Below are 87,953 nucleotides of genomic sequence, written 5' to 3'. Positions count from 1 at the left end.
GTCGCTTGATTCTCAAGCGACCTGCTGAGCTTCTTCGGCTCCGCCGAGGTTAAGTTGCCAGAACCGTCCCCTGTCACGTGTCCGCCGCGCTGGCGGAACCGTTCCACTCTGCCGCGCGCGCCGAAGTGGGACGTGTCAACGCCGTGACGGGCGCCCACGCATCGGTGAGGAACGATGCTCGAATTGGGTGAAGGTCACCTGAAGACGTCATGGGCCGTCGTTCAACGCGGTCGGGCGGCTGTCTCCGGCCCAGCCCTGTTGCTCACCCAGGCCACCAGACCTGACGGGCCCTGATCGGTCTGGTGCATGGGGACCCGTCACGATCCAGTCGGGTATGCCCTGCGCCTGAATGACGTCGCCCCGCATTACGGGGTCAGCAGGGACCGCGCGTCTTCCGCTGGCCCTGGACGCGCCAGGAGGTAACCCTGGAGGCTGTCGCAACCCAGCGTCCGGAGCAGCGCCTGCTGATCCGCAGTTTCCACGCCCTCGGCGACCACGCGCAGGTTCAGGCCCTGCGCGAGGTGCAGCATGACTTCCAGCAGCACGCGGTTCGCGGACTGCACGAACGACCGGTCAATCTTCAGCTCGTCAATGGGCAGACTGTGGAGGAGGCTGAGGCTGCTCTGCCCCGTTCCGAAATCATCCAGCGCCACCCGGACGCCAAGGCGCTTGAGGTGCGTCAGCTGCGCCGCCGCCGCCGGATCGCGCAGCACGGCGCTTTCCGTCAGTTCCAGGATCAGACACCCGGCCGGGAGGCCAGAGCGGTCCAGGGCCTCACGCACGGCGGCGCTGAAGCCCGGATGCTCGAATTGCACCGCGCTGACGTTCACGCTGATGGTCAGCCCCGGAGTGACGGCGTGCCACGCGGCGGCCTGCCGGCAGGCTTCCTGCAGCACCCACGCGCCGAGCGGCAGAATCAGCTGCGTTTCCTCAGCCAAGCCGATGAACTTACTCGGCAGAAGCACGCCCTGGGTGGCATGCTGCCAGCGGACCAGCGCCTCAAAACCCTGAAGCGCGCCGGTGGCGCCATCAAACTGGCCCTGGTAGTGCAGGGTGAACTGCTGGCCGTCCAGGGCCTGCCGGAGGTCGCGTTCCAGGTCCACGCGTTCAGCCGCGGCCTCACCCATGGCCGGGTGGTAGAGGCGCACGCCGTTCTTGCCGGCCTGCTTGGCGCGGTACATGGCGATGTCGGCGTGCCGCTGGAGGGTGGTGACGTCCTGCCCGTCGCGCGGGGCGACGGCGGCACCGATGGAGGCCGTCACGTGCAGGGTGTGGCCCTTGACCTGAACGGGCTGGACCAACTGGTTGAGAATTTTCTGGGCGACATGGTCGATGTCCTGATCGCTGCGCAGGTTCCGGAGGATCACCGTGAACTCGTCGCCGCCCATGCGCGCCACCAGATCACCGGCGCGGACCGACTGCGTCAGGCGCCGGGCGACAGCCTGGAGGAGTTCATCTCCGACGTCGTGGCCCAGCGTATCGTTGACTTCCTTGAAGCGGTCCAGGTCGAGAAACAGGATCCCGAACCTGGTGGACTCCTCCGCGTCCAGGGCCTGCGCCACCTCCGCCTGAAAGTGCGCCCGGTTGGCCAGTCCGGTCAGGGCGTCGTGTGTCGCGCGGTACTGCAGCGTGTCCTGAGCGGCCTGCAAGGCCACGTTGGCCTGCGTCAGCTCGTTGTTGCGGCGGCGCTCCACTTCTGCTTCACGGCGCAGAATTTCGAGTTGCATCTGCGCGCTCAGCACCTTCGCTTTCCGCTCGACCGTCTGCGCCTGCAGGGACCGGCTCAGTTCCTCGTGCGACTGGAGTGTCTCGTACGCCTGCTGCCACTCGCCCCGGTCGGCGTGCACGCGACTGAGGTGCAGCAGCGCCAGGCGTTCAGGCGTGCGGATCTCGTGCCGGCGGGCTTCTCCCAGCGCCAGTTGCAGCTGCTCGTACGCGGCGTCCAGCTGCCCCATCTGGGCCAGCGCCTGCCCGTAGAACATCCGGACGTTGGCGAGCTGCTCGTGATCGTTCACCTGCTCCGCGAGGGGCAACAGGGCCTTGGCCTGCCGCGCCGCTTCGGCCGTCTGACCGGTCGCAACCAGGCAGGGCACCATCCAGGCGCGCAGCACCACCTCATGCTGCCGGATGCCCAGCGCCTGCAACACTGGCAGGTGCTCCAGCGCCAGTGAGAGCGCCTCCTGCGGTTTGCCCACGTGGTAGTACGAGTACACCATGTTGATGGTGTTGGAGGACATGCTCGGAGAGTGACGCTCCTCACCCGAATGCGTCAGGCTCATGACCTGCTCGAAGATCTCCAGCGCAAGCTCGTAATCGCCCAGTTCCACGTGAATGAGGCCCACGTTGCTCAGCGTGCGGGCCCGGCCCGCATCATCCCCATTCGCCTGCGCGACGTCCAGGCTACGCTGGTACCAGTGGATACCGTCCGCGTAGCGGCCCAGCGCCACGGCGCAGATACCCATGTTGTTCGCCACCCGCGACTGAAGCGCACTGTCCTGCGCGAGGTCCGCCGCTTCCTGCGCCTCAGTCAGTACGGCCAGCGCCTGGTGGTACTGCGAGCGGAAATAGAACGTGGCGCCCAGCAGCGTCAGGGCGAGCGCCTGCGAGCGCACGTCACCCACGTGCAGGGCCAGAGCATGAGCTTCACGCAGAAGTGCCTCGGCCTGCACGGCGTCCGACACGACCATCGGATCAGCCACAGCCAGAAGCTCACGGAGCCGCGCGTCGGTCGGCTGAAGGTCAGAGGAAGCAGCAGCCGAGGTCACACACCTACAGTAGAGTTGCTCGTCTTACGGCCGTCTTTATGCCTTCAATCTCAATATGGGCTGAGCATGTCCAGGCGATTAAAGTGCGTCTGAAAACCGTCAGGGTGGATCTTTTGCCAGGCGACGCACCATCAGCCGAATCATGACTTCATAGACCAAGTTCTCGGCGGTTTCGATCAGCGCTTCGTAGTCCTTGGCCATCCGCCGCGACTTCCCCAACCAGGCGAAGGTTCGCTCCACCACCCAACGCCGCTTCAGCACCACAAACCCTTTTGGCACCTCCACGACGCGTGGAGGTGCGTCCTTTGGTGCCCAGGTCCCCTGCCACCCGGACCAAGGATGTTTGACGATCTCCATCGTCCAGCCCAGATGGGTCTTGATGTCGCTCGCCAGCTTACCGGTGTACCCCGCATCCGCCCACACGTGCTCCATGCGTGGGAACACATTGGGCAGGTCGCGCAGCAGGAGGACCGCACCGGTGCGGTCCTGGATATCGGCCTCATGGACTTTGATCGCCATGACGAGTCCCAGGGTGTCGACGAGGAGGTGACGCTTACGGCCACTGACTTTCTTTCCACCGTCGTAGCCGCGGGGTCCACCGGCTTCGGTCGTTTTCACCGATTGGCTGTCGATGATCGCGGCACTGGGGGTCGCTGCGCGACCCTCACGCTGGCGGACCAACTCCCGAAGGACCGTATGAAGTGCCTCCCAGACACCTCGCAGTCGCCATAGGCGGTGATAGTGATAGATCGTCTGCCAGGGGGGGAGGTCGTGTGGCATCGACCGCCAGGCAATCCCACCTCGCAGCACGTAGAAGATCCCGTCCAGGATCTCTCGCAGCGACCACTTCCGTGGACGACCAATGGGTGATGCTTGCGATAGAAGGGGAAAAAGTACGTTCCACTCGGCGTCGGTCAGATCGTTTGGATACGCAGCTCGGGTCATGGGTACCCCACCTCCGACCTCTACCGTGCGCGCACGACGCCTCTGGGGAAACCTGCGCCAGCACGTTTTTCAGACGCACTTTAAGTTGCCAGAACCTGCCCGTTCAGCTGATCGTGGACGGGCAGGTCCAGGGCGACGCGCTGATCGCCGAGGACGGCGCGGACCTGCTGATCCTCATCGGGGACCTCAAGCCGTTCGGCGCGCAGCCGCTGTGCCCGGACGGCGCGTGGCAACCCGTGCCGTACCCCGCCCGACTCGACCGGTCCACCCTGCAGGTGACCCTGACCCTGCCGACCCCACCGGTCCCGCCCCGCGCGGCCCGCGCCGCGCAGCCCACCGCCGGCGCCGTGCTGCGCGGCGACGTGCAGCTCGACAGCGATCAGGGCGCCGCGGCCCGCGCCCAGCTGAGCTGGCAGGTGAACCCCGCCGTTCAGCTGCAGGGCGAGGTGAGCGCCGGCAAGGTCACCAGCCTGAACCTGCGCGCCCAGTACGGGCAGGTTCAGCCCAGCGGCGCCCGCCTGAGTGCCAGCGTCGAGTACTGCAGCCTCAGCGCAGAGCCCTGGCAGGTGCGCCTGACCCGCACCGCGCCGCGCGCCCAGCCGGCCCCGCTGATCCTGAACGCCGAGCAGCCCGGCACGGTCGAGGTGCACCTCGGCCCGGCCCTGCTGTACAGCGGCCGCTACGCGGCCGGGCGGACCACGATCGACACCGCGTCCTGGCCGCCGGTCAGCGGCCGGGTGACCGTCACCATGCGGGAACGCACGGGCACCCGGACCCTGAGTCTCCCCGTCGACCTGCGCCGCACCCGCCCCGCCCCGCACGACGTTGACGCGGCGCTCACCGTGCAGTTCGGCGCGGACAGCTGGCAGGCCAGCGGCACCGTGACCGCCTCGCCGTCCCCGGGGATGACCGTCACGCTCAGCGGCGCGGTCGGTCGGGACCCCGGCGCCGCCGTCAGCGCCACCTGGCTCGCCGCGGACGGCAGCCAGTGGAGCGCGCAGGCCAGTCTCGATCCGCAGCAGGCGCAGTTCGCCCTGGCCCGGCAGGCGGACACCACCCTGAAGACCAGCGTGCAAGTCACCGGCGGACAGGTGCAGCGCGTGGCCGTGGGCGCCAGCGGCACGCTGAGCGGTCAGGTCACCGGTCAGCTGGACCTCGAGGTCGAGCGGGGGAAACCCGCCCTGCGCGGCAGCGTGCAGGTGCAGGACTGGCCGGCGCCCCAGACCGTCACCACCGCCAGCGTCGCCGTGCAGGAGGGCCGCGTGACGGCCGGCGTGCGGCTCGTCTGGACGCCCAGCCCGGACGTCCGCGTGACCGCGCAGAGCGGCGCCCCGCACCTGAGCGCCTCGGTGACCGGCCGGGCCGAGAACTGGACGGTGACCGCCACGGCCGCGACCGACCGGACCCCCCTGGAGGTGCGGGCGCGCGGACCGGCGGACGTCACGCTGCAGGTCGGCACCCGCACGCGCGTGGCCGTGAGCAGCGGCGTCACCCTGGACGGTCACCTCGTGCCCTCCGGCGGCCCGGCGGTCCTGATGGTCCACCTGGGCGTCCCGGACCTGCCCGTGACGCTGGGCGACCTGACCCTGCCGACCGGCGCGGACGGCCGCGTGGCCTTCAGTGTCGTTCCCGAGCAGGCGGTCACCCTGACCGTCAACCCGGACCACCTGCCGCTCGGGTGGACGGTCCGGCAGTCGCAATGGACCGTTCAGCTCGGCCCGGAGGACCTGCAGACCGCCGACCTGACCGCCGACCTGGGCCGTGAACCCCTGCGCCGCCTGCCTGTCCCACCTGGAACCGCCGTGCAGTGGCAGGGTCAGCCGCTGACCCTGATGGGCGACGGGTACGTTCTCGCGCCGGATGCCCGGGACGGCGACGTGCTGGACGCCACCGTGCCCGGCGGCCAGCAGCTCCGCTGCACCTGGAGCAGCCAGGAGGAGTTGACGTGCGCCCCCTGATCCTCGGCGCCCTGCGGCGCTCCACGCCGGCGGGGGTCACCGTCACGCCGGTCCTCTTCGGCCGTTCAGATGCAGCCGCGCCGAGCGCTCACAGCAGAATTCACAGCGGTTTTCAGGGGGACTTTCACGACCTCTGAATCGAGCAGAGCGAGCACCTGAGCATGGCAGGGGGGTGAGGTGGAGGCGAGGGGCGCACTGTTCGTCCTTCGATGAAACCGAACACCGCGGTCAGACCGCCACCGGACACCGACCGGTCACCGCCGTCCGGTGGGCTTCTCCGCTGCCGGGACGCCGCTCACCGGCTCACGCGCGCTCAGCTGCCCTCGTGCCGCCCTCCGCCGGGCGGGCCGCCCAGGGGCCGCATGCCGTTCTGCCGCCTGCGGATGACCTCGGCCAGTTCCTGCACGGCGGCGTTGGTTGTCTGCTGCCCCTGCACGACGCTGGCCAGGGCGGCAATGAGCGGGGTGATCGCGTCGCCCGGCGGGTCGGCGTCGGGCCGCTGGGCCGTGACAGCCGGGCGGTCACGTAGGGCGGCGATCAGCGGGGCCAGCAGGGGCTGAAGTTGCGCCGCCAGCGGCTCGGCGGGCACGGGGGAGGGTGCCGCCTGGAACGCAGGAGGTTGGACCAGACTCAGGCGGTCCAGGCCGCCCGCGATGTCGGCCAGCTGCGCGACCATCCGCGCGCCGGTGTCCCCGTCGGCGCCGCCCATGCGGCGTTCGCGGGCGTAATTCTCGCGGATCTGCGCCCAGCGCGCCGCCTGCTCGGGCGTCTGGGTGCCGCGCAGCTCGGCGAGTTTCAGGAGGTTCTCCTCCGCGCCGGTCGTGAGGAGCTGCGCCTCGCCGCGGTAGTGGTCGCCGATCACGCCGTCCAGTTCGGCGTCGTTCATGACGGGGCTGAGTTTCTCGGCGATCTTGTTCATGTTGCGGTAGCTGCCCTGGAGCTTGAAGGGCGGTTCGGTGCGGTCGCGGTCAGCCTGGGCGGCGCTGGCGATGTACGCGGCGTTCACGCGGGCCAGCGTGTCGCGGGCGCGCAGCAGCAGGCGCAGCGTGGCGAGGATCTCCGTGAGTTCCGCCTCGCTGTACGGGTGCGACAGTTCGCCGGGATCCTCGTGGCCCTGGGCGCGGGCGACGAGTTTCGGGACGTCGCTCAGGTCCCGCCCGGCCAGCGGCGCGAGCACGGCGCTACTCGTGAGGCTGTTCTCCACGTACGAGAGCAGGAAGGCGTCCTGCATGCCGCCGAGCGCGTCGCCGAGGTTGTACACGTCGGCGCGGTTGGCGAGCATGTCGGGAATGCGGAACACCTCGCCGGTCTCGGTGTAGGGGTTCCCGGCCATGACGACCGCGAAGCGCCGCCCGCGCAGGTCGTACGTGCGCGGCTCTCCGTTCCAGACGCCCTCGATGCGGCGGGTGCCGTCGGTCAGGGCGATGAACTTCTGCAGGAATTCCGGGTGGGTGTGCTGGATGTCGTCCACGTACAGCATGACGTTCCCGCCCATCTCCAGCGCGAGGTTGAGTTTCTCCAGTTCCTGGCGGCTGGCGGCGTCCGGGGCCTGCGCCGGGTCGAGCGAACGCACGGCGTGACCGAGGCTGGGGCCGTTGACGCGCACGAACACGAGGCCCAGGCGGTGCGCGACGTATTCCATCAGGGTGGTCTTGCCGTAGCCGGGCGGGGAGATCAGCAGCAGCAGGCCCATCAGATCGCTGCGTTTGCCGTCCCCGGCCGCGCCGATCTGCTTGGCGAGGTTGTCCCCGATCAGGGGAAGGTACACGTCGGTGATCAGGCGGTTGCGCACGAACGAGGTCAGCGGGCGCGGCTGGAATTCCGCGAGGCGCAGCCGGGCCCGTTCGCGGGTCAGCACCGCCTGCCGTTGCGCCTGGAAGGCCTGAAGGCCCGGCAGGAAGCTGCGGGCGTGCGTGGCAAGGCGGCCGAGCAGGTCGTCTGCGGCGAGGTGCAGCGTGCCGCCCTGGAGGCGCGGGTGGTCGCTCAGCAGCCCCGTGATGGTCGCGTCGAGCGTGACGGGGCGCGGCTGGGCGCGCAGGGCGTCCCCGTACAGGCGCAGCGCGACCGCCTCGGGCACGAAGCGCGCCAGGGCGCGGGTGTCGTCCCGTCCGGTCAGGGCGTCCAGCCACGCGTGTGTGAGGGTCCAGGCCTGGACCGGGTCGTCCCGCAGGGCGTCCAGGCTGACGCGCAGGGCGTCGGGCTGCCCGGCGGCGCGCAAGTGTCCGTCCAGCGCGGCGTTCAGGTCGGCGGCGGCCTGCGTGAACGGGAAGACGCCGCCCACGTCCGGGGCCGCCTCCGTCAGGAACGCGGCGGCCTCCGGGATCACGGCGTCGGGAATGGGCAGCGGCACGCGGGTCAGGAATTCACGCAGCGCGTCCTCCAGGGCCTTGCGGGCGTCCGCGAGGGCCGCGCCGCTGCCCAGCAGCGCCTGCACCGCCCGCGCGGAGGTCAGGCGCGCCGTCCAGGTCGCGTCGGCCTGCGCCCAGAATGCGGCGGCCAGCGCGCGCGCCTCCGGTGGGGCGACGAGCGGCCCCGCGGCGTCCAGCAGCGGCAGCAGCGCGTTCAGGATCAGCGCCGCGTCGTGGTCGTGCACGCCCCGCTGGAAGCCCTGGCGGTAGCGGGCGGCGGCGAACGTGGCGACCAGTCCGGCCCGCGCGTCCGGCGTCAAGCTACGCAGGGCGTCCAGGGTCAGGCCCTCCTGCCCTGCCCGCGCGGCGGCCAGGACCTCCCCGGCCAGGAATTCCGCGCGGGACAGGTCCGGCGATTCGCTCTCCAGCGTCACGTCCCAGTACGCGCGGCCCGAGTCGAGCGCCGGGTCGCGCAGCGGCTCCATGAACTGCGTGCCGGTCAGGTGCAGCGCCAGGTGCTCCCCGCGCGGCAGCAGCGTCAGGTCCAGCGTCTGGGTGTTCACGCTGAAGCGGTGGCGGCCCAGGCGGATCAGCGCGCCGCCGTCCCCTTCGAGGTCGGCGCGGTCACGCAGGGTCCGCAGCGCCTGATCGCGCGCGGCCTTCAGGCGGGCCTCGATGTCCCCGGCGCGGACGCTGTCGCCCAGCTCGGTCAGTTTCAGGGTCAGGTCGCGCAGTTTCAGCACGAGCGCGTCCCCAGCGAAGAAGCCGTTCAGGGCGTCCTGATCGGTCAGGCGCGCCGCGCGCGCCGGGAGGCCCGCCAGAATACGGTCGGCAGCGTCGGCGACGCCCTGCGCGCGGCGCTGCCGCTCGTCGAGCAGCGCCTGACGGCGGGACTCGAAGGCCTCCACGGTCTCCTCACGCCGGGCGAGGATGTCCGGCAGGAACGCCTCGTGCTCCCCGAACTGCCCTTCGAGTTCCTCCAGGGCCAGCAGCGCGCGGGACAGGCCCTCTTCGGCCTTCTCGGGCGTGTCGGCGGTGCCCAGCGCGCCGGTGACGGTCTGCGCGAGCAGCGCCAACTGCGCCGCGAAGCGCGCGGTGAGTTCCCCGCTTCCCAGGCTGCGGCGCTGCCCCTCGGCGCGGGCGCGCACGCCGTTCAGGCGGCCGTACAGCGCCGAGACCCCCTCGACGACCTGGGTGCGCTGCACCGGGTCCTCGGCGGGCAGCGAGCCCAGCATGTCCGACAGGACGTCCAGTTCGGTCGCCAGGGTGCCCAGCGCTTCCAGCGCCGCGGCGAGCTCGCGGGTGGTGCCCGCCGCCTCTACCTGCGCGTTCAGCGTGTCCAGCTGCGCGTGGAACGGGGCCAGCGCGGCCGGGTCGGCCAGGTAGCTGCCGGTCGCGCCGCCCACCCGCGCGTGCGCCGCCTGCACCTCCGCCAGCAGGGCGTCCACGGCCCCCACGTCGATGGAGCGGGTCTCGCGCACCGTCAGCAGGCGGGCGCGCAGCGCCGTCAGCTCGGCCAGGGCAGTCACGAACTCCGGCAGGCTGCGCCACCCCTCCGGGTCGAGGGTCGTCAGGCGGCGGCGGACCGCGCCCTGCACGTCCGCGAGGGTCTGCGCCGCCTGGACGCGCAGGGCCTGCACCTTCTCGAACTCGTCGAGCACCGCCTCGGCGGCGGCCGTGACGTCACGCAGCAGCGTGCGCGCGCCGCCCGTGTGCTCGTCGTCCAGCCAGTGGTGCGTGTCCGGCAGGCGGCGGGCCTGCTCAGCCAGCGCGGCGTACTGCGCGGCCGTGACTTCCGGCGTCTGCGCGGCTCTCGCCAGGGCGAGCAGGTTCGACACGCCCCGCACGAGTTCCGCGTTCCCCAGCCGGCCCAGGAACGACGTGCCGGGCGGGCGCTGCGCGGCGAACACGTCGCTCGTGAAGGGCGTCTGCCACACCTGCACCGCGTGGACCTGCGTGGGCTCGGCCTCCGCCTGGAACAGCACCATGCGCCCGTCGGGCAGCGCGGCGTCCCCGTGGGCGCTGATGGGCGTCTGCACCTCCCGGCGGATCAGGTTGTACACCAGCAGGGCGCTGCGGCCCGAGTCCTGATCGTAGAAGACGAACAGCACGTCCTCCCCGTTCGGGCTGCGCACGACCCGGTCCAGGGCCATGCCGGGCGTGAAGCCCTCGAACGCGCGGTGCTCACCGCCCGGCAGGTAATACCCGCCGGGGAAGACGATGCCGTGCTCCTCGGGCAGCTGCACGCAGCCGCGCGTGACCGCGTCCTCACGCTTGACCCGCCCGGTCAGCGTGTCGAAGATCAGGCCGCGCCACGTCTTCTCCCGGTACGGCAGCACGCGCAGCAGGATCAGGCGACCCACCCGCGCGAATTCGAACGTCGCGTCGTCCAGGCCCTGGGTGCGCTCCTCGACCGGCTCGCTGTAGATGCCTTCACCGGTCTCGGTGTTGTTCTCGACCTTCACGGTCAGCGTGCCGCCCGCCGTCTCCACGAACAGCGTGTCCAGGATGTTCAGGTGCGGGAACCGCCCACTGACCTCCTGATCGCGCCCCGCGCGGGTCCACTCGAAATCGAAGGGCGGCAGCGGACTGAGGTCCCGTTCGCCGCGCGCATCGAGGTACCGCGCGCCCTCCCCGGTCAGGTCCCAGCGGAACACCCGCCGGTCGGTCAGGCGCTCCCCGATCTGGAACGACGCCAGCAGCCGTCCCGCGCGGATCTCCAGTTGCAGCAGCCGCGCGTGCCGGTAGTACGCGTACAGTTCCTCGAAGTCCCGCACGAACGCCGGATCGGTCAGGAACGACCCCTCCAGCGCCGCAGGCTGCACGTCGAACGCGCCGCCCTCGTGCGTCAGGCGGTACAGCGCGAACACGTCCGCCAGTTCCGTGCGGGCCTTCAGGCCGTGCGTGACGTTGAAGCCGAACAGCATCACGTCCCCAACCTGCACCAGGTCCCGCCCGACACTGGCCTGCGCGGTGCGGATGTGCGCCCGGCCCAGCAGACTCAGGCGACTGTCGCCGTACTCCGCGACGCGCGCGGCATTCAGGCCCTCGGCAGCCGCGCGCACCTGGGCGCCCAGCGCGTCCAGGCGGCGGCGCAGCACCTCGAAGCTCCCGCCCGTCTCGGTTCCCGGTGCGCCCGCACCGGGCGTTGGTTCCTGCGTCATCCTCTCCCCCATTCACTCCGGCGCGCGCGCCACTCGGCCCACGCCCGGTCTCCCGTCGGCGTGAGCCTGCCACGGTCCTTTCCTGCGGTCACTCAGCGGGGAGGCAGGCACCTGACCTGCCCCCCGGCCCCCCACTCAGTTCGGGCGGTTCTCCCGCTGCACGTTCACGCCGAAGCGGCTCAGGACGCTCTGGAACAGCGGGCTCTTCTGCGTGAAGCCCTCCACGGCCTTGCCGAGACTCAGGGCCCTGGTGAGGGCCTCGAACATGCCGCCCTCGCCGCCCACGAGGTCGATCTTGGCGTTCTTCAGCGCGGCGGCGATGACCTCGGCGTTCTCGCGGCTGATCTCCTTCCCGGCCTCGATGGACGCCAGGGCCTGCTGGAGGCTGGTTTCGAGTGCCATGCGGTATTCCTCGTGGCTGCGGGCGTCGGCACTCATGCGGTCCATCGCGCCGAACTTGGCGGTCAGGCCCTCGGCCTCGGCGTTCATGCGGTCGCGGGTGGCGCTCGCCTCGGCGGTGCCGAGCGCCTGGGTGGCGCTGGCCTTCGCCTGACCGAGGCGGGTTTCGCCCTCGGCCTGCGCGCCCAGCCGCTCGGCGAGGACGCGGGCCTCGTTCTGCCCGAGTTTGAGGTTCGCGTCGGCTTTGACCTCGATCACGCGGGCTTCGGCCACGCCGGTCTTCTCCAGGGCGCTGGCGTTCGCTTCCTGCACCATGACCTGCGCGAGGCCCGGCGCGGCCTGCTCGACCCGGACGGCGTCGGCGAGGAGTTTCTTCGCCTCGGCCTGGCGGGACGCGGCGTCGAATTCGGCCTGCGCGATGGTGGTCAGCTCCGCGGCGCGGTGGCGGGCGGCGGTCTCGGCGGCCTCGGCGGCCTTGACCTCCTGCACCAGTTGTTCCTGCGCCTGCGCCTCGGCCTGCATGACGCGCACCTGCTTGGCGCGGTCGGCGGCGCTCACCTCGCGCACCTCGTTGATGCGCTCCTCCTCGACGGCGACCGTCTTGTCGATCGAGATGCGTTCGCGGGTGATGTTCGCGACGTCCATGACGCCCTGCTCGACGTTCTTGTCGCGTTCGATCTCCTGGAGTTTCACCTCGCGGTCGGTGGTGACGGCCTCCATCTTCGCGGCGCGGGCGACGCGCTCGGCCTCGATGGCGATGGCGCGTAGCCTCGCCTGCTCGGCGATCTCGACCTGCCGCTGGCGTTCCTGCTCGCGGATCTCGACCTGCTCGGTCGTCTGGATGCGGGCCTGTTCGGAGATGAGGCGCTGCTCCTCGCGCACGCGCTGCGTCTCGGCGTTCTCGCGGGCCTGGATGGTCTCGATCTCGCGTTTCTGCCGCGCCTCGGCCTCGGCCTGCTGGCGCTCGAGGGCCAGGGTGGCCTCGCGGGTCTCGACGTTCTTCTTCGTGACGGCGAGGTGCTCGTTCTGCGCGAGTTCGTTGGTGACGATGTTCTGCGCGGCGGTCAGCTGCGTGATCTTGCGGATGCCCTCGGCGTCCATGATGTTGTTCTGGTCGAGCATGCTCTTGGGCGTCTGTTCGAGGTAGTCGATCGCGACGTCTTCGAGGACGTAGCCGTTCAGGTCGCGGCCGATCACGGCGACGACCGCGTCGCGGAACTCTTCGCGCTTCTCGAACAGTTCGATGAAGTCGAACTTCTTCCCGACCGTTTTCAGCGCCTCGCTGAATTTCGCGTTGAACAGTTCATCCACGGCGTTCAGGTCGCTGGCGCGGTTCGCGCCGATGGATTTGGCGACCTTCAGGACGTCCTCGGTGGTCTCGTTCACGCGCAGGTAGTACGCGACGGTGATGTCCGCGCGGATGTTGTCCTTGCAGATCAGGCCTTCCTTGCCGCGGCGGTCGACCTGCAGGGTGATCAGGCTGATGCGCATGATCTCGGCCTTGTACAGCACGGGGATGACCAGCGCGCCGGTGAAGCGCACCTTGGGCCGCGCGGAGAGGTCGTTCACGATCAGCGCGGTGCCCTGCTCGACTTTCATGTAGAAGCCGCGGACGAGCGCCACGAGGATCATCAGGGCGACGAGCACGATCGCCAGGCCGATCAGGAAGGGCAGAATCACGGAAAGGTCAGGCATACGTCCTCCAGGCAGGAATGGGGGGAATCAGGGTCGGGGGTTGAGGGGTCAGGTGTCGGTCGGGTCCGCGCGGCGGACGGTGAAGATGTGGGTGGCCGGGTCGTGGTCCACGAGGAGCACGCGTTCGCCGCGCAGGAGGGTGTCGCCGTCGCTGCGGGCGTCGAGCATCAGGCCAGCGCCGCCGTCCTGGACACTCACGCGGCCCGTGGCGGAGAGCGTGCCGGACTCGACGACGGCCACGCGGCCCAGCAGCTGCGTGCGGGCCAGGGCGTCCTGCCCCTGCACGAACCGCCGCAGGGGACGGGCGACTGCCCGAGCGGCCAGCGCGCCGAGGGCCGCGGAGCCGAGCAGCAGAGCGGCCGAGACCACCCCGCGTCCTGCGGGGGCGACGAGCGGCAGGAGCAGCAGCTGGCCCAGGTAGCAGCTCAGCCAGCCAGTCAGAGTCAGGGTCAGCGCGACCGGCAGCAGCGGCACGCCGTTCAGCCCGACCCGCACCAGCAGGCTGTCGAGCAGCCCTTCACCTCCACCGGAGATGCCGTCGATGGCGCCGAGCAGGGCCAGCAGCGCCGCCGCCGCGATCACGGTCAGCAGGGCCGTCCAGGGCGCGGTCGGGAACGACAGCGCCACGTGCAGGAACTCGGTCACGCCGGGTGGCCAGGGGGAGCCATGCCGGGCACCCTAGCGCCCGGATGGACGGCGCGTTGCCACATCTGAGCGCCCGCACCGGGCGGGTCCGTGGCCAGAGAAGGCCAGAACTTCAGGAACCGCCAGCGTGGGATGCTCATGGTGCTCAGTACGTTCTCATCAGCGGGCGGGTTCCCGGGCTGGGGGCCAGGTCTCCTGCAGCCGACGACAACCGGAGAGAGTCGATGTGCTGGGACGCTCTGGACCGACCGCGTCCCAGCGCCGCTGTCGCCGGACGACAGGTGATTCATCTGGCCTTGATCCTCACGCGGCGGCGCCATCTCAGCCGCACCTTCAGTGAGAATCTGATAAACATCATGAAGTATGCCCAAGCGCCGCCACCTGCTCCGCTCCCTGCATAAACGTCCCAAGGAACTGACCATCCTGCCTCTCACGGTATTCAGCTCAGGGCTCCTGATTCACCTGCCACCCGCCCAGGCCGTGGCCGCCGGCCTCGGCACCGCTGGCGTGATCGCCGGCGGCATCGTGCTGCGCTCCTGGCGGCGCCAGAACCGCAGCCTCTGACCGCAGCCGCGGCGCCCCCGATCACACCCCGGGGCGCCGCCTTTCACCGCCCCTCGCCCCGGCTCAGCGATACCTCCAGACGGCCCCACGGCTCACCACTGCGGTACGGGAACGCTCGACTCACAGCGGTTCTCAGTTCCGTTGAAGGGACACGGACACGCCCCTGGGCTCCACTTCCAACCGCTGGTGGTGACGACTCCTCGCTCCGCTCGTTTCAGGTGTGCTGAGGCCCCCCCTCAACACACCTGAAGCCCGTTGTCAGAGGATATCGGAAGTGACCCTCAGGACCTCCGCAGTGTGATGTCAGACCAGCGGACCCCTACAGCAGGCCCTGGCGGAGGGCTTGGACGGCGGCCTGGGTGCGGTCGGCGGCGTGGAGTTTCACGAGAATTTCCTGCACGTGGAGTTTCACGGTGCTGACACTGATGCCTAAGTTCGCGGCGATGTCGCGGTTGCCCTGTCCGTCGGCGATGAGGCGCAGCACGTCGGTCTCGCGCGGGGTGAGGGGTGAGGTGGCGTGGGGCGTGCGGATGCTGCCCAGCACGTGGTGCGCGATCTGCGGGTCGAGGTACGCGCTGCCCGAGGCGGCGGCGCGGATGCCGAGCAGCAGCAGGTCCGGGTCGGCGCTCTTGAGGCAATAGGCGTGCGCGCCGGAGGCGAGGGCAGCCAGCACCTCGTCGCGCAGGTCGTGCGCGGTGAGCATCACCATGCGGACCTGCGGGTAGCGGCGGCCGATCTCGGCGGCGGTCTGGATGCCGTCCATGCCGGGCAGGCCGATGTCGAGCACGGCGACCTGTACGGGTTGCGCGCTGGCCTGGGTGCGGGCCAGGACATCCAGGGCTTCCTCGCCGCTGCGGGCCTCGGCGGTGACGCGCAGGTCGCTTTCCAGGTTGATGGCGGCGCGCAGGCCGTCGCGGGTGAAGGCGTGATCCTCGACGAGCAGGACGTGCGTGGTCATGTGGGCCTCGGGTGGGCAGGCGGTTGCTGGAACTGTGGGGTGACGGGCGCGTGGTCTGCCGTTTCTCCTCCCCCTTGAGGGGGGAAGCTGGGATGGGGTGACACGCTCATGCGTCCTCCAGGGGCAGGGTGAGGGTGAAGACGCTCTGGGCGCGGGCGGTGCGGGCGTACGTGACGGTCCCGCCGTGGCGTTCGGCGATGCGGCGGGTGAGGTACAGGCCCAGGCCGGTGCCGCCCCCCGCGCCGCCGGAGCGGAAGCGCTGGAAGAGGGTGGGGACGCGTGGGGCGCTGACGCCGGGGCCACTGTCAAGGACGCTGAGGATCGCCTCGTCGTCTGCCCGGGCCAGGGTGACGTGCACGGCGCTGCCGGGGGGGGCGTAGCGGACGGCGTTGTCGAGGAGGTTCTGCACGGCGCGGCGCAGGTCGTGTTTGCGGCCGCGGGTGCGGGCGCCGTCCAGGGTGGTCTCCAGGGTGACGCCGCGCGTGGCGGCGGCGGGGCGCAGCTGCTCTACGACGTTCAGGACGAGGTCGCGCAGGGGGACGCTCTGGAGTTCGTCGTCTTCCTGGCCGCTCTCGTACTTCGCGACGAGCAGCAGCTGGTCGGCGAGGGCCAGGAGGGTGGCGTTGGCGTCCAGGCCGTTGCGGAGCGTGGCGGCGTAGTCGTCCGGGAGGGGGCCGTACGCGCCTTTGAGGGCGGAGCGCATGTTCACGGCGTTCGCCATGAGGGGGGTGCGCAGGTCGTGACTGAAGGAGTAGATGAGGTCCTGGAGGAGTTCCCCGCGTTCCTGGAGCTGGGCCTGCCGGGCGTGCAGGTCGTCGAGCAGCGCGGTGCGGTCCAGCAGCGGCTGGAGGGTCTGCACGGCTTCCGAGAGCTGATCCGGGGGGGCAGCGGGGCGGGTGAGGAGGATCAGGAGTTCCGGATCGCTGGGGCGGGTGAGTCGGGCGACGTAGGTGTCGCCGCCACCGACCGCCCACACCTGGTCGGGTCTCCCCTGCCCTGGGTCGCGGGTGGCGGGCCGGGCCAGCAGGTCCAGGGGCAGGCGGCGGCCCAGGCTGCCCTCGCCGGCGCCGGTGTGCGCGTGGGGTTCGCGTAGGACGGCGCGGTCGACGCTGCCGATCTCGACGGTGGCCGCGCCGGTGAAGTCTTTCAGGGCGTGTGCGGCGCGGGTGACGAACTGCGCCTGCGTGAGGGGGCCGCTGACGGCCTCGATCAGGGTGCGCAGGGCGCGTTCGCGCTGGAGTCGGCGTTCTTCCTCGTGCAGGCGGGCGGCGCGGGTGGCGGCCTCGCGGGCGCGCAGGCTGAGGAAGCCGACCAGGATGGCGGCGAGGATGCTGACGGCGCGGTTGCCGAGGTCGGTGGGGGTCGCGCCGTCCCGCGCGGCGTTGACGGCACCCGCGAGGATGTTCCCGGCGATGGCGAGCGCGGTGAGGTTCAAAGTAGCGCGGCGGCTGGCGCCCAGCGCGGCCAGGGCCAGGGGCGCGCTGACCAGGGTGCCGATGACCAGGGACGCGGGCGTCAGGACGTCGGTCAGGGTGGTCGCGACGATCAGGGCGACGCTGGCGGCCAGCAGGCGGCGTTCGCTGCGTTCCGGGGTGGGGGTGGCGGAGGTGGGGGTCATGGGGCGTCTGGGGTTCAGGGTAGGGCGCGCCGGGTGGGGGCAGGGACTGGCCATCTGGCCAGGGGGGTGGGCCGGTCGGAGCATACCGCCCGGGTGGGGGGGCGGCGCAGGCTGGTCAGCATGGACGCACTGCTTCTCATTCTGGTGCTGGCGCTGGGCGCGTATCTGCTGTACGCCCTGGTGAAGGCGGAACGGTTCTGATGGATATCCTGCTGACGTACGGGCTGGCGCTGGCGCTGGCCCTTCCCCTGGGGCTGTTCATGGCCCGGTTGATGGAGGCCCCCGCGTCGCGGATGACGGCGGGTCTGCTGCGTGCGTGTGGTGTGGACGCCGCGCGCGGCATGTCGTGGCGCGCGTACGTGGGGGCGCTGCTGGGCACGAACGTGATCGTGGGCCTGGTGGCGCTGGCGACGTACCTGTTGCAGGGTGGCCTGCCGCTGAACCCGGACGGCATCGCGAACCTGCGCTGGGACACGGCGATTCACACGATGGCGTCGTTCATCACGAACACGAACCAGCAGCATTACAGCGGGCAGAGTGGCCTGTCGTACCTGTCGCAGATGCTGGGCATCACGGCGCTGCAGATCTTCACCCCGGCGGTGGGGTTCGCGGCGCTGTTCGCGGTGCTGCGCGGTCTGCGCGGGGACGCGCACCTGGGGAACTACTTCCTGGACGTGACGCGCGGCGCGGCGCTGCTCACGGTGTCTGCGGCAGTACTGGCGCTGCTGCTAACGTGGCAGGGCGTGCCGAGCACCTTCGCGGGGGCGCGTGCGGCGACGCTGGTGCAGCCTCAGACCGTGGAGGGGCAGGCGGTGACCACGCAGACGATCCCGGTGGGGCCGGTCGCGCCGATGGTGGCGATCAAGCAGCTGGGCACGAACGGCGGCGGCTGGTACGGGCCGAACTCGACGGTGCCGCTGGAGAACCCCACGCCGCTGTCGAACCTGCTGGAGACGGTCAGCATCATCCTGTTCCCGCTGGCGCTGGTCGTGGCGACCGGACGGTTCCTGCGCCGCCCGCGCTTCGGGCTGGTGCTGATGGGCGTCATGAGCGTGCTGTCCGCCGCCCTGACGCTGGGCGCGGTGCTGGCCGAGCGGATGCCGAACGCGGCCCTGGCGGGCCTGTCCGCGTTGGGTCCGAACATGGAAGGCAAGGAGGTCCGCCTGGGCGCGGACGCGACGGCGCTGTGGGCCGCGCTGACCACGCAGACGAGCAACGGCAGCGTGAACGGCATGCTGGATTCGTTCACGCCGCTGGGCGGGCTGGTGCCGCAGCTGGGCATGTTCCTGAACGACGTGTACGGCGGGATCGGCGTGGGGCTGATCAACATGCTGGTGTTCGTGATCCTGACGGTGTTCGTGGCTGGCCTGATGGTGGGCCGCACGCCGGAACTGTTCGGCCAGAAGATCGAGGCCCCCGAGATCAAGCTGGCGTCGCTGATCCTGCTGCTGCAGCCGCTGCTGGTGCTGGGCTTCACGGCGCTGGCCCTGGCGAACCCGGCGGTCACGGCGAACTCGAACCCCGGCTTCCACGGGCTGTCGCAGGTGCTGTACGAGTACAACTCGGCGTTCGCGAACAACGGCAGCGGCTTCGAGGGCCTGGGTGACAACACGCCCTGGTGGAACCTCAGCTGCGCGCTGGTGCTGCTGCTGGCCCGTTTCCTGCCGATCGTGGGGCCGCTGGCGATCGCGGGGCTGCTGGCCGCCAAGCGCGCCGCGCCGGAAGGCAGCGGGACGCTGCGGGTGGACACGCCGGTGTTCGCCGGGATGCTCCTGAGCGTGATGCTGCTGCTGCAACTCCTGAACTTCGCCCCGGCGCTGGTGCTGGGGCCGGTGGCAGAACAAATGACGCTGAATACCGTGAAGGACGTGACGAAATGACCGCTGTGCCGCAGAAAACCCCGAAGGGGGGCGTGTTCGCCCCGGCGTTGATGCGCGCCGCGCTGAGGGCCGCCTTCGTGAAACTCGATCCGCGCTTCATGGTGCGCAGCCCGGTGATGTTCGTGGTGCTGCTGGGCGGGGTGCTGACGCTGCTGCTGACCGTGCAGGCCGCCGCGAGCGGGCAGGCGTGGGGCTACCCGGCGGGCGTGACGGTCTTGCTGCTGTTCACGGTGGTGTTCGCGAACTTCGCCGAGGGGCTGGCCGAGGCGCGCGGGAAGGCGCAGGCCGCGACGCTCCGCTCGGCGCGCGAGGACACTCCGGCCCGCCGGGTGCTGGACGGCCGCGAGGAGGTCGTCCCGAGCACCCAGCTGCGGCGCGGGGACGTGATCGTGGTGCAGGCGGGCGAGATGATCCCCGGTGACGGCGAGGTCATCGAGGGGCTGGCGGCCGTGGACGAGAGTGCCATCACGGGTGAGAGCGCCCCGGTGATCCGCGAGGCGGGCACCGACCACAGCGGCGTGACGGGCGGGACGCGCGTGCTGTCCGACCGGATCGTGGTGCGGGTGACGTCGCAGCCCGGCGAGAGCTTCCTCGACCGCATGATCGCGCTCGTCGAGGGCGCCAGTCGCCAGAAGACCCCGAACGAACTGGCCCTGTCGATCCTGCTGGCGGCGCTGACGCTGGTGTTCCTGATCGTCGTGGCGACCCTGCTGCCCCTGTCGCGGTTTGCGGGGGCGACGGTGGACGTGGTGACGCTCGTGGCGCTCCTGGTGTGCCTGATTCCCACGACGATCGGCGGTCTGCTGCCCGCCATCGGCATCGCGGGGATGGACCGGGCCTTGCAGGCGAACGTGATCGCCAAGAGCGGCAAGGCGGTCGAGGTGGCCGGGGACGTGGACATCCTGCTGCTGGACAAGACCGGCACGATCACTGTCGGGGACCGTCAGGCGACGCGCTTCCTGCCGCTGCCCGGCGTGAGCGGCGAGGACCTGGCGGGTGCGGCGGCGCTGGCCTCGGCGGCGGACCCCACCCCGGAAGGCAAGAGCATCGTGACGCTGGCCCGCGCGCAGGGCGTGACGCCCACCACCCCGGCGGACGCGGAGTTCGTGGAATTCACCGCGCAGACCCGCATGAGCGGCGTGGACGCGGGCGGCGTGAGCATCCGCAAGGGCGCCGCCGACCGCATCACCCGCCTGGCCCGCGAGCGGGGCGGCAGCGTCCCCACCGAACTGTCCCCGCTGGTGGACGAGGTGGCCCGCGCGGGCGGCACGCCCCTCGTGGTGCTCCGGGACGAGCGGGTGCTGGGCGTGGTGGCCCTGTCGGACGTGGTGAAGCCCGGCATGCGGGAACGCTTCGAGCAGCTGCGCCGCATGGGCCTGCGCACCGTGATGATCACCGGGGACAACCCCCTGACCGCCGAGGCGATCGCCCGCGAGGCCGGGGTGGACGGCTTCCTGGCCGAGGCGACGCCCGAGGACAAGCTCGCCATGATCCGCGAGGAGCAGCGCGGCGGGAAGCTGGTCGCCATGATGGGCGACGGCACGAACGACGCCCCGGCCCTGGCGCAGGCGGACGTGGGCCTCGCCATGCAGAGCGGCACGCAGGCGGCCAAGGAAGCGGCGAACATGATCGACCTGGACTCCGACCCCACCAAGCTGATCGAGGTCGTCGAGATCGGCAAGGGCCTGCTGATGACGCGCGGCGCACTGACGACCTTCTCCATCGCGAACGACGTCGCCAAGTACTTCGCGATCCTCCCCGCGCTGTTCGCCACGCAGATTCCCGCGCTGGCCCCGCTGAACGTGATGGACCTGCGCAGCCCGCAGAGCGCGATCCTGTCCGCCGTGATCTTCAACGCGCTGGTCATCCCGGCGCTGATTCCGGTGGCGCTGCGCGGCGTGCGCTACTCGCCCGGCAGTGCGGACGCGCTGCTGGCCCGCAACCTGCTGATCTACGGGCTGGGCGGCGTGCTCGTGCCGTTCGTGGGCATCAAGCTCATCGACGTGCTCCTCGGACTGGTTGGCGCCTAACCACTTCCTTCTGGCGAGGTCCGGGGGACTGGCCCCCACCTCGCCCTCCCCAAGAGGTTTCATCATGACCCTGAACGACATGCCCTCCCCTGCCCTTCCTCCATCGGCCCTTTCTGAACCCGACTTTTCTGACGCGCCCCAGCCGGGGTGGAGTGCGTGGCTGCGCTTCTCGGCGCTGTGGCTGGTGCTGGGCGGCCTCGCGTACCCGGCGGTGACGACCGCGCTGGGCGGCGCGCTGTTTCCCGCGCAGGCGACCGGTTCCCTGATCCGCGAGGGGGGCCAGGTGGTCGGCTCGGCACTCATCGGGCAGCCCTTCACGGGGGACCGTTACTTCATCGGGCGGCCCAGCGCCGCCGGGAACGGCTACGACCCGGTGAACGCGTCGGGCAGCAACCTCGCCGTGAGCAACCCGGCGCTGCGGGAGCGCGTGCAGGCCCAGGCGCAGGCGATCGCGGCGCGGGAGAACATCCCCATCACGCAGATTCCGGTGGATCTGCTCACCGCGAGCGGCAGTGGCCTCGATCCGCACGTGTCCCCGGCGGGCGCGACGGTGCAGGTGGCGCGAGTGGCGCGCGCGCGCGGCCTGACGGACGCGCAGGTGCAGGCGCTGGTGCGGGACCACACCGAGCGGGGCGTGCTGGGCCTGGGGCAACCCGGCGTGAACGTGCTGGAACTGAACCTCGCCCTGGACCGGCTGGGACGGTGAGCCGTCACGCCGCCTGAACCCGAGCGGCTGGCGATGCCCGGCGCCGCCCGCCCCGTGCGGGGTCGGCACCGGGTGTTCGTGGGCATGGCGGCGGGGGTCGGGAAGACCACCCGCGCGCTGAACGAACTGCGCGACCGCCTGGAGCGCGGCGAGGACGCCCTGATCGGCGTGCTGGAAACGCACGGGCGGGCGTTCACGCAGGCGGCCGCCGATGGTCTGCCGGTCTTCCCGCGGCTGGAGGTGGTGCGGGGCGGCGTGACGCTGGGTGAACTGGACGTGGCGGGCCTGATCGCGCGCCGTCCGGACGTGGTGCTCGTGGATGAACTGGCGCACTCGAACGCGCCGGGCAGCGGGCGGGAGAAACGCTGGATGGACGTCGAGGCGCTGCTGGACGCGGGCGTGAACGTGCTGTCCACCGTGAACGTGCAGCACCTGGAGTCCCTGCACGACACGGTGGCGCGCCTGACCGGCGTGCGCGTCCGCGAGCGCATCCCGGACGCCGTGCTGGGCGGCGCGGACGAACTGGTGCTCGTGGACCTGACGCCCGCCGACCTGCGCGAGCGGGTGCGGTCCGGCGCGGTGTACGGCGCGGAGCGGGCCGAGCACGCCCTGTCGAACTTCTTCACGCTGCCGAACCTGACGGCGCTGCGGGAACTGGCGCTGCGGCAGGTGGCGCACGTCGTCGAGCAGGGCGCGTCCGGACTGTCGGCAGGCCTGGGCGTGCAGGAGCGCGTGGTGGTCGCCGTGGCCGCCGAGGAGTCCGGCGCACGCCTGATCCGCCGGGGGGGGCAGCTCGCGCAGCGCCTGCACGCCGACCTGCAGGTCGTGACCGTGCGCGCCGAGCGCATCAGTGCCGAGCGGGCGCGGCTGCTGGATACCTTCCGCGCGGTCACGGTCGCGCTGGGCGGGGAGTTCATCGTGCTCGACCCGGCGGGCGGCGTGGCGGCCACCCTCATCCGGCACGTGCAGGCCGCGCAGGCCACGCACGTCGTGCTGGGCGAGAGCAGCCGCTCCCGATGGGAGGAATTCCTGCGGGGGGACATCATCCGCTCGGTGCTGCGGCAGACGCGCAACGTGGACGTGTACGTCATCACCCGCGAGTAGACGGTGCCGCCGACGTCGCCTCCAGGATGTGGATACATCAGTATCCGGAGCGCACACGCCCGCCCGAAATCTCGGTCATGCGCCCGATGCGGGCCGACTTGTCCGCCCGTTTCCTGACAACGAACTGGCACATTCGGCAATCCACTTAGAACCAGCGGAACGTCACTGCTTTTTCGAGATGACCTCCTGCAACATCGCCTTCTCCAAGTTCAGATCCGCTACGCAGGATCCCTGTGTGCGTGTCTCCCGCTTCAGCTGACGGTGGCCCCGTAGCTCGGCGCCCTCCAGCTCGCCCAGGCAGAGAGGGGCGACTTGACAACACCTGTCTCCCGGCAGACTTCGCTGACTGAAGTGCCGATTTCGACCTACGGCTGGCCGAAGGCCATCTGCTGTTCGATGCGCCGTCAGATGGATATGGGCAACAGGATCCAAGTCAACGAACTGGTTCTCTTCGTATTGGGTGCGGCCTGGCGCCCACTGAGAACTACTGCTTGCCACTTCAACAAGCAAATAGCGTTCAAGGACAGGACCTGTCCTGAACCTGTACGCCCTCGGTGATCCGCAGCAGCCAGTTCTGCCAGGACCGTCCATCCAGACGTCAAGACTGCTCGGGACAGGACTTGTCCCACAGAGGCGCTTGTGGTGTTGTACAACTTTCATTCATACTCAGTGAGTGTCAGAAGTCGATGGGCGAATGAAGAGCGGCGCTCTGCGTTCCTCGCTCTATGACGCGCTCGACCGGGTTGAACGCGGTGAGCGCATTGTCATCGAACGCTATCAGCGGCCCGTGGCGGCCCTCGTGCCGATCGGCGACTACTGGTCCGACGTACACGGACGAGCTCAGCGCCCCAAGGAGAGAACCATGAAAACGCAACGGATCGTGTTCACCAATGTCAGCGGCGGTGAAGGGAAGACCACGCTCGCTCGGGAAATCGCCTTCATTCTGGCGGGGCGCGGCTACCGCGTGGCCCTGTTTGACGTCGACCCGCAGGCCAGTCTCACCAAAGGTCTGGGCCTGCATCCGGACGAGGACGCTCCCGCGGCGCGGCCTGAAGCGACGGTGGCGAGCGTCTTCCGTCACGACACCCCCGGGCCCCTGCCTGCACCCATTCCTGTGCGCGGCGTGGACGTCTGGCCCAGCAATGACACGCTGAGCGAGGCTGAGAGCACCCTCATGGCGGACTTCTCCCGCGTGGAGAACCTCAGACAGGCCATCGACACATATCTCGACGATCACCCCTACGATTTCGTGATTCTGGATGCCAAACCGCAGCGGACCAACTTTCTGGCAGCGACGATCGCGGCGGCCGACCATATCGTCGTGCCTGTCAGCGGGATGAAAGGACTCGAGAACCTGGACATGATCGCCAAGGTGATCCGTATGGTGCGTGGCGTGGCGCCCGACGTTGCCGTCCGCCTGATTGTTCCCAATCGCATGAAGGCCAATGTGAACCATCACAAAAACGTTCTGGCCTACCTTGAAACAGAACTTTCCGGCGTGGCGCCGATTGCTCCTCCCGTCCGGGATAGTGCGGCCCGGTTCGGGGACGCCACCGAGGCGCGTGAACCAGTCGTGCACCACGCGCCCAACAGCGACGTTGCCCGCGACCTGCAGCGCGTGACCGACACGCTCCTGTCTGTTCTTGGTGTGGAGAGCGGGGCGGTGGCGCAGTGACACAGACGAAAACGCGCGGCCTGAAGGGCGTCTCAGGGCTAGCAAGTGGCCTTGCCGCCCTGGCAGAGGTCACAGGGCAGGCCACCCACCGCCAGGTGGACATCGGCAAGATTCATGTCGATCCGCACTTCAATCCTCGCGGCCGGTACGACCCGGACGCCTTCAACGAGGATCGGCTGGCCGCACTGAGCAGCAGCGTCCGCGCCGAAGGACTGCTCTCGCCACTGTGGGTACGGATCCGGCCCGCCGGGGGGTACACGCTGATTGCCGGTGAGCGCCGCCTGCGGGCCGCGCTGCTCGTGGATCTCAGGCAGGTGCCCGTCCTGGTGTTTGAAGCGGACGACCGCCGCGCCGCGTACCTCGCCGTTCTCGAGAACGCCCAGCGTGAAGACCTGTCCATCGTCGACGAGACCTTCGCTGGTTTTGCCCTGCTCTGCGCCCACACAGGGCTGAGCGTGCCCGAAGTCATCAGCGTGCTCAATCAGGTCCGGAAGGGGGCCGACGACACCCTGGGGCTCGAGGCGTTTCTACGCGGCACGTACGGCACGGGCGTCAGTGTCTGGTCTCAACACCGCGCGCGCATACTGGACTTCACTCCTGAGGAACTGGCCGCCGTGCAGGAACGACAGATTGACGTCAGCGTCGCGTATGAACTCGTTCCCCTCAAGGGGCGCGTTGAGGAGCGCCGGCATCTGCTCCGCCAGGCGGCGGCGGACGGTCTGAACGCCACGCAGGTCCGCGCGCTTGTCCGGCCGCTGCTGAGTTCAGGTCGACGTGGCCTGAAAGCGGAGATCAGTGAGCTGCGGGGCGCCCTGCCTCGCCTCGCGCGTCTGAAAGGCGAGCCGGCGGACCGCGCACGCCGACTCATCCAGGAATTGCAGGCGCTGCTGGCCGAGTCCTGAGCTCACCCTGGTCTGCTCGGCGTCCACGGCTCACATCGTCACCCGAGGCGCGGACTGTGGAGGAGACGTGTCTGGATGCGGCCAGTTCATGTGCAGCGCAAAGGGGAAGGTGACTGGGACACACCTGAGTGATCGGACCAGAATCCCACAGGTGTGTCCCAGTCACGACTTGAGACTCTGCTTCCAACCGCTGTCTTCCTCAGGTGATCGCTCCGTTCGAGTCAGAAGGAGTGGGGAAGCCCTCACTCCCTCTGACTATGCTGTCACACCCTCAGGCAGGTACCCCGACACCATGTACGTTGGCAGATCAGCTGAGGGCGGGAGCCGCCCTTGGTAGACAGAAGATCGGTACGCCGGGGCGCTGGACGTCTCCAGAGAGTGGGAAGGGTCAGTGACGAGTCGGGTGATGTGGCCTGTGGCGCCCTGATGCCTCTCACACGGATCGTCGTGGTCCTGCTCGTCAGCAGCGTGTCCGGGCAGTGGATGACCGGTAGATAGGGTAGGACCGCCCGTGTCGAGGCCGGAAGACAGGGTGAGGGGGGGAGAGCAGAGGGGTTTTTCGATCTGCTGTTCTGAAGTTGACGTCTGCACCGCCGTTTCAGGCTGAAACTTTAGCGGGCAAGGGGATAGGAAGCTCCAGCCAAAGCGAATTCAAGGCCAGTGGTGACTTGTGTGGCCGATGCCGGACGGCCACCAGACCCGCGCGGCTCTCCTGTCCGGAGCAGGATCAGGTGAAGCGGTCCGTCAGACCGTCATGGGTGGAGAGCAGTGCCGCGGCGAGAGGTTGGAGCTGGATGAGCCTGTTTCAGGCCGCCGTGGATTCGGCCCACCTTCGTGACGGGTCAGGGAGGAGCGGCAGCCTGCGTCCACCATCCCTGGGACACACCTGTGGAGTTGTCTGAGACACACCCGTGGAAATCGTCAATTGTGCTGGGACACACCTGTGGAGTTGGGCCCTCGGCGCCTGGGACATACCTGTGGAGTTCGTCTGTCGTCCCACAGGTATGTCTCAATGGCATGCTGGGACACACCTGTGGGACGCTCTGGGACACACCTGTGGGATGTGTTGGACGGTGCGCGACATACTTGTGGAATTCGCCGCTCTTTCCTGGGACATACCTGTGTGATTCACTGAGACACACCTGTGGAATCAGGTCAAATTTCAGCGTGCTGGAGGTGCTTTCAGAACATCCCTTGGTGGTGTTTTTTCACCAATATCTTTTCAAAATATCTTTTCTCAAAAGAGTATGTTGAACAACAACAGGACCCTATGACCGAGAAACGGCGCAACAGCTTTGATGACCTGAACTGGGGACGGTTGAATCTGGTTTCGGCCCAGGACCAGATTGGCGACCTGAACAGCTGGAAGGTCACGTACCCGTATGGGGAGCGGATGGTCCGGGTGTCCTGCCGCGCACTCCCGGAGCTGGGGGTGCCCCATGGCATCGACAACGACGTCAGCAGCGCACTGATCGACTACTTCATGAGCCTGGGATTGCCGGATGACGGTGAAATGACGCTGTCCGTGGCGGAGTTGATGAAAATCGCTGGCTTTCACCGCACCGGTAAGTACCGGGACATGCTGCTGACCAGCCTGGATCGTCTGCACACCACGTCCTACGAGATTGCTGGTGGGTGGCGTGATCACCCCAACCGCCGCTGGACGACCGCGAAGTTTCACTTCATCGAACTGCTCGAGTACACGCACCAGGGTGAATCAGGCAAATTCGATGAGCGCAGCATGTTGCGGGTCCGGTTGGCCGAACCGCTTGTCGCCTCGTTGCGCAGTGGGTACACCAAGCCACTGAATATCGAATTCATGCAGTCGCTGTCCCGGCCGCGCACACGGATTATTTTCCGGTTGCTGGACGCGATGCGCTACAACCCGGAGGAACCGGATGAAATCGTCGATGAGTTCGATGTCGGCCTGATGGAATGGGCTGATCTGTGCAAGCTGCCGTCCGCCCGGCCGGACGCCATCAGGCGGGCATTGGAAGGCCCGCACGAGGAACTGATCCGCCGAGGGTACCTGCGCTCGGTGGACATCGAGGGGCGGGGCAGGGCGCAGCGGCTCCGCTTTCAGTTCGCTTCGGAGTTCACGCCGGTCAGCCCGGCACTGCTGAACAGGTTGCGGGGGCACGGCGTGACGGACGGCGTGTCCAGGCAACTAGCGCGGCAGTACACCAGTTCCGTGCTGCTGGCCCGGATCGATCAGTTTGAACGGCTGCTGCGCCGGGGTCACCTGACAGTCCGGAAGACCGCCGCGCACGCGCTGGTGCACCTGATCCGCCACCCGGATCAGTACCCTGAGCCGGCGTCACCCCCTGAGGTAACCCCTCCGGTCGTCCGGCCGCGCCTGATCGAACCGGAACCGGATCTGCCCTCATGGAGTGAGGAATTGGGGCGCCTGTCCCCTGAGGAAGCGGCGACGTTCACGGTCAAGCGGGTCACGTTGCTGTTCGCGCGGCGCTTCAGTGCCGCGGAACTGGATCAGTTGCGGCACGACGTGACTCAGGGGCGTCTCGACGCGGCGAACCTGTTGACCGAGGCGCATCACCGACTGGCGCGGATCGAGGCGCAGCAGTTCGTGGATGAGCTCAAGCAGTATCTCCAGCGGTCAGCGCTGGGTGAGGAAGGTGGCGGGCCGCCGACCCTCCTGCCCTGAGACACACCTGTGGCATTTCGAGTGGTGCCGGCCCCTGGCCCGGGCCGCCGGTGCCAGATGGTCAGTGGCTGAGCTGGGCCACGCTGGTCGCGATCAGGGCCTGAGCCAGGGGCCGGACGGCGTGGTCGGGGATACCCGCGACGTTGATCCGGCCCTCGTGGGTGCCGTAGATTCCGTGGTCCCGCTGCAGGCGCCTCATGTCTTCGGGGCGCAGGGGCAGCAGGGTGAACATGCCGCGGTGGTGCCGGATGGCCTGCAGCGCGGTGGGGGCGCCCAGGTTGCACAGCGTATCAGTCAGGACCTGGCGAACGTGCCCGATGCGGTCGCGCATGACGCGCAGGTCCTCGTGCCACTCGGCGGGGTCGTTCAGGAGGGCCGCGGCGACAGCGGCGCCGTGTTCCGGCGGCATCGAGTAGGTGCGGCGCGCGATACCTTCCAGCACGCTCAGCACGGCGGCCTTCTCGCTGGCGTCGGCGACCAGCACTGTGGCGGTACCGGTCCGTTCGCAGTACAGGCCCATGTTCTTGGAGCAGCTCGCGGCGATGAGCACGGTGGGGGCGTGGTCGACCATGAGGCGCAGGCCGCGGGCGTCCTCGTCGAGGCCCTGCCCGAGACCCTGGTAGGCCATGTCGATCAGTGGAATCAGGCCGCGCTCGGTGCAGAACGACGTCAGGGCGCGCCACCCGTCGGCACTGAGGTCGGTGCCGGTGGGGTTGTGGCAGCAGCCCTGCACGAGGACCACGTCGCCGGAGCGCGCGGCGCTCAGGGCCTGCAGGAGAGGCGTGACGGCGACGGACTGGCCGTCGGGCTGCCACGGGTACTCGGCGGTCATCAGGCCGGCGGCGCGCATCAGGGGGTGGTGGTTGGCGTAGCCGGGGTCGGAGATCCAGACGGTGGCGTCCGGGTGGGCGCTGGCGATCAGATCGGCCAGGGTGCGCAGCGCGCCGGTGCCGCCGACCGTCTGGACGGTGACGGCGCGGGGCAGGGCAGGGGAGAGGGCGCCGAGCAGCAGGCGGGTCATGCCGGCGTTGAAGTCGGCGTTGCCGCTCAGGGGGCGGTAGATCTTGGAGGGGGCGGTGGCGGCGCGCTGCTCCTCGGCGCGCTGCACGGATCTCAGAACGGGCGTCTGGCCGAGATGATCCCGGTAGATGCCGATCCCGAGGTTCAGCTTATCCGGCCTGGGATCGTCACGGAAGGCGTTTTGCAGGGCCCAGAGGGGGTCGAGGGGCAGGGGACGCAGGTCACTGAACATGGGGGGCCTCCTGGGGGGCGGGGGGACGGGTGGGCATGAGGTTGAACGCGAGGACGCCGGCCGTGATGATGGCGACGCCGATGGCGGAGGTGAGGGTAGGCTGCTCGCCGAGCAGCGGTAGGGCCAGCAGGGTGGCGAGGACGGGCGCGAGGGCACCGACGGTGGCGCAGCGCAGGGCCCCGAGGTGTTTCAGGGCGTAGGGGTAGGTCAGGGAGGCGACGACGCCCACCCCGAGCCCCTGCACGGCGATGAACGGCAGCAGGCTGGGCCCGGGCACCTGCGTGAGGTGGCTGGGCAGCGTGCCGCTGAGCAGCAGGGGCGCGAGGACGAGCAGCGAGGGGTACGTGACGAGCATGGCGGCAGCGAGGGGATCGAGCGCGGCGCGGCGCAGGCCGAGGGTGTACCCGCCCCACAGCAGGCTGGCGGCGAGCAGCAGCGCGGTGCCGGTGGCGGGGGAGATCCCGGTCGCCCCCAGGCCGAGCACGAGCAGCAGGATGCCCAGCAGGATCAGGCCCAGACCCGGCCACTGCGCGGCCCGCACCCGGTCACGGAACAGCAGGAACCCGAGCAGCACGACCGAGAGGGGCGTCGTTCCGGCCACCAGGGCACTGACGTGCGCGGCGGACGTGCTGGCGCCCCCGGCCGCGGCGATCAGGAAGAACGGCAGGCCCGCCCCGGCCATGATCATCAGCGCCGCATGCACTGGGACGCGCCGCAGCGCGGGCAGGCGTGAGGGCAGCAGGGGCAGCAGCAGCGCGGCCGGAATCAGGAAGCGGATCAGCGCCACGTCGCCCGGCGTCAGCGGCGAGTGGCCGATGGCGCGGATGGTCAGCGCGAACGCCGCCCAGATCAGCACCGTGACGGCCAGCGCCGCCCAGCCCAGGAGGGCGCCGGTCGGCCGGGTACGACTGGTTTCGCGCGGAAGCGTGGAACTGAGCTGACTCACGCGGTCATGTTCCGCCAGTAGGGCAGAGGTGCTGTCAGATGGTCAGAAGCTGCCAAACTCTGCCTCTGAAGCGAACTGAAGAGGCAGAATCTGCCACAATCGCTGCATGGATGACCGCGACCGGCGCATTCTCGCTGCCCTGCAGGCGAACGGGCGCATCAGCAATCAGGACCTTGCGGACCGGGTGCACCTCTCGCCGTCCCCGTGCCTGCGGCGCGTGCGGCAACTGGAGGACTCCGGGGTCATCCAGGGCTACACCGCGCTGGTGGATGAGGAAGCGTACGGCCTGACCGTCACCGCGTTCGTGCGCGTGCGGTTGCAACTGCACACGGCTGCCAGCATCCGCGCGTTCGAGGACGCCATCGCCCGCATGGACGCCGTGCTCGACTGCTACGTCATGACCGGGGAGGCCGACTACCTGCTGCGGGTGCTCGTGGCGGACCTGAAGGCGTACGAGGCGTTCGTGCGGCGCGAACTGCACGCCGTGCCCGGCATCGCCTCGATTGACACGAGTTTCGCGTACGGCCGCGTCAAACGCGCGACCGTGTACCCCGCCCTGCCCTGACGGTCGCCGCCGCGCCCGGCATCACTCACAGCAGAATTCAGAGGTATTGAAGGGTTTTCTGAATGTCTCTGAATCGAGCACCTGAGAAGGACAGCGGTTGGAGGTGGAGCCCTGGGGCGTGGTGTTGGCCCCTGGGTGGAACTGGACACCGCTGTCAGGGCGGCGCGGCAGGCGGGGCGTCCTCCACCCGGTAGACCACGCCGCTGCCCATGGCGATCAGCTGTTCACCGACCCGCACCTCCATGCGGTACGCGCCGGTCTTTCGGCCCAGATGCATCTCGCGGGCGTGCGCGGTCACGGTGTCGCCCAGCCGGGCCGCCCGCAGAAACTGCAGGTCGGCCTGCAGCCCCACCTGCCGGCCGCCGCCACTGTTCGACGCCAGGGCGAACGCCGCGTCCGCGAGACTGAACAGGAAGCCGCCGTGGGCCGTGCCGTGCAGGTTGATGTGCTGCGGCTGCACGGTGGCCGTGACGCTCGCCACGCCTTCGGCGGCACTCAGGATCTGGATGTCGAGCAACGTCATGAAGGGATCGGCAGTCGGCATGGCACTCCTGTGCAGCGGAACTCGAGAGGTGGCGGGCGCCGGAAGGTCACGCGCCGAGGTAACTGGCCGTGAGGCTCTCGTCGCGGGCGAGCGTGGCGGCCGGCCCGCTGAGCTTGACCTGCCCGGTTTCGAGCACGTACGCGTGGTCACTGATCGCCAGGCTCGCGCGGGCGTTCTGTTCCACCAGCAGGATGGTCACCCCGTCGGCCTTCAGGCCCTGCACGATCCGCAGGATGTCCCGCACGATCAGTGGCGCCAGGCCCAGACTGGGTTCATCCAGCAGCAGCAGGCGCGGCCGCGCCATCAGGGCCCGGCCGATCGCCAGCATCTGCTGCTCGCCGCCCGAGAGCGTCCCGGCCAGCTGCGTGCGGCGTTCCAGGAGCCGCGGGAAGCGCTCGTACACGGTGTCCAGGTCGGCCCGCCAGGCCTGCCGGCGGCGCAGGTAAGCGCCGAGTTGCAGGTTGTCCTGCACGGTCATGGACGCGAACAGGTCGCGGCGTTCCGGCACGAGGCTGATGCCCCGCGCGACCCGGCCCTCCAGCGGGACGCTGCGCAGCGATTCACCGCCGTACGTAATCTCGCCCTGGGCGGGCAGCACGCCCATGACCGAGTTCATCAGGGTGGTCTTGCCCGCCCCGTTGGCGCCGATCACGCTGACGATCTGCCCCTGCGGGACCTGCACGCTGACGCCCGTGAGCGCCTCGACCCGGCCGTAGCGGGTGTGCAGGTCCCGCACGTCCAGCAGCGCCTCTCCCGGCGCGCTCACGCGGCCCCCCCGTCCATGTCGACGCCCAGATACGCTTCCCGCACGGCCGGATGCGCGCGGATCTGGGCGGGCGACCCTTCGGCCAGCTTCTCGCCGTGATTCATGACCACCAGGCGGTCCACAAGATTCATGACCAGTTCCATGTCGTGCTCCACGATGAGAATCGTCACGCCCTCGTCCCGCAGGCGCTTGAGCAGCGCCACGAGTTCCTGTTTCTCCCCGAACCGCAGGCCCGCGGCCGGCTCATCCAGCAGCAGCAGGGTCGGGTCGGCCACGAGCGCCCGCGCGATTTCCAGCACGCGCTGCTGACCCAGGGCCAGGTTGCCGGCCAGCGTGAACGCCTGCGCGTCCAGCCCGACGCGGCGCAGCTGCCGCATCGCCTCGTGTTGCAGGGCCGCCTCCTCCGCCCGTTCCAGGTGCAACAGGCTGGCCAGCAGACCGGCGCGACCGCGGGCGTAGCCGCCCATCATGGTGTTGGCCAGCAGCGACAGGTCCGGCAGCAGGTGCACGTGCTGGAAGGTGCGCGCCACGCCCAGCCGGTGAATCTGACCGGGGCGCCAGCGGGTGACGTCCTGATCCCCGAACCGCACCTGACCCGACGTGGCCGGGTTGACACCGGTGATCAGGTTGAACATGGTGCTCTTCCCGGCGCCGTTCGGGCCGATCAGGCCCAGGATCTCGCCGGTGCGCAGCTCGAACGACACGTCCGACACGGCCCGCAACCCCCCGAACTGCTTCACGGCCCCGCTGACCTGCAGGAGCGGCTGGCCCGGCTGGGGCTTCGGGCGCGCCGTGAGCGGCCGCGTATCGGGGCGCAGGCGGGTGCCGGTCTGCGGCAGCGCGCGTTCCAGCAGTGGCCACAGGCCTTGGCGGGCGAACTGCAGCGTGAGGATGATCAGCACGCCGAACACGATCACCTCGAAGTTGCCCTGCGCGCCGATGACGACCGGCAGGACGTCCCGCAGCCACTCCCGCAGCGCGGTGATCAGTCCCGAACCCAGCAGCGCTCCCCACACGTGCCCCGGGCCGCCCACCACGCTCATGAACAGCGCCTCGATGCCGGCCTGCAGGCCGAACGGCGTGGGGTTCACGAACCGCTGGCTGTGGGCGTACAGCCAGCCGGCCAGGGACGCCATCAACGCCGACAGGACGAACACCTGCACCTTCAGCTGGAAGGGATTCACCCCGAACGCCTCGGCCACCACCGGTCCGCCGCGTAGCGCCCGCATGGCCCGCCCGGTGCGGGACGACAGCAGGAACTGCGCGCCGAGCGCCGTGAGGCCCAGGCTGATGAGCGCCAGGTACGCGAAGTGCCGCGGCGAGGTGAGGTTCAGCCCGAAGGCCTGCACCGGGGGAATGTCGGTCATGCCCGTGAATCCACCCAGCGCGGGCGTGTTGCCGAACACGTAGTACAGGCTGATGCCCCACGCGATGGTCGCCAGCGGCAGGTAATGCCCCTGCATCCGCAGCGTCACCGTGCCCAGGATCAGCGCGATGACCGCCGTGACCGCGAACCCGGCCAGCAGCGTCAGCCAGGGACTCCAGCCGGCCTGGGTGGTCAGGACGGCGCTGGTGTACGCACCGACCCCCATGAACGCCGCCTGCCCGAAACTGGTCAGGCCGAGAATGCCGGTCAGGAGCACCAGGCCCACCGCGACGACCGCGAAGATGATGATGTTCACCAGCAGCGTCACCTGGAATTCCGGCAGGATCACCGGCAGCAGCAGCGCGATCAGCACGGCCGCGCCGCTCAGGGCCGCGCGCAGCGGCGCGCCGGACGGGCGGCTCATTCCTCGTCCTCGGGGGTGTGGCGCGTGATCACCGACCGCCACAGCAGCACCGGCAGGATCAGGGTGAACACGATGACTTCCTTCCAGCCGGACAGGCTGAACGACGCGAAACTCTCGATCAATCCGACCAGCAGTGCCCCGGCGGCCGCCAGCGGGTAGCTCACCAGTCCGCCGATGATCGCCCCGACAAAGCCCTTGAGGCCAATCAGGAAGCCGCTGTCGTAGGTCATGGCCACGGACGGACCGATCAGCATGCCGCCCAGCGCGCCGATCAGGGCGGCCAGCGTGAACGTCAGCGTGCCCGCCGAGGACGGACTGATGCCCACCAGCCGGGCGCCCAGGCGGTTGACGGCCGTGGCGCGCAGCGCCTTGCCGGCCATGGTCCGCTCGAAGAAGAAGTACAGCGCCAGCATCAGCAGCGCCGAGACGAGGATCACCAGCAGGCTCTGCCAGCTGAGCGTGACCTGCCCGACCGTGACGTTGCCCGGCGCGAACGGCGGCGTGCGGGACCCTTCCGGACCGAAGAACACCAGCGCCAGGCCGGTCAGGGCCAGGTGCAGCGCCACCGACGCGATCAGCAGCACCAGCACCGTCGCGTTCTGCAGCGGCTGGTACACCGTGCGGTACAGCAGCGGCCCCAGGGGCGCCACGACCGCCAGGGTCAGCAGCACCTGCGTGATCAGCGGGGGCTTGAGCGGCACGATCCAGTGCGCCAGGCCCCACAGGGCGGCGGCCAGCGCGCCAGCCGCCAGCAGGGTCCGCGCCGCGCGGGCCCCCTGGCGCCGGCGCAGCTGCCCCGCCGCTTCCATGACCGCCGCGAGGGCCAGCAGGATCAGCAGCAGCGTCAGCGTGCCGGGCACCTTGCCCAGCTGGAACGAGGCCAGCGTGAGGGTGCCGAACACGACGAATTCACCCAGGGGAATGAAGATCACGCGGGTCACCGCGAACACCAGCACCAGCGCCAGGGACAGCAGGGCGTACACGGCCCCGTTGGTCAGGCCGTCGGCGGCCAGGATGGGAAAGATACTCGGGTCAAATATTTGCATGTCACACGGGCCTTTCGGCGGCGCGCAGGTGCCGCCGGTGAAACGACGAGCGGACGTGGACGGCGCCACCCGCCGGACCAGACGCGGTCAGCGGGTGGCGCCGCCACGGGTCAGCGGGTGGGCAGCAGTTTCCAGGTGCCGTCCACGACCTGCACCATCACGCGGCTGCGGGCGTCCAGGCCCAGGTGGTCGGTGGCGGACAGGTTGAAGATGCCGTGCGCGCCGATGACGTTACGCGTGCCTTCGAGCGCGTCACGCAGCGCCTCCCGGAACGCCGCGGTGCCGGGCTTGGCTTTTTTCAGGGCGGCCGGAATGGCCTTCTGCATCAGCAGGCCCGCGTCCCACATGTGCGCGCCGAAGGTGCTGACGCTGTCCTTGCCGTACTTCGCCTCGTACAGGTTCATGTAGGCCAGGCCGACCTTGCGGGTGGGGTTGGTGCTGGGCAGCTGATCGGCCACCAGGACCGGTCCGGCCGGCAGGATCGCGCCTTCCACGTCGCGTCCGCCGACGCGCAGGAAGTCGGCGTTCGCCACGCCGTGCGTCTGGTAGATCTTGCCCGCGTACCCGCGGTCCTTGAGGGCCTTCTGGGGCAGCACGGCCGGCACGCCGGACGCGCCGATCAGGATGGCGTCGGGGCGGGCGGCCGCGAGTTTCAGGACCTGTCCGGTGACGCTGGTGTCGCTGCGGCTGTAGCGTTCCTCGGCGATGATCTTCAGTCCGCGCGCGGCGGCGTTCTTCTTGAGTTCGTTCGCCCAGCCTTCCCCGTACGCGTCGTTGAAGCCGATGTAGCCGATCGTCTTGACCTTGTTCTGCACCATGTGCTGCACGATGGCGGCGGCCATCAGCGCGTCGGTCTGCGGGGTCTTGAACACCCAGCTGCGCTTGGCGTCCACGGGTTTGATGATCCCTTCACTGGCCGCGAGGCTGATCATGGGGACCTTCGCCTCGGCGACCACGTCGATCATGGCCAGCGAGGCGGGGGTGGTGGTCGTGCCGATGATCAGGTCCACCTTGTTGTCCTGGATGAGTTTGCGGGTGTTGGTGACCGCGGCGGTGGTGTCGGAGGCGTCGTCGAGGATCGTGTACACGATCTGCTGCCCGGCGATGGTCTGCGGCAGCAGCGCCACGGTGTTCTTCTCGGGAATACCGAGGCTGGCGGCGGGGCCGGTCGAGGAGACGATCACGCCCACCCGGACTTCGGCGGCAGCGAGGGACGACAGGGCCAGAATGCTCAGCAGCAGTGCCTTTTTCATGGTGAACCTCCACGGGTTCCTCACCGCAGCCAGGCGCGGTGACAGCTTGAACGGTTGATGCGCGAAGTATGGCACAGGCGGGCCAGCGGGCGTCCAGCCTGTGCCACACTCGCCCGCTGCGCCTCGCGGACGCGCGTTCACGCGCCACCACGTGAGCCGGCGGGCGACGCAGAGGGCACGCCTCCCCGTCGCCCGCCGGTCCGCGGCCCTGCCGGAACCTAGCCCAGCGCGCTGAGGCCCGTGAGGTGACGCCCGACGATCAGCGTGTGAATGTCGTGCGTGCCCTCGTAGGTGTCCACCGTTTCGAGGTTCAGCATGTGCCGGATGACGGGGTACTCGGTGGTGATGCCGTTGCCGCCGTGCAGTTCCCGGGCGAGGCGCGCGCCCTGCAGCGCCACGCGGACGTTGTTGCGCTTGGCGTAGCTGACCTGCGCGTAGTTCATGCGTCCGGCGTCCTTGAGCTGCCCGAGCCGCCAGGCGAGCAGCAGCCCGAGGCTGTGATCGGTGGCCATGCGCACCAGTTTGTCCTGCACCAGCTGCCGCGCCGCGATCGGCTGCCCGAACGTCACCCGGCTGCCCGTGTAGTCCAGCGTGGCGGTCAGGACCGCTTCGAGCGCGCCCATGGCGCCCCACGCGATGCCGAACCGGGCGGACGTCAGGCACGACAGGGGACTTTTCAGCCCGTGACTGCCCGGCAGGACGTGGTCGCGCGGGACGCGGCAGTCGTTCAGGACGATCTCGCCGGTGACGCTGGCCCGCAGGCTCTGCTTGCGGTGAATGGGCGGCGCGCTGAAGCCGGGCGTGTCGGTCGGCACGAGGTAACCCCGCACGACGTCTGCGTCGTCCTTGGCCCACACGACGGCCACGTCCGCCTCGGGGCTGTTGGTGATCCACATTTTCGAGCCGTTCAGCACGACGTGATCCCCGTCGGTCCGCGCGCGGGTGCGCATCGCGCCGGGGTCACTGCCGCCGTCCGGTTCGGTCAGGCCGAAGCAGCCGATCAGGGTGCCGCTGGCCAGGCCGGGCAGCCAGCGCTGCCGCTGCTCGTCACTGCCGAACGCGTGGATGGGGTGCATGACCAGACTGCCCTGCACGCTGGCGGCGCTGCGCAGGCCACTGTCCACCCGTTCGAGTTCGTACATCATCGCGCCGTAGGCGCTGTACGTGACGCCAGCCCCGCCGTACGCCTCGGGCGTGGTCGGCCCGAGCAGACCCATCTGCCCGAAGCGGCGCATCACGTCCCGGACCGGCAGCGCGCCGCTGTCCCACCAGTCGGCCACGTGGGGCAGCAGCTCCGCGTCGCAGAACGCCCGGACACTCTCGCGCACGAGGCGTTCATCGGGTGTCAGCAGGTCATGCACGGCGAAGTCGTCAAACATGGCTGTTGATACCACAGCGGACGGCAGCGTGCGCCGCGCGCTCAGGGACCGGCCGGTTCGCTCGCCGATTCGGCCACCGCCGCGCCCCGGTCGCGCGCGGCGTACATCGCGGCGTCCGCGCGGGCCAGCAGCTGCTCGGCGTTGTCCCCGGACCCCAGGCTGGACACCCCGATGTTCGCGCGCAGCGGCAGATCACCGATCCGCAGGGCGCCCAGCGCGCCGGTGATCCGCTGCGCGGCCTGCAGCGCCGCGTCGGGCGGCGTGCCGGACAGGATGGCCGCGAACTCGTCACCGCCCCAGCGGAACAGCAGGTCGGTGCCGGGCAGTTCGCGGCGCAGCAGCTCCGCCACCTGCCGCAGCGCCTCGTCCCCGGCCGCGTGCCCCAGCTCGTCGTTGATGCGTTTGAAGCCCCGCAGGTCCATCACCAGCAGCGACAGGGCCTCGCCGTCGCGGGTCAGTTGCGCGGCCGCCGCGAGGTGCTCGTTCAGCGCCCGGCGGTTGCCCAGTCCGGTGAGGTCGTCCGTCCGCGCCAGCCGGGTCATCAGGTCCCGCCGCCGCGCCTCGTGGATCAGCAGGGACGCCATGCTCCCGAATGCCTGGGCGATGCGGGTGGCGTCCCCGTCGAACGCCGCCGGGTCGTCGAACGCGTCGAGGTTGATCAGGGCGTACACGTCGTCCTCCACCAGCACCGGAACGGCCAGCCCGCTCTGCAGGTGCAGGACCTGTGGCAGCAGGTCCTGCACGCGCCGCCCGTCCATGCTGTACCCCCGCCCGTGCCGGTGCAGGCCGACCTGGTCCAGCACCCGCGGCGCGCCGCCTTGCCAGGCCGCCTCGCCCAGGCCGTACCAGACGTCCCGGGTCTCCTGCCACGCGAACGTGACGTCCTGCAGCGCCGCGAACGGGTAGCCGGCCACCGCCGCGAACCGGAACGAGTCCCCCTGACGGACCAGCAGGCTGCCGCCCTGCGCGCCTGGCACTAGGCGCACCGCAGCGTCCAGCAGCGGCGCGTACAGCGCCTCGGCCGCCACGCTGCCCAGCTGCCGTTGCAGGTGCAGCAGGGTCTCCAGGCGGTTTTCTGCCGCGACCCGTTCCAGCAGCAGGGCGAACTGCCGGGCGGCGGCGGCGGCCGTGCGGTGCTCCTCGGCCGTCCACGCCGGGACCGGCTGCACCTGCAGCGCCTGACGCGCGCGGTACCGCCCCGCCAGGGGCAGGATCAGCCCGTCGCCGGGCGACGCGAGCGGCTGCGGGACCAGGGTCACATGCTGCGCCCCGAGGTCGCGCAGCAGGTCCCGCACCCGGCCGAACGCCACCTGCGGATCGTCCTGACGGACCATCCAGTTGTTCAGCTCGGCCAAGTGACGCGCCAGCTCACGGCCGCGCAGCAGGCCGATCAGGGGCGTCAGGAGCAGCGCCAGGTCGTCCAGGGCCGCCGGGACAGCCGGGTCCGGTGACGGCAGGGCCAGGCGCGCGACCTCCTGCTCCCGCACCGTCACCGGCACGCCCGCCTGACCCGGGGGGGTCAGGGCGCCGCCCAGCGCCGCCAGCCGCTCGGCAACGTCGGCCAGTAGACCGGCGACCTGATCGTGTTGCAGGGCGCCGTGCGCCACCTGCCGCGTCAGCTGCCGCAGGGCGTCCAGGTCACCGCTGGTGGGAGGAGACGACGGGGCCACTCCGTCAGCTTACGGCGCGGGCGGCGCGGCGGCCCTCACGCTGGGTTCATCGCCGGGGCCGGCGACCCGGAGGGTCTCCCCCCACGGCTCTGAACCGAGGGCACCCGAAGAGCTGCGCGGCAGAGCGAGCACCTGAGCAGGACAGCGGTGGGCCGTGAAGCCCTGAGGCGCAGTGTCGGGCCCGGGGTCGACCTGAACACAGCGCTCACAGCGCTTTCCAATTCCATTGAAGGGCCAGCACCACGCCCTTCAATTCCACTTCCAACCGCTGGTGGTGTCAGGTGCTCGCTCCGCTCGTTCACTACTCCTGAATGCTGCTGTCAGTCCTGCGGGCTGCCGTCCACGAACGCCACCACCCGCGCCCATCCGGCGCTGGCGCCCTCGACCTTCACGGGAAACGCCATGACGGTGAAGCCCGTGGCTGGCAGGGCCTCGAGGTTGCAGAGCTTCTCGATCTGCAGGTACGGCCGTTCCAGGCCGTAGAAGTGCGCTTCCCAGAACTCCGCGCGTCCCGCAGCGGCGTCCTGAATCAGCGGGCCGAACGGCCGGTCGATGCCCCACGCGTCGATGCCGATCAGGCGCACGCCGCGGTCCACCAGCCACGCCAGGCCGTCCCGGGTGTACCCGGCGTGCCGCTGCTCGTACCCGGCCTCGTGGTAGTGGGCGCTCGCCCCGGTGAGGGTCAGGACCACGTCGCCCTCGGCCAGGACATGTCCGGCGGCGTCCAGCGCGGCCTGCACGTCCGCTGCCGTGATGCCCGCGCCGGCTGGTCGGTGCCGCAGGTCGAGGCGCACGCCGCGGCCCCAGCACCACTCGAGCGGCACCTGATCGATCGTCAGGGGGGCGCTGCCGTCGGCCATGCGCGGCCCGTAATGGTACGGGGCGTCCACGTGGGTGCCGCTGTGCGTGCTCAGCGTGACGTTCTCGACGCTCCAGACGTGGCCGCGCGCCAGCACGCGGTCCATCACCGGGCCGGGCAGCCCCAGCAGCGCGCGGGCCTGCTCGGCGGCCTGCGCGTGATCCACGTACGTGATGCGGTGCGGGTTGGGTTCGAAGTCGCTCGTGGCGTTGCTCAGCGGCGCGGACAGGTCGATCAGGCGGGCGCGGGGTGAGGGCAGCATGCCTGCACTGTACCGGTCGGCTGGCGCCCGCACGGCAGGATTTAGAGGTCTGGACGGTCTCCCTGGATCCCTCTGCGCCGAGCGGAGCGAGGACCGGACAGCGGTTTCCAGTTCCGTTGAAGGGCCAAGGGCACGCCCTCCAATTCCACTTCCAACCGCTGATGTTGACGGCTTCTCGCTCTGCTTCGCAGCCTTGCGAGTCCGCTCGTTTCAGGTGTGGTGAGGGGTTCCCAGCACACCTGGAAACGCTGTGAGCAGGGCAGAGGTTGACCGTGGAGCCCCGGTGCACAGGGTGGACCTGGCCGCCGTGGTCAGCGGCGTACGCGCAGGGGTGCGGCGCCCCACAGCGCGAGGCGCAGTTCCTCGCGGGCGGCGTGCAGCGCGGCGTCCAGGTCCGGGCCGCGCCGCGCCACGCCCCGCAGCCAGACTGCCCCGCCCGCCGAGACGCCCGAGGCGAGCCGGCCGGGCACGCCCGGCAGTGAGGCCGGCGGGGCGCCCCCGACGAACACGCCCGACGCCTGGTAGTCGTGCCCGCCCCACACGCCGGGCGCACCGGCGTCCAGGCCCGGGATGAGGCGCTGCCGGTCGAGGTACACCCGGCGGCCCGCGACCCGCACCTGCACGCGGCTCTCGACCGAGTGAAAGGCCAGCCGCTCGCCGGTCTGCACGCGTCCCGACGCGAGCGTCTCCGTCAGCCCGAACTGCGCGCCGTCCTCGAGGTCCGCCGTCAGGGTCTGCGCGAAGGCGCTGCCAGCGAACGGAATCGTGCGCTCCGGGTGGAATTCCAGCCGCGCGCCGGTGGCCACGGTGAAGTGCACGTCCTGCGTGGCGGGGCGCCGGTCCGGTGACGGCTGCACGCGCGTGGCGGACTGCGTGAGGATCAGCACCCGCGCGTCCGCGTCGACCGTGACGCGGATTTCCGCGTGGTCGCCGCCCAGCACGCCACCGGTGGGATTCACGATGAAGACCATCAGCGTGCCGCACGGCAGGGGAAACGGGCGGATCACCATCAGCGGGGCCTTCTGCGTGTCGCGCAGCAGGGCGGTGCGCCCGGCCCGCACCCCGAAGTGCAGGTGCAGGACGCCGGTGCGCGTGCGGGTCAGGAGGCTCAGGGGTTCTCCGGCAGGCCGGTGCGGGGTGGGGGCACGTCGCGGAACAGCAGGTCGTGCTCGATCCAGGCGATCACGTCGCTCAGGCCCTGCCCGGTCCGGAGGTTGGTGAACACGAAGGGACGCACCTGACCCGCCACGGTCCGTCCGGCGCGGGCGTCGGCGTCCATGACGCGCAGGTCGGCGCCCACCATCGGCGCGAGGTCGGTCTTGTTGATCACCAGCAGGTCGCTGGCCCGCACGCCCGGCCCGCCCTTGCGCGGGACCTTCTCGCCGCCGGACACGTCCAGCACGAACATCCACGCGTCCACCAGCTCCGGGGAGAACGAGGACGCCAGATTATCCCCGCCAGACTCGATGAACAGCAGGTCCAGGCCGGGGTAGGCCGCGCTGAGGGCCTCGGCGGCCTCCTGGTTGAGGGAGGTGTCCTCGCGGATCGCGGTGTGGGGGCAGCCGCCGGTCTGCACGCCCCGGATGCGGTCGGCCGGCAGGGCCGCCGCGGCGGTCAGGATGCGCTGATCCTCGAAGGTGTAGATGTCGTTGGTGATGACGGCCAGGTCGTAGCGGTCTCTCAGGGCGCGGCACAGCGCTTCGAGCAGCGCGGTCTTGCCACTGCCGACCGGGCCGCCCACGCCGATGCGCAGGGGAGAGGGGGTCGGGGGATGCGTCATGGGATCTCCTGTGAGCGGCGGGTCGGGGGCGCGGCTACGTCTGGAACAGCCGCGCGTCCAGGGCGGGCTGCTCGCTGGCGGCCACGTCGAGGTGCGGGGTGAACGTGCAGAGGTCGTCCGGTGTGGCGCGCAGCGCCGCGTGGATGCACGCCTGCGCGGCCGGTTCACAGTGGGCGGCGCAGCGCTGGGCGTCCAGCCCGCCCAGGCGCATCAGGCGCGTGGCGGACGTGGCGCGGCCCAGCAGCCAGCCGCTCACGAACGCCGTGACGGTGTCCGCGCGCGGCGTGCAGAGGGCGTGCCCGAGTACGCCGAAAGTGGTCGCGTGGTGCCGTGTGGTGGGCAGGGTCGCCACGACGTCCGGCCAGAGGTGCGTGGCGGCGCGGCGCAGGTTCGCGCCGACCCGCGTGCTCGACGCGCGCAGCCCCGGCACGAGCTTCAGGTCGTCCAGGAGGTCGTCCAATTCCGCCAGCGTGCCGCGGTCGGCGCCCCACGACAGCGCACAGGCTGACGCGTCCTGCGCCCCCCAGCCGTGCGTCAGTTGCCCCGCCAGAAACGCCGTCAGGTCGCCGGGCGTGCGCACCTCGCCGCGCTGCGTCAGGGTTTCCAGACCGTCACTGAACGCGTAGGCACCGGCCGGAAAGGCCGTGTCGGCCAGCTGCAGCAGCCGCAGCAGGCTCATCCCGCGTGCTCCCAGCTGGGACGGCCGTGAAAGGCGCGGAAGTCCCGCGCGAACGGCACGCCCAGCCGCGTGAGCAGCAGTTCCAGCGGCGCGTCCCACAGCGCCAGGAATGCCGGGCCGTCCGTCACGAGGTCCCGGTGCAGATTCCCGACCGCGTGGCCCAGTGCCGCCGCCTCCGCCAGGGTCCGGGGGTGAATCACCGCGACGTCCTCCGGGGCGGCCACCACCACGTACTGCACGCCCGCCTGCTCGTGCAGGCACGTGCCCGGCGTCAGGACCGTGCCGGTCGGGTAGGCCAGGCGCAATTCCACGCCGTCGGGCGCCGTCAGGCGGCGGCGCACCCGGCGGCGATCCACGGCCGTCATCGGCACCGGCACCGGCACTGGCACGGCCGCGCTGCCGGGGCCGCCGGGTGCGGTGGCTGCGGGCAGCAGCGGGCGGCGCAGCCCGGTCAGGCGGGTCACGTCGGCTCGCCCCGCACGAATGCGAACCACGCGTCCAGGCCCGCGCCGCTGCGGCTGCTGAGTTCGATCACCGGCACGCCGGGCCGCGCGCGGTCGATGGCCTCCCGGCACAGGTCCCGGTCGAACCCCACCGCGTCCGCCAGGTCCATCTTCGTGATTACCACCACGTCCGCCGTGTTGAACATCGTCGGGTACTTGAGCGGCTTGTCCTCCCCCTCGGTCGTGCTGATCAGCACCGCGCGGGCCGCCTCGCCCAGATCGTACGAGCTGGGGCACACCAGATTCCCGACGTTCTCGAGAAACAGCACGTCCAGGTCCCGCAGGTCGAAGCGGGGCAGCACCGCCTGCACCATGGCCGCGTCCAGGTGGCACACGGTGCCCGTCACGATCTGCTCGGCCTGCGCGCCCTGCTGGCGCAGCCGCGCCGCGTCGTTCTCGGTCGCCAGGTCTCCCACCGCGACCGCCATGCGCAGGTGGGCGGACAGGTCGCGCAGGGTCCGTTCCAGCAGCGCGGTCTTCCCGGCGCCCGGACTGCTCGCCAGGTTGATGGCCCGCACGCCGGCCGCCGCGAACGCGGAGCGGTTCTGCGCGGCGGTGTGATCGTTCGATTTCAGGATGTGCTGCCGCACGGTCACGATGCGGGGTGTGGTCATACGTCCTCCTGTCCCGGAGTTTCGGAGTCCGGCAGCGCGGTCCGTTCAGGTCCGGCCGGGTCGGGTTCGGGCCGCCCCTGTCGGCCGAGTGCCAGTTCACCAAGTTCGGGGTCACCGAGTTCCAGTTCGTCGAGTTCCAGTTCGTCGCCCTGCACCAGTGCCGGGACGGCCGCGCCGCACGACGGGCAGCGCAGCCCGCGCGTCAGGTCGAGTTCCACCGGTCCGTGCGCGGGGCAGTCGCCCACGCCCGGCACCCGCACCACCGTCAGGCGGGCGCCCTGCAGCGGCGTACCGGCCGCGCAGGCAGGGAAGGCCGCCATGAGAGCCTCCGGGACCACGCTCGACCACGCGCCCACCCGCACCGTCAGCGCCGTGACGCGCGCGCCGCCGTGCTCGTGCAGGGCCTCGGTCGCCACGTCCACCAGCGCGAGCGCCACCGACGCCTCATGCATGAAGTCGACTTGACCTGATTGGCAGGTGGCCGCCCGACCAGTACGCGATCGTGTGAAGCATGGCCCAGGGTAGCCTGCCGCTGCAGGCGCACCCCCGGACCGTGTGTACACAGGTGCACCGGCCCGGCGGGCCGCCCACCCTGCCCGATTCCCAACTCCCGGAGGTTCCGATGTCCGAAGCTGTCCCCGCGCGCCTGCCCGTCACCCTCACCGTGAACGGCGCGGCGCACACCCTGACCGTCGACCCGCGCGTCACCCTGCTCGACGCGCTGCGCGAGACGCTGCACCTGACCGGCACCAAGAAGGGCTGCGATCACGGTCAGTGCGGCGCGTGCACCGTCCTGCTCGACGGGCAGCGCGTCCTCAGCTGCCTGACGCTGGCGGTCATGCACGACGGTCAGGCCGTCACCACCGTCGAGGGGCTGGGCACGCCGGAACAGCTGCACCCGCTGCAGGACGCCTTCATCCGCCACGACGGCTACCAGTGCGGGTACTGCACGCCCGGGCAGCTGTGCTCGTCGGTCGGGACGCTGGACGAGATCGCACGCGGCGTCCCCAGCCACGTCACCGCGCACCTGGACGACGTGACCTTCAGCGCCGAGGAGCTGCGTGAGCGCCTGAGCGGCAACATCTGCCGCTGCGCCGCGTACCCGAACATCATCGCGGCCGTCATGGACGTGCACGCCGGAGAGGGCGCGTGAGGGCCTTCTCGTACGCCCGCGCCGAGACGCCGCAGGCCGCCGCGCAGGCCGCCGAGGCGCCCGGCACCAAGTTCATCGCGGGCGGCACCAACCTGCTGGACCTGATGAAACTCGACATCGAGCAGCCCAGCCGCCTGATCGACCTCGGGCCGCTCGACCTGCGCGCCGTGACGGACACCCCGGACGGCGGCCTGCACGTCGGGGCGCTCGTGACGAACACCGACCTCGCCGCGCACCCGCGCGTGAAGGCCGACTACGCCGTCCTCACGCGCGCCATCGTGGCCGGCGCGTCCGGGCAGATCCGCAACAAGGCCACCACCGGCGGCAACCTGCTGCAGCGCGCCCGCTGCCCGTACTTCTACGACACCAACCTCCCGTGCAACAAACGCGACCCCGGCAGCGGCTGCGCGGCCCTGCGCGGCCTGAGCCGGACCCTGGCCGTGGTCGGCACCAGCGACGCCTGCATCGCCCAGCACCCGTCGGACATGGCGGTCGCGCTGCGCGTGCTGGACGCCACCGTGAACACCCTGAAACCCGACGGCACGCCCCGCGCCCTGACGCTCGACGAGTTCTACCGCCTGCCGGAGGACACCCCGCACCTCGAGACCACGCTGGAACCCGGTGAACTCATCACCGGCGTGACCCTGCCCCCCCCGGTCGGCGGCACGCACGTGTACCGCAAGGTCAGGGACCGCGCGTCGTACGCGTTCGCGCTGGTGTCGGTCGCGGCCATCGTGAACGGCCCGGACGTCCGCGTGGCGTTCGGCGGGGTCGCGCCGCGCCCCTGGCGCGTCCGGGACGCCGAGCGCGCCGCCGCGCAGGCCAGCGGTGAGGCGCGCGCCGACACGCTGATCGACCGGGCGTTCGAGGGCGCGCGCCCCACCGAGCAGAACGCCTTCAAGGTGCCGCTGCTGCGCCGCACCGTCCGGGCCGTGCTGGCCCAGGCGGCCCAGGAGGAACAGGCATGAAGTTCGAGCAGGCGTCCCCCCCCAACCCCATTGATCAGGAGCGCGTCGTCACCCGGCCCTACACCCGCATCGAGGGCCCACTGAAAGTCACCGGGCAGGCCACGTACGCCTACGAGTACCAGCTGCCCGAGGCGCCCACGTACGGCTTCGTGCTCGGCTCGCAGATCGCCCACGGCCGGGTCACGCGCATCGACACGCGCGCGGCCGAGGCGGCCCCCGGCGTCCTGCTGGTCCTGACGCACGAGAACATGCCGACCCAGGCGAAGAGCGACACGCCCGTCCCGCAGCAGACCGAGGCGTCCCCGCAACTCAGCGGACCCGAGATCCGCCACTACCATCAGGCCGTCGCGTTCGTCGTGGCCGAGACCTTCGAGCAGGCCCGCGCCGCCGCGCACCTCATCGAGATCGAGTACGACCGCATGCCCGGCCAGTTCACCCTGGCCGACACCACCGAGCAGGGCAAGGAACCCAAGGACGCCGTGGACAGCGTCGTCGGTGACTTCGAACCGGCCTTCAAAAAATCGGCGGTGCGCGTCGACCTGACCTACATCACCCCCGACCAGTCGCAGGCACCCATGGAACCGCACGCCACCATCGCCCACTGGGACGGCGACCAGCTGACCGTTCACACCGCGCATCAGGTGGTGCACTGGGTCCGGCGCGGCCTGGCGCTGACCCTGAACCTCCCGCAGAAGGACGTGCGGGTCGTCGCGGCGTACATCGGCGGGGGCTTCGGCACGAAACTGCTGTTCTTCTCCGACGCGGTGCTCTCCGCCGCCGCCGCGCGCCTGCTGGGCCGCCCCGTCAAGACGACCCTGCAGCGGCCCCTGATCTTCAACAACACCTCCCACCGCGCCGCGACCATCCAGCGCGTCCGCCTCGGCGCGGACGAGGACGGCGTCCTGCACGCCGTCGGGCACGACACCTGGACCGGGAACCTGCCCGGCGGGGACAGCGAACCCGCCGGCGAGCAGACCAAGTACCTGTACGGCGGCGAGCACCGCCTGATCCGCACCCGCCAGAGCGAACTGGACCTGCCGCCCGGCGCGAGCATGCGCGCCCCCGGCGAGGCGGTCGGCATGCTCGCCATCGAGGGCGCCATGGACGAACTCGCCGAGCAGCTGGGCCTCGACCCGGTCGAACTGCGCCTGCGCAACGACGTGCAGTTCGACCCCGAAAAAGGTCCGAAGCGGCCCTTCTCGTCCCGCCGCCTGGCAGCCGCGCTACGCACCGGCGCGAAGGCGTTCGGCTGGGACGACCGGCCCCGCGCGCCCCGCGAACGGCAGGATGGCGAGTGGTACGTGGGCTACGGCGTGGCGTCCGCGTTCCGCACCAACCTCGTGCAGCCGTCCGGCGCGACCGTCCGCCTGAACCCCGGCGGGACCCTGACCGTGGAAACACAGATGACCGACATCGGCACCGGCAGCTACACGGTCCTGGCGCAGGTCGCCGCGGAGATGCTCGGCCTAGACGTCCCGCAGGTCGAGGTGAAACTCGGCGACTCGGACTTCCCCAAGGCCAGCGGGTCCGGCGGTTCCTGGGGCGCGAACAGCAGTTCCGCCGGCGTGTACGCCGCCTGCGACGAGTTGCGCCGCACCCTGGCGCAACAGGCCGGGTACTCGCCCGCCAGTGCCGTCTTCCGCGGCGGGAAGGTCTGGGAGGGCGCCGACTGCACCGACCTGAGTGACCTGGCCGGGAAGAGCGGCGTGGAGGCCACCGCGCGCATCACCTTCGGGGACCTGACCAAGCAGTTCATGCAGGCGGGCTTCGGCGCGCACTTCGTGGAGGTCGGCGTGAACGCCCACACCGGTGAGATCCGCGTGCGCCGCGCCCTGAGCGTCGTCGCCGCCGGACGCATCCTGAACCCCGTCACGGCCCGTAGCCAGTGCCTGGGCGGCATGACCATGGGCATCGGCAGCGCCCTGATGGAGGCCCTGCACGTCGACCACGAACTCGGCCTGTTCGTCAACCACGACCTGGGCGAGTACCACGTGCCCGTCCACGCGGACATCCCGGATCTCGACGTGATCTTCCTGGATGAACTCGACGACCAGTCCAGCCCGCTGCGCGCCAAGGGCGTCGGGGAACTGGGCATCAGCGGCGTCGGCGCGGCGGTCGCGAACGCCGTGTACAACGCCAGCGGCGTCCGCGTGCGCGACTTCCCCATCACCCTGGACAGGGTTCTCGCCGGGTGGGACGACCAGCCGGTCACCTGACCGGGCTGACGCCTGTGACCGGCGCCCTGGGGGTCAGGCATACCCCAGGGCGCCGGTCGTGGTCCGGTCACAGCGGTTTCCAGTTCCATTGAGGGGCCAAGGGCACGCCCTATAACTTCACTTCCAACCGCTAAAGTGCGTCTGAAGACCGTCAGGGTGGATCTTTTGCCAGGCGACGCACCATCAGACGAATCATGACTTCATAGACCAGGTTCTCCGCGGTGTCGATGAGCGCTTCGTGGTCCTTGGCCATCCTGCACGACTTTCCCAACCAAGCGAAAGTTCGCTCCACCACCCAACGGCGCTTCAGCACCACAAACCCTTTTGGCACCTCCACGACGCGTGGAGGTGCGTCCTTTGGCGCTCAGGTCCACTGCCATCCGGACCAGGGACGTTTGACGATCTCCATCGTCCAGCCCAGATGGGTCTTGATGTCGCTCGCCAGCTTGCCGGTGTACCCAGTATCCGCCCACATATGCCCCATGCGTGGGACAACATTGGGCAGGTCGCGCAGCAGGAGGACCGCACTGGTGCGGTCCTGGATATCAGCCTCGTGTACCTTGATCGCCATGATGAGTCCCAGGGTGTCGACGAGCAGGTGACGTTTACGACCACTGACTTTCTTTCAGCCGCGAGGGCCACCGGCTTCGGTCGTTTTCACCGATTGGCTGTCGATGATCGCGGCACTGGGGGTCGCTGCGCGACACTCACGCTGGCGGACTAACTCCCGAAGGACCATATGAAGTGCCTCCCAGACGCCCCGCAGTCGCCATAGACGGTGATCGTGATCAATCGTCTGCCAGGGGGTAAATCGTGCGGCATCGCCCGCCACGCAATTCCGTCCCGCAGGACGTCAAAGATCCCGTCCAGGATCTCTCGCGGCGACCACTTCCGTGGACGACCAACGGATGACGCTTGAGGCAGAAGAGGAAAAATTACGTTCCACTCGGCGTCGGTGAAATCATTTGGATACGCAGCTCGGGTCATGAGCGCTCCACCTCCGACCTCTACCGTGCGCGCACGATGCCTCTGAGAAAACCTGCGCCAGCACGTTTTTCAGATGCACTTTAGAGCGAACCTTCGCCTAGTTGGGAAAGTCGCGGAGGATGGCCAAGGACGACGAAGCGCTCATCGACACCGCGGAGAACCTGGTCTATGAAGTCATGATTCGGCTGATGGTGCGTCGCCTGGCAAAAGATCCACCCTGACGGTCTTCAGACGCACTTTAACGAGACAACAGAGTCGAGCATCATGGTGTCACATGCATACCCCTCGGCCGATAGTTTTTCCGACGTGCTACAGGCCTTCGATAAGGGCGAGCTGAAGCAAAAATGGGGGCAGTAATGAAAATTTTAGCGATTACACTAGCCGCAACCGCAATTGGAGCACTCTCTATTGCACTGATCAGCAAGAGAAGCTCGGCCGTTGAAAGGGTTGTAACTATTGAAGGCTCCTTCGACGTTTACCCGACTTTCAAGGAAGCCGAGAAAGAGTCTCCCCTCATTGTCGTCGGAAACCTGAGGGGAGACTTTGAAAAAGCACGCTTTTTTAAAGCTACAGAAGAGTCAGGCATGCCTTATGCGGAGCGAGAGATTTTTGTGACCAAAGTCCTTAAAAACCGCCTCCCGAACCGAGTTAGGCCAGGAGACAAGCTGAAGTTTCTAGAGCCAGCTGCAATTATGGACGATGCGGAAGGAAAGCGGACGCTGTACCAGCTTGGGGATTATATTGGGGTCAAAAAAGCTGGAGGACCACTCTTGTTTTTCTTGACTGCCAGTGGCTTCAGTGGCAATTTTTCGCTGACGAATATGAATCTTTCCCGAATCCCGATGGGTCAGGTACCTCTGGAGCACTACTATTCGAATAAGTTTGAGGAGAAGCGTGCGCTCGGGATTTTAGAGGATGCACGTCTTGCGGGCCTCCTTAAATAGCCGCCTATAAGAAGAAGCCTGACTTATTGAGAGCGGCCGAGGTTTGCATCGTCCGAAAGGGATCGTTGTCCATCCAGCATTCGGCAAATATCGCCACATCAACTCTAAGCCGTGCCGTTATCAATATTGTCGGCGGGTATTCACCCTGCTCGTTTCGGGGAGACTGAGAAAACCCCTCAGTCTCCCTGAAAACCGCTGTCAGAACAGGAAGTACCGCTGGGCGAGTGGGAGTTCGTCCAGCGGCTCGCACGTCACGAGGTCGCCGTTCACGCGCACCTCGTACGTTTCGGGGTTGACGTGGATGTCGGGCGTCTCGGCGTTGAGGATCATGTCCCGCTTGCCGATGTCGCGGGTGTGTGAGACGGCGCTGTAGCGGCGGCCCACGTCCGGCAGGTGGCCGTCCTGAAGGCTGACCTGCGACACGAAGTGCAGGCAGGTGGTGTCCGGTCCGGCGCCGTGCGCGGCGAACATCGGGCGGGGGTACACGGGTTGCGGCGTGGGGATGCTGGCGTTCGCGTCGCCCATCTGCGCGGCGACGACGAACCCACCCTTGATGACCAGCGCGGTCTTCGCGCCGAAGAAGGCGGGTTTCCACAGCACCAGATCGGCCAGTTTCCCGACCTCGACGCTGCCGACCTCGTGCGCGATGCCGTGGGCGACGGCGGGGTTGATGGTGTACTTGGCGACGTACCGCCGGGCGCGCAGGTTGTCCGCGCGGGTGTCGGCGCCCAGACCGGGAATGTTCAGCGGGCCGCGCTGGAGTTTCATCTTGTGCGCCGTCTGCCACGTGCGGGTGATGACCTCGCCCACGCGGCCCATCGCCTGACTGTCGCTGCTCATCATGCTGAACACGCCCAGGTCGTGCAGGACGTCCTCGGCGGCGATCGTCTCGGGGCGGATGCGGCTCTCGGCAAACGAGACGTCCTCGGGAATGCGCGGGCTGAGGTGGTGGCAGACCATCAGCATGTCCAGATGCTCGTGGATGGTGTTCACCGTGAACGGCATGGTCGGGTTGGTGCTGCTCGGCAGGACGTTCGGCAGCCCCGCCACCTTGATGATGTCCGGCGCGTGCCCGCCCCCGGCGCCCTCGGTGTGGAAGGTGTGGATGGTGCGCCCCGCGAACGCCCGGATGGAGTCCTCGACGAACCCCGACTCGTTCAGCGTGTCGGTGTGGATCGCGACCTGGATGTCGAAGTCCTCGGCGACGCTCAGCGCGGCGTGGATGGCGGCGGGCGTGGTGCCCCAGTCCTCGTGCAGTTTCAGGCCCAGCGCCCCCGCGCGGATCTGCTCAGCCAGCGGCGGCTGTGTGCTGGCATTCCCCTTGCCGAGCAGCCCGAAGTTCAGCGGCAGGCCCGCCAGGGATTCCAGCATGCGGTGGATGTGCCACTCGCCCGGCGTGCAGGTCGTCGCCGACGTGCCCGCCGTGGGGCCGGTGCCGCCGCCGATCATGGTCGTCACACCGGATTCCAGCGCCGTCCAGCACTGCTGCGGCGCGATGAAGTGAATGTGCGTGTCCACCCCGCCCGCCGTGAGGATGTGCCCCTCGCCCGCGACGATCTCGGTACTCGCCCCGATGGTCAGGCCCGGCGTGACGCCATCCTGCGTGCCGGGATTCCCGGCCTTGCCGATGGCCGTGATCCGCCCGTTCTTCACGCCCACGTCCGCCTTCACGACGCCCCAGTGATCCAGAATCAGCGCGTTCGTGATCACCAGATCCGGCACATTCGGATCAGAACGGGTGGCGGTGCTGCTCTGGCCCAGCCCGTCCCGGATGACCTTCCCGCCGCCGAACTTGACCTCCTCGCCGTACGTGGTGAAGTCCCGCTCGACCTCGATCAGGAGCCCCGTGTCGCCCAGCCGCACGCGGTCACCCACCGTGGGGCCGTACAGGTCGGCGTACTGCTTCCGGGTGACCCTCACTCGGCCCCTCCGAAGCCCTGCTCGCGGGCGCGGCCCAGCGCGGCGCGGTTCATGCCCTCGCCGTCCAGTGCGCCGCTGACTAGGGCGTTCATGCCGTGCACCTCGCGCGTGCCGCCCAGGGGCACGAGGTCCACGTCGCGTTCCTCGCCCGGCTCGAAGCGCACGGCCGTGCCGGCGGGAATATTCAGCCGCTGGCCGTACGCGCGGGCGCGGTCGAAGTGCAGGCCGGCGTTCACCTCGAAGAAATGGAAGTGACTGCCGACCTGAATGGGGCGGTCCGTGCGGTTGGCGACGGTGAGGGGCGTGACGGGCCGCCCGGCGTTCAGTTCGATGTCGTCGTCCTCGAGCAGGTACTCGCCGGGGACGACCGCGCTGGCCGCGCCGCGGATGGGGTCGTGAATGGTCACCAGTTTGGTCCCGTCGGGAAACGTGCCCTCCACCTGGATGTCGTGGATCAGCTCGGGTACGCCGTCCATTACGTCGTCCGGCGTGAGGATCGTCGCGCCCCAGCTCATCAGGTCCTCCACGCGCCGGCCGTCGCGGATGCCTTCGAGCACGGCCGCGGTGATCAGCGCCACCGCTTCAGGGTGGTTGAGTTTCAGGCCGCGGGCGCGGCGATCCCGGGCCACCTGGGCCGCCGCAAAGATCAGGAGCTTGTCTCGTTCGCGTTCGGTGAGCTGCATGCCGGGTGAACCTCCTGAGCGGGACGGGAATGGCTCAGGCTACTGCGGGTCCGCCCGACCGGCCGGGTTTGTGTAGACCGCCGGGCGGGCACGCCCGGACCGCAGCGCGCCGCGGGCCAGCCCGGCGTTACAGGAGGGTGGCCAGTTCAGCCTGCTCGTAGTGGCGGTGCAGGGCCAGCGCGGCCCGGTCGGGTTGCCGGTCGGCGATGGCACGCGCCACCTGCCGGTGCGCGTCGACGAACGCGTCGGTGTGAAAGGTGTCCACGTAGTGGTGCCGGCCGTGCGCGATGGACTGCCCGGCCAGGTCGCTGAAGGTGCGGGCCAGCAGCACGAACAGCGGGTTGCCGGAACTCTCGGCGATCAGGGCGTGGAAGTGCAGGTCGTCACGCAGGAGGTCCGGACTGCTGCGCAGCTGCTCGGCGGCCTGCACGAGGGCCTGGGCCTGCGGTTCGCTGCGGTGCAGGGCCGCGAGGCGGGCCGCTTCGGTGTCCAGGGCGCGCCGCAGGCTCAGGGCGTGCTGAACGCTCACCTGACCGGTGCTGAGCGCGTGGCGGAGCATCAGCGTGACGGGATCGGCGTTCAGGTGGCCGACGCGGGGCGCGCGGCCGTTGCTCAGGCTGACCGCGCCGGTGGCCGCCAGGGCGCGGTACGCTTCGCGCACCATGCCGCGGCTGATGCCCAGGTCGCGGCTGAGCTGCCCCTCGGACGGCAGGGGCGCGCCGGCGGGCAGCCGCTGCGTCTGGATGAGGCGCTGCACGTGCGCCATGGCCGTGTCGAGGCGGGTGGGGGAGACAGGGGCGCTCACCTGCTCACCATAGGGTCCGCCCGGCGGTATTGAACAGGACGCCCGGAACCTGTTGAATAGGTCATGGCAACTCCTCAAGCGGACGTGATCGTCGTGGGCGCCGGACTGGCCGGACTGGTCGCCGCTGCCGAACTGGCCGACGCTGGCCGGACCGTGCTCCTGCTGGATCAGGAAGGCGAGCAGAATCTCGGCGGGCAGGCCCACTGGTCGTTCGGCGGGCTGTTCTTCGTGGACAGCCCCGAACAGCGCCGCCTGGGCATCCGCGACTCGCTGGACCTCGCGCGGCGCGACTGGGCGGTCACGGCCGCCTTTGACCGCCCCGAGGACCACTGGCCCCGGCAGTGGGCCGACGCGTACCTGGATTTCGCCGCGGGCGAGAAGCGCGAGTGGCTGCGTGGCATGGGCATGCGCTGGTTCCCCGCGGTCGGCTGGGCCGAGCGGGGCGGGGCAGGCGCGGGCCAGCCGGGCAACAGCGTCCCGCGGTTCCACATCACCTGGGGGACCGGGCCCGGGGTGGTCGAACCCTTTGAGCGGCGCGTGCGGGCGCACCAGCAGGCTGGCCGCATCCAGTTCCGGTTCCGGCACCGCGTCCGCCGCCTGAACATCACGGCGGGCGCGGTTCACGGCGTCAGCGGCGACGTGCTGGAACCGTCGGACACCCCGCGCGGCGAGTCCAGTTCACGCGTCGTGACCGGGGACTTCGACCTGAACGCCGGGGCGGTCCTCATCACGTCCGGCGGGATCGGAGGGAACCACGACCTCGTGCGGCGCTTCTGGCCCACCGACCGACTCGGCCCCGCCCCCACCCATCTGCTGTCCGGCGTACCGCAGCACGTGGACGGCCTCCTGCAGCAGCAGGTCGCCGCTCAGGGCGGGAACCTCATCAACCCGGACCGCATGTGGCACTACACCGAGGGCCTGCGCAACTGGAACCCCATCTGGCCCGCGCACGCCATCCGCATCCTGCCCGGCCCCAGCAGCCTGTGGCTCGACCCGACCGGCCGCCGCCTCCCGTACCCGCACATTCCCGGCGCGAGTACCCTGGACACCCTGCAGCACATCACCACGCGCGGCTACCCGCACACGTGGTTCCTGGCCAACCGCGCGGTCATCAAACGCGAATACGCCCTGAGCGGCAGCGAACAGAACCACGACCTCACCCACCGCGACCTGAAAGCCGTCGCCGGACGGCTGGGCCGGAACCTGACCCCGGCCCTCCAGGCGTTCGTGGACCACGGCGCGGACTTCGTCGTGCGGGACACCCTGCCGGACCTCGTGCGCGGCATGAACGACCTGACCCCGGACACGCCCGTCGACCACGCCACCGTGGAACGCGAGGTGCTGGACCGCGACCTGCAGGTCCGCAACCCCGCCGGAAAGGACCCGCAGCTGGCCGTCGTGCGCGGCGCGCGCGCCATCCTCAGCGAGAAGCTCATCCGCGTGGCGAACCCCGCCCCGATCCTCGACCCCGCCAGCGGCCCCCTGATCGCCGTGAAACTGAACATCCTCACCCGCAAATCCCTCGGCGGACTCGAAACGAACCTGCAGGGGCAGGTGCTCGGCCCGGGCGGGCAGCCCATCCCCGGCCTGTACGCCGCAGGGGAGGTCGCGGGCTTCGGCGGGGGCGGCTTCCACGGCTACCGCGCACTGGAAGGCACGTTCCTGGGTGGCTGCCTGTTCAGCGGGCGCGTGGCGGGCCGCGCCCTGCGCTGACCCCCGCGCTCAGGCCGGTGGGCGGGGACGGTCCTCCCGCGCGGCGTCTTGCAGGGCCAGGAACTGATGCACGAGCGCGATGCTCATGCTGCCCTCGCCGACGCTGCTGGCCACCCGCTTGACCGACCCGCGCCGCACGTCCCCCGCCACGAACACGCCCGGCACGCTGGTCTCCAGCGGAAAGGGGTCCCGTTCGAGCGGCCACGCGCCCTCCGGCGCGAGGTCCAGGCCCGAGCAGACGTACCCGCGTTCGTCGCGCAGCACCACCCCGTCCAGCCAGTCGGTGCGGGCGTCCGCGCCGATCAGCACGAACAGCGAGTCGGTCTCGACCGCCTCGTCCTCCCCGGTGTCGGTGTGGTGCACCGTCAGGCCGCGCAGGTGCGCGTCGCCGTGCAGGGCCGTCACCTCGCAGCACTCGCAGATGCGCACGTTCGGCCGGGCGCGCAGCTGGTCGATCAGGTACTGCGACATCCCACGCTCGATGTGCGGCGCGCGAATCAGGACCGACACGCGCCGCGCGTAGTTCGAGAAGAACATCGCCGCCTGCCCGGCCGAGTTGCCCCCCCCGATCAGGTACACGTCCTTCCCGCGCGTGCCCGGCGCTTCCGTCCGCGCCGCGCCGTACCACACGCCACGCCCCACGAACCGCTCCGCGTCCGGCAGCGGCAGCCGGCGCCACGCGACGCCCACGGTCAGGACCACGCTGCGCGCGCGGACGCGGGTCCCGCCGTCCAGCACCACCTCGTGCCGATCGTCACCGGGCTCCAGAGCGCTGGCCTCACGGGTGGTGATCACGTCCGCGCCGAACCGCCGCGCCTGACGCAGCGCCCGCGCGCTCAGCTCACCACCGGACAGGCCCGTCGGGAACCCCAGGTAATTCTCGATGCGGCTGCTCGTGCCCGCCTGCCCGCCCGGCGCCTCCTTTTCCACCAGCAGCGTACACAGCCCCTCGGACGCGCCGTACACCGCCGCGGCCAGCCCGGCCGGACCGCCACCCAGGATCACCACGTCGTACTCGTCGCACGTGGGATCAACTTGCAGGCCCACCCGCCGCGCCACGTCCCGCACGCTGGGCTGCCGCAGCACCTCCCCGTCCGGCAGCACCACGGCCGGCAGCGGCCCGTCCGTCACGCCGGCAGGCACGGCGCACGACAGGGTCGGCGCGCCCGGGTCCAGCCACCGGAACACCACTTGGTTGCGTGACAGGAAGTCCCGCAGGCCGAAGCAGTGCAGGTCGTCGGCCGAACCGACGAGCATCGTCACGGCCGGGGGCGTGTCGAGCGCCAGCCGCTGCAGGTTCCCGATGCGGCGGGTCATGTTCGACAGGACCTTCGCGGTCAGCGCCTCGGAGTGCTGCAGCAGCGCCATGAACTCCAGCGCTTCGACCCGCATGACCCGCGCGGACGTCAGGGCCTGCAGGTCCACCGTGGCAGTGGTGCCGAGCAGCAGCGGCAGCTCTCCGAACGAGTCGCCCGGGCCGTAGGTGTCGACCGCCTGCGTGGTCCCCGCCACGTCCTTCGTGACGGCCAGCTCACCACTGAGCAGCACGTAGAACGCGACGGAATCCCCCTCACGTACGAGGTACTCGCCGGGGATCAGGTGCACCTCGGCGGCCTCGGCCGCCACGTCGTGCAGCACCGTCTCGTGCAGGTCCGCGAACAGCGGCAGGGTGCGCAGGCACTCGGCGGTGATCATCGGCGTGCCGTCCGGCCGTCCAGGCGTGAGGTGGATGTGGTCATGGTCGTGCCGTCAGTGTACGGCGGCGCTCCGGGCGGCGGGGCCCTCCGGCCCTGAAGGCGTTCTGTAAGAGTCCCCGTGAAACACTGAGCCTCCACACCCCCAGACAAGGATGGTTCACGATGTCGTTTCTTCTTCCCTTCGTGCTGAGTCTGCTGAGCGTGCTGGCCGCGGGCGCCCTGATTCGCGTGCAGGCGCGCACGCAGCTGGTGTCCGGGCAGGTGAGGCGGCGCGACCAGCTGCTGTCCAGCGCCGTCCTGGGTTCCGGGCTGTGGAGCGCGCAGACCGTCCTCCTGCTCGGCCACGGGCTGCCGATATCCGCCGCGCAGGGCGGCCTGCACTGGCTCGTGGTGACGCTGCTGGTCACGGGGTTCCTGCGCTGGTACCGGCATCACGCGCAGGACGGCCCGCTGCGCGTGACGGTCGCGCTGCTGCTGACGGTCACGGCGGCGCAGGTCGCTGGCCTGAGCGGATACGCCGGACTGACGCTGACCCCCCACTGGCCGGACCTGCTGGCCCTCACGGCCCTGGCCGCCGCGGTCTCCCTCGGGGCCGCGAGCCTGGTGCGGCGCCCAGGGCTGAGCGGCGGAGCGCAACTGCTGACCGTGACGGTCGGGCAGAGCGTGATGATCACGCTGCTGGCCCACGCGTTCGCCACGCTGCTGCCCGCCGGCGCCCTCACCGAACCGCCCGGCGTGTCGGCCGTGGCCGTGGCCGTGGCGGCGGCCCTGGCCGTGGTGGTCGCCGGGGGACTGGTCGGCGACGCGCAGCAGCGCCGCGCGCAGCGCTTCGAGGCGCTCGTCCGGGAACGCACGGCGGAACTCAGCGCGGAGCGGGATTTCCATGTGGCGCTGCTCGACAGCCTGTACGACCAGGTGGTCATCAGCGACGCCGAGGGCCACCTCGTGATGAATGAAGCGGCCGGGCAACTCCACCACGGCAGTCCGTCCGGGACGCTCGCGCCGGACTGGGCCGCGACGTACGGCCTGCACACCCCGGACTTCACGCGCCTCCTGACGCAGGAGGAGGTGCCGCTGTTCAGGGCGCTGCAGGGCGAGGCGGTGCGGGCCGTGATCATCGGCGTGCAGAACACCACCCGCCGGAACGTGTTCGCGTGCAACGCCACCCCGATCCGCAACGCGCAGGGCCAGGTGACCGGGGCGGTCGTGGCCATGAACAACGTCACCGAGCGTGAGCGGGCGCAGCAGGACCTGATCCGCACGGCCGCGCAGCACGCCGCGATCATCGAGTCCCTCGACGAGGCCCTGCTCCTCCTCGACGCGGACGGCCGGATCCTGTCCCGCAACAGTCGGGTGGCGGACCTGCTCGGCGACCACGCCATCCAGGCCCAGACGCTGCCGGACCTGCTCGCGCCGCTGGTGGTGCGCGACACCCAGGGCCGGGTCATGCAGGGCCGCAGCCCCAACTTCCAGGCGCTCACGAGCGGCTCTGCCCAGTTCACGCAGTCGATCATGCATCTCGAACGGGCCGACGGGCAGCACATGTGGCTGCACAGCCGCGCGCAGGTTCGCACGCACGACGACGGCACATCGGACGTCCTCTTCCTGTTTCGCGACGTCACCGACCAGCACGAGCTCAACGAGCAGCTCGTGCGCGTCACCCGGTTCGCTCCCGTGTCCGCCCTGCCCAACCGCGCGCATTTCCAGGACCTGGCCGCTGCAGCGGCGTCCACCCCGGGGCGCTCCCTGTTGGCCGTGCAGTGCCTGAACATCACCGAACTGCGGACCGGGCAGGCCGACCTGGCCGACCAGCTCACCCTGGCGTTCTCCCGGACGCTGAGCGACACGTACCCGAACGCGCTGCTGGGACAGCTCGATGAGCGGACCTTCGCGCTGCTGCTGCCCGAGCCGCCCACCGACCTGCGCCCCTCACTGCTTGACCCGGTACACCTGGCTGAGGACACCGTCTTCCCCCGCGTCCGGGCCTGCGCGCGCCCCTGGCCCGCCAGCGAGAGCGCGGCGGAGGCGCTGCAGGCCGTCGAGTCCAGTCTGCCGCTGGCGCAGGAGGGCGCGCTGCTGCTGTTCGAGGACCGGCACCTGGACCTGCAGCGCCGTCGCCTGATGCTCGACGGCGCCCTGCGGCGCGCCCTGGACCGCCGGGACTTCCAGGTGCACTACCAGCCGATCGTCGATCTGGACACCGGGCAGATCGTCAAGGCCGAGGCCCTCGTCCGCTGGGCCGATCCGGTGTGCGGCCGGGTGCCGCCCGACCAGTTCATTCCACTGGCTGAACAGATGGGCCAGATTCACGTGATCACGGACTTCGTGATCCGCACGGCGCTGCTCGAAGCGCGGCGCGGCAGCACCCTGCTGGGACGCCCGCTGCGGATCGCCGTGAACCTGTCTCCCACGGAACTGAACGCGCCGAACTTCATGGCCCGCATGCAGGCCCTGATGGACGAGTTTCCGGACGCGCCGGCACATCTGGCGTTCGAGGTCACCGAAAGCGGGGTGCTCGTGAACCTCGCCCAGGTGACGCAGGACCTCTCGGCGCTGCGCAGCTGGGGTTTCGGACTGGCACTCGACGATTTCGGCACGGGCCACTCCGCGCTCAGCGTCCTGCAGCACCTGCCCATCCACCACTTGAAGCTGGACCGCACGTTCGTCTGGGGCATCGACGGGAACGACCGGCTGCAGGTCCTGACCGGCGCCGTGATGGAACTGGCCAGTCGCCTGAGGTTCGAGGTGATCGCCGAGGGCATCGAAACCCTGGAGCACGAGGCAATCCTGCGGGAGATGGGCTGCACGCTCGGACAGGGGTACCTGTACAGTCCGCCAAGTGAACGGCCAGACTGGGCCGCGCTGGACGGCTGGACCAGCCTGCGGTAAGACCTCGGCGGGCGCGGGGCTCACCAGCGCCGGCTGCCGATGGGCGGGGCAGCGGGATTGTCGAGATCTGGCCGCGGTGTCGAGTTGCCCCCCAGGCCACGGGCACGGCCTCCAACTCCACTGCCCACTGCTGTCTGTCTGATACGGATTCCGGTGGACAGATTCGCGAAAACCGTCAACTCATACGGATTCCGTTTGTTTCGCCAACAATCCGGAACTTCACCGGATTGCCGGCTCCACGTCCGGAACCCGTATTGCTCCCACTCGCTTCGCTCCGATTGAATGGGCTTTGCAGCCCATTCAATCGGAGTCCGTATCACATCTGGTAGCTGGCTGGAACTGGACTTTGTTGGCGAATTCAATGTGCTGGGTAGCGTCACACCACAGCGTGGAGCCCCAGAATGGGGCGCGCGTGATCGTCAAAACGAGCCATTTGTTTCCGGTTCCACATCGCAGCTTCGGGCCATGAAGTCTGTTTCAGGCAGCGTTGATGTTCTGTGAGGCATCACGTCATGACTGCGGGTGTCGAGGCCGCGGCCAGGGTCGGCACCGCCTGTGCGTGCTCTTCCAGACGACTCGACGCTCTCCTGTGGTCCTGTCAGCTTTCCCACCTGCCGAGATTCACAGAACCCTGGCGGGTGACGCTGCAACCGCGCCAGGCCGCTGTGAAGGGACTGTCCGGAACCCGGGAGGAGGCTCAAGAAACCGTGTGGGTTCGGCTCTCACGTACGCACTACGCTGACGCATGCCGGTTTACCTTCACGCGGTGGCACCCACCGTGCCCCCGATCGCCTATCCGCAGGAGGTCATCCGTGACATCATCCGCACCCAACCGGAACTCGACCGTCTGGGGCAGCGGCTGACGACCCGCGCGTTCAATGCGTCGGGCATCGACCGGCGGCACAGCGTCGTACCTGATTTCCTGCTCGGGACCGACGATCCACCGGGGCTCTTCTACGACGCGGGTACGGGGCGGATGCTCACGCCGGGCACCGGGGCGCGCAACGCGTTCTACGTCACCCACGCGACGCCGCTGTTCGTGAACGCCGCCCGGTCCGTCCTGGCGAGCTCGCCGTTCGGAGCGGACGACGTGACCCACGTGATCACCGTGTCCTGCACGGGCTTTTTCGCACCGGGTCCGGACTACGAGGTGGTGCGCGCCCTGGAGCTGTCCGGTCGGGTCGCCCGCTTCCACGTGGGCTTCATGGGCTGCTACGCGGCGTTCCCGGCGCTCAAGATGGCCCGCGCGTTCTGCGACGCGGACCCGGACGCGGTGGTGCTGGTGGTCTGCGCCGAACTGTGCACCATTCACATGCACTCCGCCGCCGATCCGGACACCGTCCTGGCCAACTCGGTCTTCGCGGACGGCGCGGCCGCGGCCATCGTCAGCGCCCGGCCGCCGGCGTCCGCGCAGGGCGCGCTGCGCCTGGACGCCTTCGAGACGACCCTCACCCCGCCCGGCGTGGGGCAGCAGGACATGGCCTGGACGATCGGCGACCAGGGGTACGACATGATCCTGAGCACGTACGTGCCGGACATCATCGAGACGCACATCTCGGGCGCGCTGGCCCCGCTGCTGGCGCAGGATCCGGCCCTGGCGGAGGCCGCGCACGGGGGCGTGCAGCACTGGGCGATTCATCCGGGCGGCCGCAGCATCCTGGACAAGGTGCAGTCCAGCCTGGCCCTGCGTGACGAGCAGCTCCTGCCCTCCCGGGAGGTTCTGCGGCAGTACGGCAACATGAGCAGCGCGACCGTCCTGTTCATCCTCGCGGACCTCCTCACGCGGGCCGCGGACGGCGAGCGGGTGTGCGCCATGGCGTTCGGGCCGGGCCTGACGGTCGAGACGGGCCTCATGACCCGGGTGACCGGGTGACCGTGCCCGGCGCGCCCGCAGATTTCACCCGGCGGGCGGTGGACCTGCCGGAATTCATGGACGACCCGGCGTGCGACCTGGCCACGCTGCGCCGGACGTACCGGCAGTTCGGGCGGCTGAACGCCCTGATCGCCGGGTGGCGGCGCGTGTACGTCCGCGACCTGCGCCCCCGGCTGCTTCAGGCGCCGCTGACCCTGCTGGACATCGGCTGCGGGGGCGGCGACGTGCCCCGTCAGCTGGCCCGCTGGGCGCGGCGCGACGGCCTCGACCTGACCGTGACGGCCATCGACGCCGACCCGCGCGCCATCGCGTTCGCCTCGGCCCAGCCGGGACCGCCGAACGTCACCTACCGGCAGGCGCTGAGCAGCGATCTGGTGCGGGAGGGCCACACGTTCGGGGCCGTGACCTCCAACCACCTGCTGCATCACCTGACCGCCGCCGAACTGAGCGGCCTGCTGCGCGACTGCGAGCACCTGGGCCGGGTGGTGGTGCACAGCGACCTCGTGCGCAGCGCCGCCGCGTACCGCCTGTTCAGTCTGGCCGCCCACGCCTTCCCCGGGACGTTCATCCGCGCCGACGGACTGCGCTCGATCCGGCGGAGCTTCACGCCCGCCGAACTGCAGGCCGCCGCGCCGCCCGGATGGACGGTGCGGCCCCTCTTTCCCTTCCGGCAACTGCTGACCTGGGAGGCCGGACGTGCTTGACGCCGTGATCGTCGGAGGCGGCCCGGTCGGACTGTTCCTGGGTCTCCTGCTGGCGCGGCGGGGGCTTCAGGTGCAGGTGCTCGAGCGTCAGCCCCAGCCCGGGACGCATTCCCGCGCCATCGGCCTCCACCCGCCCGCGCTGCGCGCCCTGGACGCCGCCGGGGTCGGCGACTCGCTGCGCGCCGCCGGTCGGCCCATCCGGCGCGCCGCTGTGATCGGCGACCGCGGCCTCGTGGGCGAACTGGACTTCGGCGGCGTACCGGGCGGTCCGGTGCTGTCCCTGCCGCAGCGCGACACCGAGCGCCTCCTCGCCGGCCACCTGGCGGCGTGCGCGCCCGGCACGCTGCGCCGGAGCGTGGAGGTCACGGCCGTTCAGGATCAGGGGGACCACGTGGCCGTGACCGCCTGCACGCCCGCCGGACCCGACGTCATCCGGGCGCGGTGGGTGGTCGGTGCAGACGGCACGCGCAGCGCCGTGCGGACCCTGCTCGGGGTGCCGTACCCGGGAGGAACGTACCCGGACACGTACCTGATGGGCGACTTCCCGGACACCACCGCGTACCGCGATCAGGCCGTGATCTTCCTGACGCCGGGCGGCGTGGTCGAATCCTTCCCGCTGCCGTCCGGCGAACGCCGCTGGGTGGCGCGCACCGATCGGCTGCAGCGCGGCGCCACCCCCCAGGACCTGACGGCACTGGTGCGCCGCCGCACTGGCGTTTACCTGCCGGCCGACGAGTGCCTGATGCTCAGTCCCTTCGGGGTCGGCCGTCACCTGGCCCGGCGGTTCGTGACGGGCCGGGTGATCCTGATCGGGGACGCGGCGCACGAGGTCAGTCCGATCGGCGGTCAGGGCATGAACCTCGGCTGGCTGGACGCCGAGGCGCTCGCGCCGCTCCTGCCGGACGGGTCGCCGGCCGCGCTGCGGACCTTCGGGCACCAGCGGCGCCGGGCCGCGGCCCTGGCGATCCGTCAGGCGGAATTCAACATGTTCTTCGGCCGTCCCGCCGCGCCGTGGCAGCGGCGTGGGCGCGAGGCGGCCCTGCGCGCCCTCCTCACCCCGGCGCTTCGCCCGCTGCTCGTGCAGGCCTTCACCATGAACTGGCTGCGCTCCGCGCGCCCCGGGACCACGTGGCCCGCATCCTGATCGCCACGCAACCCATCGCCGGGCACGTGGCGCCGACCGCGCCGGTCGTGCAGGAACTCGCGCGGCGTGGCCACGAGGTCCGCTGGTACACCGGACGCAAGTACGCCCGCGCTGCCCAGGCCGCCGGGGCCGGGTGGGAGCCTTTCGTGCACGCGCGCGACTACGACGACTCGGCCTTCGGGAACACCTTTACCGGCCGGGACGACCGGCGGGGCGTGCGGCAGTTGCAGTTCGACGTGCAACACGTGTTCGTGGGTCAGATCGAGGGTCAACTTCAGGACCTGCGTGACGTCGCCCGTTCCTGGCCGCACGCGCTGGTCCTGGCCGACCAGACTGTCGCGGCGGCCCTCCTGCACGAGGAGCTCGGCGGGCCACCGTGCGCGCTGCTCGGCGTGCTGCCCCTGGGCATCCGCAGCGAGGACGCCGCCCCGTTCGGCCTGGGCCTGCCGCCCAGCGCCACCCCCGTGGGCCGCTGGCGCAACCGGATCCTGAACGCGCTGCTGCCCCACGCGGTCTTCGGCGCGGCCTCCAGGGACCTCTCGGACGTGTGCGGCCGCCTCGGCCTGCCGGCCCGGCCGTTCGAGCCGCCCGTCGCCCCGACCCTGATGCTGCAGCCCAGCGTGCCCGAATTCGAGTACGTCCGCGGTGACCTGCCGTCCCAGCTGAAGTTCATCGGTCCGCTGCTGCCTGCTCCGGGCGCGCGGCCCCTGCCGGACTGGTGGGCGGACGTGCAGCGCGACCCGCGCCCCCTGATCGTGGTGACGCAGGGCACCCTCGCCACCGACCCGACCCGCCTGATCTGGCCGGCCCTGTGCGCCCTGGCCGACGAGGACGTCCAGGTCGTCGTGGCTGGCGCGCACCCGCAGGCCCTGCCCGGACCTCTGCCCCGCAACGCGCGCGCCACGCCGTTCCTGCCGTTCGCGCGGGCGCTGCCCGAGGCGGCCCTGTACGTGACCAACGGCGGGTACGGCGGGGTCATGCAGGCCCTCCTGCACGGCCTGCCGTGCCTCGTGGCCGGTCGCAGCGAGGACAAGGCCGAGGTCGCCGCCCGCGTCGCCCACGCCGGCGTGGGCATGAACCTGGGCACCGACCGCCCCACCCCGGTCCGGATCCGCCGGGCCGCGCGCGCCCTGCTGCGCGACCCCGCCTACCGCACGCGTGCCCGGCTCCTCGCGGAGCAACTGGCGGCACACGACGCCCCACGCGAGGCCGCCGACCTCCTGGAAGGACTGCTGCCCAAGGACCACCATGCGCACCAGTGAACAGAACGTCCTGCTCGTGACGGGCGGCTGCGGCTTCATCGGCAGTCAGTTTGTCCGGTGGTGGCTGGGGCGCGAGCCGGGGGACCGGATCGTGGTGCTCGACCACCTGACCTATGCGGGCCGCGTGGAGAATCTCACCGGTCTCTGGGAGCACCCGCACCTGAGTTTCCACCACGCGGACGTGGCCGATGAGGAGGCGGTCCGGCGGATCTGCACCGAGGAGGCCGTGACGGCCATCGTCAATTTCGCGGCGGAATCCCACGTCGACCAGTCCATCGTCTCCCCGCTGGCGTTCACCCGCACCAACGTGCTGGGCACGCACGTCCTCCTGGAGGTCGCTAGAACCCTGGGACTGCGGTTCCATCAGGTCTCGACGGACGAGGTGTACGGGGATGTCCCGGCTCCCCAGCGGCGGACAGAGCGGGACGTGCTGGTCCCGCGCAGCCCCTACGCGGCCAGCAAGGCCGCCGCGGAACACCTCGTGCAGGCGTACTTCGAGACCTACGCCCTGCACGTGACGGTCACGCGGGGCTCGAATACGGTCGGTCCCTACCAGTACCCGGAGAAGGTGCTGCCCCTGTTCGCCACGAACGCCCTGCTGGGCCACCCCCTTCCCCTGTACGGGGACGGTCATCAGCAGCGGGATTACATGCATGTCGACGATCACTGCGCCGCCATTGCCCTGGTCCTGCGGCGGGGTCAGCCGGGCGAGATCTACAACGTGGGCACCGGCTGCGAGATGAGCAACCTGGAGCTGGCCCGCACGGTGCTGGACACCCTGCACGCCGACCCGGCCCTCATCCAGCATGTGGCCGACCGGCCGGGGCATGACCGCCGCTACGCGGTGGACACCGCCCGGCTGGGCGCGCTGGGCTGGACGCCCCGGTTCACCCCGGATCAGGCAGTGGCGCGGGCGGCTGCCTGGTACCCGGAAAACCGCTGGTGGTGGGAGCCGATCCGGGCGGGGGCGTTCCGGGCGTTCTACCGTCAGCAGTACGAAGGGCGCGCCGCCTGGACGCCCCCCGGGGCGGAGTCGTGAGCGTTCCCCGGCGCGGCGTCGTGCTGGCCGGCGGGCTGGGCACGCGCCTGTTTCCAGCGACCCTGGCGGTGTCCAAGCAACTCCTGCCGGTCTACGACAAGCCGATGATCTACTATCCGCTCTCGACGCTCATGCTGGCCGGCCACCGGGAGGTGCTGATCATCACGGCGCCGCGTGACCTGCCGCTGTTCGAGCAGCTGCTCGGGGACGGCGGCCAGTGGGGCGTGAAGCTGTCCTACGCCGTCCAGGCTGAGCCGCGTGGCATCGCCCAGGCCCTCACGCTGGCCGGCCCGTTTCTGGGCGGGCAGGCGTGCACGCTGATCCTGGGAGACAACCTGTTCCACGGACCGGACATCACCCGCCAGCTGCTGGCGGCTCAGGCCCGCCCGACCGGGGCGACGATCTTCGCCTCGGAGGTCAGCGACCCGGGCCGCTACGGGGTGGTGAGCTTCGGGCCCGGCGGCGCGGTGACCTCCCTGGAGGAAAAGCCGCTGCGGCCCGCCTCCTCGTACGCCGTGACGGGCCTGTACACGTATGGTCCGGACGCGGTGGACCTGGCCGGGAGCCTGCCGGTCTCGGCCCGGGGCGAATTCGAGATCACGGACCTCAACCGCCTGTACCTGGAGCGCGGCGAGCTGACCGTCGAGTGCCTCGAGCGCGGGTCGGTCTGGATGGACGCCGGGACGCACGACAGCCTGCTCGAGGCGTCGTCCTTCGTGCAGGCCATCGAGCGGCGGCAGGGCGTGAAACTCGCCTGCCCGGAAGAGATCGCCCTGCACCACGGCTGGCTCAGTCCCGACGAGGTGCTCCTGCGCGCCGAACAGCTGGGCGGCCCGTACGCCGCGTACCTGCGCCGCGTGGCGCAGCGTCAGGGAGCGTCAGGAGGAAGCATATGACCAGACTGCGTGAAGAGGTGCAATTGGCCCTGAGCTTTCAGTCCTACGCGCCGGGACCCGGGATCGCCGGAGTCCAGGTGGTTCCTCTGCGCAAGTACCGCGGAGAGAACGGGGCGTTCGCCGAAATCCTCCGGCTCGAGGAGGGCCGCCTGGACGGCCTTCCCGACTTCACGCCCCGGCAGCTCAGCGTTTCCTGGGGCGATCCGGGCCGCGTGAACGCCTTTCACCTGCATCCCCGGCAGCCTCAGAATGAACTGTGGTGTGTCCTGACCGGCCAGCTGCTGGTGTGGCTGGTGGACGTCCGGGCGGACAGTGTCAGCAGCGGCGTTCGCCGCGCCGTGATCCTGTCCAGTGAGGCACCGTCCCTGCTGTTGATCCCCAGCGGCGTGGCGCACGGTTACCGCGCAGGCGCGCAGGGAGCCACCCTGCTGTACGCGATGGACGCCCAGTTCAACCCGGACGATCCCAACGAGGGCCGGCTGCCCTGGGATCATTTCGGGGCTGACCTGTGGGCCGAGGACCGGGGATGATCCTCCTCACCGGGGGCAGCGGTCGCCTCGGACAGGCGCTGCAGGCGCTGGTCCCCGGAATGATCTGTCCCGACTCCAGGACACTGGACGTCACCTGCCCGGGCAGTGTCGAGCGGGCCGTGCAGGGGGCCCGTCCGGACGTGATCGTCCACGCGGCGGCCTTCACGGACGTCCAGGCGGCGCAGGCACGACCGGCAGAGTGCTGGAACGTCAACGTGAACGGCACCCGGTGGGTGGCGCAGGCAGCCCAGGGCGTCCACGCGAAGCTGGTGTTCATCAGCACGGACTACGTGTTCGACGGTCGGCGGGGTCAGTACCGCGAGCATGAGCCGCCCGGGATCCCCACCACGTTCTACGGGCTGAGCAAACTGGTGGCGGAGGAAGCGGCCCGCGCCTGCGCGGATCACCTGATCGTCCGGACCAGTTTCCGCTCGTCACCGTTCCCTCATCCGGTGGCCTTCACGGATCAGTTCACCAGTCAGGACTACGTGGATGTCATCGCCCCGGAACTGGCGCTGCTCATCACGCGGGCCCGGGCGCTCTCTGACGCGGTGCTCCATGTCGGCACGGAACGCAAGAGTGTCTATGACCTGGCGCGGCGGCGGTCCGGGTCGGTTCGGCCGGGCCGCCGCGCAGAGGCGTCCCTGTCCCTCCCGGCCGACGTGAGCCTGGACGTCACGCGCTGGCGCGAGCTGAAAGCCGGGTGGGGCGTGCCGTGATCGGGGACGCGCTCCGGGCCGCTGGCGAGTGCGTAGTGCTGGTAGGCGCTCTGCTCACGCGCAGCTGCGACCTGCGCCCGGGGCACGTGGAGGTGATGCGGCAGTCGCCGCCGCCACCGGTCAGCCCACTGAAGGGGAGGCGCTTCACGACAGCCCACGTCCGGACGCGCCGCTGAACGGGAACCGCGTGGCGTGCCTGCTGCACTTTCTACGTCCGGAACCCGTTGTTCTCCTACTCGCTCCGCTCGGATTGAATGGCTTGATCAGCCGTTCAATCCGAGTCCGTATGACCTGAGCTGGACCGCGCCGGGCGGCTGTCCGCTGGACAGGCAGGGCCAGCCCGTCTGGCAGGTGGTCGGCCATCCGGGAGCGGCACGTGCGGGTCCGGCTGGTGGTGGACCGCGCGCCGGTGCTTGAGCTGGAAGTCCTCACGCTGCTGGGCAGTCTGTACGGCGCGATGCCACCTGAGCGTACGGTGATCCGCCCATCGGCTGCACACCAAGGCGATCCTCGTGAACTGTGCGATGACCATGGTCGGCGGCTCCAACCTGCATGTCTCGTCGTTCGGAGACGCGGGCCTGACCGAGTACAACCTCGCGACGAGCGACGCCGGTGCGGTTGGGGCGGTGCAGGCCACGTTTGACGCGGAGTGGCGGGACGCTCAGTCGGTCGCTCTGCCGTGGTGGCTGCGGTTGCCCGTCACGTCCAGCTGTTGAAGGCGAGCGCGCAGAGTCCGCTGCAACATCACCGGATACACGTGACCGGCGGCGCCCGTCACGATGAGCCAACCGGCGGTGTCTCCCGTCATGCCGGTCAGGACCGGCAGGGTCAGGTTCACCAGGACCAGGAGGACGTGGCTGAATTCCGCCTCCCGGGTCTGGCGCTCAAGCCGCAGCAGCGAAGCGCGCGAACCGGTAAAGCCCCGCGCCCGGCGCCGCGCGCGTTCCCAGCCCACTGCGCGCAGCAGCAGCATGAAGGCGCGCACCCTCAGCTGCCGGTACAGCGGCGCCTCCCAGGCGCGCACGCGGAACCAGGCGGACTGCAGGGGCAGGGGCAGCGCCCACAGCACGAGCAGGCCCCACCACATCAGGGTGACCTGCCACAGGACAGCTATCAGCAGGCCATGCCACCCGAGGCGCACCTGCACCCAGCGTCCCAGCGCCAGCAGGATCAGCAGGACCGTCATCACCCCCAGGACTCTCGCCGCCGGACGTATCACGGCTGACCCAGCGCCCGCGTGATGGCCGTCCGTCCAGCCTGACGGGCGGGCCACCATCCGGCGAGCAGGCCCAGCAGCACGCTGAACGCCAGACTGAGCATCAGCAGGCGGGGCGTCAGCGCCGCGCCGTCCAGTCCGGCGACCCGCTGCGTGAAAAGGTTGACGGCCCACACGCCGGGCCCGCTGAGCACGGCGCCGACCAGCCAGCCCGTCCCGGCCAGCAGCGCGCTCTCGAGCAGCACCAGCCGCGTCACCACGCCGGGGCCTGCGCCGACGGCGCGCATGACCGCGAATTCCTTCTGGCGCTCGTGGACGGTCATCAGCAGGGTGTTGGCGACGCCCAGCCCGCCGACCAGCAGCGCCACCAGGGACAGGGCCAGGCTGACGGCGTCGGCGCTGCGCACCACCTGCCCGGCCGCGCGGAGCACCTCGCTGCGGGTGCTGACCTCCAGATGCAGGTGCGGCCGCAGGAGTCCGGCCACACGTTCGGCCTGCGCCGGGTCCTGGAGGCGCAGCGCCACGGACGAGATCATCGGGCCGGTCCCGAGCGCCTGCTGAGCGCTCCGCAGCGGCAGGAACGTGAAAGTGTCGGTCAACGACCCCAGGGGCTTCAGCACACCGATGACCCGCACCCGGGCCCGCCGGTTGATCCGGACCGTCCCGCCCACGCCGGTGCCGAGCTGCCGTGCGGCCGTGGCGCCCAGAACCGCGACCGCCTGCCCTTCATCGTCAGGGCGCAGCAGTCGTCCCTGCTCGGGGCGGGCGCGCGGAAACAGCGCCGTGATGCCCTGGCGGGCCGGCAGGCCGTAGTAGACGGCACTCTGCGTAGGATCGGCGGACTGCCGAATCTCCGTGACGACCGGCGTGACCTGCGCGATGCCCAGTTCACGCTGCCGGACCGTGAGGGCCTGCGCGACGCTCTCGGGCAGGGTCGGACTGGGCAGCAGGAGCAGGGGGGGCAGGGGCCGAGCCACCTGCAGGTCCGGGCCGACACTCTGCACCTCGCGCCGGAGCTGTCCACGCAGACCCTCCCCGATGGACAGGAACAGCGTCATGCTGAGCACCGCGACCACCTGTCCCAGTAGGGTCAGGACGGTACGGGCGGGGCGGCGCCGCAGCGTCCGCACCGCCAGCGCGGCCAGGTCGGACGTCCTCACGGGTGGCGGCCCGGCTGTGGTCCTGGCCGCCGGGTCATGCTGGGATCACGGCAGGACTGTCCTGGTAGCTCGGGGGGACCTCGCGGCCGCCGGACGGATCCACGAACGGGTAACGGCGGCGGGTGGTGCGACCCGGATCAACCGGGCAGGTTTCGGCGGCGCTGTCACAGACCGTGACCACGTCATCGTTCCGCGCGTCCGGGATGTCCCACAGGGTCTTGATGGTGTGGATGCTCAGGACAATGCCGAGCTCGGCCATCACCGTGACGGCCGGATCCTTCACGCGGGTGGCCTCGGTGCCGGCCAAGTGGACGTCCAGCGGCACCCCGAGTTCGGCCACCGCGACCTGCGCGAGGTCCTCGGCCATCTGGCTGCGGGCGCAGTCGTGGGTGCACATGATCAGGGCGCGGGTCATCAGGCCACAGGATACCGGGCGTGGTTCTAGCAACGTAAACTCCGTCGGTGAGGGTTTTGGCGAGGTCATGTCCCAGCACCTCCACCGGGACGCCCTCCTGCGCCAGCCGCATGGCCATGCTCAGCATCGGCGCGTTCCGCCGGCAGATCACGAGGTCACCCGGACGCAACTCAGTCAGCACCTCGTTCTCCGTCACGCGCCGCACCTCACCGGTCGCCGCGCCCGGCGCCGCCTCGGTCCCATTACTGAACCGCGCGGCCAACTCCACGTGCGAGGCGGGGCAGCGGAACGTCACGGTCAGCGGCAGGGTCACCGCGCCAAACACTTCGGCGGCGCGGGTCAGGCCGCCCTTGTCCGCACCGCTGAAGCCGTGGGTCGCCTGGCTGTCATCACCCACGAAGATCACGCGGCCCCGGCGACCCACGACGTGCCGGACCAGCCGGTGCTGCAGGCGCGAGAAGTCCTGCGCTTCATCCACGAGCGCCACGTCCAGGCTCTCGAACCCGTCCCCCAACTTCAGTGGCAGGTCCAGCATGTCGTCGTCGTCAACATGCCCGCGCGTCCTGAAGTCGGGCAGCGCCCGGTCCTGCACCGCACGCACCGCACCCACCACGTCCAGGCCCGCCGGAAATTCGAACTCCTGCTCCGCCGCCAGAGCGAGGACCGCGTCGGCCGAGTTCGCGATGTGCACCATCGACAGGCGCACCAGGGAGAGCAGCGACTTCGCCACGCCAGCGGAGTACGCGCCCGCTTCCTTCAGGATCGAAGTAGCGATGTTCAGTCGCTTCCACTCCACGAACGTCGCCTGCACCGGGCCACGCTCCTCGACGAGCCGACGACCGAACGCGTGGAAGGTCGACACCTGCACGTCACCCGGCAGCGCCCCGCGCAACTCCTGCGCGATGGACCGGTTCAGCGCGAACGCCCCGATGCTTAACCCACCGGGCAGGACCTGCGCGGTCGTCCGCAGGACCGTGGACTTCCCACTCCCGGCGGTTGCCACGACCATCACGTTCCGCGCCGAGTTCACCACGTGATGCACCACGTTGAGTTGCTGCGGCGTGAAGCGCCCGAGCGCCGCACGCACCTGACCCGCATCGACCCCCGGGCGCAGAGCGCGGAGCACTGCCGAGGGATCGAACGGCACGCCGCCCAGCACCCCCGCGTGCCCGTCACCCGCCGGGAACAACGCACCCTGCTCCGCCGTCATCGTCATGCCTCCCTGGGCCGCGCGACAGCGCGGTGAGGCATGGGGTCATCGCCCCACTCCCGGACCGGCGCGCGAGGACGAGCGGGCGCCAGGTGACCCACGCAGTCGTCACGAGGCGACCACTCGGACCCGGGTCACTGACCCGCGCTGCAGTCCAGTGATCCAAGTCGGGAGCACGACTCGGGTGACCTCACCCGGACGCTCCACGGAGCGTCCCTCCTCCGCACCTCCCGACCCGCACTCGCGTCCACCGACCCGAGTCGTCACGGCCTCGCCGACGACCTGACCTGAGTCGCGCAGACGTGATGATCACCCGACCATCCCAGGCCGCACACCCGAGTCGAGAGAGCGTCCGTCCTGTCTCCTGACCCTCGCGTCTCGCTCGCCGGTCCGAGTCGTCACCGCAGACCAACGCCGCCTCCACGCCCCCTGCCCGCCCCGCCACGGCCCGCCGCTGGTACCCACGACCCCCAACCGCCCAAGCGTCTGCCGGAGCCCTCACAGACCCACTCAGGGTGCAGCAAGATGCCTTGCCCCCCGGCCCTCCTCCCGCGATATGCCGTAGGAGTTTAGCGAATAGGCCTAAAGTCCTCACATGTCACGGGTTTTTGAGCTGGGCGCGAATTCTTAATTCCTCACATGTCGCCCCCCATTGTTTCAAAATCCTCAGATGTATACGGCACGCCAAGCCTTAAATCCTCACATGTCACACGCTCAATGCGCTAAATCCTCAACAGTACATGAGCCGATTTTGGCTTCAATGGCGCACATCGAGCCCCAGTTCCAGGACTTCAGTGGGCACTTCACCAGCACCTCGTGCAGTCCTGAAGTGAGCCTTGACCGCTCCTGATCTACCTGGGCCATCAGGTCGCGCCGACCAATTTTCCCAACGATTTCGCAGCGCCGTGTGGCTTCGCCGTTCGTGATTCCGACAGATTTTTGGCGCGTCCCCGCAGGTCATGTTCCCCCGACATCGGCCCTATTTCAGTCTGAGTTTCTCCCTCCGCTCCGCTGCAGTGCCTGCTCCTCCCGGTGCCTTCCCCCAACTGACGACACTGGGGAACTGGCGCTCCCGCTGAGGACGTTCACCCCAGGCACAGCGCTGTCTGCCGACCTGAATCCATGGGTCCTGAGCGTGCACCAAGGTGCCGTTGACCGTCGAAGCAAACTCAACTTCTGGACCTCCTCAGGAACACTCGCCTCCTGGTTGAGCACCCGGTCTCCACTTCATCAGGCGCCTGCTGTGGCCCACTTCTGAGGAGACGGATCGGACGATTTCTGAGGTTCCTCCGACCATCACACCTCACCCGAGACGCGGCGATACGCGTGCCGTGAATGGACTTCAGAAGCCGTTGATCTCTGGGCCGAGGCGGACTGGCGAGTCCTCTCGTGACGGCCGGTGAGAGACAGCAGATCGGAGCGGTCACCTGTGTGGCCGCTCCGCACAGACCCCAGCTCATGCGCGTCAGGAGGTGGGTAACTCGCGCCACCACTCGCTCAGGATGACCTGACCTTTCGCTCCCTCTTCACGCTGCATGATCCCCTCAATGGTAGGGACCCTCCGCCGGTTGGCGGTGCCCCAGACCGTCTGCAGGTACCCCTGCTGCACGTAGCTTTCCAGCTTCGATTGCACCGTGCTCAGGGTATACGTGCCGGTGTCGTACTCAAACGCGATCGGCCCGTAGGGACTGTGGTACACCGCGTCCGGAGCGTCCCGCACGAGGCGCCGTTTGGGATTCAACTGGAACGTCTTGTCGGCCGGAACGTTCATCACCTGGCGCATCTCACCCACTCCTGCGGTGTGGCCGAGGACGTTGTCATCCTGATACTGCAACGCCGCCGATGCGAGGTAGAACCGCGTCTTGATTTCCAGGCTCACACGACTGTGAATCGGGTGCATGATCGCCTCGACGAACCGGACGCCGTTCAGGTCTTCAGGCCTCAAGTGGTAGTGCCGGTGCAGCTGCTCGGCGCTGATCACCCGGTCGACGGCGAGGTCCGATTTGAAGCGTTCGAGGCGGTCGGCGCGGCGCAACTTCAGGAGCTCCCGCGTCTGCTCGGGGAAGTGGCCGGGATGCTTGCGGACCACCAGGTCCTCCACGAACGGCGTGAGGAAAGGACCGGCGTAGGCTTCGTCCGACCCGGATGCGAAGGAGGTGAGCCGCACTCTCTGTCCGGTCCCGCCCGGGAGGTGATGCAGCAACGTGAACACGGAGGCGTGGGTCTCGGCCAGTGAACGTCCCCGGGTGGGTGAGGGTGTGAACAGGATCACGCGGAAGTTGTGGGCGAGGGCTGAGGACTTCAGGCGGGTGACGATGCGTTCGATGGTGTTGCGGCTGATGCCGCCGCCGGACATGGTGCCGCCGACCAGGGCGATCCCTTGAGGTGTGATCATCTCGAAGAGGTCCATCTTCCCGGTGAACCGGTCGAGGCCCCGCGTGGTGCGCTCGTCCGTATCCTCGTACCCGTAGTCGTCCATGCACAGGCGAATGTAAGCGCGATCGAGGTTCCGCTGCGGGGCGATGAGGGTCGTGGATGCGCCTCGGTGGAGGACGCTGCGGCCGGTGAGGGAAAGCATGTATAGCGTACCGATGACCGTGTGAACTGGAAGGAGGACGCCCGCCTTGAGGATCTCGGCGTGCCTCGGGCACTTGGCTTTGAGTTCCTTGTCGGTCCACGCGCCGTCGTACTGAATGAGCTGCCGGAGTGTCTGCTTCTCGGTGTCGGTGAGCGCAAGGTCGGTGCGGATCTGCTGGATGATCGCGGGCGGTCGGCCCATGGGTGACCTCCTTGTGGCGGCACGGGAGACCCGTGACTGGATCTCCCGTGGACGCTCAGGGGTGAGGTTACTTGGCGGCGTCGGGCGTGGTCGTCGGGGCGTCCTTGGCCTTCGCCGCTGGGGCTTTCTGACCGGACTTCGACTTGCTCGCGGCGGGCTTACTGGTCTTGGCCTGAGGGGCGGCTGGCGTCTGGACGCGCTGCCCGGCCACCGCTTTGCGGATGGCGGAGAGCCGTTCGAAATCCAGTTCGCCGCTCTCGATCTGCTGCTGCGTGATCTGGATGGGCGCGCCGTTCTGGATGAGCAGGTACCGGCTCTCGCTGACCTGGGTCGCCAGCCAGGCGCGCAGTTCCGGCGTGTCGAGGAGCAGGTCGTCCGTGCCTTCGTGCGTGGCGTCCCGACCCTGCGCGTCGAGATAGGGGACGGTGATGGTGTCGTGGAGTGGGGCGGCCGCGATGACGCCCTTGTGGATCGCCCGCTCGAATTCCTGCAGGGGTTTGATGCGGTCCTCCTTGGCGACAGATTCGAGCAGGGTACTCAGGCGGATCAGGGTGGGCGCGGGGGCCTGCTGTTCTGCTGCGCGGTTACCGGGACCGTGCTCAGGGAGTGTGGCGGCGGGCAACGTGATGGGATCATGCATATCTTTCCTCCTCAGGAGCGTGCTCCTGCCTTCAGAGTGGATGCACGTTGGGTTTCTGGATTTACCGCAGGTCAACCGTGGCGCCATGTCCGTGGGGCGACCGACGGGTTCGCTGGGGTGCTGCTCTCCTCTTTCCGCAGGCGTGTGGTGGCCCAGTTACACGTTGGGTGTGCGGGCGCGGCGCTGTTGGGTTTCGGCTTCTTCCGGTCTGTCTAGGCAGCGATTCGGGCCGTGTTGGAGCAGTGCAGACCCAGGTACACCTGCACCCCGGGAGCGTCCAGGTCAGCTCGCGCGATTGCTACTCGCATACGCACCGGCTGACAGTGGTGTTCAGGTATGCCTGAAACAGAAGCCGTTGGACGTGAAGTCCAGGGGCGCGCCCCTGGTTCCAGGGCAGAACCGGAAACCGCTGCGAGGGGTACGGGGTCAGGGTGATCACCCGGAGGCGTTCCTCCGGTTGTCGCTCCAAGCTGGTGGAGACTGGTGTGACCGCCAGGCGATGTGGCGAGCCGATGATCGAGGGGAAGGTCACGCAGCGACAGCTTTCTGGTGGCCTAATCGGGCGGGGCGGTCTACCCGGGGGTGGGTCACGCACCGTGAGTGTGCCGTGTGTTCCTGAACATGGCTTTCAGCCGCGACAGTTGACCTGGATGCATCTGGGTTCAGATGTCAAGTGTCGCCTGCAACCTGTGAGCCGGGAGGCAATGGTCACCGGCCCCGTGGCCGCGGTCAGCGGGAGCGGGCAAGGCCTGATTCTGGTTGGGCGTGACGCGTGGGCGGTCGTTCTGAACAAGCCTGAACAGTCTGGTCTCACGGCCATTCCACTAGAGCGGGCTTGTCAGGATCGGCGGCGCCATCCCACCGTCACTCGACGATGTGGCGGCGCTGGGCGATGAGCGCCTCCAGGCAGGAGTCCGCTGTCCAGGCGGTGTAGGTTGGATCGTACGGCACATACGAACCTGCGATGGTGTGTAGGCTGGTGCCGATCCACGTCCGTTCATTCGTGACGGTGGAGAGCAATTCCCGGTATCTCTCGACCGCAACTCTCTCGGGCTGTGAGGGCTGCGGCGCCACCTCGAGGCGACGCCGCAGGCGCTCCTGAAGACCCTGCCACAACTCGTCGGCGTCGTCGTCGACGAAGTTCGCCTGAAAGCCCACGTGATGCAGGACTTCGAAATACAGCTGCTCCCGACTGGTCGGGGAGCGGACCAGGAGTGCCGGCTGGGGAGGCGTGAAGCTTCGCTCCAGCCTGAAGCGGTGGTACATGGCCAGGCCGAGGAGATTGGCGGCCGCTTCTGTCTGGTCGAGGTGGGCCGCGATGGCGATGTTCGAGGCGGCGGTGCAGAGGATGGCCGCGCAGCCCTCCGCGCGGTCAGAGGGGTCCGTGTCCAGAAGCGTGCCCAGGATGTCGACCGCGGATGAGTGCACGTATTCTTCGTCCCAGAGCGGCATGACGTGCTGGGCCTGGGTCCAGAGCTGGGCAGTGAGCCGCGTCATGCGCGCGCGGGTCAGTGCGGAGTGAGGGGAGGGCTGGTCATAGAAGTTGTGCAGGGTGAGGAGGTAGGCGGCGGTGATGACGCCGATCTTGCCGGTGGCATAGGCACGCTGTTCGGGCGGTTCGAGAAGCACGTGCAGAGTGTATCCCCATTACACCTAAGTATGCCTGTCGGGAATAGCGCCGATGCGGGAGATACGTGAGCATGAACGGATGTCGGTACTCCGGTGGACATTGGCCGACTTTCTGGCGGAACACGAGATCACGGCCTACGCGCTCGGGAAGGCCATGGGAACGAGCTACATGAATACGGTCTACCGTCTGGCCAGGCGGGGTCACGAGCCGTCCCGCATCGACCTACCCACGCTCGTGACCGTCCTCGACGGCCTGCGGACCCTCACGGGCAAGGACGTCCAGATCACTGATATCCTCCACTACGAATCAAGCGTCGAACTGAGCCCTCCCTCTGCAGAAAGTGTTGGGCGAGCTTGAACGATCCCGTGCTAATTGGGAGCAAGGTCCCTGCTTCAGGGCATCGGTCCGCACGACTTTGCGTCTTGTGGGCGTTGGCAGCGGTGTCCGGTGATCGCACAACAGTGAGCTACGGGTGCCTGATCGCTGTTTGTGTGTAGTCTGAAGCTTTCCTATGTGCAGGGTAGGGGTTGGTCAGTGGTTGATGGATCGTCACGGCATGTGATCACTGCTGGCGCGCCTGGCGTCAAACGCAGGACAGTGCGCGCCGCTGCCTATGCAGAGTCAGTCGGTTCAAGGGCTGTTCTCAGGTAAGCCCACGTGAGTCGCTGGAGGAGTGCCACACGTCCTGGGTGCTCATCGGTCGTTTCAGCCGCGTCATAGCCAGCAACGCCGCCCAGTCCGTGTTCTGCGCTGTGCAGGGTCAGCAGACAGGTCGTACCTGGGCTGTGGAGGTGAGCGTCGGCACGCCAGTCCGGCCGGGTTGAGAACGCGGGATCGACGTCGCGATCACCGACGACAACCAACGCTGGCGCCGCCATGGTCTTGAACGTGGTGTGGTGCAGCACAGGGTACCGCTCGGCAGCGGTGGGGGCCAGGTCGCGGCCCTGGCCGGGTGCGGCGAGCAGCACACCAGCGGCGATCCGGTCATCTTTCGGCGACATTTCTGAGCGGTCAGCGAGTGGTGCGTCGCCGTTCAGCGAGGAGAGGACGTGGGAATTCCCGTGTCCGTGCGACAGGAGCAGTGCCGGGAGGTCGCGTCCGGTCACGGGGACGGTCACGCGCACCTGCAGCGGAACCAGGCGGCGTGCCGAGGGGAGCACGAGTGGTTTGAAGGAGAGGATGGGCTGGTGTGGAAGCACGGGGACGCGGGACGCGGCTTCATGTTCGGTCGACATTCGGTGTCTTATCGGCGACTCAGGGACGCGTCGAGCAGGGCGGGCGTGGCGTCTTGCTTTTCATCGGGGGCGAGGTCGGTACCCGGGGGCACGATACGGTCAATGGCATCGAGTACGTCCGTGGTGAGGACCGTGTCGGCCGCGGCGAGCTGTGATTGCAGGTGTTCGGTGGTGCGTGGTCCGATAAGGGCGCTCGTGACGGCCGGGTGGGCGGTCACGAAACCCAGCGCGAGTTCAATCAGCGTCAACCCTGCTTGGTCGGCCACGTGGGGCAACTGTTCCACAGCGTTCATCCGGGCGCGGTTGGAGGGACGGGTCAGGTCGAATCGCTGAGCGCCTCGTTCCAGTCTGCGCCGCGCTGCTGAACGCCGCAGTCCACGCCGGAGAGATCACCGCCGAGTTCGACGCCTGTACGCTGATGCGTGGCGTCGGCAACCTCTGCATCGGCACGGACGCACGCATAACGCACGTCCACTGGTGCACTGCCTCATCGCCGGACTTCGCGTCCCCTGACGCTCACTCTCGCCCGAGCGGGTGCCGGAGACCGCAGGTCCGTCCGGGCCGACCGCCATCCAGACCCATTCCGTCGGTGAGTCGCCGGCCAGCACCGTCAGTACACCGCTGCTCCAGGCAGCGCTCACTGCCGCGCACAGACCAGTCCCAGGCGCGAGTCCGGATGATCGTCCGGTGAACCTCACAGACGGTGACCAGTCGGTCACTTCCACGCGACCGCTCTTGCCTGGGGTGCTATGCTCAACCTGCGTGGAAGCTGACGCGAACCTGATTGTTCGCAGCAGACTGGGGTGAATGGGCGGTGCAGACGAGCGCAACGGCGCCCTGCAGCCCGCCAGTTCGTGCCGGTGTTCGATGCCAGTGCACGCGCGCCCCGAGCGTCCCCGATCGTCTCGCCGAGCAGGAGGTTCCGATGTCCGTGCCGCACCGTCCCACTCCTCTTCGTTCCCGTGTGCTGCAGTCCATCCAGAAGCGCTGGGCGGTCATCCTGGCCCCGGGCCTGCTGGCTGGGCTGCTGGTCGTCGTGCTGGACCGGCCCGTCCTCCAGGCTGCAATCCTCGCCGTGGCGGTGACGCTGCTGGCGCTGGGTGTCGTCGCGTACCAGGCGTATCACCGGCACCTGCGGTTCATGCCGAGCGTCCCGCCGCCCGTCTTCACTGATCCTGGCGCGCGGCCGAATCGCTGAGGTCCCGGCCCGTGTTCTGGGCGGTGCATGCAGACGGGCAGGTGGAGGGGGACAGGATCGCCCCCTTCCACCTGCCCGTCTTGAAGGTCAGTCGGTCGTGCGGGGGGAGTACCCGTAGCTGTAGTAGTACCCCTGGGTGGCCCGGTCGACCTTGTTGACGACCACGCCCAGCAGGGGCATGCCGGTCGTCGCGAAGTTGGCCAGGACCTTCTGCACTTCCGGGACACTCGTCTCGCCGCTCTCGACGACCAGCATCACGCCGTCGGCGTGACGGCCGATGTTGTACGCATCCGCCAGGGCCAGCACGGGCGGCGTGTCCACAATCACGATGTCGTACTCCGTCGCCCACTGCCGCAGCAGCTCCGGCAGTTCCGGCATGCTGAGCAGCGCGGCCGAGCGGCGACCGGTCTCACCAGCCGGAAGGAAGTGCAGGTCCCCGCCGAGATCGATGGCGCTGGCCTGCCGGGGGTGTTGCAGCGCCGTGGCGATATCGCCTCGCAGCGCCACCGTGTTGCCGGGCAGCGGCACCCACGGGCGGCCTGCCAGGGACCAGTACTCGTGCTGTGACGGGCGGTGCAGGTCCATGTCCAGCAGCAGCACGCGCTTGCCGGTGCTGGCGAACGTGGTGGCCGTCATCGCCGCGACCGTCGATTTCCCCTCGCCCGGCCGTGAACTCGTGACGACCAGCACCGCGCCGGTGGTCGGGAGGTGCGTGGCGAGGTTGACGCGGATGAACCCGGCCGCTTCGTACAGCGCGCCGGTGCGGGTCAGGCCGACCACCTGACCGCGTTTGGTGCGGGGCAGGCGCGCGACCTCGCCGATCACGGGCGCGCCCAGCGCCGTGATGTCGGCGGTGCTGCGCACGCGGCGGCGCAGCGCGTCGAGCAGCAGGGCGACACCCGCTCCGGCGAACAGCGACAGCAGCAGCACGAGCGCCGCGTTGCGCAGCGGTTTCGGACTGACCGGCCGGCGCGGCGCGTTCGCCTCGGCCAGCAGGGTCAGGTTGCCGGACGCACCCTGCTCGAACACGGTGGCCTGACTGAGGTTCAGCAGCAGCTGTCCGCGCGCGGCGATGAGGCTCTGCGCCTCCAGGCTCCCCTTGGGCAGGGCGTTGATCCGCTGGTTGAGGGCGTCGACCTGCTGCTGAATGTTCTGCCGGGCGCGGGTGACGCCCGTCCGGGCGCGCTCGACATCCCACGCCAGCAGCGCCTGCGCGGCCGCGTCGGCCAGGACGCGCGCCGCTTCGGGCGATTCGGCACTGGACCGCAGGTCGTACACGCCGCGCTGCTGCTGATCGAGGCGGCTCTTGACCGTGACGCGGCTGTACTTGTCGTTGGCGAGTTCCGTACCGAGATCCAGGTTGATGGCCCGCTTGATCTCGGCCGGCAGGTCAGACGCCTCGATGGCTTTCTGCATCCGGGTGACGGACGCCCGCGAATGCACGACCTCGTCGACAGCACCCTGCGGCAGCTGGGACGCGACGACCTGCGATCCGCGCAGCACGTCGTTCGAGTTGTCCTGCATGCTGCTCATGAGGCTGGTGGTCGATTCGAAGGTGGGGGCCTGCTGGCTGGACAGGACGTACGTCGCCGCGCCCAGCAGCAGGGGCGCGGTCAGCAGGGGAATCCAGCCGCGGCGCAGGACCTGCAGGACGTGCAGCAGGTCGATGTCGTCGGAGGACCGGCGGGTGGTGTCAGGAGTGGTCATCAGGGTTCAGGGCCTCAGTTTCGTGGTCAGGGTGTCGGGTACGGTCCAGGGCCGTCCCACCAGGCGAGTGCCGGAGCAGGTCAGGTCACTATAGCCATGTTCCGGCCAGTTCATGACTTCCTGCCCGGCGAGTCACCCGGAGTGGGGGGGCCGGAGGCGCCCGCGTGCCCGGACCGGACTCGGATGGAACAGGTCCGGGCAACCGCCCGAGCGGCTGCGAGTCGGAGCGGAGGAGGGTCCAGGCTTGGTACGACTGACGGCGGGTGGACAGCCCCGGACCCGCTAACGAGGGTTTAACGGTGCTGGACGCAGGCTAGGTGGGTGAACACCCACCAGATAAAGCCCCTCAGCCAGTGACCTGATCAGCCTTCATGGTAGATTCATCTGAACTCAGACCCGGTCTGAACAAGGAGCACAACATGACCCATCAACCAATGCGCGTGGCAGTGATCGGTACGGGCTACGTCGGCCTGGGCACCGCCGCCCTGCTGGCCCACATCGGCCATGACGTCGTGGGCATCGACATCGACCCCGATAAGATCGCCGCCCTGCAAAGCGGGCAGGTTCCCATTCACGAACCCGGACTGGACGACCTGCTGGCCAGCGTCGCCCACCGCCTGACCTGGACGACCGCGTACGATGCCGTCTCCGCGGCCGACGTGGTCTTCATCTGCGTGGGTACCCCCCCCGGACCGGACGGCAGCCCGGACCTGCAGTACGTGGCCAGCGCCGCCGCCAACCTCGCGCCGCACCTCAACGGTCACATGCAGGTGATCGTCAACAAATCCACCGTACCCATCGGCACGGGCGACTACGTCCAGCGCCTGCTGGAAGAACACGCCCCCGGGTACGACCACGGCCGCCACCAGGTGGTCAGCAACCCGGAATTCCTGCGGGAAGGGACTGCGCTGGCCGACAGCCTCTACCCCGACCGGATCGTTCTGGGCGGCGCAGAGGGCGCGGTGGCCAAGATGACCGCCCTGTACGCCCCGCTGATCGAGCAGACGTTCACCGCGCCCGCCACGGCCCCGAGACCGGACGGGTATACCCGCCCCGCCGTGGTCCGCACGACGCTGCAGAGCGCCGAGATGATCAAGTACGCCGCGAACGCCTTCCTCGCCCTCAAGATCTCGTTCGCCAACGAGATCGCGGGCCTGTGCGAACGGGTCGGCGCGGACATCGAGGAAGTCGCCACCGGCATCGGACTCGACCAGCGGATCGGGCACCGCTTCCTGCAGGCCGGCCTTGGCTGGGGCGGCAGCTGCTTCGGCAAGGACACCCAGGGCCTGATCAGCGCCGGGCAGGAACACAACTACCCCATGCCCATCCTCGAAGCGGCCATCGAGGTCAACTACCGGCAGCGGCGCGTCATCATCGACAAACTCCTGCGTCAACTCAAAACCCTCAAAGGCAAGAAGGTCGGCATCCTCGGGATGGCCTTCAAACCCGACACGGACGACCTGCGCGACGCCCCCGCGCACGACCTGATCCAGCGCCTGACCCAGCTGGGCGCCCGCGTCACCGCCCACGACCCGATCGCCATGCCCCGCGCCGCGCGGGAATGGGCGCACCTCACCTACCAGGAAGCCGCGCAGGTCGAAGACGTCTTCGACCGGGCGGACGCAGTGATCGTCGCTACCGAATGGACCGCCTACCGACTGCTCGACTGGACGGCGATGTCTGGACGCATGCGCGCCCCCGTGATCATTGACGCCCGGAATATCATCCGCACCCCCCTGGACGCCGAACTCGAGCAGGTCGGCCGCTCCACCGTGAAAGGACAGGTTCTTCCCTCATGACCGATACCCCAGTGCCCAGCACCGCCACCAGCGCCCCCCTGCGCATCCTGATCACCGGGAGCGCCGGCTTCGTCGGCAGCCACCTCGTGGAACGCTTCCTGAACGAAGGTCACTCCGTCATCGGTGTGGACAACTACATCAGCGGTCAGGTCAGCAACACCGACCTGTTCGTGGGGCACCCCCGTTTTACGTTCATCGAGGCGGATGTCAGTCACGGCATCCCCTACGAAGGCGAGACACTCGACTGGGTCATGCACTTCGCCAGCCCCGCCAGCCCTCCCCACTACCAGCAGTTCCCCGTCGAGACCCTAATGGTCGGCGCGCAGGGCACGCAGAACGGCCTGGAACTCGCGCACGCGCACGGTGCCGGGTTCTTCCTGGCCAGTACCAGCGAGGTGTACGGGGACCCGCACGTTCACCCGCAGCCCGAGACGTACTGGGGGAACGTGAACCCCATCGGCGTGCGCTCCTGCTACGACGAAGCCAAACGGTACGCGGAAGCGATCACCATGGCGTACCACCGCAGCCGCGGCGTGAACACCCGCATCATCCGCATCTTCAATACCTACGGCCCCCGCATGCGCCCCGACGACGGACGCGTCATCACGAACTTCGTGCACCAGGCCATGCGCGGCGAACCACTGACCGTGTACGGCGACGGCAGTCAGACCAGAAGCTTCCAGTACATCGATGATCTGGTGGAGGGCATCAGTCGCCTGATGGCAGCGCTCTACCACGAGCCGGTGAATCTCGGCAATCCGGTTGAATTCACCATGTTGGAACTGGTGGAGGCCATTGAGGATGTCCTGGTGCGCAGGATGAGCGTCGAGCACAGGGAACTGCCTCAGGACGATCCCAAGCAGCGCCAGCCAGACATCACGGTGGCCAAATGCGTCCTGAAATGGACGCCGCAGATAGAATTGAAGACTGGGCTGGATTTGATGCTTCAACGTGATGCAGCGAATCGTTAGATTCATCGAATTCAAACCGTTGGCCTCTCTGCTCACAATTGGCGATCAGATGATCTTTCCCGGCATGCTGGTACTGTTCAGTCACTTTTTCATCACTCGGCTGGGAATAGAAAATTATGGGCTCTGGTTGCTGGCATTCACATTGGGTAGCTTGACGCCGGTGTTTGTGATGGGGGTGCCAGACCATTTGGTGCGTGCACTGAACAGTCGGACGGCGGACGGACTGGACGGCGCGCCGCTCTCGCAGGAGATCAGCCGCAGCGTCATGCTGATCAGCGGGGTGGCGCTGCTGCTGGGTAGTGCCTTTTACCTGCTGCGCTCGCCGATCACCGCTCTACTTACCGGTCAAGTGCACCAGGCCGAGGTGCTTGGCCTGCTCGCGCCGGGTCTGGCGCTGCGGGTGGTGGATTTGCTTCAGCAGGCGCTTCTTCAGGGCAGGGAGCGGTACGGCACCGCCGCACTGATTAATATCCTGACCATCGTTCTGACTTTCACTGCGGCGATGGCTGCAGTGTACCAGGGCCAAGGCGTGCGCAGTGTCCTCTTACTGACGGTCGCTGGCTGGGCGGCGATGGCTCTGGCAAAAGCAGCTGTGAATTTCCCGATGATGCGCCGGCATTGGCGCATGCAGGCCGGCGCGGCCTCCGGCTCTCCGCGTACGCTGACCCTGATCCGTCAGGGAACGCCGTTCTGGGTCCAGAATGTTAGTAGTCTCGCCACGTCTTACCTAGACCGGCTGCTGGTTTCCAGTCACCTCGGCGTGCAGTCCCTTGCGGTCTACACACTGGTGACTCAGGTTACCCTGCTGGTGCAACTGGTGAGCGCGAAGGCGTTCAGCGTGCATTTCCCGGAACTCGTCCGCATCAGTCAGGGCGGCTCACTGATGCACCTGCGCCGGAAGTTCTACTCACTCCTGGCGACCAGCATCGGAATGGGCGCCGCTGCCTGCCTGTTCTACGCGGTATTCGGACAGGACGTCAGCCGAATCCTGATTCAGGATGGGGGCAAGAGCAGCGGGCTGATATTGTTGTTGTCTGTGCACTACGCTTGGCTGGCTACCTCCACTGCGCCGTATTACCTGCTCAACGCCAGTGGACACGCTGGGATGAACGCCAGCCTAGGCACCGTGGTCGCGCTGATCAACGTGCTGCTCGGCTTTCTGGGTGTCCTGCTCTACGGCCTGCCGGGCTTGATCGCTGCGAAGTTTCTGGGCTGGCCAGTGGCGTTTGTGTCACGCAATTACGTGCATCGTGTCGTGCTCAAGGACGGGGGCCGCTGGTCGTTTCTACGCAGCCTGATCCCCTTCGCCACTGTCATTGGTACCGTAGTGCTGTTCACCGGGCTTCAGAGCCAGCCGCTCAGTCTGAAACTGCCAGCCTTCCTCGCCATGAGCGCTGCGCTGTGGCTCTTATTGCGAGCTTCGCACCGCTGGATTTCAGTACGCTATCAGGAGGAAAGAATTTGAAAGCAACCATCATCACTACCGTGCGTCACAACGTTGGCGACGACTTCATCCGCGAAGGCGTGATGCACGTCCTAGAAAAGTCGCTAGACGAGCCGATTGAGTACGAACTGATCCATAAGCACATGCCGGTTTCCACCCGGCACGGCTTCGAATTCATCCGTAAGTACCGGGTCTCGAAACTGGTGGACGGGGTGCTGCCATTGATGCCCGCGTCAGACCGCGTCTTCGAGGCCGACGTGCTGGTGCAAAGCGGCGCGCCGGTGTTCTGGAGTCATCCGAACGGGCCGCACTGCGCCGATAATGAGTGGTTCGAGCCACTCATTGAGCGCCGCTACCGCCGCGTCGCCGGGCAGGTGCCATTTTTCAATTTGGCTGCTGGTAGTGCTCAGCAGTACAGCAGTGACGGTAGCGAAATTCTGGAGCCTTTCGCTGCGCGGGACCGCGCCTACATCCAGCGGCTGATGAGCTACACCGACGCCCTGACGCTGCGCGACCAAGTTGCGCAGTCTATGCTGCTGCTACTGGGTTACAACGCCGAGGTCATTCCCTGCAGCTCAATCTTCTCCGCCGAGCACATGGGCATCCGTGCCGAGGAAGGCGAATTCGTGGCTATCAATTTCATGGACGGCGGTTCGCATTTCGATTTCAGCGGCAACATCAGTAAGGACCGCTGGTTAAACGACTTCCGGGAGTTCTACGCCAAGGTTAAGAATCAGGAGAAAATCGTCTTCATCTGCCACGACGAGAAGGAAGTGAAGATGGCCCGGCTCGTTGATCCGAACGCCCGTATTTTCTTCTCGCACGATTACGGCGATTATCTTCGGATGTACGCGCAGTGCAAGTTCGGCATCATGAACCGCATTCACGGCTGTTTTGGGTTGGCAAGTCTCGGACGCCCATCGTTCCTGATTGGCTCCGACAGCCGCACGCTGATGGCCCGGGAAATCAACTTGCCGTACGATTACGTCAACAACGTCGGCACTGAGCGGCTCCTGAGCGAATTCTCCACCCTTCAGACGCGCTGGCCGACCTACAGAGAGGAGATGGACGAAATCAAACGCCGAGCTCTGGCACGTTACCGCGCGGTGCTTCACTACGGCTGGAGTCGTTGAGGCCCGGTGCGCAGCTTGGCAGGTCTGAGACCGCGGGCAGGAACGACGGCCTCTGAGCAGTCCGCCGCGTGGCGCTGGCTGGTGCGCGGGCGGGACTTGCTGCTGCAGGTCTTCGACGGTGTCTTGGGGCTGCTCGTTCCCGCCGCTCGGCCTGGGCGGCGAGTGCTGCTGATCCGGACCGACGAGATCGGCGACTACGTGGTGCACCGACAGGCGCTCCTGGATCTGCAGGCGTATTTCGTCTCGCGTGGACAGCAGGTCGACTTTCTGTGTCTGGGGCTGTTGTCCAGCCTGGCGCAGGCCGATCAGCTCGGCGAGCAGGTGCTGATTTTGGATAAACGCCGTTACAGCAACGACTGGCGCTACCGGGCCCGGCTGTTCGTACAGCTGCGCCGTGCCGGCTACGGCGCTGTGGTCCAGACGCGCCAGGACAAGATTGCCACCGTCGAAGACGCCCTGACGTTCGCAGTGCACGCGCCGCTGCGCATCGGATGGGAGGGCAGTCCGGTCTCACTGTACGGGCTGCTGAGCCGTCCGCTCTATCACCTGAGCTTCACCCGCCCAGCGGTCAGGCAGGTGGCGGACGTCGGCCAGCCGCAGCGGCACGAATTTGATTTCAGTCGGGTGCTGTCTGCCTTCGCGGGTGCGTCGCATCCAGCCGTACTGCGTCCCTCAGCGGCCACACCCGCGTCTGAACTACCACTGCCTGCGCGTTACGCGGTGGTGTTTCCCACGGCCGGCTGGCCGGGCCGCGAGTGGCCGGCACCGCGCTTCGCGCAGATCGCTGAGCGGCTCTGGTCACGCCATGGCCTAGACGTGGTGCTCTGCGCCGCCGGGCCGCTCCCACATCTCGCCGGGCCGCTTAGGGACGCGCTCGGATCACACCTCTCCGATCTGAGTGGACAGACGAGTGTGCCGCAACTCGCCCAGATCATCGCCGGGGCCGAGATCGTGATCACCAATGAAACCAGTGCCACTCATTTCGCCGCGTCCAACGCCGTGCCGTGCGTTACGGTGCTTGGCGGCGGTCACTTCGGCCGGTTTATGCCTTATCCGCTCGACGCTCAGGAAGCGCGCCTGAGCCGCGCGGTGTATCACCCAATGCCCTGCTTTCAGTGTGATTGGGCCTGCCAGTTTCCCCGCGACCCGGACGCGCCGGTGCGCTGCATCGACCTTATCGATGTCGACACCGTGTGGCAGACGGTGGAAGCCGTCCTGAGAGAAGGCGGCGACGCCCGTGACTGAGAGATTTGTACTGCTCGACCGGGACGGCGTCCTCAACGTCGATCGTCCCGATTCCGTGACGTCCGTGGCGCAGTTGCAGCTGTTGCCAGGTGCGGCGCAG

General features: G+C 69.2%; 70 protein-coding genes and 3 pseudogenes (1 of these 73 cut by a window edge). 34 read left to right on the top strand and 39 right to left on the bottom strand.

Annotated features, from left to right (window positions below):
- Positions 1–365: 365 nt before the first annotated feature.
- On the bottom strand, positions 366–2,699 hold the full coding sequence (locus IEY69_RS10550) for an EAL domain-containing protein (RefSeq protein WP_229783849.1): 2,334 nt from the start codon (positions 2,697–2,699) through the stop codon (positions 366–368).
- A 165-nt stretch (positions 2,700–2,864) separates the two neighbouring features.
- Entirely contained in the window at positions 2,865–3,710 is an 846-nt protein-coding gene (locus IEY69_RS10545) for an IS5 family transposase (RefSeq protein ID WP_189073110.1), read from the bottom strand.
- 113 nt (positions 3,711–3,823) lie between these two features.
- On the opposite strand from IEY69_RS10545, the gene IEY69_RS10540 reads away from it, so the two are divergent.
- Positions 3,824–5,668: a hypothetical protein gene (locus IEY69_RS10540; RefSeq protein ID WP_189073109.1), complete on the top strand. Its 1,845-nt coding sequence runs from the start codon at positions 3,824–3,826 to the stop codon at positions 5,666–5,668.
- A gap of 313 nt (positions 5,669–5,981) precedes the next feature.
- Here the strand turns inward: IEY69_RS10540 and IEY69_RS21950 are convergent, their stop codons facing one another.
- The 3 genes from IEY69_RS21950 to IEY69_RS10525 all read right to left on the bottom strand — a co-directional run bounded on the left by IEY69_RS21950 (position 5,982) and on the right by IEY69_RS10525 (position 13,919).
- Positions 5,982–11,180 (bottom strand): DNA repair ATPase, encoded by a 5,199-nt coding sequence (locus tag IEY69_RS21950; RefSeq protein WP_189073108.1) that lies wholly within the window; start codon positions 11,178–11,180, stop codon positions 5,982–5,984.
- 135 nt (positions 11,181–11,315) lie between these two features.
- Positions 11,316–13,274 (bottom strand): flotillin family protein, encoded by a 1,959-nt coding sequence (locus IEY69_RS10530; RefSeq protein ID WP_189073107.1) that lies wholly within the window; start codon positions 13,272–13,274, stop codon positions 11,316–11,318.
- Positions 13,275–13,322: 48 nt separating this feature from the next.
- A complete protein-coding gene (locus IEY69_RS10525; RefSeq protein ID WP_189073106.1) occupies positions 13,323–13,919 on the bottom strand; it encodes an NfeD family protein in 597 nt (198 codons plus the stop codon).
- Between the two features lie 363 nt (positions 13,920–14,282).
- Between IEY69_RS10525 and IEY69_RS10520 the strand changes: the two genes are divergently transcribed.
- The gene (locus IEY69_RS10520) at positions 14,283–14,483 is read left to right on the top strand and encodes a hypothetical protein (protein WP_189073105.1); all 201 of its coding nucleotides are present in this window, start codon (positions 14,283–14,285) and stop codon (positions 14,481–14,483) included.
- Between the two features lie 319 nt (positions 14,484–14,802).
- Here the strand turns inward: IEY69_RS10520 and IEY69_RS10515 are convergent, their stop codons facing one another.
- Together IEY69_RS10515 and IEY69_RS10510 are read right to left on the bottom strand one after the other, a co-directional pair.
- On the bottom strand, positions 14,803–15,441 hold the full coding sequence (locus tag IEY69_RS10515; protein ID WP_189073104.1) for a response regulator: 639 nt from the start codon (positions 15,439–15,441) through the stop codon (positions 14,803–14,805).
- Between the two features lie 106 nt (positions 15,442–15,547).
- Positions 15,548–17,059, bottom strand: a complete 1,512-nt coding sequence (locus IEY69_RS10510) for a sensor histidine kinase (RefSeq protein WP_189073103.1) — start codon at positions 17,057–17,059, stop codon at positions 15,548–15,550.
- A gap of 120 nt (positions 17,060–17,179) precedes the next feature.
- Here IEY69_RS10510 and kdpF point away from each other — a divergent pair, with 120 nt between their 5' ends.
- The 8 genes from kdpF (at position 17,180) to IEY69_RS10470 (ending at position 28,021) form a co-directional block, all read left to right on the top strand.
- Positions 17,180–17,260 carry a K(+)-transporting ATPase subunit F gene (kdpF, locus tag IEY69_RS22100; protein WP_081424716.1) on the top strand — a complete coding sequence of 27 codons (81 nt, stop codon included), beginning with the start codon at positions 17,180–17,182 and terminating at the stop codon, positions 17,258–17,260.
- Positions 17,260–18,939 (top strand): potassium-transporting ATPase subunit KdpA, encoded by a 1,680-nt coding sequence (gene kdpA, locus IEY69_RS10500; RefSeq protein WP_229783848.1) that lies wholly within the window; start codon positions 17,260–17,262, stop codon positions 18,937–18,939. Before kdpF ends, kdpA begins: the two co-directional genes overlap by 1 nt.
- Positions 18,936–20,969: a potassium-transporting ATPase subunit KdpB gene (kdpB, locus tag IEY69_RS10495; protein WP_189073101.1), complete on the top strand. Its 2,034-nt coding sequence runs from the start codon at positions 18,936–18,938 to the stop codon at positions 20,967–20,969. Before kdpA ends, kdpB begins: the two co-directional genes overlap by 4 nt.
- Before the next feature lie 64 nt (positions 20,970–21,033).
- Positions 21,034–21,675: a potassium-transporting ATPase subunit KdpC gene (kdpC, locus tag IEY69_RS10490; RefSeq protein WP_229783846.1), complete on the top strand. Its 642-nt coding sequence runs from the start codon at positions 21,034–21,036 to the stop codon at positions 21,673–21,675.
- 33 nt (positions 21,676–21,708) lie between these two features.
- The gene (locus tag IEY69_RS10485) at positions 21,709–22,779 is read left to right on the top strand and encodes a sensor histidine kinase KdpD (RefSeq protein WP_189073100.1); all 1,071 of its coding nucleotides are present in this window, start codon (positions 21,709–21,711) and stop codon (positions 22,777–22,779) included.
- A 673-nt stretch (positions 22,780–23,452) separates the two neighbouring features.
- Positions 23,453–24,454: an AAA family ATPase gene (locus IEY69_RS10480; RefSeq protein ID WP_229783844.1), complete on the top strand. Its 1,002-nt coding sequence runs from the start codon at positions 23,453–23,455 to the stop codon at positions 24,452–24,454.
- Entirely contained in the window at positions 24,451–25,356 is a 906-nt protein-coding gene (locus tag IEY69_RS10475) for a ParB/RepB/Spo0J family partition protein (protein WP_189073099.1), read from the top strand. Before IEY69_RS10480 ends, IEY69_RS10475 begins: the two co-directional genes overlap by 4 nt.
- Before the next feature lie 1,270 nt (positions 25,357–26,626).
- Positions 26,627–28,021: a replication initiator protein A gene (locus tag IEY69_RS10470; RefSeq protein WP_189073098.1), complete on the top strand. Its 1,395-nt coding sequence runs from the start codon at positions 26,627–26,629 to the stop codon at positions 28,019–28,021.
- A 61-nt stretch (positions 28,022–28,082) separates the two neighbouring features.
- Here the strand turns inward: IEY69_RS10470 and IEY69_RS10465 are convergent, their stop codons facing one another.
- Together IEY69_RS10465 and IEY69_RS10460 are read right to left on the bottom strand one after the other, a co-directional pair.
- Positions 28,083–29,273: an amino acid aminotransferase gene (locus IEY69_RS10465; RefSeq protein WP_189073097.1), complete on the bottom strand. Its 1,191-nt coding sequence runs from the start codon at positions 29,271–29,273 to the stop codon at positions 28,083–28,085.
- Positions 29,263–30,219 (bottom strand): EamA family transporter, encoded by a 957-nt coding sequence (locus IEY69_RS10460; protein WP_189073096.1) that lies wholly within the window; start codon positions 30,217–30,219, stop codon positions 29,263–29,265. The genes IEY69_RS10465 and IEY69_RS10460 overlap by 11 nt, the downstream gene beginning before the upstream one ends.
- 106 nt (positions 30,220–30,325) lie before the next feature.
- Between IEY69_RS10460 and IEY69_RS10455 the strand changes: the two genes are divergently transcribed.
- The gene (locus tag IEY69_RS10455) at positions 30,326–30,784 is read left to right on the top strand and encodes an Lrp/AsnC family transcriptional regulator (RefSeq protein WP_189073095.1); all 459 of its coding nucleotides are present in this window, start codon (positions 30,326–30,328) and stop codon (positions 30,782–30,784) included.
- A 154-nt stretch (positions 30,785–30,938) separates the two neighbouring features.
- Here IEY69_RS10455 and IEY69_RS10450 read toward each other — a convergent pair whose 3' ends face one another.
- From IEY69_RS10450 to IEY69_RS10385, 14 genes are all read right to left on the bottom strand, one after another.
- On the bottom strand, positions 30,939–31,328 hold the full coding sequence (locus IEY69_RS10450) for a hotdog fold thioesterase (RefSeq protein ID WP_189073094.1): 390 nt from the start codon (positions 31,326–31,328) through the stop codon (positions 30,939–30,941).
- A gap of 46 nt (positions 31,329–31,374) precedes the next feature.
- Positions 31,375–32,094 carry an ABC transporter ATP-binding protein gene (locus tag IEY69_RS10445; protein WP_189073093.1) on the bottom strand — a complete coding sequence of 240 codons (720 nt, stop codon included), beginning with the start codon at positions 32,092–32,094 and terminating at the stop codon, positions 31,375–31,377.
- On the bottom strand, positions 32,091–33,884 hold the full coding sequence (locus IEY69_RS10440) for a branched-chain amino acid ABC transporter ATP-binding protein/permease (RefSeq protein ID WP_189073092.1): 1,794 nt from the start codon (positions 33,882–33,884) through the stop codon (positions 32,091–32,093). Before IEY69_RS10440 ends, IEY69_RS10445 begins: the two co-directional genes overlap by 4 nt.
- Positions 33,881–34,930 carry a branched-chain amino acid ABC transporter permease gene (locus IEY69_RS10435; RefSeq protein ID WP_189073091.1) on the bottom strand — a complete coding sequence of 350 codons (1,050 nt, stop codon included), beginning with the start codon at positions 34,928–34,930 and terminating at the stop codon, positions 33,881–33,883. Before IEY69_RS10435 ends, IEY69_RS10440 begins: the two co-directional genes overlap by 4 nt.
- 110 nt (positions 34,931–35,040) lie before the next feature.
- Positions 35,041–36,183 carry an ABC transporter substrate-binding protein gene (locus IEY69_RS10430; RefSeq protein ID WP_189073090.1) on the bottom strand — a complete coding sequence of 381 codons (1,143 nt, stop codon included), beginning with the start codon at positions 36,181–36,183 and terminating at the stop codon, positions 35,041–35,043.
- A gap of 218 nt (positions 36,184–36,401) precedes the next feature.
- Positions 36,402–37,562: an acyl-CoA dehydrogenase family protein gene (locus IEY69_RS10425; RefSeq protein ID WP_189073089.1), complete on the bottom strand. Its 1,161-nt coding sequence runs from the start codon at positions 37,560–37,562 to the stop codon at positions 36,402–36,404.
- A gap of 41 nt (positions 37,563–37,603) precedes the next feature.
- Positions 37,604–39,232: a GGDEF domain-containing protein gene (locus IEY69_RS10420; RefSeq protein WP_189073088.1), complete on the bottom strand. Its 1,629-nt coding sequence runs from the start codon at positions 39,230–39,232 to the stop codon at positions 37,604–37,606.
- A 320-nt stretch (positions 39,233–39,552) separates the two neighbouring features.
- Entirely contained in the window at positions 39,553–40,353 is an 801-nt protein-coding gene (locus tag IEY69_RS10415) for a cyclase family protein (RefSeq protein ID WP_189073087.1), read from the bottom strand.
- Positions 40,354–40,664: 311 nt separating this feature from the next.
- Positions 40,665–41,432 (bottom strand): urease accessory protein UreD, encoded by a 768-nt coding sequence (locus IEY69_RS10410; protein WP_505705240.1) that lies wholly within the window; start codon positions 41,430–41,432, stop codon positions 40,665–40,667.
- A gap of 29 nt (positions 41,433–41,461) precedes the next feature.
- Positions 41,462–42,133 carry an urease accessory protein UreG gene (gene ureG / locus IEY69_RS10405; RefSeq protein WP_189073086.1) on the bottom strand — a complete coding sequence of 224 codons (672 nt, stop codon included), beginning with the start codon at positions 42,131–42,133 and terminating at the stop codon, positions 41,462–41,464.
- A gap of 34 nt (positions 42,134–42,167) precedes the next feature.
- A complete protein-coding gene (locus tag IEY69_RS10400) occupies positions 42,168–42,812 on the bottom strand; it encodes an urease accessory protein UreF (protein WP_189073085.1) in 645 nt (214 codons plus the stop codon).
- A complete protein-coding gene (locus tag IEY69_RS10395) occupies positions 42,809–43,276 on the bottom strand; it encodes an urease accessory protein UreE (protein WP_189073084.1) in 468 nt (155 codons plus the stop codon). Before IEY69_RS10395 ends, IEY69_RS10400 begins: the two co-directional genes overlap by 4 nt.
- Positions 43,273–43,929 carry a hydrogenase nickel incorporation protein HypB gene (gene hypB, locus IEY69_RS10390; RefSeq protein ID WP_189073083.1) on the bottom strand — a complete coding sequence of 219 codons (657 nt, stop codon included), beginning with the start codon at positions 43,927–43,929 and terminating at the stop codon, positions 43,273–43,275. The genes IEY69_RS10395 and hypB overlap by 4 nt, the downstream gene beginning before the upstream one ends.
- On the bottom strand, positions 43,926–44,381 hold the full coding sequence (locus IEY69_RS10385) for a hydrogenase maturation nickel metallochaperone HypA/HybF (protein ID WP_189073082.1): 456 nt from the start codon (positions 44,379–44,381) through the stop codon (positions 43,926–43,928). Before IEY69_RS10385 ends, hypB begins: the two co-directional genes overlap by 4 nt.
- Before the next feature lie 170 nt (positions 44,382–44,551).
- Between IEY69_RS10385 and IEY69_RS10380 the strand changes: the two genes are divergently transcribed.
- The 3 genes from IEY69_RS10380 to IEY69_RS10370 are packed head-to-tail and all read left to right on the top strand — an operon-like array spanning position 44,552 to position 48,266.
- A complete protein-coding gene (locus IEY69_RS10380; RefSeq protein ID WP_229783837.1) occupies positions 44,552–45,082 on the top strand; it encodes a 2Fe-2S iron-sulfur cluster-binding protein in 531 nt (176 codons plus the stop codon).
- On the top strand, positions 45,079–46,050 hold the full coding sequence (locus IEY69_RS10375; protein WP_189073080.1) for an FAD binding domain-containing protein: 972 nt from the start codon (positions 45,079–45,081) through the stop codon (positions 46,048–46,050). The genes IEY69_RS10380 and IEY69_RS10375 overlap by 4 nt, the downstream gene beginning before the upstream one ends.
- Complete coding sequence (locus tag IEY69_RS10370; protein WP_189073079.1) at positions 46,047–48,266, top strand: xanthine dehydrogenase family protein molybdopterin-binding subunit; 2,220 nt, start codon at positions 46,047–46,049, stop codon at positions 48,264–48,266. Before IEY69_RS10375 ends, IEY69_RS10370 begins: the two co-directional genes overlap by 4 nt.
- A 151-nt stretch (positions 48,267–48,417) precedes the next feature.
- On the opposite strand, the pseudogene IEY69_RS10365 reads toward IEY69_RS10370, so the two are convergent.
- Positions 48,418–49,253, bottom strand: a pseudogene (locus IEY69_RS10365) (IS5 family transposase).
- A 110-nt stretch (positions 49,254–49,363) separates the two neighbouring features.
- Here IEY69_RS10365 and IEY69_RS10360 point away from each other — a divergent pair.
- Both IEY69_RS10360 and IEY69_RS10355 read left to right on the top strand, forming a co-directional pair.
- Positions 49,364–49,474, top strand: a pseudogene (locus IEY69_RS10360) (IS5/IS1182 family transposase); the annotation flags it as partial.
- Positions 49,475–49,609: 135 nt separating this feature from the next.
- Positions 49,610–50,197 carry a hypothetical protein gene (locus tag IEY69_RS10355; RefSeq protein WP_189073078.1) on the top strand — a complete coding sequence of 196 codons (588 nt, stop codon included), beginning with the start codon at positions 49,610–49,612 and terminating at the stop codon, positions 50,195–50,197.
- Between the two features lie 198 nt (positions 50,198–50,395).
- Here IEY69_RS10355 and ureC read toward each other — a convergent pair whose 3' ends face one another.
- From ureC to IEY69_RS10340, 3 genes are all read right to left on the bottom strand, one after another.
- Positions 50,396–52,117, bottom strand: a complete 1,722-nt coding sequence (ureC, locus tag IEY69_RS10350; RefSeq protein WP_189073077.1) for an urease subunit alpha — start codon at positions 52,115–52,117, stop codon at positions 50,396–50,398.
- The gene (locus tag IEY69_RS10345; RefSeq protein WP_189073076.1) at positions 52,114–52,800 is read right to left on the bottom strand and encodes an urease subunit gamma; all 687 of its coding nucleotides are present in this window, start codon (positions 52,798–52,800) and stop codon (positions 52,114–52,116) included. The genes ureC and IEY69_RS10345 overlap by 4 nt, the downstream gene beginning before the upstream one ends.
- A 127-nt stretch (positions 52,801–52,927) precedes the next feature.
- Complete coding sequence (locus IEY69_RS10340) at positions 52,928–53,605, bottom strand: FadR/GntR family transcriptional regulator (RefSeq protein WP_189073075.1); 678 nt, start codon at positions 53,603–53,605, stop codon at positions 52,928–52,930.
- A 63-nt stretch (positions 53,606–53,668) separates the two neighbouring features.
- Here IEY69_RS10340 and IEY69_RS10335 point away from each other — a divergent pair, with 63 nt between their 5' ends.
- Positions 53,669–55,318 carry an FAD-binding dehydrogenase gene (locus IEY69_RS10335; protein ID WP_189073074.1) on the top strand — a complete coding sequence of 550 codons (1,650 nt, stop codon included), beginning with the start codon at positions 53,669–53,671 and terminating at the stop codon, positions 55,316–55,318.
- A 9-nt stretch (positions 55,319–55,327) separates the two neighbouring features.
- Here the strand turns inward: IEY69_RS10335 and IEY69_RS10330 are convergent, their stop codons facing one another.
- Positions 55,328–57,013 carry an FAD-dependent oxidoreductase gene (locus IEY69_RS10330; protein ID WP_189073073.1) on the bottom strand — a complete coding sequence of 562 codons (1,686 nt, stop codon included), beginning with the start codon at positions 57,011–57,013 and terminating at the stop codon, positions 55,328–55,330.
- Between the two features lie 164 nt (positions 57,014–57,177).
- Between IEY69_RS10330 and IEY69_RS10325 the strand changes: the two genes are divergently transcribed.
- The 9 genes from IEY69_RS10325 (at position 57,178) to IEY69_RS10285 (ending at position 68,071) form a co-directional block, all read left to right on the top strand.
- Positions 57,178–59,904: an EAL domain-containing protein gene (locus IEY69_RS10325; RefSeq protein WP_189073072.1), complete on the top strand. Its 2,727-nt coding sequence runs from the start codon at positions 57,178–57,180 to the stop codon at positions 59,902–59,904.
- A 745-nt stretch (positions 59,905–60,649) separates the two neighbouring features.
- Entirely contained in the window at positions 60,650–61,777 is a 1,128-nt protein-coding gene (locus IEY69_RS10320; RefSeq protein ID WP_189073071.1) for a type III polyketide synthase, read from the top strand.
- Positions 61,774–62,481: a class I SAM-dependent methyltransferase gene (locus tag IEY69_RS10315; protein WP_189073070.1), complete on the top strand. Its 708-nt coding sequence runs from the start codon at positions 61,774–61,776 to the stop codon at positions 62,479–62,481. Before IEY69_RS10320 ends, IEY69_RS10315 begins: the two co-directional genes overlap by 4 nt.
- Positions 62,474–63,625, top strand: coding sequence for an FAD-dependent oxidoreductase (locus IEY69_RS10310; RefSeq protein ID WP_189073069.1), 1,152 nt, complete (start codon positions 62,474–62,476; stop codon positions 63,623–63,625). The genes IEY69_RS10315 and IEY69_RS10310 overlap by 8 nt, the downstream gene beginning before the upstream one ends.
- Positions 63,610–64,887: a glycosyltransferase gene (locus tag IEY69_RS10305; protein ID WP_229783836.1), complete on the top strand. Its 1,278-nt coding sequence runs from the start codon at positions 63,610–63,612 to the stop codon at positions 64,885–64,887. Before IEY69_RS10310 ends, IEY69_RS10305 begins: the two co-directional genes overlap by 16 nt.
- Positions 64,874–65,926, top strand: coding sequence for a dTDP-glucose 4,6-dehydratase (gene rfbB / locus IEY69_RS10300; protein WP_189073068.1), 1,053 nt, complete (start codon positions 64,874–64,876; stop codon positions 65,924–65,926). Before IEY69_RS10305 ends, rfbB begins: the two co-directional genes overlap by 14 nt.
- Positions 65,923–66,822, top strand: a complete 900-nt coding sequence (gene rfbA, locus IEY69_RS10295) for a glucose-1-phosphate thymidylyltransferase RfbA (RefSeq protein ID WP_189073067.1) — start codon at positions 65,923–65,925, stop codon at positions 66,820–66,822. The genes rfbB and rfbA overlap by 4 nt, the downstream gene beginning before the upstream one ends.
- Positions 66,819–67,352, top strand: coding sequence for a dTDP-4-dehydrorhamnose 3,5-epimerase family protein (locus IEY69_RS10290; protein ID WP_189073066.1), 534 nt, complete (start codon positions 66,819–66,821; stop codon positions 67,350–67,352). The genes rfbA and IEY69_RS10290 overlap by 4 nt, the downstream gene beginning before the upstream one ends.
- The gene (locus IEY69_RS10285; protein ID WP_189073065.1) at positions 67,349–68,071 is read left to right on the top strand and encodes an SDR family oxidoreductase; all 723 of its coding nucleotides are present in this window, start codon (positions 67,349–67,351) and stop codon (positions 68,069–68,071) included. Before IEY69_RS10290 ends, IEY69_RS10285 begins: the two co-directional genes overlap by 4 nt.
- Before the next feature lie 661 nt (positions 68,072–68,732).
- On the opposite strand, the gene IEY69_RS10280 is transcribed toward IEY69_RS10285, so the two are convergent.
- From IEY69_RS10280 to IEY69_RS10255, 7 genes and pseudogenes are all read right to left on the bottom strand, one after another.
- Positions 68,733–69,257 carry a glycosyl-4,4'-diaponeurosporenoate acyltransferase CrtO family protein gene (locus IEY69_RS10280; protein ID WP_189073064.1) on the bottom strand — a complete coding sequence of 175 codons (525 nt, stop codon included), beginning with the start codon at positions 69,255–69,257 and terminating at the stop codon, positions 68,733–68,735.
- 29 nt (positions 69,258–69,286) lie between these two features.
- Positions 69,287–70,447, bottom strand: a complete 1,161-nt coding sequence (locus IEY69_RS10275) for an ABC transporter permease (RefSeq protein ID WP_189073063.1) — start codon at positions 70,445–70,447, stop codon at positions 69,287–69,289.
- Positions 70,448–70,481: 34 nt separating this feature from the next.
- On the bottom strand, positions 70,482–70,862 hold the full coding sequence (locus IEY69_RS10270) for an arsenate reductase/protein-tyrosine-phosphatase family protein (RefSeq protein ID WP_189073062.1): 381 nt from the start codon (positions 70,860–70,862) through the stop codon (positions 70,482–70,484).
- A gap of 340 nt (positions 70,863–71,202) precedes the next feature.
- Positions 71,203–72,072: pseudogene (locus IEY69_RS21715) on the bottom strand (UvrD-helicase domain-containing protein); the annotation flags it as partial.
- Positions 72,073–73,537: 1,465 nt separating this feature from the next.
- Positions 73,538–74,851, bottom strand: coding sequence for a hypothetical protein (locus IEY69_RS10265; protein ID WP_189073061.1), 1,314 nt, complete (start codon positions 74,849–74,851; stop codon positions 73,538–73,540).
- A gap of 67 nt (positions 74,852–74,918) precedes the next feature.
- The gene (locus IEY69_RS10260) at positions 74,919–75,491 is read right to left on the bottom strand and encodes a hypothetical protein (RefSeq protein ID WP_189073060.1); all 573 of its coding nucleotides are present in this window, start codon (positions 75,489–75,491) and stop codon (positions 74,919–74,921) included.
- 864 nt (positions 75,492–76,355) lie between these two features.
- The gene (locus tag IEY69_RS10255; RefSeq protein ID WP_189073059.1) at positions 76,356–77,120 is read right to left on the bottom strand and encodes a hypothetical protein; all 765 of its coding nucleotides are present in this window, start codon (positions 77,118–77,120) and stop codon (positions 76,356–76,358) included.
- Between the two features lie 79 nt (positions 77,121–77,199).
- Between IEY69_RS10255 and IEY69_RS10250 the strand changes: the two genes are divergently transcribed.
- Entirely contained in the window at positions 77,200–77,478 is a 279-nt protein-coding gene (locus IEY69_RS10250; RefSeq protein WP_189073058.1) for a helix-turn-helix transcriptional regulator, read from the top strand.
- A gap of 254 nt (positions 77,479–77,732) precedes the next feature.
- On the opposite strand, the gene IEY69_RS10245 is transcribed toward IEY69_RS10250, so the two are convergent.
- The 3 genes from IEY69_RS10245 to IEY69_RS10235 are packed head-to-tail and all read right to left on the bottom strand — an operon-like array spanning position 77,733 to position 78,831.
- Entirely contained in the window at positions 77,733–78,356 is a 624-nt protein-coding gene (locus IEY69_RS10245) for a hypothetical protein (RefSeq protein WP_189073057.1), read from the bottom strand.
- An 8-nt stretch (positions 78,357–78,364) separates the two neighbouring features.
- A complete protein-coding gene (locus IEY69_RS10240; RefSeq protein WP_229783834.1) occupies positions 78,365–78,640 on the bottom strand; it encodes an aldo/keto reductase in 276 nt (91 codons plus the stop codon).
- A gap of 32 nt (positions 78,641–78,672) precedes the next feature.
- Entirely contained in the window at positions 78,673–78,831 is a 159-nt protein-coding gene (locus IEY69_RS10235; protein WP_189073055.1) for a hypothetical protein, read from the bottom strand.
- Positions 78,832–79,281: 450 nt separating this feature from the next.
- Between IEY69_RS10235 and IEY69_RS10230 the strand changes: the two genes are divergently transcribed.
- Positions 79,282–79,554, top strand: a complete 273-nt coding sequence (locus IEY69_RS10230; protein WP_189073054.1) for a hypothetical protein — start codon at positions 79,282–79,284, stop codon at positions 79,552–79,554.
- Between the two features lie 87 nt (positions 79,555–79,641).
- On the opposite strand, the gene IEY69_RS10225 is transcribed toward IEY69_RS10230, so the two are convergent.
- Positions 79,642–81,261, bottom strand: coding sequence for a polysaccharide biosynthesis tyrosine autokinase (locus tag IEY69_RS10225; protein ID WP_189073053.1), 1,620 nt, complete (start codon positions 81,259–81,261; stop codon positions 79,642–79,644).
- Between the two features lie 419 nt (positions 81,262–81,680).
- On the opposite strand from IEY69_RS10225, the gene IEY69_RS10220 reads away from it, so the two are divergent.
- The 6 genes from IEY69_RS10220 to IEY69_RS10195 all read left to right on the top strand — a co-directional run.
- A complete protein-coding gene (locus IEY69_RS10220; RefSeq protein ID WP_229783832.1) occupies positions 81,681–83,060 on the top strand; it encodes a UDP-glucose dehydrogenase family protein in 1,380 nt (459 codons plus the stop codon).
- On the top strand, positions 83,057–84,031 hold the full coding sequence (locus IEY69_RS10215; protein ID WP_229783830.1) for a UDP-glucuronic acid decarboxylase family protein: 975 nt from the start codon (positions 83,057–83,059) through the stop codon (positions 84,029–84,031). The genes IEY69_RS10220 and IEY69_RS10215 overlap by 4 nt, the downstream gene beginning before the upstream one ends.
- A complete protein-coding gene (locus IEY69_RS10210; RefSeq protein WP_229783853.1) occupies positions 84,015–85,496 on the top strand; it encodes a lipopolysaccharide biosynthesis protein in 1,482 nt (493 codons plus the stop codon). The genes IEY69_RS10215 and IEY69_RS10210 overlap by 17 nt, the downstream gene beginning before the upstream one ends.
- Positions 85,493–86,608: a polysaccharide pyruvyl transferase family protein gene (locus IEY69_RS10205; protein ID WP_189073051.1), complete on the top strand. Its 1,116-nt coding sequence runs from the start codon at positions 85,493–85,495 to the stop codon at positions 86,606–86,608. Before IEY69_RS10210 ends, IEY69_RS10205 begins: the two co-directional genes overlap by 4 nt.
- Positions 86,609–86,704: 96 nt before the next feature.
- Positions 86,705–87,853, top strand: coding sequence for a glycosyltransferase family 9 protein (locus IEY69_RS10200; RefSeq protein WP_189073050.1), 1,149 nt, complete (start codon positions 86,705–86,707; stop codon positions 87,851–87,853).
- Positions 87,846–87,953: the beginning of an HAD-IIIA family hydrolase gene (locus tag IEY69_RS10195; protein ID WP_189073049.1), read on the top strand. The gene runs 1,131 nt beyond the window's last position; only the first 108 of its 1,239 coding nucleotides appear in the window; it begins with the start codon at positions 87,846–87,848; its stop codon lies off the right edge, out of view. Before IEY69_RS10200 ends, IEY69_RS10195 begins: the two co-directional genes overlap by 8 nt.

It is taken from the genome of Deinococcus sedimenti (assembly GCF_014648135.1).
Classification (GTDB): Bacteria; Deinococcota; Deinococci; order Deinococcales; family Deinococcaceae; genus Deinococcus; species Deinococcus sedimenti.
This window is presented reverse-complemented; position numbering and strand designations above follow the sequence as displayed.

Coding starts and splice junctions, on each gene's coding strand:
- IEY69_RS10435 (WP_189073091.1), bottom strand. CDS start 34,930: ATGCAAATATTTGACCCGAGTATCTTTCCCATCCTGGCCGCCGACGGC.
- IEY69_RS10345 (WP_189073076.1), bottom strand. CDS start 52,800: ATGCAGCTCACCGAACGCGAACGAGACAAGCTCCTGATCTTTGCGGCG.
- kdpC (WP_229783846.1), top strand. CDS start 21,034: ATGACCCTGAACGACATGCCCTCCCCTGCCCTTCCTCCATCGGCCCTT.
- IEY69_RS10425 (WP_189073089.1), bottom strand. CDS start 37,562: ATGTTTGACGACTTCGCCGTGCATGACCTGCTGACACCCGATGAACGC.
- IEY69_RS10245 (WP_189073057.1), bottom strand. CDS start 78,356: ATGTCGACCGAACATGAAGCCGCGTCCCGCGTCCCCGTGCTTCCACAC.
- IEY69_RS10325 (WP_189073072.1), top strand. CDS start 57,178: ATGTCGTTTCTTCTTCCCTTCGTGCTGAGTCTGCTGAGCGTGCTGGCC.
- IEY69_RS10455 (WP_189073095.1), top strand. CDS start 30,326: ATGGATGACCGCGACCGGCGCATTCTCGCTGCCCTGCAGGCGAACGGG.
- IEY69_RS10220 (WP_229783832.1), top strand. CDS start 81,681: ATGACCCATCAACCAATGCGCGTGGCAGTGATCGGTACGGGCTACGTC.
- kdpA (WP_229783848.1), top strand. CDS start 17,260: ATGGATATCCTGCTGACGTACGGGCTGGCGCTGGCGCTGGCCCTTCCC.
- IEY69_RS10330 (WP_189073073.1), bottom strand. CDS start 57,013: ATGATCACCGCCGAGTGCCTGCGCACCCTGCCGCTGTTCGCGGACCTG.
- IEY69_RS10250 (WP_189073058.1), top strand. CDS start 77,200: ATGTCGGTACTCCGGTGGACATTGGCCGACTTTCTGGCGGAACACGAG.
- IEY69_RS10465 (WP_189073097.1), bottom strand. CDS start 29,273: ATGTTCAGTGACCTGCGTCCCCTGCCCCTCGACCCCCTCTGGGCCCTG.
- IEY69_RS10380 (WP_229783837.1), top strand. CDS start 44,552: ATGTCCGAAGCTGTCCCCGCGCGCCTGCCCGTCACCCTCACCGTGAAC.
- IEY69_RS10520 (WP_189073105.1), top strand. CDS start 14,283: ATGCCCAAGCGCCGCCACCTGCTCCGCTCCCTGCATAAACGTCCCAAG.
- IEY69_RS10230 (WP_189073054.1), top strand. CDS start 79,282: ATGTCCGTGCCGCACCGTCCCACTCCTCTTCGTTCCCGTGTGCTGCAG.
- IEY69_RS10545 (WP_189073110.1), bottom strand. CDS start 3,710: ATGACCCGAGCTGCGTATCCAAACGATCTGACCGACGCCGAGTGGAAC.
- IEY69_RS10260 (WP_189073060.1), bottom strand. CDS start 75,491: ATGCATGATCCCATCACGTTGCCCGCCGCCACACTCCCTGAGCACGGT.
- IEY69_RS10210 (WP_229783853.1), top strand. CDS start 84,015: ATGCAGCGAATCGTTAGATTCATCGAATTCAAACCGTTGGCCTCTCTG.
- IEY69_RS10270 (WP_189073062.1), bottom strand. CDS start 70,862: ATGACCCGCGCCCTGATCATGTGCACCCACGACTGCGCCCGCAGCCAG.
- IEY69_RS10515 (WP_189073104.1), bottom strand. CDS start 15,441: ATGACCACGCACGTCCTGCTCGTCGAGGATCACGCCTTCACCCGCGAC.
- IEY69_RS10215 (WP_229783830.1), top strand. CDS start 83,057: ATGACCGATACCCCAGTGCCCAGCACCGCCACCAGCGCCCCCCTGCGC.
- IEY69_RS10225 (WP_189073053.1), bottom strand. CDS start 81,261: ATGACCACTCCTGACACCACCCGCCGGTCCTCCGACGACATCGACCTG.
- IEY69_RS10335 (WP_189073074.1), top strand. CDS start 53,669: ATGGCAACTCCTCAAGCGGACGTGATCGTCGTGGGCGCCGGACTGGCC.
- IEY69_RS10470 (WP_189073098.1), top strand. CDS start 26,627: ATGACCGAGAAACGGCGCAACAGCTTTGATGACCTGAACTGGGGACGG.
- IEY69_RS10265 (WP_189073061.1), bottom strand. CDS start 74,851: ATGGGCCGACCGCCCGCGATCATCCAGCAGATCCGCACCGACCTTGCG.
- hypB (WP_189073083.1), bottom strand. CDS start 43,929: ATGACCACACCCCGCATCGTGACCGTGCGGCAGCACATCCTGAAATCG.
- ureG (WP_189073086.1), bottom strand. CDS start 42,133: ATGACGCATCCCCCGACCCCCTCTCCCCTGCGCATCGGCGTGGGCGGC.
- IEY69_RS21950 (WP_189073108.1), bottom strand. CDS start 11,180: ATGACGCAGGAACCAACGCCCGGTGCGGGCGCACCGGGAACCGAGACG.
- kdpB (WP_189073101.1), top strand. CDS start 18,936: ATGACCGCTGTGCCGCAGAAAACCCCGAAGGGGGGCGTGTTCGCCCCG.
- rfbB (WP_189073068.1), top strand. CDS start 64,874: ATGCGCACCAGTGAACAGAACGTCCTGCTCGTGACGGGCGGCTGCGGC.
- IEY69_RS10450 (WP_189073094.1), bottom strand. CDS start 31,328: ATGCCGACTGCCGATCCCTTCATGACGTTGCTCGACATCCAGATCCTG.
- IEY69_RS10415 (WP_189073087.1), bottom strand. CDS start 40,353: ATGCTGCCCTCACCCCGCGCCCGCCTGATCGACCTGTCCGCGCCGCTG.
- IEY69_RS10440 (WP_189073092.1), bottom strand. CDS start 33,884: ATGAGCCGCCCGTCCGGCGCGCCGCTGCGCGCGGCCCTGAGCGGCGCG.
- IEY69_RS10370 (WP_189073079.1), top strand. CDS start 46,047: ATGAAGTTCGAGCAGGCGTCCCCCCCCAACCCCATTGATCAGGAGCGC.
- IEY69_RS10280 (WP_189073064.1), bottom strand. CDS start 69,257: ATGACGGTCCTGCTGATCCTGCTGGCGCTGGGACGCTGGGTGCAGGTG.
- IEY69_RS10485 (WP_189073100.1), top strand. CDS start 21,709: ATGCCCGGCGCCGCCCGCCCCGTGCGGGGTCGGCACCGGGTGTTCGTG.
- IEY69_RS10530 (WP_189073107.1), bottom strand. CDS start 13,274: ATGCCTGACCTTTCCGTGATTCTGCCCTTCCTGATCGGCCTGGCGATC.
- IEY69_RS10290 (WP_189073066.1), top strand. CDS start 66,819: ATGACCAGACTGCGTGAAGAGGTGCAATTGGCCCTGAGCTTTCAGTCC.
- kdpF (WP_081424716.1), top strand. CDS start 17,180: ATGGACGCACTGCTTCTCATTCTGGTGCTGGCGCTGGGCGCGTATCTG.
- IEY69_RS10400 (WP_189073085.1), bottom strand. CDS start 42,812: ATGAGCCTGCTGCGGCTGCTGCAGCTGGCCGACACGGCCTTTCCGGCC.
- IEY69_RS10385 (WP_189073082.1), bottom strand. CDS start 44,381: ATGCATGAGGCGTCGGTGGCGCTCGCGCTGGTGGACGTGGCGACCGAG.
- IEY69_RS10430 (WP_189073090.1), bottom strand. CDS start 36,183: ATGAAAAAGGCACTGCTGCTGAGCATTCTGGCCCTGTCGTCCCTCGCT.
- IEY69_RS10285 (WP_189073065.1), top strand. CDS start 67,349: ATGATCCTCCTCACCGGGGGCAGCGGTCGCCTCGGACAGGCGCTGCAG.
- IEY69_RS10510 (WP_189073103.1), bottom strand. CDS start 17,059: ATGACCCCCACCTCCGCCACCCCCACCCCGGAACGCAGCGAACGCCGC.
- IEY69_RS10355 (WP_189073078.1), top strand. CDS start 49,610: ATGAAAATTTTAGCGATTACACTAGCCGCAACCGCAATTGGAGCACTC.
- IEY69_RS10320 (WP_189073071.1), top strand. CDS start 60,650: ATGCCGGTTTACCTTCACGCGGTGGCACCCACCGTGCCCCCGATCGCC.